Consider the following 100,206-nt stretch of genomic DNA (forward strand, 5'->3'; position numbering starts at 1 on the left):
CCCTGCAGGGCAACTTCTCTAACTTACCACTTCTTCGGTTCTTGTCAAGTCGAACCAGGAGCTGATCTGCGTGGACCGGAGTCCGCTCAATCCTCACCGCTTCGATGACCCGAGAGCTGGGAAGTTCCAACCTAGTCTTGAAGTGAGACGATCTCAAGTGTGAGTTTGACTCACGTGGAGATGCTCGGCTTTTGGCTGGGTATCAGTCCCACTTGAGGCCGGGAAGCTCTTCCGCTTCCCGCACCTTTGGGGTGACGAGTGATTACTTTACGCAGACCGCCAGGGGCTGGCAAATCCTCGCTGCATCCCGGGCGTGTCGCCCGGATCCACGCGCTTCAGTCCCGATCAGCGTCACCGATGCCGAGCACGGCCGCTGAGCCGGAACCGGCCGCGACGACCGTCGCGACGGCGAGCGGGCTTCCGCCCCAGGCGGTGAACGAGTACTCGTCTCCGGCGGAGTCGACCGACCAACTGCGCTCGCCCGTGGTCGCGTCGATGCCGACGAGCGTGTCGTCGAGCGTCAGCAGGAGGGTCCGGTCGCTGTATCCGACGAGGCTGCCCTCGGCGTCCCGCTCCTCGTATCGGATCTCACCGTCTCGAGCGCCGACGCCGGTGTATCCGCCGTCGCCGTCACCGAGCATGATCGTGTCGCCCACGGTGTAGGCGCCGTCCCAGGTGCTCGTCAGTCCGCTGCGCCACTCGACCTCGCCGGATCGCGGGTCGAGGCGGCGGACCCGCTCCCCCGACTGGTCGGCGACGACCAACAGTCCGCTCGCGTCGAGCACCACCGGCAGTGCCCCGGTCGCCTTCCAGCGCTCGGCGCCGGTGCGGTCGTCCACCCCGCGGATCGTGGTGTCGTTGCCGGAGTAGTCGATCGCGACGAGATCGCCGCCCACCTGCTGGTAGTACCAGGAGAGGTCGCCCTGCCAGTCGATGGTCGATCCGTCGTCGAGCGAGTAGACCGCACCGTCGTAGAAGAGCTTGTCGCCCGCGGTGGTCGCCCGCTCGCCGGCGTCACCACTGACCTCCCAGACCGGGTCGGTCAGGTCCGTCGACCGATAGCGGCCGACCGTCCCGGTGCCGTCGGCCGTGGTCGACGAGATGAGCAGGTCACCCTCGAGACCCGGGACGAACGCCGCCGGCGCGGCGAAGTCGGCGAAGCCGATCCCCTCGACACTCGAGTGCTCTTGCGAGGTGGAGACGACGTGCCCGTCGCGACGGCTCACGGAGACCATGAGGTCCCCCTGACTCAGCACGATCGCGGCCGCATCCGGTGGGGAGACGACCACCGGTGCGTCGAACCGGTCGAACTCCGGCGAGAGCTCGGTGACGCGACGGTCCCAGAGCGTGTGGCCGTTCGCCGTGTTCACCAGGGAGACCACCGTCTCGCCCGGAGCGTCGTCGAGCGTCGTCTGATCCAGTGGCCGGTCGGTCGACCACACGAGCAGCGCGGTGTTGGGGCTCGCGGTGTACCCGTTCAGGTAGAGCTCGTCGCCCGCGGGCACCTCGTCGTCCAGCGGATGCGCGAGTTCCCAGGTTCCGACGGTCGGCTTCGTCGGGAGGTCGCGGAGGAGCGCGAGCCCCTCGACGCGGTGGGGAACGGCCGCGACCACGATGAGCACGACCGCGACGATCGCAGCGACCACGGCGAGTGCGAGTCCGCCGAGGAGGAACCATCGTCGGCGCGAGGGGGTCCGCTTGACCGTGGTGGGCAACGAATCAGGGTGCCAGAGGGCTCGGGGCGCGGTCGCGCTCGGTTCCCCAAGCGCCTCCCCCGCCGCGGTTGCCGAGGCCGGTTCGGCCGCAGCGGGTGTCGCCGCAACCGGAGTCGACGCCGGGGCCGGGGCCGGGTTGGTGGACTCAGCATCTGGAACCGGTGTCGGCACGGCGATCGCCGGGATCGACGTCGCGGTACCGGGGGGCGTGGGCTCAGTGGTGTCGACGTCCGGCGACGGCAGCCGATCGGCTTCACCCGCGGGCGCATCGGTCTCGACGTGGGGTGCATCGGTCTCGACGAGGTCGCCGTCGTCGGCCGTCATGGGCCGGTCGTCCGCGGACTCCGACTCGGGCTCGTCCATCGATTCGTCCGCCGGCTCCCGCTCGGCCGCCGCCTCGGCCTCGGCCGGTGTCTCCACCGTCGACAGCTCGCCCGTGCGCAGCGGCAGCATGGCCCCACAACTCGGGCACACACCGTCGCGACGGTCGACGATCTCGGTCCCGCACGCCTCGCAGAGCTGCACTCGGAGCATCCCCTTCAGGTTCGATGACGACGACGATGCCGTCGCCGGCGGATCAGGCGGGCACTCCGTCGAGGAACAGCCCGGCGAGGGTGCGCTTGCCGCGGCGCAGCACGGCCACCCCGCCCGTGAGGAACCGGTCGTCCAGGGTCGCGTCGACGTCGTCGATCTTGCGGTTGTTCACCGAGACGCCTCCCTGGGCGACCGCGCGTCGAGCCTCACCGAGGCTCGAGCACAGCTCCGTGTCGACGAGTGCCTGGATGACGAGGGTCTCCGCCGTCACCCGCGCGTTCGGCAACTCCGTGACCGCCGACCGCAGCGTGTCCGCGTCGAGAGCGTCCAGATCGCCCTGACCGAAGAGCGCGGCCGACGCGGCGATGGCCGCATCCGTCGCGGCGACCCCGTGGACGAGCGCGGTGACGGCGTAGGCGAGGGTCTTCTGCGCCTCCCGCTTGAACGGTTCCGACTCGGTCGCGGCCGCCAGTCGCTCGATCTCCACCCGATCGAGGAACGTGAACACCTTCAGCCGGGCGATGACGTCCGCATCGTCGGTGTTGACCCAGAACTGGTAGAACGCGTACGGGCTCGTCATGCTCGGGTCGAGCCAGACCGCGTTGCCTTCGCTCTTCCCGAACTTCGTGCCGTCCGAGTTCGTGATCAGCGGGGTCCCGATCGCGTGGACGGTCGCCCGCTCGACCCGGTGGATGAGGTCGGTGCCGCTCGTGAGGTTGCCCCACTGGTCGCTCCCGCCGGTCTGCAGGAGGCAGCCGTATTCGCGGTACAACTCGAGGTAGTCCATCCCCTGGAGGATCTGGTAACTGAATTCGGTGTAGCTGATCCCCGCCTCCGAGTTGAGGCGGGCACTGACCGCGTCCTTCTTCAGCATCGTGCCGACGCGGTAGTGCTTGCCGATCTCCCGCAGGAAGTCGATCGCCGAGAGCGGTGCGGTCCAATCGAGGTTGTTGACCATGCGCGCGGCGTTGTCGCCCTCGAAGCTGAGGAAGCGTTCGATCTGCGCGCGGAGGGACTGCACCCACTCGGCGACGGTGTCCGGCGTGTTCAGTGTGCGCTCGGCGGTCGGTCGTGGGTCGCCGATGAGGCCGGTCGAACCGCCGACGAGCCCGAGCGGGCGGTGTCCGGCCAGCTGCAGCCGACGCATGACGAGCAGCTGGACCAGATTGCCCAGGTGGAGGCTCGCAGCCGTCGGGTCGAACCCGCAGTAGTAGGTGATCGGTGCTCCACCGAGCAGACGCTTCAGCTCCTGCTGATCCGTCGAGACATGGACGAGCCCGCGCCAGACGAGTTCGTCCCAGACGTCCTCGAAGGTCGGATCGTTGCGCTGGTCAGGAAGAGCGAGGTTCGACACGCTTGCAAGGCTATCAGCGCAGGATCGGCGGCTGGATCGGGTGCATCGGCACCGGCGCGATCGCGGCGATCGTGATGTGCAGGAATTCCTCTCATTCGTCGGAGTTGTGGAAATACCTACACGTTGCGACTAGGGTGATTCAGCCGAGCCACCGCCGGGAGGAGAGCCGTGTACGTGCTGACCGTCGATCAGATCGCGAGCCGGACCGGCCCTGATCGCGCCGCCGATGTGATCGACTCGATCAACGACCGGTTCGCGGACCGCCTGCTCCTCCAGGCCGAACGCACGGCGGGGGACGAGTTCCAGCTCGCCACCGATGACGCCGAGATCGCGCTCGCCATCGCCTTCGACCTCCTCCGGGATCGCGGCTGGAGCGTGGGCATCGGACAAGGCGACGTCCGACGTCCGCTCCCCGATTCCACCCGAGCCGCGACCGGTCAGGCCTTCTACGCTGCGAGAGAGGCCGTCACTCGGGCCAAACGGGCGCCCTTCCGGTTCGCGCTCGAGGCGGCCGACCAGCAGGGCGGCGCCGATGTCGAAGCGCTCATCGTGCTCCTCCTCCACCTCCGCGATCGGAGGACCGACGGCGGATGGGAGGTCGCCGACCTGCTCGCGGCCGGCGCGACCCAGTCCGAGGCCGCGGCACGACTCGGCATCACCGAGAGTTCGGTCAGTCGCCGGGTCGCGGCCGCCGGAGTCCGAGCCGAAGCCGCGGCGACCACCGCGCTCATCCGCCTCCTGGCGAAGCTCGACCAGGACGCCTCCGTGCACCACCCCGACGACCGAAAGGACGAGCGATGAACCTCGTCACGCTCACGCCCATCACCTGGCCGACCGTCATCGGCCTCCTCGGAAGCGCGCTCGTCTTCCTCCTGCTGGCCCGGATGCTGAGCGCGCGTCTCGCGGATCGTCTCATGGTCGTGGCGGCGGCCCTCATGGTGGTCGGGGCCATCCTGATCGCGCTCGTCCCCTCGGTCCCGCCGACCGGTCCTGCACTCGTGCTCCTCGGCGTCTTCGTCCTGGCCGTCGCGGTCGCCGGCGGTGGTCCGGTCGCCTCCTTCGTCCTCACCCTCGCGACGAAGGGCAGCGTCGCCCCCGGAATCCACGGCGGCATCCTCGTGGAGCGCCGGAACCCGAGCGCCTCGCAGGTCGTCGGACGTCCGATCGAAGTGCTTCGCGGCGGGACCGCCATCGGGATCCTCGAACGGCTCGCCCTCGTCGCCGCGTTGTTCTCCGGCTATCCGGAGGCGATCGCGGTCATCGTCGCGGTGAAGGGTGTCGGACGCCTCACCGAACTCGACTCGGCCGAGGCGCGCGAGCGGTTCATCATCGGCTCGCTCGCCAGCCTCCTCTGGGCTGCCGGGGTGGCGTCGATCCTGCTGCTCGCGCGAGGCTGAGTCGGCGGATCAGTCCACGGCCCTGGGCGAGCGGCGGTAGGGCGAGACGGTCGTCTCCCCCGGCAGCACGAACCGCCACGGGTAGGCGGCTCCCCCACCGACCCCGCTGACGCCCGTCCGCGGACCGGCCGCAGAGGCGAGCGGGCGCTCGGGCAAGCGCAGATCGAAGGGCGGCTCGGCGAGGTCGTCACCCGACTGGTCGAGCGCGATCCCGAGCGCCACGGTGAGCCGCGCCGGTCCTCTGGCCAGGTCGCGATCCGGCACCCGTTCACCGCGTCGCAGCCGCGCGAGCTCCAGGCCCGCGACGACCTCGCCGGCACGCAAGAGGACGGCCGACGCCGTGCCGACGGGTGAGCACACGACGTTGACGCACACGTGCATGCCGTAGCTGAAGTAGGCGTACAGACGCCCGGGCGGACCGAACATCGGACTCGTGCGCGGGGTCGGACCACGGTGCGCATGGGATCCGGGATCCTCGCCGACCCCGAGATAGGCCTCGACCTCGGTGAGACGGACCGACACGGTGCCCTCGGGCGTCGTGTGGGACAGCACCGCTCCGAGCAGCGCGGGCGCGACCTCGAGGGCCGATCCCGAGGTCAGCGCCCGCAGCGGACCGGCCGTCGTCATCGGACCCCGCCCCGTCTAGAGCGAGAGGGCCTGCGACAGCGCGCCAACCCGCCCGACGAGTGTCACGAGCTGGTCCTGGACCCGCTCCGGCGCAGTTCCACCGGCGCCGAGTCGGCTGCCGATCGAGCCGTCGACGGTCAGGACGCTCCGCACGGCCGGGGTGAGATGTTCCGAGACACCCGCCAGTGCCGCGTCGTCGGGTTCGTCGAGTGCCAGCCCGCGCTCCTCGCAGTACCGCACGAGCTCGCCACTGATCTCGTGCGCGTCGCGGAAGGCGACACCCTGCTTGACGAGCCACTCGGCGACGTCCGTCGCGAGGGAGAACCCCTCAGGTGCGAGCTCGCGCAGCCGTGCCGTGTCGAAGCGGAGCGTCGCCACCATCCCGGTGAACGCCGGGAGCAACACCTCGAGCTGGTTCACGGAGTCGAACACCGGCTCCTTGTCCTCCTGCAGGTCGCGGTTGTACGCGAGCGGCAGCGCCTTCAGCGTCGCCAGCAACCCGGTCAGGTTCCCGATGAGTCGCCCGGACTTGCCGCGGGCGAGTTCGGCGATGTCGGGGTTCTTCTTCTGCGGCATGATGCTCGAGCCGGTCGAGTAGGCGTCGTCGAGGGTCACGAACCCGAACTCGCGGGTGTTCCAGACGATGATCTCCTCGGCGAACCGGGACAGGTTGATCCCGATGAGCGAGGTGATGAACGCGAACTCGGCGACCACGTCGCGGCTGGCGGTGGCGTCGATCGAGTTCTCCGTCGGCCGGTCGAGCCCGAGCTCGTGAGCGACGAGCACCGGGTCGAGCCCGAGGGAGCTCCCGGCGAGCGCTCCGGAACCGTACGGCGATGCGCTCGCCCGGGCGAGCCAGTCGCGGAGCCGTTCCAGGTCGCGGGTGAGCGGCCAGGCGTGCGCGAGCAGCTGGTGGGCGAGCAGCACCGGCTGGGCGTGCTGCAGGTGCGTGCGGCCGGGCATGACCGCGTCCGGGTGTGCTTCGGCCTGGGAGACGATCGCGTCGACCAGGTGGATGACGTCGCGGGCGATCACCCGTCCGTGATCGATGAGGTAGAGGCGCACGAGCGTCGCGATCTGGTCGTTCCGGCTCCGGCCGGCACGCAGCTTCCCACCGAGTTCCTTGCCGGCCCGTTCGACGAGCCCGCGTTCCAGCGCCGAGTGGACGTCCTCATCGCTCTCCGCCGCGACGAACGTCCCGTCGGCCACATCGGCGTCCAGGACGTCGAGGGCGGCGAGCATCCCACCGAGCTCGTCCTCGTCGAGGTACCCCGCCGACGCGAGCGCTTTGGCGTGGGCACGGGAGCCCGCGATGTCGTATGCGGCGAGGACCCAGTCGAACTGCGTGGACTTGCTCAGACGGGCGAGTTCCGGTGACGGGCCGCTCGCGAAGCGTCCGCCCCAGAGGGCCCCGGATTCGCCTGCTCGATTCTGCTGATCTGCCACGATGGGCCTCCTGTACTGCTGGCGTCCGGAGCACTCCGGACTGGTCGGTCGGCCGCAGCCGGGGAAGGGTCAGGCCGCAGAGCCGGCGTGCTGCTGCTCGAGCAGCCACACGAGCAGGGCCTTCTGCGCGTGGAGGCGGTTCTCCGCCTCGTCCCAGATGATGCTCTGTGCCCCGTCGATGACCTCGGCCTCGACCTCGAAGCCGCGGTCGGCGGGCAGGCAGTGCATGAAGACGGCGTCGGACGCTGCGAGCCCCATGAGCCTGCGGTCGACCCGGTAGCCGCCGAAGATGGCCACGCGTTGCGCCTTCTCGTCTTCCTTGCCCATCGACACCCAGGTGTCGGTGATCATCACGTCGGCATCCGCCGCCGCCGTGTCGGGGTCGGTGGTCACGAGCACGGAGCCGCCCGTCGTCGCGGCGATGCGCTCCGCGTCGGCGACGACGTCCGCTGCCGGGGCGAACTCGGCCGGGGCGGCGATACGGACGTGCATCCCCGCCGTCGCGCCGGCCAACAGGTAGGAGTGGGCCATGTTGCTCGCTCCGTCGCCGAAGAACGACATCGTCAGACCGGCGAGCTCGCCCTTGTGTTCGCGGATCGTGAGGAGGTCGGCGAGAAGCTGGCACGGGTGGAAGTCGTCGGACAGCGCGTTGACGACGGGCACGGTCGTCCCGGCCGAGATCTCCTCGAGACCGGACTGGGCGTAGGTCCGCCAGACGATCGCCGCGACCTGACGTTCGAGGACGCGAGCGGTGTCGGCGGCCGTCTCCTTGCCGCCGAGCTGGCTGTTGGCCGTCGAGATGATGAGCGGTGATCCGCCGAGGTCGGCGATCCCCACGGCGAAGGAGACGCGCGTCCGCGTCGAGGACTTGTCGAAGATGACCGCGACGGTCTGCGGGCCTTCGAGCGGCTTGCGAGACCAGCGGTCGCGCTTCAGTTCGGTGGCGAGGTCGAGGATCTCGGCCTGCTCGGCCGGGCTGAGGTCGTCGTCGCGGAGGAAGTGACGGGTCATGGCTGGTGGTCCTGTTCGTGTGGGTCGATGGCCGGTCAGGCCTGGACGGCGTCGAGCGCCGCGCGGAAGAGGGAGGTGAACTCGTCGATCTCGGCGTCACCGATGATGAGCGGCGGCGCGATCCGGATGCTCGTCGCGTTCGGGGCGTTGATGATGAGCCCACGGTCGAACGCAGCAGCAGACAGCTCGGCCGCCACCGGGGCGCTCAAGCCGATGCCGATGAGCAGCCCGTGTCCGCGGACCTCCTCGACGAGCGGGGAACCGATGGCGGTGATGACGGCCCGCAACCGCTCTCCGCGCGCGGCGGCGTTCTGCACGAGACCGGCGCGCTCGATCTCCTCGAGCACCGCGTTCGCCGTCGCGGTGGCGAGCGGGTTGCCGCCGAAGGTGCTGCCGTGCTGGCCGGGTCCGAACAGCTCGGAGGCGGCGCCGAAGGTGACGAGGGCGCCGATCGGCATGCCACCGCCGATCCCCTTGGCGACGGTGATCGCGTCCGGGACGATGCCGTCCCGCTGGAACGCGAACCACTCCCCCGTCCGACCGGCCCCGGTCTGGATCTCGTCGATGATGAGCAGCACGCCGTGCGCCTCGGTGAGTGCCCTGGCACGGGCGAGGTAGCCCTCCGGCAGGTCGATGACGCCGGCTTCGCCCTTGATCGGTTCGAGGATCAGCGCGGCGACCCGGCCGTCGATCGCCGCCTCGAGTGCCTCGATCGTGGTCGGGATGTGCTCGACGCCGCCCGGTAGCGGGTGGAACCCCTCCTGCAGCGCGGGCTTCCCGGTCAGGGCCAGCGCGCCGAAGGTCCGCCCGTGGAAGGAGTTCTCCAGGGTGAGCACCCGGGTCCGCGATCCGTCGCCGTGGTTGAGTCGGGCGAGCTTGAACGCCGCCTCGTTCGCCTCGGCGCCGGAGTTCGCGAAGTACACCCGACCGCCCTCGTCCGCTCCGGCGAGACGCTTGAGTCGGGCCGCGAGCTCGAGCTGCGGCGGACTCGAGAAGTAGTTGGAGACGTGCGCCAGCGTGCCCGCCTGGCGCGTGATCGCGCCGACGAACGCCGGATGCGCATGTCCCAGTGCGTTCACCGCGATGCCCGCGAGGAAGTCGAGGTAGCGGTTGCCCTCGGCGTCCCAGACATGGCATCCCTCACCGCGCGTCAGCATGGCGATCGGCGTGTTGAACGTGCGCATCATGTCGCGGTCGACGCGGCTCTTCCAGTCGCTCATGAGTCCTCCGGGACGACCTCGGTGCCTGAGCCGTTCTGGGTGAACACCTCGAGCAGGATGGAGTGGGGTACGCGGCCGTCGATGATGGCAGCCTTGGCGACCCCGCCGTCGACGGCGTCGAGGCAGGCGGTCATCTTCGGGATCATGCCCGATTCGAGCGAGGGCAGCATGGCTCGGAGCTCACTCGTCGTGATCTGCGAGACGAGCGAGTCGCGGTTGGGCCAGTCACTGTACAGCCCGGCGACATCGGTCAGGATGACGAGCTTGGCGGCACCGAGTGCGACGGCGAGCGCCGCGGCGGCCGCATCGGCGTTCACGTTGAGCGTCTGTCCGGGCTGGTCCAGGTCGGGGGCGATCGAGGAGACCACCGGGATGTTGCCGGCGTCGAGGTAGGCCTGCACCGAGGTCGGGTCGACGCTGACGACGTCGCCGACGAGCCCGATGTCCACGGTCTCGCCGTCCACGACGATCGAGCGACGACGCCCACCGAACAGGCCCGCGTCCTCGCCGGACAGTCCTGCGGCGAGCGGGCCGTGTTCGTTGATCCGCCCCACGAGCTCGGGGTTGACCTGACCCGTGAGGACCATCCGGACGACCTCCATGGCCTCGGGCGTCGTGACCCGGTACCCGCCGCGGAACTCGCTGTGGATGTCGAGCCGGTCGAGCATCGCGGAGATCTGCGGGCCACCACCGTGCACGACGACGGGCTTCAGCCCCGCGTAGCGCAGGTAGACCATGTCCTCGGCGAACGCCTGCGCGAGTTCGTCGCTCACCATCGCGTTGCCACCGAACTTCACGACGATCGTCTGGTCGCGGAAGGTCTTCAACCAGGGAAGGGACTCGATGAGGGTGGCGGCCTTGATCGCCGCCTCCTCGGGAGAGTTGTCTCGGTACTGGGTCATCATCAGCTCGCGTAGGCGCTGTTCTCGTGCACGTAGTCGTGCGTGAGGTCGTTCGTCCAGATGGTGGCACCCGTGTCGCCGGCATGGAGGTCGATGAGCACGTGCACGGCGCGCGGTGAGAGGTCGACGAGGTCGCGCGACTGATCCGGCTCGCCGGCCGTGCACACCTGGACGCCGTTCATGGCCACGTCGATCCCGTACGGGTCGAACTCTGCGCCCGTGGTCCCGACGGCCGCGAGCACCCGGCCCCAGTTCGGGTCGTTGCCGAAGATGGCCGCCTTGAAGAGGTTGCTGCGGGAGACCGCGCGGGCGACCTCGACCGCGTCGTCCTCGGACACCGCGCCGACGACCTCGATCGCGACGTCGTGGGCCGCGCCCTCGGCATCGGCCTGCAACTGCAGGGTGAGGTCGCGACAGACCTCCGTCAGCGCCTCGGTGAAGGCGGACAGCTCCGGGGTGACGCCGCTCGACCCGGAGGCGAGGAGCGACACCGTGTCGTTCGTGGACATGCAGCCGTCGGAGTCGAGGCGGTCGAAGGTGACGCGGGTCGCGCTGCGGAGCGCCTGATCGAGCTGGGCCGGCTCGAGCACGGCGTCGGTCGTGATGACGACGAGCATCGTCGCGAGCCCGGGGGCGAGCATGCCCGCGCCCTTCGCCATGCCACCGACGGTCCATCCGTCCGCGCTCCGCACGGCCTGTTTCGGCTTCGTGTCGGTCGTCATGATGGCGGTCGCCGCGGCGAGCCCGGCCGCTTCGCTCGCACCGTCCTGGCCGGCGACCGCGCGGGTGGCGTCCCACACGCCTGCGGTCAGCTTGTCGAGGTCGAGCTGTTCGCCGATGAGCCCCGTGGAGCAGACGAGGACGTCGCCGGCCGAGACCGCGAGTCGCTCGGCGACGGCCTCCGCGGTCGCGTGCGTCGTCTGGAAACCGCGCGTCCCCGTGTAGCAGTTCGCGCCGCCGGAGTTCAGGACGATCGCCGAGACGATGCCGTCCTGCATCACCTGCTCGCTCCAGAGGATCGGGTTGGCCTTGCACCGGTTGCTCGTGAACACCGTCGCCGCGTGCTGCAGCGGACCGACGTTGTGGACCACCGCGAGGTCGAGGCCCCCGGAGGTCTTGAGGCCGCAGGCGACGCCCGCCGCGAGGAATCCTGCTGCTGCTGTCACACTCACGGTGCCACTCCATTCACACTCAAGCCGGTCGTCTCGGGGAGCCCGAGCGCGATGTTCGCCGATTGGATCGCCGCGCCGGCGGTCCCCTTCACGAGGTTGTCGACGGCGGTCACGACGACGACCCGTCCCACCGTCTCGTCGACGGCCAGTCCGATCAGCGCGGTGTTGGCGCCGAGGACGTCGGCCGTCCGTGGGAACGAGCCCTCCGGCAGCACCTGGACGAACGGTTCGTCGGCGTAGGCCGTCTCCCAGGCTTCGCGGACGGCTGCCGCCGTGGTGCCCGGGACGATGCGTGCCGTCGAGGTGGCCAGGATGCCGCGCGACATCGGGACGATGACCGGGGTGAACGAGATGGAGGCGCGATCGGCACCGGCCGCCCGGAGGCTCTGCGTGATCTCGGGGATGTGCCGGTGGGTACCGCCGACGGCGTAGGGGTTGGCCGTGCCGAGCACCTCGCTCGCGAGCAGGCTGACCTTCAGGCTCTTCCCCGCACCGGACGGCCCGACGGCGAGCACGGAGACGAGGTCGAGCGGCTCGATCACCCCCGCGGCGATGCCGGGCGCGAGGGACAGGGCGACCGTGCTGGCGTTGCATCCGGGAGCGGCGATCCGCTTGGCGCCGACGAGAGCGTCGCGCCCCCGACCGGTGGACGTCTGAAGCTCCGGCACGCCGTAGGCCCAGGCGCCGAAGTAGTCGCCGCCGTAGAACGCGTCCCAGTCGGCTTCGTCGACGAGCCGGTGGTCGGCTCCGCAGTCGACGACGAGGGTCTCCGGTGGAAGGGATGCCGTGACCTCACCCGACTTGCCGTGCGGCAGGGCGAGGAAGACGACGTCGTGTCCCGCGAGCACCTCCGGCGTCGTCGCCTCGAGGACGAGATGCCGGAGGGAGCGGAGGTGTGGCTGGTGATCGACGAGCGGTTGACCGGCGTTCGCGTGCGCGGTCACCGTCCTGACGTCGAAGTCGGGGTGGTCGGCGAGCAGCCGAAGCAGCTCGCCTCCTGCGTAGCCGGATGCTCCGGCCACCGCTACAGAGAAGGACATGGCTCTACCTTATTGAGTGGACGCTCGAGGGGCGGAGGCGGCGACGCCTGGACGACGGCACGATCACCTGGACCGTGCGAGCACCGGGGTCGCCTATCGTCGCTCTGCGGTAGCGCGTGCGGACACGGGACGGCGGAGGGCGCGGAGCGTGATCGCCCGCGAAGAACCCTGTGCCTGGAAACGTGCCATGTCGAGAGCGTACTACGACGACGAGGATGCCGACGAATCCGCGCCCGGCGCAGCCCGCTCCGCGATGAGCGCCGCCTGCACCCGCGACCGTGCGTCGAGCTTCACGAGGATCCGGGACACGTGCGTCCGGGCCGTCGCCTCGGACAGCCCCAGCACGGTCGCGATCCCCGCGTTGCTCAGGCCCTCGCGCAGTCGCTCGAGGACCTCACGCTCCCGCGGTGTCAGCGTGGCCAGACCGGGGTGCTCCGGAGCCGGTGCCGGCGCGACCGGAGTTCTGGCCGCGGCGAGACGTTCGAGGACTCGGCGGGTCACCTCCGGCGCGAGCACCGCCTCGCCCGCATGCACTCGTCGGATCGCATCGACGAGACCGGCAGCGGAGACCGTCTTCACCAGGAAGGCGTTCGCCCCCGCCGCCAGCGCCTCGTCGACGTACCGGTCGAGGGCGAAGGTGGTGAGCATGATGATGCTCGGCGGCGGGGTGACGGCGGCGAGGATGGCCGGTATCGCGTCGATCCCGGAGGCACGCGGCATCTGGACGTCGAGCAGCACGACGTCCGGTCGGTGTCGCACGGCTTGCGCGACGACGGCCTCACCGTCCGCCGCCTCGGCGATGACCTGGATGTCGTCCGGCTCGTCGAGCAGCGCCCCCAGACCCGCTCTGACGGCCGCGTGGTCGTCCGCGATGAGGACGGTGATGGTCATGACGCCCCTCCTGCAAGGGCGACCGAGGCGGTGGAGGGCGACGCTAGGGTCGGCACGGTGAGCGCCGTCCGCCAGTCGGGACCGTCCGGCCCCGCGACGAGGTCGCCTCCGACCAGACGTGCCCGCTCGGCCAGGCCGACGAGGCCGACCCCACCGGACCCGGCGAGCACCGAAGACGTGGCCGCCGTCGGCATCGGGTTGCTGAGCGTGACGGACAGGGCGCCGGGTGGAAGCGAGACCTCGACCCGCACGGCTGCTCCCGGTGCGTGCTTCGCAGTGTTCGTCAGGCCTTCGACGAGCGTGCGGAGGCCGACGATCGACGTCTGCGCCGGGACTTCGGCGAGCGCCGCGTCCTCCGGTGCCCGGACCTCCACCTCCAGCCCGTTGGCACGCGCGACCTCGACTGCGCGGCGGACCGACTCGGCCGTGAGTCGGTCCGGAGCCTGGGTCAGGTCGTCGGCCGACTGGTCACCGCGGAGCACGTCGATCATCGTGCGCATGTCGGCGAGCGCGTCGAGACTGCTGGTCCGGACGAGTGCGAGGCTGCGCCGGAGCGCCACCGGGTCGGTGCCGTCGCGTCGTTCCAGGGCCGCCGCCGACTGCATCGCGATCGCCGAGAGGTGACCGGCGATGACGTCGTGCAGCTCCCGGCTGAGCTCGAGCCGTTCACGGGTCACGGCGTCCTGCCGGAGCGCAGCCGCTGCCTGGGCGATCGTGTCCGCGCGCTCGCGCTGGCGTTCGGCCTCGAGGCGGGGGTACCGGACCATCCTGCCGTACCAGATCGAACTCGCCAGGATGACCGGGACGATGATGAGCGAGCCGAGGACCACTCCGCGACCGAGACGGGTGACGGCCTCGACGTCGTCGGTGAACCAGATCACCGCGAAGACACCGACCGACACGACGGCGAGCGCGGTGCAGGCGAACGCGGCGACGTCGATGACCCGGGACCGCGAGTAGAGCGCCGCCGCGTAGGCGAGGTCGGACACGACGATGAGCATCCCGAGGCCGCTGCCTCCGGTGGTGAGCGCCTCGGCGAGGGCGATCAGGATGCCGACGGCCAGCGTGGTCAACGGGCGTCGGCGGCGGAGCAGGTGCACCGCCAGGATGGCCGTGAGGAAGACGAGGGTCAGGAGGAGCGGCGGTTCCGACACGGTCGTCCCCCAGGGGACATGGATCCCGAGGAGGGCGAACAGGAGTCCCATGGCTGCGCACACCGAGGTGATGACCGGCTCCCGGTGTCGATCCACCCATGCGCGCGGTCCTTCGAGAGCAGCCATGCCTCCATCACATCAGCTCGAGCCGCGCGCCGCGAGCGTCGGAGGGACGAACCCGCGTACGCAGTTCCGCTGACCCCGTCGCCGGAGGATCAGCAGCACGGTCGATGTGGCACGGCATCATCCCGCGACACCATCGGAACATGGACAGCTTCACTGAACTCTTCGGCACGAGCCCGCTCATCTGGGCCATCCTCGGCGCGGAGGCCGCGTTCTGGATCCTCCTCTTCGGCGGGCTCGCGGCCCGCTACCTCCTCCGGTGGCGCCGGCTCAGCGCGATCATGTTGATCGGTGTACCGGTCGTGGACCTCGTCCTCCTCGTCCTGACCGCGATCGACCTCGCGTCCGGCGAGGAGCCGAACGTCACGCACCTCCTCGCGACCCTCTACCTGGGCTTCACGGTGGCGTTCGGGCACACGCTCATCACGAAGGCGGACGTCTGGTTCGCACACCGGTTCGCGGGCGGTCCAGCACCGCGGCCCAAGCCGAAGTCCGGTCCCGCGTACATCCGTGCCGCCTGGTCGGAGTGGCGTCGGGTGGTCCTCGCCGTCGTGATCGCGATCACCGGGCTCCTCGCGATGCAGGCCATGATCGGCTGGAGGGTCCCCGCGTCCTTCGCCCTCGCGAACGAGGACGTCATCTGGGGCATGATCATCAAGCTCGTCGCGATCACGGCCATCTGGTTCGTCGCAGGCCCGGTGTACGCCGCCGTCTTCCGGAGCTCCGCGCCCGCGCCTGACACCACGGACCGGGTTTCACATGCAACCGAGTCATCTCAGGGGCGCCCCTAACGGCGTTCTATCTCATATCTGAGATAGAGTGACGACATGGAAGACACGGCAACGTTTGAACGAACGGACCCTGCGGCACCGCTCCGGCAGGTCGGAGCACTCATCCGCGGCGCCCGACAGGGCCGCAAACTCACCCAGGCCCAGCTGGCGGAACGCGTCGGCACGAGCCAGAGCGCGATCAACCGGATCGAGCAGGGTAGTCAGAACATCAGCATCGACCTCCTGAGCCGGATCAGCACCGCGCTCGAGAGCGAGATCGTCAGTTTCGGCGAACAGAAGAAGAACTCGCACCTCCGTGTCCAGGGAGGCCGACAGCTGCACGGGACGATCGCGGTGCGTTCGAGCAAGAACGCCTCGGTCGCGCTCCTGTGCGCCGCACTCATGAACCGCGGCCGCACCACGCTGCACGGCATCGCCCGGATCGTCGAGGTCGACCGCATCATCGACGTCCTGCGCAGCCTGGGCGTCTCGGTGGTCTGGTCGCCCGACGGCCAGGACGTCGAGATCCACGTCCCGGACGACCTCTCGCTCGAGAGCATCGACGAGGACGCCGGTCGCCGGACCCGCAGTGTGCTGATGTTCCTCGGTCCGCTGCTCGGCCGCTACGACACCTTCGCCCTCCCCTACGCCGGTGGTTGCGACCTCGGGACCCGCACCGTCGAACCGCACCTCATCGCGCTCCGGCCGTTCGGCCTGTCCATCGAGGCGACCGCCGGCTGGTACCAGGCCACCGTCGCCCCCGACGTGCCCGAGGAGCTGAGCGTCGTGCTCACCGAGCGGGGCGACACCGTGACCGAGAACGCCATCATGGCCGCCGCGGTGCGCGACGGCGTGACGATCATCCGCAACGCCAGCCCGAACTACATGGTGCAGGACCTGTGCTTCTACCTGGAGCTCCTCGGCATCACCATCGAGGGCATCGGGAGCACGACGCTCCGGATCACCGGCCGCAGCGTCATCAACGAGGACGTGGACTACTGGCCGAGTGAGGACCCGGTGGAGGCGATGAGTCTGCTCACCGCGGGGATCGTCACCGACTCGGAGATCACCGTCACTCGCGTGCCGATCGAGTTCATGGAGATCGAGCTCGCGACGCTCGGCGAGATGGGACTGCGCTACACCCGCTCCCCCGAGTACGCGGCGGCGAACGGTCGGACCCGACTCGTCGACGTCACCGTGCACCCCTCGAAGCTGCACGCCCCGATCGACAAGATCCACCCCATGCCGTTCCCAGGGCTGAACATCGACAACCTCCCGTTCTTCGCGGTCATCGCGGCCTGCGCCGAGGGCGACACGCTCATCCACGACTGGGTGTACGAGGGCAGGGCGATCCACCTCACCGACCTGACGCGGCTCGGCGCCAACGTCCGTCTGCGCGACCCGCACCGCATCGACGTCTCCGGGCCGACGCACTGGTCCGGCGCCGAGGTGAGCTGCCCTCCCGCGCTGCGACCGGCCGTCGTCATCCTGCTCGCCATGCTCGCCGCGAAGGGTACGAGCGTGCTCCGCAACGTCGACATCATCGCTCGCGGGTATGAGCAGCTGCAGGAGCGGCTCATCACTCTGGGTGCGTCGATCGAGACCTTCCGCGACTGAGTTCGTCCCGCCAGACGGACGCGGCCCCGCAGATCGTCGATCCGCGGGGCCGCTGTCGTCCGGTACGACCGGCTCAGTCCCGGATGCTCGCGCCGAAACGCTCGGCCGCCACTGCCGCGCCGGCGAGCTTCGCGTCGCTCGCCTCCGCCGCGGTGAGCGTGCGGTCCGGAGCCCGGAACCGCAGGGCGAAGGTCAGGCTCTTGCCGCCCTCGGGGACACCCGAGCCGCGGTAGTCGTCGACGAGGCGGATGTGCTCGAGCAGCGAACCGGCGCCGACGCGGACGGCGTCGAGGACCTCACCCGCTGCGACCGTCGCGGGGACGAGCAGCGAGAGGTCCTGCGTCGCCGCAGGCAGGGTGCCGATGCCGACGGCCTCGGGCAGTGCGTCGCCGAGCGCGATGATGCGATCCAGGTCGAGTTCCGCGACCGCCACGACGCGCGGCAGGTTCGCCTCCTCGGCGACGGCCGGGTGCACCTCCCCCGCATACCCCACCAGGACGTCGCCGACGTGCAAGGCCGCGGTCCGTCCGGGGTGCAGTGCCTGGTGGCTGCCCTGCGAGACGATGATGTCGACGCCGGTCGCCACCGCGACGGCCTGGACGGCCTCGAGCGCGTCGGCGATACCGGCCGCGACGGCGGGCTGGCCCGGCTGCTTCGGGACGGCGTTGCCGACCGCGAGGAAGCCGAGATGACGCGGCTGAGCCGGGACACCCGCCTCGAGCTCCTCGAGCTGCGCCTCGCTCGGACGGACCGCCGCCTGCGGGAGTTCGGCCTGGCCGAACGCACCGTGACGGGACGGACGGAACACCGCGCCGACCTCGAAGATCGAGAGGTCGGTCAGACCACGCGAGACGTTCCGGTGGGCCACCGCGAGGAGACCGGGCAGGATCGACGCGCGGAGGAAGGGGGCCTTCGCGTCGAGCGGGTTCGCGAGCTTCACGGCCGGGAACTCACCTGGTTGCGGTGCGCCGAACCGCGCGTTCTCCTCGGCGGAGACGAACGGGTAGGCCAACACCTCGGTGGCGCCGCCGTAGGCGAGCGCATCGGAGACCCCGCGGCGCAGCCGCTGCGAGCGGGAGAGCCCGCGTCCCGGAGGCGCGACGGGGAGCAGCGACGGGATGCGGTCGTAGCCGAGGATCCGCGCCACCTCCTCGGCGAGGTCCTCCTTGCCGGTGATGTCGTGGCGCCAGCTCGGTGGCGTCACGAGCAGGCCGCCGTCGGTCGTCTCGACGGCCGCGCCGATCTCAGCGAGCGCGGATCGCGTCTCGTCGGCTCCGAACGTGACGCCGATGAGGCCGTTGATGTAGTCGTCGGGGAGCAGGATCGGCTCGCGATCCGTCGCCGCGGTGACGGTGGAGCCGAGGTCGTCCGTCCGGCCACCCGCCAGGTCGACGAGCAGCTGCGCGACGCGACCGGCGGCCGCGACGGCGATCCGAGGATCGACACCACGCTCGAACCGCTTGGACGCCTCGCTCGGCAGCTTGTGACGACGCGCGCTCCGCGCGATGGACACCTGGTCGAAGTTCGCGGCCTCGATGAGGACGTTGCGCGTGTCATCGGTGATCTCGGTGTCGAGGCCACCCATCACGCCGGCGAGCCCGATCGGGCCCGAGTCGTCGGTGATCAGCAGATCCTCGTCGTGGAGCTTGCGCTCCTGGCCGTCGAGCGTGACGAAGGTCTCGCCGGACCGCGCGCGCCGGACGACGATGCCGCCCGTGAGCTTGTCGAGGTCGTACCCGTGGATCGGCTGCCCGAGCTCGAGCATGACGTAGTTCGTGATGTCCACGACGAGCGACAGCGAGCGGATGCCCGCGAGCTTCAACCGGGCCACCATCCACGGCGGGGTGGGCTTCGTCGGGTCGACGTCACGCACGACGCGCGTGACGAAGACGCTCGACCCGACGCGACCGCGGATCGGCGCTGCATCCTCGATCGTGACGGGGAAGCCGTCGAGTGGGCCGGTGAACGCCTCGGGGACGCTCCCGGCCGGGTCGCGGAAGGCCGCACCGGTCGCGTGGGAGTACTCGCGTGCGACCCCTCGGATCGAGAACGCGTAGCCGCGATCGGGCGTCACGTTGAGCTCGACTGCAGCGTCGTCCAGACCGAGCAGGCTGATCGCGTCGGTGCCGACAGGCGCCTCGACCCCGATCGTCGAGAGGCGCAGGATCCCGTCGTGGTCCTCACCGAGACCGAGCTCGCGAGCCGAGGCGATCATGCCGTCGGACACGTGGCCGTAGGTCTTGCGAGCGGCGATCGGGAACGGACCGGGCAGGACGGCGCCGGGCAGGGTGACGACCACCTGGTCGCCGACGAAGAAGTTGCCGGCGCCGCAGACGATGCCGCGCACGGCCCCCTCGGCGTCACCCTCGGCGACGCGGACCTGGCACCAGCGGATGGTCTTGCCGTTGGACTGCGGCTCCTCGACGAACTCGAGGACCTCGCCGACCACGATGGGACCCGTCAGCTCGAAGCGGTGGACGTCCTCCTCCTCGAGTCCGACGCGCACGAGCGCAGCGTGGACGTCTTCAGGGGTGGTCCCCGGGGCGAGTTCGACGAACTCCCCGAGCCAGCTCAATGGAACACGCACGACTACACCACCATCCCGAACTGCTGGGAGAAGCGGACGTCGCCCTCCACCATCTCTCGCATGTCCTGCACGCCGTCGCGCAGCATCAGACCGCGCTCGACACCCATCCCGAAGGCGAAGCCCGAGTAGACCTCGGGGTCGATACCGGCCGACCGGAGCACGTTCGGGTTGATCATGCCGCACCCACCCCACTCGATCCAACGCGGTCCGTCCTTGAAGGTCGGGTGCCAGAAGTCGAGCTCGGCGCTCGGCTCGGTGAAGGGGAAGTAGCTGGGACGCAGGCGGACCTTCGCGTCGTCGCCGAAGACGCTCTTCACGAAGTGGTCGAGCGTTCCGCGCAGGTGCGCCATCGTCAGGCCCTTGTCGACGGCGAGACCCTCGAACTGCATGAAGACGGGCGTGTGGGTCGCGTCGAGCTCGTCGGTGCGGTACACGCGCCCGGGGGCGAGCACGTACACGGGGAGCTCGCGCTCGAGCAGCGAGCGCACCTGGACCGGCGAGGTGTGCGTCCGCAGGACGAGGTGCGACTCCAGCGGCTCCACGAAGAAGGTGTCCTGCATCGCACGGGCCGGGTGGTCGGCGTCGAAGTTCAGGGCGTCGAAGTTGAACCACTCGCTCTCGACCTCGGGGCCCTCGGCGATCTCCCACCCCATGCCGACGAAGATGTCGGACACGCGGTCCTGGAGGAGCGTGAGCGGGTGCCGGGCACCGGGCACGCGACGCAGCGGAACGGCGGTGACGTCGATCGCCTCGGCGGCGAGGCGTGCCTCCGTCTCGGCGGCGACGATCTCGCCCTCGCGCTCGCTCAACGCCTTCGAGACGCGCCCGCGAGCCTGACCGACCAGCTTGCCGAGCGCGGCCTTCTGGTCGTTCGGCACGCTGCGGAGCGATCCGTTGAGGGCGGCGAGCGGTGACGCTTCGCCGGCGTGGGCTGATCGGACCGCTTTCAGGGCGGCCGAGTCGGTGGCTGCGGCGATCGCTTCGAGAGCGGCGTCGACCGCGGCGTTCACCGCTGGTTCGGAGATTGGGGATGCGTCGGACACGAGAGCCAAGTCTACCCAGGCGGTCGGCCCGCATGGGCGACCGTCCTCGTCCCGACGGCGACCGGTCGACCAGTCGCCGTCGGGACGACGTCAGATGCTCGCGCCGGACGACTGGTTCCCCGCCTGGATGCCGAGGATCTTCGTCGTCGTGTCCTCGGTCACGGCCTGTTCCTTCGGCGTCCGCGGCGACCGTCGGGTGCGCACCTCGACGATCTTCGCCACGCCCGACAGGATCAGGCAGAGCACGATGTAGATCGAACCCATCACGATGATCGAGGGGATGATCGGGCTGCCGTAGAGCGCCTGCGACCCGAACTGCTTCGCGAGGTAGAGGAGCTCCTGGTAGGTGATCAGGAAGCCGAGCGCGGTGTCCTTGAGCGCGACGACGAGCTGGGCGATGATCACCGGCAGCATCGCACGGATCGCCTGCGGGAACAGGATGAGGCGCAGGACCGCGGACTTGCGCAGGCCGATGGCGTAGGCGGCCTCGCCCTGTCCCTTCGGCAGCGACTCGATGCCCGCTCGGAAGATCTCGGAGAACACCGCGCCGTTGTACAGCGTCAGCGCGATGGCGACGGCGACGAACGGCGTCACGAAGGTGAAGCCGAGGGGCGGCAGCCCGTAGTACATGAGCATCATCAGGATGAGGACCGGGACCGCCCGGAAGAACTCGATGAAGATCGTGAAGGGGACGTTGATGACCTTGTGGTCGGACAGTCGGCCGATCGCCAGCACCAGCCCGAGGACGACGCTGCAGACGGCGGCGACCGCGAACGCGGACAGGGTCGCGCCCGTCGCCTGGAGGATCTGCTCCCAGACGCGCGGGAAGGTGAAGAGCTTCCACTTCGAGGCGGTGAACTGTCCGGTCTCGATGAAGCGGAAGACGACGAAGGCGAGGATGCCGGCGACGACGAGCACCGTCGCCGCACCGATCCAGCGATAGCGGACGATGGCCTTCGGGCCGGGGGTGTCGAACAGGACGGAGCTCATCGCGCGATCCTCCACTTCTTCTCGAAGGCCCGTTGGGCGAGGGACAGGAGCGACACGAGGGCCACGAAGATGAGGGCCACCCACAGCAGTCCGATGAGGAGCGGCTCGCCGCGCTCGGACAGGTTCGCGCGGATCGCGCCCGCTTCGGCGACGGAGAAGCCGGCGGCGACCGTCGTGTTCTTGAGCAGGGCGATCAGCACGCTGAACAGCGGTGGCAGGACGGCACGGAACGCCTGCGGCAGGATGACGAGCGTCATGGTCTGTCCGAACGGCAGCCCGATCGCGCGTGCGGCCTCGGCCTGCCCGATCGGCACCGTGTTGACGCCGGACCGCAGGACCTCCGCGACGTAGGTCGCGGTGTAGAGGCTCAGCCCGATGATCGCGAGCGTCGTGTAGCTCACTTCGGGGAGCCCGAGCTTCGGGTAGCCGAACGCGAAGAAGAAGAGGATGAGGGTCAGCGGGGTGTTGCGCACCGTGTTGACGTACACGGTGCCGAAGAGGCGCATCGCCGGGACCGGCGAGACCCGCATGGCACCGACGATGGTGCCGAGGACGAGCGCGAAGAACCCCGACACCACGAAGAGCAGCAGGGTGTTGCGGAAGCCCGTGACGAAGAGGTCGAGGTTGTCGAGCAGGACGTTCATGTCGCGCACGCCTTTCGGGAGGGGGACGCCCGTGGCGGGCGCCTGGGCGGAGTCGACGGGACAGCTCCCCCGGACGGCCGCTGGTCGGCGGCCGCCCGGGGCGCTGCTTAGTAGTCGTCGACCGCCGGCTGGGTCACCTTGGTGCCGGAGGCGCCGAGGGTGGCGTCATAGATCTTGGTCCAGGTGTCGCCGCCATCGGTGAACATCGTGTTGATGAAGTGGCGGAGGGCGTCGTCACCCTTCGGCAGACCGATGCCGTACAGCTCGGTGCTGAACGGCTCGCCCACGACCTTGAGCTCGTCGGGGAACTGTGCTGCATACCCGATCAGGATCGCCTGGTCGGTCGTGACCGCGTCGACCTTGCCGTCGTTCAGGGCCTCGACACACTGCGAGTAGGTGTCGAACTCCTCCGTCTTGGTGTCGGGGAAGTTGTCCTTGATGTTCTGGATGGGCGTGGAGCCCGTCGCCGAACACACGGTCTTGCCGGCGAGGTCGTCCTCGCCCTTGATGTCGTCGTTGTCCGCGGCGACGAGCAGGCCCTGGCCGGTCTCGAAGTACGGTCCGGCGAAGTCGATCTGCTCCTTGCGCTTGTCGGTGATCGAGTAGGTGCCGACGTAGTAGTCGATGTCTCCGTTCACGATGGCCGACTCGCGGTTGGCGCTCGGGATCGCCTTGAACTCGATCTTGTCGGCGTCGAAGCCGAGCGACGCGGCGATCCAGGTGGCCATCTCGACGTCGAAGCCGGAACGCTCGCCGGTGGCGGCGTCGAGGTAACCGAGACCGGGCTGGTCCTCTTTGACACCGATACGTACCTTGTCGGCCTTCACCATCGCGTCGTACGTGGGGCTGCCCTCGAGCTGGACGTCGGTGGCGACCTCGAAGAGTGCGCCGCCGTCGGACGCGCCGTCGGTCGATCCGGTGCCGGCGTCGCCGCCGCTGCACCCGCTGAGCGCGAGCGCTGCTGCAGCGACTCCCGCGGTGATGAACATGAGCCTCTTGCGCATGTTTTCCTTCCTTCCTTGGTGCCCGGGACGGGCCGATCGGTTGGTCAGTTCCGGGTCGCCGCGCGGGTCGCGCGATCCGGAGTCGGATGGGTCAGTGGGTGAGGAGCTTCGACAGGAAGTCCTTCGCCCGCTCGGACTGCGGGTTCGTGAAGAACGACTCGGGGTCGGTGTCCTCGAGGATCTCGCCATCGGCCATGAAGACGACACGATCGGCGGCCTTCCTGGCGAAGCCCATCTCGTGGGTGACGACGATCATGGTCATGCCCTCACCGGCGAGCTGCACCATGACGTCGAGGACCTCGTTGATCATCTCGGGGTCGAGGGCCGAGGTCGGTTCGTCGAACAGCATGACCTTCGGCTTCATCGCGAGGGCGCGGGCGATCGCCACGCGCTGCTGCTGCCCGCCGGACAACTGTGCCGGCAGCTTGTCGGCCTGCACGCCGATGCCGACGCGCTCGAGCAGCACCTTCGCCGCATCGTCGGCGTCGCGCTTCTTCTGCTTGCGCACCTTGATCGGGCCGAGGGTGACGTTCTCGCGGATCGTCTTGTGCGCGAACAGGTTGAACGACTGGAACACCATGCCGACGTCGGCGCGCAGCTCGGCGAGCTGCTTGCCCTCCTCCGGCAGCTTCTTGCCGTCGATCCGGATCTCCCCTGAGCTGATCGTCTCGAGCCGGTTGATCGTCCGGCAGAGGGTCGACTTGCCGGACCCGGACGGTCCGATCACGACGACGACCTCGCCCTTGTTGACGGTGAGGTTGATGTCCTTCAGGGCGTGGAACTCGCCGTAGTGCTTCTCGACGTTCTCCATGACGACGAGGGGCTCGCCGCGCCCTGCCTGGATCGGGTTGCTCGTGGTCTCGTATGCGCCGGCGGCACCATGCGAGGCTGCTGCATCGGGTTCCGTCGGGCCGGAGTTCGGGGACACTGTTGGCTCCATGTAACCCAAACTAGGTGACCCTGTGTTTCGTGCGCATGACGGAAGCGCTACGGTTACCGTTTCGTAACCTCGACGGCCGTCGCCTCAGACGCTCAGGCGTGCTGCGCGAACGCGCTCTCGAAGACGCACACCGACGCCGCGGTGGCCAGGTTCATGCTCTCGGCACGGCCGTAGATCGGTACCGTAACCGCACGGTCGACGAGCTCCAGGTGCTCGTCGGTGAGTCCCCTGGCCTCGTTGCCGAACACCCATGCCGTCGGCCGCGCGAGCACGCCTTCCGACCGGGCCACGAGGAGGTCCTCGCCCTTGATGTCGGCCGCGAGCGTCTGCAGTCCCGCCGCACGGGCCCGTTCCAGCACGGCGGGCAGCTCGACACCGACCGCGACGGGCAGGTGGAAGAGCGAGCCGGTCGTGGAGCGCACGACCTTCGGGTTGTAGAGGTCCACGGTCCGTCCGCTCAGGACGACGGCGTCCGCTCCGGCGGCGTCGGCGGCTCGGATGATCGTCCCGAGGTTGCCCGGATCCCGGACCTCCTCCAGGATGACGACCAGCTGCGGCTCCCCGGCGAAGATGTCCTTGATGGAGGTCGGGAACTGCTGCGCGACCGCGATGAACCCCTGCGGGGTGACGGTGTCGGCCATCGACTCGAGCACCTGCTCGGTGACGAACTCGACCTCGAGTCCCGCATCGGTGGCCGCGGCCCCGATGTCGGTGTAGCGCTCGAGGGCCGTCGGCGTCGCGTACAGCTCGAGGATCAGGTCGGGCCGGAACTGCAGGGCCTCCGACACCGCCTGTGGTCCTTCGAGGAGGAACAGGCCGGTCTCCTGTCTCGCCGGACGCTTGGCGAGTTTGGCGACGGAACGGACGCGCGGTGACCGCGGATTGTCAAGCACGCACCCATCCTATGGGTCGCACTCCGGACAGACGAAACGGCCCGATCCCTGGTGGGATCGGGCCGTTCGAACACGTCGTCCGGTCGGACGCAGGGCTTCCGACTAGGCGGAGACCTTGGGCGCCGAGGTGTCGGCGGGCAGCGCGGCCTTGGCCGACGCGACGAGGGCCGCGAAGGTGGCGGGCTCGTGCACCGCGAGGTCCGCGAGGATACGGCGGTCGACCTCGATCCCGGCGAGGCCGAGACCCTGGATGAAGCGGTTGTACGTCATGCCGTTGGCACGCGAAGCCGCGTTGATGCGCTGGATCCAGAGGCGACGGAAGTCACCCTTGCGCGCACGACGGTCGCGGTACGAGTAGACGAGGGAGTGAGTGACCTGCTCCTTGGCCTTGCGGTACAGACGCGAACGCTGACCGCGGTAACCGGCGGCGCGCTCGAGGATGACGCGACGCTTCTTGTGAGCGTTGACCGCCCTTTTGACTCTTGCCATGTTCCTAGTTCCTTACGGGTAAACGGTCTAGCGACCGAGCAGCTTCTTCATGACCTTGGCGTCGGCGGGCGCCAGCACCTGGTCCTGGTTCAGGCGACGGGTGCGACGGCTGGACTTGCTCTCCAGGTTGTGTCGCATACCGGCCTGCTGCTTCATCAGCTTGCCGCTGCCGGTGACCTTGAATCGCTTCTTGGCCCCGGAGTGGGTCTTCTGCTTCGGCATGGGATTCCTCGTTTCTTATCGGTTCTCGTCGGTGGATGACTCCACCGGAGCAGCCTCGTCGGCTTCGTCGGCTTCAGCCGGACGTGCCTTGGATGCCGCACGTTGTGCGTTGGCTTCGGCTTTCGCCTCGGACTTGTTCTTGAGTGGACCGACGACCATCACCATGTTGCGACCGTCGACCATGGGGGTGGACTCGACGGTGCCCCACTCGGACACGTCCTCGGCGAACTTCTGGAGCAGGCGGACGCCCTGCTCTGGGCGGGACTGCTCGCGGCCGCGGAACTGGATCATGGCTTTCACCTTGTCACCGGCCTTGAGGAAGCCCTCGGCGCGCTTGCGCTTGGTCTCGTAGTCGTGCTGGTCGATCTTGAGGCGGAACCGGACCTCTTTGAGGATCGTGTTCGCCTGGTTGCGCCGGGCCTCTTTGGCCTTCTGCGCAGCCTCGTACTTGAACTTGCCGTAGTCCATGATCTTCGCGACGGGCGGCTTGGAGTTGGGTGCGACCTCGACGAGGTCGAGATCCGCTTCCTGCGCGAGGCGAAGGGCGACCTCGATTTTGACGACGCCGACCTGTTCTCCGCCGGGACCGACGAGTCGGACCTCCGGGACGCGGATACGGTCATTGGTACGGGGATCGCTGATGCGGAGCTCCTCTGACTGGGTGGGATGCCACGCGACCAGGTCCGATACCTGCGACGCGACGAAATCGGTTCACCACACACCCGTACCCTCCGTCGGTGTTCAGAACACCTGTCGGAAGGCACCACGCCCTGCCACCCGAAGCGGTGAAGCGACAGGCGGAGCGTGACAACCCGGTAACCTTGTGAAGCGGTCGAGCGCGGGTGGGAGAATCTCCTCTTTCGTACCGAGACATGTCTCGGAGCACCGCACGAGTCTAACAGAGGATCCACGTGAACAACACCACCAGCCCGTACGACCACGACGACGAGTCGGGAGGGGCCGATCAGGCCACCCGGGACATCGCCGACGTCCCCGCCGTCGAGGTCATCACCACCGCCGCCGTGCACCTCATGAGCGCTGCAGCGGTCAAGTGCGGCCTTGCGGACGCCCCCGACGCCCAGACGGACCTCGACGAGGCCCGCAAGCTCATCAACGCCCTCGCCGGGCTCATCACCGCGGGAGCCCCGGAGATCAGCGACATGCACGCCCGCTCGCTGCGCGACGGCCTGCGATCCCTGCAGCTCGCCTTCCGTGAGGCGTCCACCATCCAGGATCCCATCGGCAAGGGTCCCGGCGAGAAGTGGACCGGCCCGGTCACCTGATAGCAGCGCGGCGCTCCCCCTGGCCGATCAGTCGGCGGGGCGGAGCGACACCGCGAGCGAGTCGACGCTCGTCGCGATGACCTCGTCCGCAGCCCAGCGCTGAGCGAGCCGCGCCAGCACCGCGTCGAGCTCCTGCTGGGTCAGCCCCTGCAGCAGGCCGAGCTCGACCACGAGCTCGGACCCGGCGAGCTTCGCCTCCGGGTCTCCGGCTCGCAGGCGCACACTCACGACGGCGAGCTCCTGCTCGATCGACCGCTCGAACGCGTCGCGCACCAGCGCGTCCGCGAAGCTGGGCGTCCACGGCTGCGACTGCGCGATCGCCCACAGCGCGGGGCGGCGTACGGCGAACTCGGTGCTCGACGTCGGATCGAGGACCACGACGTCCGTCTGCTCGCTCGCGGCCGCCAGGGCGACCCGAACGCCGTCGGCAGGGATCGGCCTCGCCGTCCGGTTCCACGCGGACATCGCCTGCACCGAGCTGAAGACCGGGAGCACGGTGCGGCCGTCCGGACCCGTCACGGTCACGATGGAGAGCTCCTGCGACTTGTCGACCAGCTGACCCTGCTCGTTCTCGCCGGCCTCACCGAGGTGGGCCACGAGCGGGATGAGCAGGCGGGAGTCCCGGAACGCGTCGACGACCTCGACCTCGCCGACCTCGCCGGCCCGGAAGCGTCGCAGGGACTCGATCAGCCGCTCGGGCGCACTGCCGTCGTCACCGGAACTCGCGTTCGGCTGGAAGCTCCGACCCGCCCAGGGCTGGCCGGCCGAGTCGGCACCACCTGCCGCCGGGTGGGCATGCCCGCCTGAGGGACCGTGCCGGTCGGGCGCGGAGGATCCGTCAGCGGCCCGAGACATCCAGCGCCTCGGCCAGGGTGAACGCGCCGTTGTAGAGCGCCTTCCCGATGATGGCGCCCTCGAGCCCCAGGGGGACCAACTCGCGCAGCGCGACCAGGTCGTCGAGGCTCGAGATGCCGCCGGAGGCCACCACCGGCCGCTCCGTGCGCTCGAGCACCTGTCGGAGCAGGTCGATGTTCGGCCCCTGCATCGTGCCGTCCTTCGTGACGTCCGTCACGACGTAGCGTGCACAGCCCGCCTCCTCGAGGCGGTCGAGGACCGTCCACAGGTCGCCGGCGTCCTGCGTCCAGCCACGAGCGGCGAGCGTCGTGCCACGGACGTCGAGGCCGACCGCGATCGCCTCGCCGTACTGGGCGATGACGCTCGCGGCCCACTCGGGGTTCTCGAGCGCCGCGGTCCCGAGGTTGACGCGCGCGACGCCCGTCTCGAGCGCCTGCTCGAGGGAGGCGTCGTCGCGGATGCCGCCCGACAGCTCGATGTTGACGCCGCGCGCCTTCGAGATGACCTTGCGGATGATCGACCGGTTGTCGCCACGACCGAACGCGGCGTCGAGGTCGACGAGGTGGATCCACTCCGCTCCCTGACGGGCCCAGTCCAGGGCTGCGTCGACGGGCTCACCGTAGTTCGTCTCCGAACCGGCCTCGCCGCGCGTCAACCGGACGGCCTTGCCGTCCACGATGTCGATCGCGGGGAGCAGCGTCAGTCCGGCCGTCGTGTTGAACTCGTTCATGATCCACCGTCTCTTCGGGAGCTGCGAGCCCCTCGGTTCCCGGCGCACAGCATGCCTCGCGGCACAAGCACCTGATCCTAGTCGGCTACAGGGTGCCGAGCCAGTTGGACAGCAGGCGGATACCGGCGTCGCCGGACTTCTCCGGGTGGAACTGCGTCGCCGACAGCGGACCGTTCTCGACGGCTGCGAGGAACGGCACGCCGTGGGTCGCCCAGGTGAGGCGCGGCTCGGGGAACGGCGGCATGACCTCGAGGGTCCACTGCTGTGCGGCATAGGAGTGGACGAAGTAGAAGCGCTCGTCGGCGAGGCCGTCGAAGAGCACGGACCCCGCGTCCGGCGACACCGTGTTCCAGCCCATGTGCGGCAGGACGGGCGCTTCGAGTTCCGTGACCGCACCGGGCCACTCCCCGAGGCCGTCGGCCTCGGACCCGCGCTCCACGCCACGCTCGAACATGACCTGCATGCCCACGCAGATGCCGAGGACCGGACGCCCTCCCGCGAGACGGCGGTCGATGACCTCGTCGCCGTGGGAGGAACGGAGTGCGCCGATCACCGCGTCGAAGGCACCGACCCCTGGCACGACGAGACCGTCGGCGGCCTGGGCCGCCTGACGGTCGCCCGTCAGCACGACGTCTGCGCCGGCGAGCTCGAGGGCCTTGACGGCGGAGTGCACGTTGCCGGAGCCGTAGTCGAGGACGACCACCGACGGGCGTGCACTCACAACGCGCCCTTCGTCGACGGGATGCCCTGGACCAGCGGGTCGAACGCCTTCGCCTGCCGGAAGGCCCGCGCGAACGCCTTGAACTCCGCTTCGGCGATGTGGTGCGGATCGCGTCCGCCGAGGACGTTCACGTGCACGGTGAGGCCCGCGTTGAAGGTGATCGCCTCGAAGACGTGACGCACCATCGAACCCGTGAAGTGCCCACCGATCAGGTGGAACTCGAATCCGGCCGGTTCCCCGCCGTGCACGAGGTACGGACGACCGGAGATGTCGACGACGGCCTGCACGAGGGCCTCGTCGAGCGGGACCAGTGCGTCGCCGTACCGGGAGATGCCGGTCTTGTCGCCGAGAGCCTGACGGATCGCCTGGCCCAGGACGATCCCGACGTCCTCGACCGTGTGGTGGACGTCGATGTCGACATCGCCCGTCGCCCGGACGGTCAGGTCGGTCAGCGAGTGCTTGGCGAAGGCCGTGAGCAGGTGGTCGTAGAACGGGACGGAGGTCTCGATGCTGCTCGTGCCGGTGCCGTCGAGGTCCAGTTCCAGCTCGATGCTGGATTCGCTCGTCGCGCGCTGGATCCGGGCCGTGCGCTGCTGGGTGGTCATGGGATCCAGTGTATCGAGCGCACCGAAGCTGTACGCCGTGTGTCGACGGGCGTGGATCGTCGCGTCATCCGGCTGCACCGGGCTCTGCCGACGCCTATCGTTGAGAGGTCATGACTTCCACACCCAGCATCGCCCCGGCCGTCCCACTCGACCAGGCGGAGATCGCCGCTCTCCGTGAACGGTTCCCGATCCTCGCCCGGGAGATGAACGGACACCCGCTCGTCTATCTGGACTCCGGAGCCACTTCGCAACGCCCGATCGAGGTCATCGACGCGGAGCAGGACTACGCGACGCACCGGAACGCCGCCGTCCACCGTGGCGCCCACCTCCTGGCCGCCGAGGCGACGGAGCTCTTCGAGGATGCTCGCGCCACGGTCGCCGCGTTCATCGGTGCCGACGAGCGGGAACTCGTCTGGACCTCCGGCGCGACCGCGGCCCTCAACCTCATCGCCGGGGCCATCGGGAACGCGAGCGCCGGTCTCGGCGGTGCTGCCGCCGAGCGGTTCCGACTCGGTCCAGGCGACGAGATCGTCGTCACGGAACTCGAACACCACGCGAACCTCATCCCCTGGCAGCAACTCGCCGCGCGCACCGGTGCGACCCTTCGTCACCTCCCGGTCGACGACCACGGCGTGCTGCGCTTGGACGCCGTGGACGACATCATCGGCGAACGCACGCGAATCATCGCCTTCGCGCACGTGTCCAACGTCACCGGGGCGATCGCGCCGGTCTCCGAGCTCGTCGCCCTCGCCGAGCGCGTCGGCGCGCTGACCGTGCTCGACGCCTGCCAGTCCGTGCCGCACCTGCCCGTCGACGTCGCGTCCCTCGGCGTCGACTTCCTCGTGTTCTCCGGTCACAAGATGCTCGGTCCCAACGGGATCGGTGCGCTCTGGGGTCGCCGTCAGCTGCTCGACGCCCTTCCGCCCTTCCTCACCGGCGGGTCGATGATCACGACCGTCACGCTCGAGGGCGCGGAGTTCCTTCCCGCGCCGCAGCGGTTCGAGGCGGGGACCCAGCCGGTGTCGCAGGCGATCGCCCTCGCGAGCGCCGTGCGGTTCCTGCAAGCGGTCGGCATGGACCGTGTCCACGCCACCGAGGCGGCCTACGGACAGCGTCTCGCGGCCGGACTCGCCGCCACCCCCGGCGCCACGCTCGTCGGCCCGCCGCCCGGGACACCTCGCGCCGGGCTGGCGAGCTTCGACCTCGCCGGTGTGCACGCTCACGACGTCGGTCAGTTCTTCGACGATCGCGGCATCGCGGTCCGCGTCGGTCACCACTGCGCACAACCACTCCACCGCCGATTGGGGCTCACCGCGTCCACCCGCGCCAGCAGCTACCTCTACACGACGGAGGCCGAGATCGACGCCTTCCTCGAGGCGGCCACCCTCGTCGGTCCGTTCTTCGGGGTGTCCCGGTGAGCGGCTTGGAGAGCCTCTACCAGGAGCTCATCCTCGACCACGCCCGCCAGCGCCACGGCTTCGGCTTGCGGGAGGCGCCCGCCGCCGAGTCGCATCAGCTCAACCCCACCTGCGGCGACGAGGTCACCCTGCAGCTCCATCCCGGGCCCGACGGTCGTCTCGCACCGATCGCCTGGGAGGGGCACGGCTGCTCGATCTCGCAGGCGTCGAGCTCCTGCCTGAGCGACCTCGCGGCAGGCCTCACCCCGGCCGAGCTCGAGGCTCTGATCGACGAGTTCCGCACGGTGATCCGATCGCGGGGCACGCTCGAGTTCGACGAGGAACGGTTCGGAGACGCCGCGGCGTTCAGTGGCGTCTCGCGCTACATCGCGCGTGTCAAGTGCGCCATGCTCCCATGGGTCGCGGCCGAGGAGGCCATCTCCCGCCTGCCGTGAGCGGCGCGCCACCTCCGCCCGCCGATGGCCTGGTCAGGCGGGGCTGATCGCCGCCAGGGCTTCGAGGAACGCGGTCGTCTCCGCTTCGGTGCCCGCGGTGACCCGGAGGTGGTTCGGGATGCCGACGTCGCGGATGAGGATCCCCCGCGCGAAGAGCGCCTCGAACGCCGCGTGCGGATCGGCGACGCCGCCGAACAGGACGAAGTTGGATCCGCTCCGCTTCGGGTCGTAGCCGAGACGCGCGAGCTCGACGACGAGACGATCGCGCTGGGTCCGGATGTCGTCGACCATCGCCAGCATCTCGTCGGCGTGCCGCAGTGCGGCGGTCGCGGCCGCCTGCGTCAGGGCGCTCAGGTGATACGGGAGCCGGACGAGTCTCAGCGCGTCGACGACCGCGGGGTCGGCGGCGAGGTACCCGAGGCGGACCCCGGCGAAGGCGAAGGCCTTGCTCATCGTCCTGGAGACGATCAGGCGCGGACGCCCCTCCAGCAGGGTGAGCGCGCTCGCCTCGTCGTCGGGTGCGAACTCCGCGTACGCTTCGTCGACGATCACCATGCCCCGCGACGCCTCGTACACCGCGGTGACGGTCTCGAGCGACAACGGTGTCCCGGTGGGGTTGTTCGGCGAGCAGAGGAACACGAGGTCGGGATCCGCCTCGGCCACCTGACGCGCGGCGGTCTCGGGCGAGAGCTCGAACTCGGCGTCACGCGTCGCGGGGATCCACCTGGTGCCGACGCCGGCGGCCAGGAGCGGATACATCGAGTACGTCGGCGTGAACCCGAGGAGCGATCGCCCGGGACCGCCGAAGGCCTGCAGGATGTGCTGCAGCACTTCGTTCGAGCCGTTCCCCGCCCAGATCTGCTCCGGGGTCACCCCGTGGCCCAGGTATCCCGCCAGCGCCTCCCGGAGTTCCGTGAACTCGCGATCGGGGTACCGGTTCACCGTGAGGACCGCCGACGCGAGCGAGGCGACGATGTCGTGCGCGACCGCTTCGGGGATGGGGTGCGTGTTCTCGTTGACGTTGAGCGCCACCGGCACCAGGGCCTGGGGAGCGCCGTACGGGCGCTGTCCTCGGAGGTCGTCGCGGATGGGGAGGTCGTCGAGAGCGGTCACCCCACAATGCTAGCCACTCCGACCGGCGCGCTCACTCCGCCTGGCGCTCCCGACGAAGGACCTCGTGGCGGGGGCTCGCCGGGTTCAACAGCGAGTGGCGTCGCCCGTAGGCGAAGTAGACGATGAGACCGATCACGAGCCAGACCCCGAACCGTAGCCAGGTCTCCCAGTGCAGCTGCAGGATCAGGAAGCCGGACGCCAGGACGCCGAACGCCGGGACGAACGGCATCAACGGCAACCGGAAGGAGCGGGGCTCATCCGGCTTCGTGTACCGGAACACGATCACCGACACGCAGACCACGATGAAGGCGGCCAGGATGCCGATGTTCGTGAGGTCGGCGACCTGCTTGATCGGGAACACACCGGCGAAGACGGCTGCCGCGCCGCCGGCGATCCAGGTCACCCGCTGCGGCACGCCTCGTCGGTCCGTGCGCGAGAACCACCGCGGCAGGAGACCGTCGCGACTCATCGAGAACCACACGCGGGTGACGCCCAACAGGAACGTCAGCATCACGGTGAGGATCGACAGGACGGCGAAGACGGAGATGATCGTCGCGACCACGGGCAGACCGACGCTCTGGAACGCCGATGCGAACCCGGCCGTGGGGTCGATGTCGGTGTAGTTCTGCATACCGGTCAGGACGAGGGTGGCCGCGACGTACAGGAGCATCGCGATGATGAGGGAGAGGATGATCGCCTTCGGCATGTGCTTCTTGCCGTCCTTCGCCTCCTCGGCGGCCGTGCTCATCGCGTCGTATCCGAAGACCGCGAAGAAGACCGTCGCGGCACCGGCGAACACCGGCCCGAAACCGCTCGGGAGGAACGGATCGTAGTTCTGTCCGTCGATGTAGAAGACACCGAGGCCGATGATGAACAGGATGAGCAGGACCTTGATCCCGACCGCGACGAGCTCGAATCGACCGAAGGCCTTCGTCCCGCGGCTCAGGATGAAGGTCACGAGGAGACAGACGAAGATGGCGGGGAGATTGACGAGGCCGCCCTTCCCCTCGTCGGCGGTCGAGGTCATCCAGTCCGGCATGTGGATCCCGATGCCGGACAGGAAGGCGTCGAAGTAGCCGGAGATCCCGATCGCGACCACCGCGACGATCGCGATGTACTCGAGCAACAGGTCCCAGCCGATGAACCAGCCGATGATCTCGCCGAGCGCCACATACCCGTAGGTGTAGGCCGACCCCGCTCTCGGGATCATGCCGGCGAACTCCGCGTACGACAACGCCGCGGCCGCGGAGGCGAGACCGGCGATCAGGAAGGAGAAGAGGACCGCCGGCCCGACAGCGGGCGAGGTCTCGCTCCCGTGAGCGACGAGTCCGGCGAGGGAGAAGATCCCCACCCCGATGATGCCACCGACCCCGATGGCCGTGAGTTGCCAGAGCCCGAGACTCTTGAACAGCTTCGAGCGGGAGGTCTCATCCTCGATCTCCGCGATCGGCTTCTTCCGGAGCAGCGAGCGGCTCCGATCGTCTGTACTCATGCTTGCCTCCGACGATGCTGCGGGCGTCGTTGCACCGCGCCATCGACGATAGCTGAGAACCAGCGCGGAGGGACCCGCCGATTGCGGCCTACTCGGCCGCGTACCGCTGCGGGATCGCCAGGCGCTGCCCCGGCTCGACACCGGCGGTGCTGAGCTGGTTGAGGTTCATGATCTCGGCGATGACGTCGCGCGGGTCGGCGTCGGGCGCGATGGACTCGGCCAGCTGCCAGAGCGACTCGCCCGGGTCGACCGTGATGTACGTGAACGTGGCTCCCGCCGCCGCCGTGTTGGCCGCGGCACCGCCTGCGGAGAGTCCGACGACCGCGACGCCGATGACCAGCGGGATGGCGGCGAGCGTGGTGAAGACGACGCGACCGCGCTTCGTCAGGCGGAGTCGGCGTGTGGACGGTGCGTCCGACGTCGGTGCCTGCGCCGTCCGCGCGGGAAGCGCCCGGTGGGACCCGATCAGTGCTGCGCTCATGTCAACCCTCCAAGAGTGTGCTCATCGTGTGATGAGGACTCGTATCCGACACTCGGCCAGGAGTGCCGGATACGAACCTGTGTTCCGAATATATCTTCGATTGTTCGAATACTCAACCCTGTCTTCGTACCTGAGACGCGCGGGATCGGCGACACGCTCGAACAGATGTTTGTCTGGACGAGCCGGTGCGGATACAGTTTCGAGTGTTGGAAGCAGTACACCACCACCCACCGACATCGGTCACCGACAGCCGATCAGGGCAGGAGCGAAGATGGCAGCGAACACGGCGGGCGACGGAGCCCGGGAGCGCCAGATCGGCGGCACCCGGCGACGGAAGAGCCTGAGCGACAAGCAGCTGGCGATCCTCGACGTCATCCAGCGCTCGGTCTCGCAGCGCGGCTATCCGCCGAGCATGCGCGAGATCGGCGACGCCGTCGGGCTCGCCTCCCTGTCGAGTGTCACGCACCAACTCGGACAGCTCGAACTCAGCGGATACCTCCGGCGCGATCCCAACCGTCCCCGCGCCATCGAGGTGCTCATCGACCTGCCGAGCGCCGTCGAGGGCAGCGATCCCGACTCCGCTCCCCCGGTCGGTGACGCCGCCATGGTCCCGCTCGTCGGTCGCATCGCCGCCGGCATCCCGATCACGGCCGAGCAGCAGGTCGAGGAGATCTTCCCCCTGCCCCGCCAGCTGGTCGGCAAGGGCAGTCTGTTCATGCTGAAGGTCGTCGGCGACTCGATGGTCGACGCCGCGATCTGTGACGGTGACTGGGTCGTCATCCGCGAGCAGAAGACCGCTGAGAACGGCGAGATCGTCGCGGCCATGCTCGACGAGGAGGCGACCGTGAAGGTGTTCCGCCAGCGCGACGGCCACACCTGGCTGCTCCCTCGGAACTCGGCCTTCGAGCCGATCCTCGGCGACCACGCCGAGGTCCTCGGCAAGGTCGTCGCCGTGCTCCGGACGGTCTGACCGACCGGACCACTCCTCCACACCGATGTGGGCCGGACCGATCCGTGGATCGTCCCGGCCCACATCCGTGCCGGACCGACGACGTCAGCCGGTCGCACCGACTCGTGCGCGGACGACGCGCGTGGCCTCGACGATGTTGGTGAGGGAGGCGACCGTCTCCTCGTAGCCTCGCGTCTTGAGCCCGCAGTCCGGGTTCACCCAGACCTGGCGCTGCGGGATCCCCTCCAGCGCGATCTCGAGCAACGCGGTCACCTCCGCGACGCTCGGCACCCGAGGCGAGTGGATGTCGTAGACGCCCGGGCCGATGCCGTGGTCGAAACCACTCGCCCGGATGTCGGACACGACCTCCATCCGCGACCGAGCCGCCTCGATGCTCGTCACGTCGGCGTCCAGTCGTCGGATCGCGTCGATCACCACCCCGAACTCCGAGTAACAGAGGTGGGTGTGGATCTGGGTCTCGGCGCGCACGCCCGCGGTCGCCAGCCGGAAGGAGCCCACCGACCAGTCGAGGTAACCTCCCTGGTCGGCCCGCCGGAGCGGGAGTAGCTCGCGGAGTGCGGGTTCGTCGACCTGGATGATGCGGATGCCGGCCCGCTCCAGGTCGGCGATCTCGTCACGCAGGGCGAGGGCGACCTGGTTCGCCGTCTCGGCGAGCGGTTGGTCGTCACGCACGAACGACCACGCGAGGATCGTCACCGGGCCCGTGAGCATGCCCTTCACCGGCTTGGTGGTCAACGACTGCGTGTAGGCCGACCACTCGACCGTGATCGGCGCCGGTCGCGAGACGTCCCCCCACAGGATCGACGGACGGGTGCACCGTGAACCGTAGGACTGCACCCAGCCGTGCTCCGTCACGGCGAAGCCGTCGAGGTGTTCGGCGAAGTACTGGACCATGTCGTTGCGCTCGGGCTCGCCGTGGACGACGACGTCGATCCCCAGATCCTCCTGCAGCGCCACGACGCGCCCGATCTCCGCGCGCATCGTCGCGACGTAGGCCTCCTCGTCGAGTGTCCCTGCGACCCGCTGTGCGCGGGCGCGACGGATGTCCCCGGTCTGCGGGAAGGAGCCGATCGTCGTCGTCGGGAGGAACGGCAGGCCGAGCGCCTGCTCCTGCGCCGTTGCGCGCTCCTGGTAGTCGTCCCGTGTGAAGTCCGCTGGCGCGAGCGCCGCCGTCCGTGCGCGGATGGTGGCATCGACGACCCCGGGCGCGGCCAGCCGATCGTCGAGCGCGGCCGACGCTGCGGTGAGCTCGGTCGCGATCGCTGCGCGCCCTTGGGTGAGACCGCGTGCGAGGACCGCGATCTGATCCACCTTCTGGTCGGCGAAGGCGAGCCAGCTCCGGAGACGAGGGGCGAGCTTCGTCTCCACCGACACGTCGTGCGGGACGTGCAGGAGGGAGGTCGAGGTGGACACCGCGAGCTGCGGGAAGCGCTCCGCCGCGCGCTCCAGGAGATCGGCCGCGGCTGCCAGGTCGCCGCGCCACACGTTGTGGCCGTCGATCACTCCCGCGACGACGGTCTTCGTGGCGAGTCCGGGTGACGAGTCCGGCAGGCCTCCTCGGACGAGGTCGACACCGACGGCCTCGACCCCCGAGTCGGCGAGCACCGGGAGGGCGTCGCCCAAGGCACCGTAGGGAGCCGCGACGAAGATCGCCGGGCGGTCCGACACGGCGGACAGGACGCTCGTCGATCGTTCGAGCGCCGCGAGGACCGTCGACCTCGGCACGTCGAACGTCTCCGACACCAGTGCGGGTTCGTCGAGCTGCACCCAGGGCGCGCCGGCAGCGGCGAGGCGCTGGAGGAGTTCCGCGTAGACGGGCAGCAATGCCTCCAGTCGATCGATCGGGGCGAATCCCGCTGAGGCCCCCTCGGCCGCCTTGGACAGCAGCAGGAACGTCACGGGGCCCACGATGACCGGCCGCGTCACGTACCCCTCGGCGAGGCCCTCGCGGAACTGCTCGACCACGCGGTCGTCGGAGAGCGCGAACGGCGTCGACTCGCCGATCTCCGGGACGAGGTAGTGGTAGTTCGAGTCGAACCACTTCGTCATCTCGAGCGGCGCGAGGTCGCCGGCGCCACGAGCGATCGTGAACGCCCCGGCGAGGTCGACCCGACCGTCGGCCCCGACGAGCGACGAGAAGCGCTCCGGGACGGCACCGACGGCGAGCGCGGCGTCCAGGACCTGGTCGTAGAACGAGAAGCTCTCGGGGATCGCGGCGTTCGTCGGGTCGAGGCCGAGCCCCGCGAGGCGGGCACGCGTGGCGGCGCGCAGCTCGGCAGCCGTCCGCTCGAGCGCCTCGGCGTCGATCCGGCCGGCCCAGAAGGACTCGACGGCGCGCTTCAACTCCCGGTTCGGCCCGATGCGCGGGTAGCCGAGGATGGTGCCGGCGGGGAATGCGGAGGTGGGGTTCATCGTGCGTCCTTGCTGGTGAGTGGATCGGGGATGGGATGACGGACCGGTCGGTCGCCCGGCACGGGGATGCCGGCACGGTGCAACACGTCGAGCACCGTCCGATGCTGGTTGAAGGCGTAGAGGTGTACGCCCGGCGCGCCGCCCGCGACGACGTCGCGGATGAGCCTCGCGGAATAGTCGATGCCGATGTCGATCCGTCCCGCTTCGTCCGGCTCGACCTCGAGCGCGATCGCCAGGTCGCTCGGGAGCGCCTCGCCGCTGAGCTCGAGCACCCGACGCAACCGCGCCGGACTCGTGATGGGCATCACGCCCGGCAGGATGGGCATGGTGACGCCGTGACGTCTCGCGCGTTCGACGAAGGCGAGGTAATCGTCGGCGTGGAAGAAGAGCTGGGTGATGGCGAGCGTCGCCCCAGCCGCCTGCTTGGCCAACAGGGTGTCGAGGTCCTGCGTCGTCGACCGCGACCGCGGGTGTCCGTTGGGGAACGCGGCGACCGCGATCCGCGGCCGATGGCGTCGCCCGAGCTGCACCGCGCCCGGGAGGCCGACCAGCGACCCCTCGGCGTAGGGCTCGTGCTCGGCACTGACCCGGCCGATGAGCTGCACGAGTTCCGCGGCACTCCCCAGATCACCGAGGAAGGCGTCGCCCTCGACGGCTCCGGCAGGCGGGTCGCCGCGGAGCGCGAGGAAACTGTGCACCCCGGCGTCGAGGAAGTCCTTGATGAGTCGGCTGGCCTGGGCGTGCGTCGACCCGACGCAGGTGAGGTGGGCCATCGGGTCCACCGAGGTCGACGTCCGGATGCTCCGCAGCACGTCCAGGCTCGCCGTTCGCGAGGAACCGCCGGCGCCGAAGGTGACCGAGATGAACTCCGGGCCGGCGGCGGCCAGGTGCTCGACCGTCCGTGCGAGCGCGACGCCGCCGTCGAGTGTCTTGGGCGGGTACAGCTCGAAGGAGAAGGGGGTATGCCCGGGACAGGCGGGCTCCGTCATGGTCATGGGGTCTCGTCTCGGTGGCAGCGGATCGAGAGCCGGCGACCACGCAGCACGCAGCGGTTCCGCTGGTGTGTCGTGGGCGGGTGCCGGGCTCGGCTGTCGCTCCGATTCCGCCGGTGAGGGCGGTTACGATGCGCACGACGATAGCAACGCCTGACGATCCGCGCGACGGACATCCGTCCGACAGCGTCATCCTGCGACACATTCCCCCGGCGGCGCTCCGGTCCTACGCTGATGCCATGACCGTGGGCACCAGGCACCGGGGCGGCGAGCGTCGAGCACTCGGCTCGCGCGTCATCGGGTCCTGCGTGGCGGTGGTGCTCGCCGTGTCCGGGTGCACGACCGCCGGTTCGCCCCTGCCGCGGGCGACGCGCACAGCCGCAGCGGAGGACCTCGTGATCGAGTTCCGCCAGAACCGCGACCAGTATGCGAGCGACGCCGCGATCGTCCGGGTCGGCAACGGCGGAGACGACGACATCACGATCGTCGGACTCGAGCTGGCGGGGTCGGCGTTCACCGCGCCGACCGTCCGGGACCGATCCTCGACGATCCGCGCTGGACAGACCACGGATCTCGCCGTCGAGCTGCCACCGGTCGACTGCGACGCACGCGACGAGGACGTGCGGGTCGATCTCCAGCTCAGACTCGACGACGGCGCCGTCCTCACCGCATCCGGCCTGTCCGATCCGACGAACGCGCTGCAGCGCATCCGTGCCTCGACGTGCACGGTGTCGGCGGTGCAGCGCATCGCCGAGGTGGCCGCCACTCCCGGGATCCGCCTCGAAGGTGCCGGAGCCACGACGGTCGCCGTCCTGACGATCACGGCCGTGCCGACCGGCGCTCCGGGTCACTTAGAGCTCGTCGCGCTGCGCTCGACGGTCCTGCTGCGACCGGCGCCGAGGGACGACGGCGGTGACCCACCCCAGGACTGGCCACTCAGCCTGACCGTCGACGCCGCTAGCGGTCCGCAGTCCATCGAACTCCGGGTCGTGCCGACCCGGTGCGACCCGCACGCCCTGGCGGAGGACAAGGTGGGAACTCTCTTCCCACTCGTCGTGCGGATCGACGACGGCCCGGAGGCCGTCATGACCCTCCCGCTCGACGCCGATACGGCGGAGGCGCTCAAGGATGCCGTCCGCGCGCGCTGCGCGTGAGGAGTCGGGTCAGCCGGCCACGGCTGGTGCCGGGACGACCTCGGCGAACGGCGCGAGGGCGGCGGCGAGCTCGGCACCGACCAGGGCGTGCACGATCGTGCCACGCTCGTCGTAGTCCGTCGACAGCACCTTGCCGCGTTCGTGCAGCAGCGTGACCAGGTCTCCGCGGTCGAAGGGCACGATGACGTGGACCTCGTTGCTCGGCGACGGGATCAGTGTCTCGATGCGCTCCATGAGCTCGTCGATCCCGAGACCGGTGCGGGCCGACACGAAGACGGCGTCCGGGACGAGACCGCGGAGCACGAGCAGCTGCCCGTCGTCCACGAGGTCGGCCTTGTTGAACACGACCAGCTCGGGGATGTGCCGAGCTCCGACCTCACCGATGACGTCGCGCACGGTGGCGATCTGGCCGGCAGGGTCGGGGTGCGCGGCGTCGACGACGTGCACGATGACGTCGCTGTCGGCGACCTCCTCGAGCGTCGAGCGGAAGGCTTCGACCAGCTGGTGCGGCAGGTTGCGCACGAAGCCGACCGTGTCGGCCAGGGTGTACTCGCGTCCGTCGGAGGTCACGTTGCGTCGGACCGTCGCGTCGAGCGTCGCGAAGAGCGAGTTCTCGACCAGGACGCCGGCCTTCGTGATGCGGTTCAGCAGGCTGGACTTGCCGGCGTTCGTGTAACCGGCGATCGCGACCGACGGCACCGTGTTGCGGCGGCGGTTCGCCCGCTTGGCCTCGCGCGCCGGCTTCATCGCCGTGATCGACTTGCGCAGTTTCGCCATCCGGGTGTGGATGCGGCGCCGGTCCAGTTCGATCTTCGTCTCACCGGGGCCCCTCGACCCCATACCGGCACCGGCACCACCGACCTGACCACCGGCCTGACGGCTCATCGACTCACCCCAGCCGCGGAGGCGGGGCAGGAGGTACTCGAGTTGGGCGAGCTCGACCTGCGCCTTGCCCTCTCGGCTCTTCGCGTGCTGACTGAAGATGTCGAGGATGACCGCCGTGCGGTCGATGACCTTCACGCCGACCGCGTCCTCGAGTGCGCGACGCTGGCTGGGTGCGAGTTCCGTGTCGGCGATGACCGTGTCGGCGCCGAGCGCCTGGACGATGGACTTCAGTTCCTGGGCCTTGCCGCGACCGAGATACGTGCTCGGGTCGGGGTGCGGTTTGCGCTGCAGGAGCCCGTCGAGGACGACGGCGCCGGCGGTCTCCGCGAGCGCTGCGAGTTCGCGCAGGGAGTTCTCCGCGTCGTGCAGCGCACCCTGCGGGTAGACGCCGATGATGACGACGTTCTCCAGCCGGAGTTGCCGGTACTCGACCTCGGTGACGTCCTCGAGCTCGGTCGAGAGCCCGGCGACGCGACGGAGGGCCTGCCGGTCCTCACGGTCGTACTGTTCGCCGTCGTCGGAACTGCCTCCTGAGGCATCGCCGGTCTGCAGGGCCGCTGCACCGCTGCCGAACAGGGTGTACCCGTTCGATCGGGACGCGGCGCTCGTGAGCACGCGTGCGACGACGTCGTCGGGATCGGTGACCGAGGCGTCGTCCACCACCGCCTCGACATCGACATCGGTGTCGTCTGCGTGGTCCTGGGGTGCGTCCATCGGTGGTCTAGGCATCGCGTTAACCCTACTTCCTCCTGGTCCGGTACCGTTCCTGTATGTCGAACGAGCACTACTTCACCGCCGAACCCGCGAGCGAGTTGCAGCTCAAACCGATCACCGCACGCCTCGGCGGCGTCGACCGTTCGCTCGTCTCAGCGGGCGGCGTCTTCAGTCCGGGTCACCTCGATCAGGGCACCCAGGTGCTGCTCGCGAACACCCCTCCTCCCCCGCCGACGGGCGACCTCCTCGACATCGGCTGCGGCTGGGGCCCGATCGCCCTGTCGCTCGGGCTCGCGTCGCCGGACGCGACCGTCTGGGCGGTCGACGTCAACGAACGCGCGCTCGACCTGACCCGGATCAACGCGGAGCGCCTCGGACTCGTCAACATCCGTGCCGTCCTCCCAGACGACGTCCCCGACGCGGTCCGCTTCGCGACCATCTGGTCGAACCCGCCGATCCGCGTCGGCAAGGACGAACTGCACCGCATGCTGATGCACTGGTTGCCGCGGCTCGAGGACGAGGGTGACGCCTGGCTCGTCGTACAGAAGAACCTCGGCTCGGACTCGCTGCAGAAGTGGTTGCAGGAGCAGCTGCCGACGTCGTTCCACGTCGGACGTGCGGCCATGGCCAAGGGCTTCCGCGTCCTGCACGCCCGGCGCCGGGAGATCCGTCCGGCCTGACCGGCTCAGGCCAGGGTGATCGTCCCGGAGTAGACGAGCGTCGCCGGACCGGCCAGCACCACGTGCTCGCCGTCTGCGCCGGGAACCATGCGCACCCCGAGCACCCCGCCGGGCACCTCGACGCGCCAGTCGTTCGGAGCCGCCGCGCCCGCCCAGTGGCGGAACGCGAGCGCCGCGGCAGCCGTCCCGGTGCCACAGCTCAGGGTCTCGCCGCTCCCGCGCTCGTGGACGCGCATGCGGATCCGGGCCACACCGTCGGCGATGAGCGGCTCACCCGGGACGACCAACTCGACGTTGGCACCGTGCGGCGGTACGGGGTCGAGCTGTGGGACGTAGTCCAGTTCCGCTCCGTCGAGTTCGGCGGCGTCGGCGACCGCGACGACGATGTGCGGGTTGCCGACGTCGATCCCGATCCCCGGGCGGGCCACGGGCAGCCCCTTCACCCGGACGAGCGTCTCCCGCTCGTCGAGGCTCCATCGGCCGAGGTCGACGACGTAGCCGAGCGGGTCGTAACCGACCATCCGGACGCCGGCGCGGGTTCCGATGGCGAGCTGTTCGCCGGGGGCCAGCTCCACGAGCCCGCTCTCGAGCAGGTAGTGGAGGAACACCCGGATGCCGTTGCCGCACATCTCCGCGACCGAACCGTCGGCGTTGTGGTAGTCCATGAACCACTCCGCGGCAGGGTCTTCAGCGAGCACGGCAGCCCCGGCTTCGAGGTGCGCGGACCGGACGGCGCGGATGACGCCGTCGGCCCCGATCCCGAAATGCCGGTCGCAGAGCGCCGCGATCTGGCTCGGATCGAGGGCCTCCTGGCCGTCAGGATCGGAGAAGAGCACGAAGTCGTTGCCCGTGCCGTGGCCCTTCGTGAAGGAGAGTGTCGACGCCATCCGACCAGTCTACGGGCGCACCCGGCGGGCCAGCTCACTCGCCTCGGCGCTGCCGCCCTCCACCCAGGTGATCGCCGGATAGCGCTTGAACCAGCTGACCTGACGGCGCGCGTACCGCCTCGTCAGACGCTGGGTCTCGGCGATCGCCTCCGCTTCGGTGAGCTCCGACCGCAGTTGCGCCACCGCTTGGGCGTACCCGATCGCACGGCCGGCGGTGACACCCTGCTCGAGGCCGTGCTCGAGCAGCTCGGCAGTCTCCGCGACGAGTCCTGCGTCCCACATCATCTCGACGCGCCGGTCGAGGCGCTCGACGAGGACCTCTCGCGGCGTCGAGACCCCGATGACCTCGACCGGCCGCCAGGGGACGGGGCGTTCCGGAAGCGCCGCACCGTGGCCGCGCTCGGCCAACTCGTGGACTTCGAGTGCGCGCACGACTCGGCGGGCGTTCGCCGCATCGATGCGCTCGGCGGTCACGGGATCGGCCATGCGGAGCCGCTCGATGAGCGACGGGAGCCCTTCCTCCTCGAGTTCCCGTTCCAGGCGCTCGCGCAGGGCGCGGTCTCTCGGCGGGAAGCGGAAGTCATGGATGACGCTCGAGACGTACAGCCCGGAACCGCCGACGAGGATCGGCGTCACCCCACGCGCGGTGAGCTCGTCGATCACCGCACGAGCCGTCGGCTGGTACCAGGCGACGGACGCCTCCTCCGTGACGTCCAGGACGTCGAAGAGGTGGTGCGGGATCCCGCGCCGCTCCTCCATGGGCAGCTTCGCGGTCCCGATGTCCATGCCACGATAGAACTGCATGGCGTCGGCGTTGACGATCTCGGCTGGACGGCCCGACTCGCGGAGAGCGGTCGCCAGCTCGAGCGACAGTGCGGACTTCCCCGTCCCGGTCGCTCCGACGACCGCGAGGAAGCCGGTCACCGGCGTTCGCCGTCGCTCGGGTCGTAGATGGGAGAGGTGGTCACGCCGACGGTCGGTGCCCCGATGCGCAGGCCAGGCAAGCCGAGCGAGACGCGGCCTGGCTCCGCCGCGGCGGCCGTCGTCGGCACACCGCAGGAATCGGCCTGAGCTCGATCCCAGGCGTCTCCGGCACGCGTCCGACGGACCCGCAGGGGTTCACCGCAGGGTGCGTCGGCGATGAGGTGGAACGACGCGGCCTCGGTGATCGTCACGGTCACGACGTCACCAGGTCGCGGCACCTCGGAGCGGGCCGGCACCTCGAAGTGGACAAGACGCGAGTCCTCGGCCCGCCCGCTCAGTCGATGCGTGGCGTCGTTCTTGCGCCCCTCCCCGACCGCGACGAGCAACTCGACCTGCCGGCCCACCTGACGCTGGTTCTCCTCGAGACTGATGCGGTCCTGCAACGCGATGAGGCGCTCGTACCGCTCCTGCACGACGGCCTTCGGGATCTGATCGGGCATCGTGGCCGCCGGCGTACCCGCTCGGATCGAGTACTGGAAGGTGAAGGCGCTGGCGAACCGTGCGGCCTCGACCACGCGGAGGGTCTCCTGGAAGTCCTCCTCCGTCTCGCCGGGGAACCCGACGATGATGTCGGTCGAGATGGCCGCGTGCGGAATCCGCGCACGGACCCGGTCGAGGATCCCGAGGAAGCGCTCGGACCGGTACGAGCGACGCATCGCCTTGAGGATGCGGTCGGAACCCGATTGCAGCGGCATGTGCAGTTGCGGCATCACATTCGGTGTCTCGGCCATCGCGTCGATGACGTCGTCGGTGAAGGCAGCAGGGTGCGGGCTGGTGAACCGGACGCGCTCCAAGCCCTCGATCGTGCCCGCCGCCCGCAGGAGCTTGCCGAACGCCTGACGATCCCCGAACTCGACGCCGTAGGAGTTCACGTTCTGCCCGAGCAGCGTCACCTCGATGGCGCCGTCCTCGACGAGCGCGCGCAGCTCACCGAGGATCTCGCCCGGGCGACGGTCCTTCTCCTTGCCACGGAGCGACGGCACGATGCAGAAGGTGCACGTGTTGTTGCACCCGACGGAGATCGAGACCCAACCGCTGTAGCTGGAATCGCGTTTGGTCGGGAGGGTGGAGGGGAAGGTGTCGAGCGACTCCAGGATCTCCAACTGGGCCTCGTCGTTGTGCCGAGCCCGCTCCAGCAACGACGGCAGTGAGCCCATGTTGTGCGTCCCGAAGACGACGTCCACCCACGGGGCCTTCTGGAGGATGACCTCTTTGTCCTTCTGCGCCAGACAACCGCCGACGGCGATCTGCATCCCGCTGCGCTGCTTCTTGATCGATGCCAGGTGGCCGAGGTTGCCGTACAGCTTGTTGTCGGCGTTCTCGCGGACCGCGCAGGTGTTGATGACCACGATGTCGGCCTGCTCGCCGTCCGCCTTGACGTAACCGGCTGCCTCGAGCGACCCGCTGAGCCGCTCTGAGTCGTGCACGTTCATCTGGCACCCGTAGGTGCGGACCTCATAGCTCCGCTGCCGACCTGACTCGTCGATCGCGGCGGGTGAGGCGCTGATGACCGTGGGCGTCTCGACGATGCTGCTCATACCGGCAGTCTACGCGCGGCCTGAGAGGCTTCCGGTCAGCGGAAACTCACGCCGGAACGCTTCGACCCCGACAGGGCACGTGAGCACGCCTCACGGATGATCGCCGAGCCGTATCCGCGTCTCGCGAGATAGGCCGACAGACGTCGCTCGGCCGTCGCCTGATCGAGGGAGCGCAGTTGACCGGCACGCTTCTCGGCGACCACTAGCGCTCGTCGAAGCTCGTCGTCGTCGTCGATGGCCTCGAGCGCCTCGGAGACGATCGTGGCGTCGATGCGTCGCGAGGAGAGTTCGCGGCCGATCACCGCACGGGACTGCCCTTTGCGGGTGTGCAGGCTCTCGACGAGTTGGCGTGCGAGTTCGGCGTCGTCGAGATAGCCGCGTCGACGGAGTTCGGCGAGGACGTGCTCGACCTCGTCGGGTGCTGCATCGTGGCCGCGGAGGAGTTCCGCGATCTCCCACTCGGAACACCCGCGGCGGGCGAGTCGTCGCACCGCGAGCAGGTCGAGTTCGGCCAGCCGAACCTCCGGATCGACCGGAGCCTCGACCTCATCGGCTTCGGCGCGGTCGTCGGCGTCTTCCGGCGCCTCGACGACCGAGGTCCAGGCGAGCGTCCGCCGGGCGGGCGCGGGTGGTGTCGTCGGGCTGGTCGCCGCCGGGGCATCGCTCGACATGTCGCCCGGCGGGGTGGTCTCCCTCTCGACGCGCTCGGTGGACGTCCGTCGCAACGGAGCGACGGGACGCGCGACGGGCGCGGCCACGAGCGGAGCCTCGTCGGTCTGCCCGACGAACCAGCCGTCGGGTTCTGCCGTTGCATCGGGCGCCTGACGCCGACCGCCGAACAGCGAGGTCACGGGGGCCAAGCGCTCCGACGACTCGTCGGCCGGACCGGCGGGAGGGAAGGAGACGACCATGGTGACCTCGCTGTTCGGGGCGCGCGCTACGCGCTGCGCTTCGCGGCGGACTTCGATGCGCCGGCGGCTGCGAGCTGCGGGGCTCCACCGGTCGCCGCCTCGAGCGCGGCGGCCTCGGCAGCAGCGACCTCGGCTGCGGCGGCATCCGCAGCCTTCTTGGTGGCGGCACCCTCGGCGCCGACACCGAGCTTGCCGAGGATCCGGCGCTCGATCTCAGCGGCGATGTCCGGGTTCTTCAGCAGGAAGTTCCGGGCGTTCTCCTTGCCCTGACCGAGCTGATCGCCCTCATAGGTGTACCAGGCGCCGGCCTTCTTGACGATGGCGTGCTCGACACCGAAGTCGATCAACGAGCCCTCGCGCGAGATGCCCACGCCGTACAGGATGTCGAACTCGGCCTGCCGGAAGGGCGGAGCCATCTTGTTCTTGACGACCTTCACGCGCGTACGGTTACCCACGGCCTCCGTGCCGTCCTTCAGCGTCTCGATGCGACGGATGTCGAGGCGGACCGAGGCGTAGAACTTCAAGGCCTTACCACCGGCGGTCGTCTCGGGGCTGCCGAACATCACACCGATCTTCTCGCGCAGCTGGTTGATGAAGATCATCGTCGTGTTCGTCTGGTTCAGGCCACCGGTCAGCTTGCGCAGTGCCTGCGACATGAGGCGGGCCTGCAGACCGACGTGCGAGTCGCCCATGTCGCCCTCGATCTCGGCGCGGGGTACGAGCGCGGCGACGGAGTCGATCACGATGAGGTCGATGGAACCCGAGCGCACGAGCATGTCGGCGATCTCGAGCGCCTGCTCACCCGTGTCGGGCTGGGAGACGAGCAGCGAGTCGATGTCGACGCCGAGCTTCTTGGCGTACTCGGGGTCGAGCGCGTGCTCGGCGTCGATGAAGGCGGCGATGCCGCCGGCACGCTGGGCGTTCGCGATGGCGTGCAGCGTGAGCGTCGTCTTACCCGAGGACTCAGGCCCGTAGATCTCGACGATGCGGCCTCGCGGGAGCCCTCCGATGCCGAGCGCGACGTCGAGGGCGATCGAGCCGGTGGAGACGACCTCGACCGGTGCACGCTCGTCGCTGCCGAGGCGCATCACCGAGCCCTTGCCGAACTGACGGTCGATCTGGGCGAGTGCGGTTTCGAGGGACTTCTCGCGTTCAGCTGGACTTGGCATGGTGTGCTTCTCTCTGCTCGGTGTCGGGTGCCTATAGGCTGTCGCCGCGTGTTCCGGGACCCGCTTCTGCTGAAGATCGGGGCCCGAGGGCGACAAGGCGTCGGTCGTTCCTGGTGTCTCCGACGGTACGCGCCACCACCGACATGCGCCGGTGGACGACCCGATCCGTGCAGAACGCACTCACGAATGATCCTGTGGAGGACACTAGCACCACTAGAACGGATGTTCGATACCGATCGGGCGGCGTGTCGAAGACCGCTTCGCCCGTGAGGCGGGACGCGTCACGCGCCCGGCTGCAGCCGTCCGACACCGTGGCGTCGCTCGTCCGGCACGTCGGTCGCGGTACACAGCGCGATCCAGACGTCGCGGGGCGGGACACCCGCGCGCAACGCCTCCTCGGCGGTCTTCGAGCCGAACTCGGTGAGTCCGAGGTCACCGGTGAGCACCGCTCCATACGCCACACCGAACTCGTCGGCCACGGCCGTCCTGAACTCACTCAGCTTCATTCCTGCTCCTGTCCCTTCCTCCGTCGTCCGTCCGGACGCGGAAACGCCCCGGGAGAGGGATCCCGGGGCGTTCTGCTGCCGTGCTCGCTCGATCAGCGGGAGACGAGTTCGTCCAGCTCGTTGACCAGTTCGTCCGGAACGGTGTCCGGGATGTTCGGGGAGAGACCCTCGATGACCGCGAGGCGGTCGCCGACCTCTCGCATGATGACGGAGATGGGGGTGTCGAGGGCGTCGGCCACCGAGGCGAGGATCTCGCTCGATGCCTCCTTCTGGCCTCGTTCGACCTCGCTCAGGTATCCGAGTGCGACGCTCGCCTTACTCGCCACCTGGCGCAGCGTGCGACCCTTCTGCAACCGGAAGTCCCTCAGCACGTCGCCGATCTCTTGACGGACTAGAACCACGTGACCCTCCCTCTGTGCTCTACGACCTCGTGTCGTACAGCGCTCTGCTTCTGCAACGCGGATTCACGTCGTCCCAGCTGATCGCCGTCTCGTTCGTGGATGGCCAACATTACAACCACCGTATGCCGAACAGTAACCAGGATCACTGGGCTTTTCTTGTGAATACGTCATCTGTAACGCGATGGAAACGGACGGTATTCCGCCGATCGGAGTCGGCGTTCACTGGAGTGCGCCGAGTTCGCGAACGAGCGCCTCCAACGCGAGCTCGACGGTCCGGTGTCGGATCTCCTGACGGCCTCCGTCGAGGGTGAGCGGCACCACCCGTCCGCCCGCTCGCGTCACGATGCCCACGAAGACCGTCCCGACGGCCTGGCCGTCCTGCGGGTCCGGTCCGGCGACGCCGGTCGTCGCGATACCGACGTCGGCTGGAAGCCCGTCGATCGCCAGGGCACGGCGCGCGCCGTCGGCCATCTGCAGGGCCACCTCCGAGTGCACGGCACCGTGGAGCGCGAGGAGGCCGGCGTCGACTCCGAGCAACGAGTGCTTCAGGCGGGTGTCGTAAGCGACCACACCGCCTCGGACCGTCGCGGACGCGCCGGGGACGCTGATGAGGGCCGCGGCCAGCAGCCCGCCGGTCAGGGACTCCGCGACACCGATCGTCAACCGGGCGTCGATGAGGGCGTGGACCGCCGAGGCGGCACCGGCGTCGGCCGACTCGACGGCATCGGACGTCATCGCTCGACCTGCCGGTCGGCGCGCGACCCGCGAACGGCGGTGACGACGTAGTCGATGCCGCTCGCGATGGTCAGGAGCACGGCGATGGTCATGAACACCGCGTTCACCCAGAGCACCCAGTCACCGAGGAGCACCCAGAACGGCGCGAGGGCGAGCGAGATCGCGACGGCCTGCGCCAGGGTCTTGAGCTTCCCCATCCACGCGGCGGCGACGACATGGTCGGAGATCACGATGAAGCGGTGGACGGTGATGCCGATCTCGCGCACGAGCACGACGATCGTGACCCACCACGGCAGTTCGCCGAGGATCGACAACGCGACGAGCGCTCCACCCGTCAGCACCTTGTCGGCGATCGGATCGAGGATCTTGCCGAGGTCCGTCACGAGGTTGCGACTGCGGGCGATGTGTCCGTCGATGCCGTCGCTCGCGATCGCGACGACGAAGAGCAGTGCCGCCCACCACCGCAGTGCGCCGTCGGAACCGTCGTCCGCCAGCAGCATCCACATGAACACGGGCGCGAGCACGATCCTCGCCACGGTGATCGCGTTCGGGAGGTTCCAGTTCGAGATGCGCGGCTCAGCAGCCGACGCGTTCGATGCCGTCATGTCTACTCCCGACCGGTGAGACTCCAGGCGTCTTCGTCAGAACCGCCCTCGACCTCAGGATAGTCCTGGAACTGGGCCTCGACCGGGTCCGCGCCGTAGGGGTCGGGCTCGACGCCGCCGACAGCGCCGACGACCGGAGCGGCCGCAGCTGCTGTCGATGCCGCCGCCGCGGGGGCCGGAGCGGCCGAGCCGTCGTCCTCGCCGCGCAGGCGGGCCAGGACCCCCGGCAGCTGCTCGGCGGTGACGAGGACGTCTCGGGCCTTCGAACCCTCGGAGGGGCCGACGATCTCGCGGGACTCCATGAGGTCCATGAGCCGGCCGGCCTTCGCGAAACCGACCCGGAGCTTCCGCTGCAGCATCGAGGTCGATCCGAACTGCGTCGACACCACGAGCTCCGCTGCTGCGAGCAGCAGTTCGAGGTCGTCGCCGATGTCCGCGTCGATCTCCTTGCGCTCCGCGACGGCCTGGACGTCCTTCCGGTACTCCGGCCGCGCCTGGTTGGTGACATGCTCGACGACCCGCTGGATCTCGTTCTCGCCGACCCAGGCACCCTGCACGCGGATGGACTTGTTCGCGCCCATCGGCAGGAACAGGGCGTCACCCTGGCCGATGAGCTTGTCGGCGCCCGGCTGGTCGAGGATGACCCGCGAGTCGGTGACGCTCGTGACGGCGAAGGCGAGGCGGGAGGGGACGTTCGCCTTGATGAGGCCGGTGACGACGTCGACCGACGGACGCTGCGTCGCGAGGACGAGGTGGATACCGGACGCACGGGCCAGCTGCGTGATGCGGACGATCGAGTCCTCGACGTCGCGGGGCGCGACCATCATCAGGTCGGCGAGCTCGTCGACGACGACCAGCAGGTACGGGTAGGGCTTCAGCACGCGTTCGCTTCCCGCGGGGAGGACGATCTCGCCTGCCACGACGGCCTTGTTGAAGTCGTCGATGTGCCGGTAGCCGAAGCTCGCGAGGTCGTCGTACCGCATGTCCATCTCCTTCACGACCCACTGCAGCGCTTCCGCCGCCTTCTTCGGGTTCGTGATGATGGGCGTGATGAGGTGAGGGACGCCCGCGTACGGCGCGAGCTCGACGCGCTTGGGGTCGATGAGGACCATGCGCACCTCACTCGGCTTGGCGCGCATGAGCAACGAGGTGATCATCGAGTTGACGAAGACCGACTTGCCGGAGCCGGTCGACCCGGCGACCAGGAGGTGCGGCATCTTCGCGAGGTTCGCGACGACGTAGCCGCCGCCGACGTCCTTGCCGACGCCGATCGTCATCGGGTGGTTGCTGTTCGTGGCCGCCGTCGACCGCAGGATGTCGCCGAGGGTGACGATCTCGCGGTCGGTGTTCGGGATCTCGATACCGATGGCGCTCTTCCCCGGGATGGGCGAGAGGATGCGGACCTCGTTGGACGCCACGGCGTAGGAGAGGTTCTTGCTGAGCGCCGTCACGCGCTCGACCTTGACGCCCGGGCCGAGCTCGATCTCGTACTGCGTCACGGTCGGGCCGCGGGAGAAGCCGGTGACCTTCGCGTCGACGCCGAACTGGTCGAGGACGCTCGTGATCGCGGCGACCGCTTCGTCGTTGGCCGCGCTGTGGGTCTTCGCGGGCTCCCCCGCAGCCAGCGTCCCTGCGGACGGGAGACGGTAGGGCGTGTCGTCCTGGCCCTGCTGCGCCATCGGGCGCGCCGAGAAGTCGATCTGGTCGGGTGCACCGAGGAGCGCCGGGTCGAGGTCTTCGATGACCTCCGTCGCGCCGGGGATGCTGTCGTCGTGCAGACCCGTCTGCGGCTTGATCTCGCCCGTGTTGAACCGCTTGACGGCGCTCTCCGCCGCTTCGAGGTCGCCGAGGAGCTCGGAGCCGAAGGCGTCGTGCACCGGCGCGGCCTTCGGCGACGCGGCAGGCGCGGCCACCGGTTCGAGCGGCGAGTCGAATCCGCCGGACGGCTTCTCGAGACCGAGGAGCTCGGTCATGTTGTCGCCCATGAGCGGGTCCTCGAACGTCGGGTCGTCCTCGCGGCGGCTCGTGTTGCGACGCCACCACGGCAGGGCCGCCGGCTCGTCGGGTTCCTCGTCGAGGTCGTCGAGTCGCTTCGTCCGCGCACGCTTCGGCTCTGCCGGCTCTCCCTCAGGTGCCTCCGGCTGCTCGCCGAACATCCAGGTGGAGAACTGCCGCACGCGGGCACCGACGCGGTTCGGGGGCGTCTTCGTCACGATGAAGAGACTGAGGAGGATCAGGAGCGAGATGAGGACGGTCGCGCCGATCGGGGTGATGATCGCGGCGAGCGGAGCGCCGAGGATCCACCCGAGGAGACCGCCGGCCTGCGCCAACGCGGGCAGGCCCTGACTCGGGTTCGGCTGGCCACCGTGGATGTGGCAGAGCGCCGAGATGCTGATCAGGAGCAGACCGAGGCCGATGCTGATGCGGCCGTTGTCGTCGACCGAGGCCGGGTGCCGGAACAGCCAGACCGCGAAGACGATCATGATGACCGGGAGCACGAAGGCGAGTCGGCCGAAGAGGCCTCCGAACGACCAGGCGTCGAAGGTCTGGGCGACCGGGTCGGCCGCGCCGAACCACTCGACGACGGCACCGACGACGGCGAGCAGGAAGAGCAGGAAGGGGAAGCCGTCGCGACGGTCCTCCTTGGCGATGCGCTCGGGACCGAGGGCGCGGACCGCTCCACCGACGCCGTGCGCGAGACCGAGCCACATCGAGGTCAGCACACTGCGCTGCTCCTCGGCGGCCGGATAGGCGACGGTCTTCTGCTGCTTCGTCGTCGACGCGCCCGCCTTGGGACCGGCTTTGGTGTTCGTCTTCGTGCTCGTGGTGCGCGACGAAGCGCCGCTCGGCGAGGAAGCGCTGCGCGAACGGCTGGTCGAGTTGGAACGTGCGGCCATGCGTTCACGGTACTCGTCGCCACCGACGCAGCCCGGCAAGCTGGCGGGGTGTCCACGATCCGCGATCCGCCGGGCGGTCAGCGCAGATTCAGGACCATCGTGTCGCGGCTCCCCCGACGGTCCACGGTCGCGAACCCCTCGGTGCGGTACAGCGAGACGGCGTGGTTCGCCCGCTCCACGCTCAGGCTGATGCGCTGGTACCCGGCCGCTCTGGCGAGCTGCACGGTCGCGCGGAGCAACTGCCGTCCGACGCCCTGTGCGCGGTGGATCGGACTCACCCCCAGGATGAGTTCGGGGACGCCGCCCGCCACGTACCCGAACCCGGGTGCATCGGACGGGAAGAGTCGATACCAGCACGCCCCGACCGGCGCGCCGTCCTGCCCGACGGCGACGACCCCGGCGTCGCCGGGGCGACGCCACCCGTGCACGTACCGGGTGTGCTGCGCATCGGCGAGGACCGCGGACCGGGGACGGGGCGCGACGGCGTTCCAGTTCGCCGCCTCGACCATCATGTCGGTGAGGACGCGCACATCAGCCACCGCGGCTTCGCGGATCGAGTAGACCGCCATGGACGGATGGTACGCCAACGGTGTTTCGAGCAGATGACGCACGAGGGGTCGCCGGCGCTCAGTACCGGATGGCGTCGATCACCTTCACGCGGACGGCGACGAGCGCCGGGAGGAGCCCGGCGATCGCGCCGACGGCCGTCGCGCTGACCAGCCCGAGGACCGCCGCCTCGATGGGGAACGGCGGGAAGTCCGTCACGAGCCCTTGACCGATGAACTGCTCGACGATCGGACTCTTCACGACGGCGACGGCGAGCATGACACCGATCACCCCGGCGACGAAGGTGGCGACGACACTCTCCATCATCACGGCGAAGAACACGCGCGGCGCGGTCGCCCCGAAACTGCGTCGGATCCCGATCTCGCGGATGCGCTGGCGGACGGTGACGAGCGAGAGGTTGATCAGCCCGAGGGCTCCGAGCAGGAGGATGAGTCCGGCGACGGCACCGACCACGAGCTTCAACGACAGGAGCGGGTCCTCTCCTGTCTGGCCGAAGTCGTTGCGGAACACCTCGACGCCGTACGCGTCGCCGAGTTCGGCACGCAGGTCGGACTGGATCCGCTGGATGAAGGCCTCGGCGTCCGCGTTCGGGACCCAGAACTCGAACTGCGGCAGCTGACCGGGCTGGCCCATGCCCTCCTCGGCGCCGGCCGCCGGACCGATGAGCGCCGTCCCCGCGGGCAGGATCGACAGCTGCGGTTCGGTGTCCCACTCGTTGCTGGCGTACACCCCGACGACCACGGCCGTGACCGGATGTTCACCGTGGACGGTGACCGTCGGGTGCGTCTCGATGGGCGGCGACCCGAGGCGCTGCCAGAACGCCGGGTTCACGACGATCGCGGGTGCGAGGCGGTCGCCGTCGTCCTCCTGGAACCAGGTGCCCTCGTCGAGTCTGATGCGGTGCATCTCGCCGTAGGGGACGTCGACGACGGTCGCGGGTACCGGCACGGTCCCGTCGGCGAACTGCACGTTCAACTGGGTGCTACCGGATTGCGAGACGTACCCGATGCCGTACCGCTCGGCGAGGTCGTGCACCGCCGTGATGTACAGCTCAGGGTCGGGCTGCTCCGCTCCCGTGCCGTAGACCGACGCCATGAGCGTGGCGGGTCGGCCGCCGTAGCGTTCCTGCGACTCGGTCTGGGCCTGCGCCGCGAGCGACGACATGCCGACCATGCTCGTGAGGGCGCACACCGCGACACCGACGCCGATGAGCGAGAGGATGACCCGGCCACGATGGATCCGCAACTCCTGGGCGGCCTCGACGACCGCTCCGACGATCGAGGTCAGGATCCTAGACATCCGTGGCCTCCAGTTCGTGATCGGGGGTGAGCACGCCGTGATCGAGACGGTGGTGGGTCGTCGCGAGTCGGGCGATGGCCCGGTCGTGGGTGATCGTCACGAGGGCGGCCCCCGTGGAGGACGCCACCTCATCGAGCAGGGACATGACGGAGGTGCCGGTCTCGACGTCGAGTGCGCCGGTCGGCTCGTCCGCGAGGATGAGCCGTGGCCCACGGACCAGTGACCGTGCGATGGCGACGCGCTGCTGTTCGCCGCCGGACAGTTTCGTGGGCATCGCGTCGAGGCGGTCGCCGAGTCCGACGCGTTCGAGCATCGCGGCGGCGATCTCCCGACGGCGCCAGAACGAGCGTCCGCCGGCATACAGGAGCGGCGTCGTCACGTTCTCGAGCGCGGTCCGGCCGGGCAGGAGGTTGAACTGTTGGAAGACGAATCCGATCTGGGCGCCGCGCAGTCGGTCGCGCGCACCGGAGCCGAGGCGTTCCGCCGGTCGACCGTCGAAGACGAGCGACCCGGAGGTCGGCTTGTCGAGCAGGCCGAGGAGGTTCAGGAGCGTCGACTTGCCCGAACCCGATCGGCCGACGATGGAGACGCGATCGCCCTCGTGCACCTCGAGGTCGACGCCGTCGAGGATCGTCAGCGGCGGCGCGTCGGGGATCTGGACGACCCTGGTGACGCCGCGGAGCTCGAGGAGCGTCACCCGACCGACCCGTCGCAAGCCATGCTGCCGTCCGGAAGCGGCGTGCACCCCTCGGGCGCGGGCGCGACGGCTCCGGGGACGAACTGGAGCACCGAGTCGCCTTCGGCGACGCCGTCGACGATCTGCACCTGCTGCCCGTCGTTCAGTCCCAGCGTGACCGGCCGTTCCTCCTGGGCGCCGTCGGCGCCGACGACCCAGACGGTCCCGGTTCCGGCCGAACCCTTGACGGCGGTCGTCGGCAGCACGAGGACGTTCTCGGCGACACCGCCCGCGAGTTCGATCGTCGCGGCGAGTCCGGCGAACACCCGGACATCACCGGGCACCGCGCAGGTGACGGAGGTTCCGCTGCCACCGGGTGTCTGCCCGGATCCACCGCCCGTCGTCGGCTCCTCCTCGTCGCCGCCGCTCGACGGCGTCGTGACGCGAACGGCCGGACAGACGAACGGGGCCGGGCCGCCGTTGATGGTGACCGTCGCCTCGCCGGGGATGGTGAGCAGACGGTACTGCTTGTCGGCGCTCAACGCCCCGGTGATGGAGAACGTGGCCGGCGACACCTGCGCAACCGCGTCGCCGATCTGGACCGACTGCCCGTGGATGAGCTTGACGTTGCCGAGAGTGCCCGCGACCGGCGCGGTCACCTGCACGTACCGCTCCTTGCCCTCCTCGTCGATGGTCTTGACGTCGAGGATGGGATCACCCTCCGCGAGGACGGCCCCCTTGGCGGCGAACACCTCGTCGACGGTGCCGGCGACGGTCGACTTCGCCGTGCTGGCCGGGTCGGCGACGACCTGGCCCTCCACCGAGACGGTGTTGACCACGGTGCCGAGCGCCGCCTGGACCTGTGGTTCCACGAGGCTCCCGGTCGGCTGCGTCGGCCCCTCCTCCTGCGGTGCGTCCGGGAAGAACGCGACCTTCACGAGGGCCACCGCGATCGCGGTGAAGACGAGCAGTTTCAGAATGGGGAACACCCAGGTGCGGACAACGCCCACGCCGACCTCCGGAATCCACCGCAGTCGGAGTGACGAGCGGCCATAGGAGCTTCCAAGGTAGCAACGCGGAAGGCGGCCGGACATCACCCTCGCGGATGATGTCCGACCGCCTCCTGGCGGGTGGGACCGAACGGACCCGTCCGGTGATCAGGCCTCGATGACGAGCGGGACGATCATCGGGCGGCGACGGAAGGACGTGTTGACCCAGCGGCCCACGGTCCGACGGATCACCTGCGACAGCGCGTGCGTGTCGCGGACGCCGTTCTCCGCCGCCTCGGCGAGTGCCTTGGCGACCTTCGGCTTGATGTCGGCGAAGACCTTGTCGTCCTCGGCGAAGCCCTTCGCGTGCACCTCGGGGCCGGAGATGATGTGCCCGGTCTTCGAGTCGACGACGACGATGACCGAGATGAAGCCCTCCTCCGCCAGGATGCGACGGTCCTTGAGGTCGGCGTCGGTGATCTCGCCGACGGTCGAGCCGTCGACGTAGACGAGCCCGACGTCGAGCTGCCCGACGACCTTCGCGACGCCGTCCTTCAAGTCGATGACGATGCCGTCCTCGCCGATGAAGGTGTTCTGCGCCGGGACTCCGCTGTCGATCGCGAGCTTCTGGTTCGCGACGAGGTGACGGTACTCGCCGTGGACCGGGAGCACGTTCTTCGGCTGAAGGATGTTGTAGCAGTACAGCAGCTCACCGGCGGCCGCGTGACCGGAGACGTGGACCTTCGCGTTGCCCTTGTGGACGACGGTGGCGCCGAGCTTCGTCAGGCCGTCGATGACCCGGTAGACCGCGTTCTCGTTGCCCGGGATGAGGCTCGAGGCGAGGATGACGGTGTCGCCCGGGCCCGGTTCGATCGCGTGGTCGAGGTTCGCCATCCGGCTGAGGACGGCCATCGGCTCGCCCTGTGACCCGGTCGACATGTAGACGATCTTGTCCTCGGGGAGGTCCTTCGCCTTCTTGTAGTCGATGAGCAGGCCCTCGGGGACGTTCAGATACCCGAGGTCGGCTGCGATACCCATGTTGCGCACCATGGACCGACCGAGGAACGCGACCCGCCGGCCATGGGCGTGAGCCGCGTCGAGGACCTGCTGGACGCGGTGCACGTGACTCGAGAAGCTCGCGACGATGACGCGGCGCTCGGACTTCGCGATGACCTGGTCGAGGACCGGCCCGATGGACCGCTCGAGCGGCGTGAATCCCGGAACGTCGGCGTTCGTCGAGTCGACGAGGAAGAGGTCGACGCCTTCTTCACCGAGGCGGGCGAAGGCGCGGAGGTCCGTCAGGCGGCCGTCGAGCGGCAACTGGTCCATCTTGAAGTCACCGGTCACGAGGACCGTGCCGGCGTCGGTGTCGATGAACACCGCGAGCGCGTCCGGGATCGAGTGGTTGACCGCGACGAACTCGAGGTCGAACGGCCCCAGCGCCTCGATCTGGCCCTCCTTCACCGGCAGGGTGTAGGGGACGATGCGGTGTTCCTTGAGCTTCGCCTCGATGAGCGCGAGCGTCAGGCCGGAACCGATCAGCGGGATGTCCTTGCGGAGCTTCAGGAGGTAGGGCACGGCGCCGATGTGGTCCTCGTGACCGTGCGTGAGCACGACCCCGACGATGTCGTCGAGCCGGTCCTTAATGGAGGTGAAGTCGGGAAGGATCAGGTCGACGCCCGGCTGGTGTTCTTCGGGGAAGAGCACGCCGCAGTCGACGATCAGGATCTTGCCGTCGATCTCGAAGCAGGTCATGTTCCTGCCGATCTCGCCGAGTCCTCCGATGGGGATGACGCGGAGCGTCCCCGGTTCGAGGACTGGCGGATCGATGATGGTATTGGGCATGTAGCCCCCCTCTGGTTTGTCTAGCGAGTCGTACCGGCGACCTTGGGCAGCGCGCCACCGGCGGCGGCGTTGCGGTCTGGCCGGAAGTTGCGGAAGTCGACGCCTGGGATGTCCTTCACCAGGTCGATCTCATCCTCGATCTGCGCGGCCTCCCACTCCTCCGGACCGACCAGCGGAAGACGTACCCGCGGGCTCTGGATCCGGCCGAGGCCGTGCAAGATGTATTTGGCGGCGACGGTGCCGGGGACGTGGGTCATGACCGCGCGCACGAGCGGCTCGAGCTGCCGGTGCGCGGCGGTCGCTGCGACGAGGTCGCCGGAGTTCACCGCGTCGACCATGTGTCGGTAGGGCGTCGGCGCGATGTTGGCCGTGACGCCGATGAGGCCGGTGCCGCCGATGGCGAGCGTCGGCAGTGCGTTGGCGTCGTCGCCGGCGAAGTACATGAGGTCCGTCTGGTTCATGACCCGGCTCACCTCACTGAGGTCGCCCTTGGCGTCCTTCACCGCGAGGATGTTCGGGTGCTTGGCCGCACGCAGGATCGTCTCATAGGTGATGGGGATGCCGGTCCGCCCCGGGATGTCGTAGAGGATGACGGGCAGATCCGTGGAGTCGGCGATCATGCGGAAGTGGGTGAGCACGCCGGCCTGGGTGGGCTTGTTGTAGTACGGGGTGACGATCATGTTGCCGTCGGCGCCCGCCTGCTCGCTCTTCTTCGCGAGCTCGATCGCGTGGGCCGTCTCGTTGGAGCCACCACCGGTGATGATCTTCGCGCGCCCGCCCGCGACGGCCTTGCCGACCTCGACGAGCTTCACCTTCTCCGGGTCCGTCAGCGTCGACGTCTCACCCGTGGTGCCGGTGACGACGATGCCGTCGGCCCCCGCGGTCACGACGTCGTCGATGTGTCGCTCGACGGCCTTCCAGTCGACCTCGCCGTCGGCGGTGAACGGCGTCACCAGGGCGACGAGGACTTGACCGAAGGGGTTCTCTGCACGCGACACGCTCTCAGGCTATCGGGTTTCCCTCGTGCGGGTCACCATCCGCACAGGCGTCACCTCGCGTCACAGAGGCTCAGGGACCGGTACCCGGACCCTATGCTGACGGACACCATGCACCCGACGGCCGCCCTCTCACTGATCCTCGTCCTCGTCCTGTCCACGACGGCGGTGGGTCTGATCGTGCGTGCACGGAGCGGGCGTGCGACGCACCGCACCGACGGCGACCGCCTCTCGCCGGCGGCACTCGGGACGACCACTCCGCTCGGCCGATCGGCCACCCTGGTGCAGTTCAGCACCGAGTTCTGTGCCCTGTGCCCCGGCACCAGACGACTGCTGCACGAGCTGGCCGACGGGGAGGCGGGCGTGGGCGTCCTCGACGTCGACCTGACCCACCGTCCCGACCTCGCGGACCGCTTCGCCGTCCTGCAGACGCCCACCGTCCTCCTCCTCGACCGCGCCGGGATCGTGCGCGGTCGGTTCTCCGGGGCCGCACGCCGTGCGGTGCTCGCCGGCGAGCTGCGATCCGTCCTCGGGAGACCGGCATGACCTCGAACCCTCCAGCAGCACAGCCGACCGGCATCGACCCGCGCAGCCCGCGGTTCGGCGCGACCATGACCGCCGTGCTCCTCCTCGTCGCCGTCTTCCTCGCGCTGACGGCGCCGCTCGCCGACACGCCGCCCGCGCGGGCCGGCCAACCGGCCTTCGTCCTCCTCGTCGTCATCGCAGCCCTGTTCGCGTGGGGCGCGTTCGCCGGGATCCGACGCCACCCGTACGGCGTCGTCTTCCGACGCCTCATCCGCCCGAGGCTCGGCCCGCCCACCGAACTCGAGGCACCTGAACCACCGACCTTCGCCCAGGGCGTCGGCCTGGTGGTGGTCGCGATCGGACTCGTGCTGCACCTCATCGGGGTGCCGGGATCCCTCGCCGTCTCCGCCGGTGCCGCCTTCGTCGCCGCCTTCCTCAACGCGGCGTTCGGGTTCTGCCTCGGCTGCCGCCTGTATGTGCTCCTCCTCCGTGCCCGTGTCATCGGGCGACAGGCGTGACGGCGGCCCGAAGCACCTGACGACACCGTTTGTCGACGGGGTGACCGTCCAGGTCGATCCGGTTAGGCTGACCCCACGAACACCAGTGCCGATGCGCTCCTGCACGGCCCGACGATGGAGGTTGCACCATGGCGGTAACAAGCGAAGCCACGACGGTCTGGAACGGCACGCTCTTCGAGGGATCGGGGCACACGAGCCTCGACACCTCCGAAGCGGCCGAGTTCGCGGTCGACTGGAAGGCACGCTCCGAGGGATCCAACACGACGACGACCCCGGAGGAACTGCTCGGGGCTGCGCACGCCTCCTGCTACTCGATGGCGTTCGCCAACGAACTCACGAGCGCCGGATTCCCGCCGGAGCGCATCCAGGCGACCGCAGCGGTCTCCTTCACCCCCGGCACCGGCATCACCGGCAGCCACCTGCTCGTCAGCGCGGTCGTGCCCGGCATCTCCGAGGCCGACTTCGAGCGCATCGCCACGGCGGCGAAGGACGGCTGTCCGGTCTCGCAGGCGCTCGCCGGCATCCCGATCACCCTCGAAGCCAGCCTCGCGTAACCACCACCGTCCAGCAGCACGACCAGGAAGGCGACGCGCATGCGCATCGTGATCGGCGGGGCCTCCGGGCTCATCGGAACGGCGCTCGGGCGCTCCCTCGAGACCGACGGCCATGAGGTCGTCCGGCTCGTACGACGTCCGGCGCGCGGTGCCGGAGAAGCGGAGTGGGATCCGCTGGCAGGAACGCTGGACCCGCGAGTCCTGAGCGGCGCCGACGCGGTCGTCAACCTCTCCGGGGCCTCCCTCGGCAAGCTGCCGTGGACGGCGGCCTACCGATCCACGATCCTCTGGTCACGACTCAGCGCCACCCGTACCCTCGTCGACGCCATGAACCGGGCGGAGCAGCCACCGGCCGCCTTCCTCAGTGGTTCGGCGGTCGGGTACTACGGCGACCGTCCCGGAGAGACCCTCACGGAGGACTCCTCCAGAGGGGCCGGATTTCTCGCCGACGTCGTCGTCGCCTGGGAGGACTCGGCGCTCGCGGCGCCCGACGCCGTCCGCACCGTGCTGCTCCGCAACGGCATCGTCGTCGACCTGGCAGGCGTGCTCAAGCCGCTGGCACCGCTCACCAGGTTCGGGGTCGCCGGTCCGCTCGGTTCGGGCCGCCAGTTCTGGCCGTGGATCGGGCTGCAGGACGAGGTCCGGGCGATCACCCACCTGCTGACCTCGACGCTCTCCGGACCGGTGAACCTGTGCGGTCCGCAGGCCGCCCGCGCCGACGACCTCATGTTCGAGCTCGCCAGACGGATGAACCGGCCCTATCTGCTGCGCGTCCCGACGTTCGCCTTGAAGGCGCTCCTCGGCGACGCCGCCGACGGACTGCTGCTGAGCGATCAGCGCGTCGAACCTCGTCGGCTCTTGGACGACGGCTTCACGTTCAGCACGCCGACCGTCGAGCAGGCGTTGGCCGAAGCACTCGCCCGCGACTGAACGACGGGACGCCGCCGCTCCGGTCAGCTCCGCGAGAGCCGGATCGCCTGTCGGATGGCCTGCCGTGCGCGGCGGCGGTCTCCGGCACCGTCGTAGACGAGTCCGAGGCGGTACCAGGATCGCCAGTCGTCGGGAGCGGCCTCGGCCGCGTCGCGGTACTTCGGGAACAACTCGTCTGCGGCATCACGCATCGGCCGGCCGCTCTCGCGGGTCTCGACCTGCTCGGGCGGAAGGCCGCCCTCGGCCTCGAGGCGGACTCCGAGTCGCTCGGCGCCCAGCCCGAAGGCGATCTCACGCCAGAGCGCCCAGACGCCGAGGATCGGCAGGACGATGAGCGCCGCACCCATGGCGATGCCGACAGGCTCACCCGTGCCGAGGAGGACGACGGCACGGTACCCGACGAGGACGATGTAGAGGACGAGCAGGGCCGCGATGACCGCGACCATGACGCGGGTCTTCACAGGGCGCTGGCCGCCGCGGCCTGGCCGGAGACGTGCTCGGGCGCCCCCTGGGCGGGCCGCCGACCCGCCGGCCCTGGGCGATCGAGTCCGAGGTCGAGCAGGCTGTCGAGACCGACGGTGACCCCCCGGGCGTCGCGGGCGGCGACGAGGGCGAGCCGGATGCCCCGCTCGTAGGATGCTGGCGAGATCGTGTCGTGCGTGATCGTGACGAGTTCGTCGACGCCACCAAACACGACCTCCTGGCGGGCGACGACGCCCTGGAGCCGCAGGCTGTGGATCGGGATGCTCGAGACCTGCTGTCCCCTCGCCCGCTGGTCGGTGTGCGGAGCGGCGACGGGCCCACGGTCGCCACGAGCGGCCATCATCAACTCGGCGGTGCGCACGGCGGTCCCGGAGGGCGAGTCCACCTTCGTGTCGCGGTGGGACTCGATGATCTCGATCGAGTCGAAGAAGCGGGCCGCGACGGTCGCGAGACTCGTCGACAGGACGGACCCCAGCGAGAAGTTGGGGATGATGACGACGCCCTGCTCGGGCAGCTCGGCGAGCCGGCGGTCGAGTCGCTGGATACGCTCGGCCGACCAGCCGCTCGTCCCGACGAGCACGTTGATCCCCTGAGCGACGGCGTGGTCGACGATCCGCTGGCTGACACCCGGGACCGTGACGTCGACGACGAGGTCCGCCTCGTCCATCTCGCGCAGCTCGCTCGAGGAACCGAGCGATGCGACCAGCTCGAAGTCGTCGAGTGAACCGATGATGCTCGTGAACAGTCGGCCCATCTTGCCGCTCGCGCCGGCCAGCGCCACTCGTGTCGTCATGCCCTCAGCTTACGTGCTGCCCGTCCGGGAGGAGGCGGGCCGCCGACTAGACGATGTGCGGCTCGGGAAGTCCCGTGCGCAGCTCCATGGGGAGGTGCGCGAGGTCGTTGTGGGTGATGAGGCTCCACGGACGCCCGGCGCGCTGGTGCAGCACCGTCAGTCCGCCGTTGGCCTGGTTGATGCTCACCCAGCGCCATGCGGGTGCCTGGAGCGCCTCGCGGACGAGCCACCCGATGACGAAGTTGTGCGTGATGAGCAGCTCGTGATGGTCGCCGCGCTTCGGCGAGAGGAACTCGGCCGCGGCGTCGGCCATCTGCGCTTCGCCCGCCTCGATCTCCGCCTCGGTGATCGAACCGAAGAAGGGGTCGAACGCCGACGGCGTCTCCGGTGTGCGACCGCTCGGGACACAGTCGAAGAGCAGCGACGACGGCTCCGGTGTGACGGCCGGCATCCGCTCGGCGATGATCTGGGCGGTCTCCGCGGCACGCTGCAACGGCGAGTGCCACGCCGCGGTCATCGGGACACCGCCGAGGCGCTCCGCGAGCAGCTGCGCCTGGCGCCGACCGCGTGCCGACAGCGGTCCGTCGGGCAAGCCGTGCTCAGCGTGTTGCTGCTCGCCGTGTCTGACGAGATACAGGTAATGGGACATTCAACGCACCCCCGCGATGATCGGAGCGAAGGTGTCCTCGTCGACGGCTCCGACCGCCGACACCGTGATGGGCTGCGCGGCGAGGTGCTGCGCGAGCTGCTGGACGTCGTCCTGACCGACCGACTGCAGGCGACGGATGCTCTCGTCGAGGTCGATGAACTCGCCGAGGGTCAGCTCCGCTCGACCGAGGCGGCTCATACGCGAGTCCGAATCCTCCAGCGCCAGCGCCGAGGCGCCGCTCAGCTGCCCGAGCGCGCGCGACAACTCCTCGTCCGTCACGCCGTGCTCGGCGAGCCGGTGGAGCTCGGCGAGCATGAGTTCGGCGACGGTCGCCGCCTTCGCCGTGGAGCAGGCTGCAGCGAGGCCGAAGACGCCGGCGTCCGAGTAGCTGCCGGCGAACGAGTACACCGAGTAGGCGAGCCCGCGTCGTTCGCGGATCTCCTGGAACAGGCGGCTGGACATGCCGCCGCCGAGGATGGAGTTGAGCATGCTCATGGCGAATCGTCGCTCATCGCCTGCGATGAGGCCCGCTCCGCCGATCTGCAGGTGGACCTGCTCGGTGGGACGGTGCACGACCGAGAGGGGCGAGCCTCCGACGATGGCAGCAGGAGCGAGCGTCCGACGCGCGACCGGTGCGGCCACCGCGTCCGCCGGCCAGCCCGCTTGCACGAGCGCCTCGGACACCTGGGCGACGAGCGCGTCGTGGTCGACCGCGCCGGCCGCCGTCACGATGACGTCGTTCGCGCGGTAGTTGGCCCGGTAGTGCGCCACGACGGCGTCCCGGCCGACCTCGATGATCGACTGCGGGTGACCGCCGATAGGACGCCCGAGCGGGTGCTCGCCGAGCACGCGCTCGAAGAACCGTTCGTTGGCGACGTCCCCCGGATCGTCGTCCATCATCGCGAGCTCTTCGAGGATGACGCCGCGTTCGTTCTCGAACTCCTCCGGGTCGAGCAGCGAGGAGGTGAGCATGTCGGTGATGACGTCCACCGCCATCGGCAGGTCGCGATCGCGCACCTTGGCGTAGTAGCAGGTGTGCTCCTTGGCCGTGAGCGCGTTGTGCTCGCCGCCGACGGCGTCGAAGGCGACCGCGATGTCGAGGGCGGAACGCGACGGCGTGCCCTTGAACAGGAGGTGCTCCAGGAAGTGCGTCGAGCCGAAGGTCGCCGGTCGATCAGCGGTCGCCGGTTGTTCGTCGCGGGAACCGACGGCCACCCAGTAGCCGATCGTGGCGCTGCGGCTGCCCGGCATGTGTTCACTCAGGATGCGCAGCCCGTTGGGCAGGACCGTCCGGCGGACGAGCGCGTCCCCGGATGCGGTGAACGCGAGCTCGGGACGAGTGAGCGGAAGGTCGACGGCGGCGTTCATCACCCCAACCATACGTCAGGTTCCCGGGCGTCGCGCGCGAGCGTCGGTGCACGGGCGCCCGCCGGTCGACTCAGCGCAAGCGACCCGAGACGCGGTCGAGCTCGAGGATCTGCCCACGACTCAGCCGCACGTCGGCCGCCGCGATGAGCGAGTCGACGTGAGCCGGCTGGGACGCGCTCGCGATGGGCGCGACGACGCCGGGACGTGACATGGCCCAGGCGAGCGCGGCCGAGGCGACCGTGCAACGGTTCTCCTCCGCGATCTCGTCGAGGACGTGCAGGACCCGCAGACCACGGCGGTGGAGATGGGTCGCGGCGCGACTGCCGCGGGTGCTCGGGTCGAGGTCGGAGCGGGTTCGGTAGCGGCCCGTCAGGAACCCGTTCGCGAGGGCGAAGTAGGGCAGGACACCGAGGTGCTGGGCCGTCGCGACGAGCGCGAGGGTGCTCTCGTACGGCTCCCGGTGCATGAGGCTGTAGTGCGTCTCGAGCGCGACGAACTGGGTGAAGCCGCTCGCCGAGAGGATCCGCGCCTCCATCAGCCGCTCGGGGGTCGTGTTCGAGGTGCCGAGGTAGCGGACCTTGCCGGTCTCGATCAACCAGTCGACCGTCCCGAGGCTGTCCGCCAACGGGATGCTCGGGTCGTCGTCGTGGAAGGACAGCAGGTCGATGTGGTCGGTCTGCAACCGTTCGAGCGCCGCCTCGACCGCACGGATGATGCTCACCGAGCCGAGACCCGGGTAGTCGGGGTGCCGGCCGATCTTCGTCGCGACGACCATGTCGTCCCGGTTGCGGCGCTTCCGCATCCAGTTGCCGATGAGGATCTCGCTGCGTCCGCCAGCGTAGCTGTCGGCGGTGTCGACCATGTTGCCGCCGGAGTCGTGGAATCGATCGAGGATGTCCGACGTCGTGTCGGGGTCGACGGTCCAACCGAACACGCTGCCGCCGAGCACGACCGGGAAGACCGACAACTCGGAGTCGCCGATCGTGCGCCTCGGTGCCTCCGACGGCTCGGGGTCCTGGACGGGCGTCGGGAAGGACGGGTGCGGGACGAGCTGCTCGGGACGCCGACTCGCGTCGTCGTCGACGCCGTCCGCTGCTCCACCGACGAGAGAACTGCCACGGGTGCTCGACGAGCGCCAGAGGTGTGGCATCCCCTGCCCCTCTCTCGGTCCGCCGACCGGTGACGCGCTGCACCGTCGGGATCCGTGCGTGGAGCGACGGGCCGGTGCTTGCTCACCAGGCTAGAGGAGACCGGCGACTTCGGCTGGACGACATCACGACCGGGTGGCAACTGATTCGTAACGATTGCTGGAGTCGGTCGATCACCTCGGATCGACGGTCACCTCGGCACGGGCGAGCACGAGTCGCGCGTGCCGCAGGAGCGGCTCATCGACCATGCGTCCCTCGTGCCGGAACACGCCGGCCGCTCCCGCTGCGGCGTCGAGCAGGGCCTGCGCCGCTGCCACCGAGCGGGGGTCCGGGCGGTAGGCGGCGCGAACGGTCGGGACCTGTCCCGGGTGGATGCAGGCGGAGGCGATGCAGCCGACGGCGGCCGCGTCCGCCGCCTCGTCCGCGAGCCCGTCGAGATCGTCGATGTCGAGGTGGACCGCGTCGATCGCGGCCACCCCGGCGGCTCCCGCGGCGAGCAGCACCGAGGAGCGAGCCTGTCGGACGACGTCCCGGTATCGCCCGTCGGCCAGTCTGCTACTCGTGCCGCCCAGGGAGGCGATGAGGTCTTCGGAGCCCCACATGAGCGCGAGGACCGCAGGATGGGCGGCCAACGCGGGTGCCTGCACGACACCGGCAGCGGTCTCGCACAGCGCGATGATCCGGACGTCCGGGATCGCGTCCACGAGCCGGTCGAGCGCCGCGGTCGTCTCCGTCTTCGCCAGCATCACCGTGCGATAGGCGGTGTCCGCGAGTGCCGCGACATCGTCGTCGAAGTCGACGGTGCCAGCCGGGTCGACCCGGACGACCGTGCGTGAGGGATCGAGCGGATGGTCGATGATCGCCCGGCGGGCGGCCGGCTTGTCGGCCGGGGCCACGGCGTCCTCGAGGTCGAGGATGACGGCGTCCGCGCGCGCGGCCGCTTTCGCGAAGCGGTCGGGGCGGTCCGCCGGGACGAAGAGGATCGCCGGCCCCAGGTCGAACGCCGCGGCGCCGGTCACGATGCACCCGAGCACTGGACGAGCGTGCTCCTGGTCGCGGTCGCGACGACGACGCCGTCCTGGTTCCGACCCGTGTGTAGCAGGGTGACGACACCCTCGCCCGGCCTCGACGACGACAGCCGTTTGGCCGTCACGAGCGTCTCGGCGTACAGCGTGTCGCCGTGGTGCATCGGATTCGGGAAGGCGACGTCGGCGAAGCCCAGGTTCGCGACGATCGTCTGCTCGGTGAGCTGCGCGACCGACAGCCCCACGAGCGTCGAGAGGGTCAGCATCGAGTTCACGAGCCGTTCCCCGAAGGGCCCGGTCGCAGACCACGCGGCATCCACGTGCAGTGATTGCCCGTTCATCGTGAGGGTCGAGAACAGGACGTTGTCGGCTTCTGTGAGGGTGCGCCCGGGGCGATGGCGGTAGGTCGCACCCACCACGAACTCCTCGAAGTACAGACCTCGCTGCTCGATCACGGGGCCGGACGACGTCTCGGACGAGTCGGTCATCATGACCTCACGACGCGAAGCCGAGTTCGCGGGCGATGATCATGAGCTGCACCTCGGTGGTGCCCTCACCGATCTCGAGGATCTTCGAGTCCCGGTAGTGCCGCGCCACCGGGTTCTCGTTGAGGAACCCGTAGCCGCCGAAGATCTGGGTCGCGTCGCGGGCGTTGTCCATCGCGGCCTCCCCGGCGACCATCTTCGCGATGGAGGCCTCCATCTTGTAGGGCGCTCCCCGGAGCATGCGCGACGCGGCGTCGTAGTACGCCTGCCTGGCGGTGTGGACCCGCGCCTGCATCTTCGCGATCCGGAAGGCGATCCACTGGTTGTCGCCGATCGCCCGACCGAACACGACCCGCTCCTTGGCGTAGCGGATCGCCTCCTCGAGGCAGCCCTGGGCTGCTCCGACGGCGAGCGCGGCCACGGCGATCCGTCCACCGTCGAGCGCGGTGAGGAAGTTGGCGTATCCGCGCCCGCGTTCGCCGAGCAGGTTGCCCTCCGGTACACGGACCTCCTCGAACCGCAGCGGGTGGGTGTCGGAGGTGTGCCAGCCGACCTTGTCGTAGGGCGGTAGCGCGGCGAAGCCCGGCGTCGGGACCGGCACGAGGATCGACGACAGCTCCCTCGTCACCCGGCCGTCGGATCGGACCCGCTCCCCCGTGACGGCCGTGACCGTCACGAGACGGGTGATCTCGCTCCCGGAGTTGGTGATGAACTGCTTCGTGCCGTTGATCACCCACTCACCGTCGACGAGCTCGGCGGTGGTCTCCGTCGCGCCTGCATCACTGCCGGCACGCGCCTCGGTGAGACCGAAGGCGGCGAGCGCCTGCCCGCTCGCGAGCTGCGGGATCCATTCCTCGCGCTGGGCGTCGGTGCCGTACAGGTAGATCGGCATGGCTCCGAGGCCGACGCCGGCCTCGAGGGTGACGCCGATGCTCTGGTCGACGCGTCCGAGCTGCTCGACGGCGAGGCAGAGCGCGAAGTAGTCCATCCCCCCGCCGCCGAGTTCCTTCGGGAACGGCAGCCCGAAGAGTCCCAGCTCCCCCATCTGCGCGATGATGTCGTACGGCAGACGCCGTTCCGTGTCGTACTGGTAGGCGGCGGGCGCGACGACCTCGTCGGCGAACGCCTTGACCGTGTCGACGATCCGCTGGTGCTCGGGGCTGAGCTCGGTGTTCATGCTGATGCTCCGTTCGTGGGTGCTGCATCGGTTGGGGCTGCGTTCAGGTGGGCTGCGACGTGGTCTGCGGCGATCGTCGCGACCGACTGACGGGTTGCGACCGTGCCACCCGTGGAGACGTGGAGGGTGACCGTGCCGTCGGTCGTGGCGGTGAGGAGGTGCTCCATCTTCATCGCTTCGACGGTGACGAGCGGCTGACCGGCGGTGACGGCGTCGCCGCTCGTGACGTGCACCGCCGTGACGGTGCCGGGCATCGGCGTCCGCACCTCCGGATCGACCGCACCGGCCGCAGTCGGATCCCCGCCGGCTGGGAGCGCCTCACGAGGGACCACCTCGACCACACTGATGGCACCGTCGAGTGCGATCCATCGTTCGTCCCCCACGCGGACGGTCTCCAGGAGGGTGCTGACACCGCCGTGCTCGAACCGCAGGGTGCCGTCCGACCGGCTGAGGACCGCGGCCCGCGTCGGTGCCGCGTCATCGACGGAGACGCTCGCGTCGTCGCTCGAGCCGCGCACCTCGATGCGGACGATGCGTCCGTCCTCCAGTCGCAGGTGCTGTCGCGTCGGTGCTGCCGCGCCGAGGCGCCACCCACCCGGATCCGACCACGGCGTCCCGAGTCCGGCGGTCCGCGCTTCGGCCTCGAATCGCCGGTCCTCCGTTTCGGCGAGCGCCGCGGCGGTCAAAATCCGCTCGGACATCGAGTCGGACGGACGGTCGTCGAGCAGTTCGGCGATGAGACCGGTGTGCAGCCGTCCCGCGACGACGTCCTCGTCGGCGAGGAGCCGCCGGAGGAAGCCGAGGTTCGTGCGGACACCGAAGACCACCGTCGCCGCGAGCGCGGCGTCGAGTCGCCGGAGCGCGGTCCCGCGATCCTCGGTCCAGCACACGATCTTCGCGAGCATCGGGTCGTACCACGGGCCGACGAACTGCCCGGCGACGATGCCGCCGTCGACGCGGACCCCTGGCCCCTGCGGCAGACACACCCGTTCGAGCACCCCGGTCTGAGGCAGGAAGCCGCTCGACGGGTCCTCCGCGTACAGCCGCGCCTCCACCGCGTGACCACGCAGGACGACCTCCTCCTGCGTCATCGTCAGCGGTTCACCGGCGGCGACGCGCACCTGCCACTCCACGAGGTCGAGCCCCGTGACGAGCTCGGTGACCGGATGCTCCACCTGCAACCGCGTGTTCATCTCGAGGAAGGCGAACTCGTCGGGTCGGTCGTCGGCGACGAGGAACTCGACGGTCCCCACCCCTCGGTAGCCGACGCTCCGGGCGACCGTGCAGGCCGCCTCGCCGAGTCGCGCCCGCTGCCGGTCGTCGATGAGCGGCGACGGGGACTCCTCCACCACCTTCTGGTGCCGACGCTGGAGCGAGCACTCGCGCTCCCCGAGGTGCACGACCGCACCGTGGGCGTCCGCGAGCACCTGCACCTCGATGTGCCGGGGTCTCGTGACGAACCGCTCGAGGAGGAGCGTGGCGTCGCCGAAGGCCGCCTCGGCCACCCGGTGCGCGGAGGCGATGGCCGATGGGAGCTCCTCGGCGCGTTCCACCACCTGCATCCCCTTGCCGCCGCCTCCGCCCGCCGGCTTGACGATGAGCGGGAAGCCCATGGCGACGCCGGCACGGACGAGCGCGTCGTCGTCGAGCGAGGCGTCGGCGACGCCCTCGATGATCGGGACGCCTCGAGCCGCGACGTGCTCCTTCGCCCGGATCTTGTCGCCCATGAGGACCAGGGCGCGCTCGTCCGGTCCGATGAAGACGATCCCGGCAGCGGCGAGCGCCCTCGCGAGCGCGGGTTGTTCGGACAGGAAGCCGTAGCCCGGGTGCACCGCCTCGACCTCGGTCGTGACGGCGGCCCGGACGACGGCGTCGACATCGAGATAGCTGTCCGAAGCCGGCGCGGGTCCCAGGCGGACGGCGCGGTCCGCGAGCCGGACATGCGGGGCGTCGCGGTCGGCGTCGCTGAAGACCGCGATGCTCTCGATGTCCATCGCTGTGAGCGTGCGGATGATGCGACAGGCGATCTCGCCGCGGTTCGCGACGAGGACGGAGCGGAAGGGACGCGCGGACGCCTGGCCCGGCCGGTTCGGTGTCTGGATCGTCATGCCGTCACATCCTGAAGAGGCCGAAGCCGGGTTCCGGCAGTGGCGCGCGGGAGCACACCTCGAGCGCGAGTCCGAGGACCGTGCGGGTCCGGGCGGGATCGATGATGCCGTCGTCCCAGAGCCGCGCGGTCGAGTAGTACGGATTGCCCTGCTCCTCGAAGTCGGCGAGGATCGGCGCCCGGAAGTCATCCTCAGCCTGGGCGGTCCACGTCTCACCTCGGGCCTCGAGCTGGTCGCGTTTGACGGTCGCGAGGACACTCGCCGCCTGCTGTCCCCCCATGACGGAGATGCGCGCGCCCGGCCACATCCAGAGGAAGCGGGGGTCGTAGGCCCGGCCGCACATGGAGTAGTTGCCGGCGCCGAACGAACCGCCGATCACGACCGTCAGCTTCGGCACCCGGGTGGTCGCGACCGCGGTGACCATCTTCGCGCCGTGCTTGGCGATGCCTCCGGCCTCGGCGTCACTGCCGACCATGAAGCCCGAGATGTTCTGGAGGAACAGCAACGGGATGCCGCGCTGGTCGGCGAGCTCGATGAAGTGGGCGCCCTTCAGGGCCGACTCGCTGAAGAGGACGCCGTTGTTCGCGATGATGCCGACGGGGTGCCCGTGCAGCCTCGCGAACCCGGTCACGAGGGTGTCGCCGTACTCCCGCTTGAACTCCGAGAAGTCGCTGCCGTCGACGAGCCGCGCGATCACCTCACGGACGTCGTAGGCCGTCTGCAGCTCCGCCGGGACGACGCCGTACAGCTCCGCCTCCGGGACGACCGGCGGCACGCTCGGATGCACCTCCCACGCGCGCGAGTGGGGCGCCGGCAGCGTCGCGACCGCATCCCGGAGGATGTCGAGCGCGTGCGCGTCGTCGTCGGCGAGATGGTCGGTGACCCCCGACACCCGGGCGTGGAGGTCGCCGCCGCCGAGCTGCTCCGGCGTCACGACCTCGCCGATCGCGGCCTTCACGAGGGGTGGACCGCCCAGGAAGATCGTGCCCTGACCGCGCACGATGACGTTCTCGTCGCTCATGGCGGGGACGTACGCGCCGCCGGCGGTGCAGGACCCGAGCACGGCGGCGAGTTGCGGGATGCCGGCCGCCGACATCCTGGCCTGGTTGAAGAAGATCCGGCCGAAGTGGTCCCGATCGGGGAAGACCTCGTCCTGCGTCGGGAGGTTCGCTCCCCCGGAGTCGACGAGGTACAGGCAGGGCAAGCGGTTCGCAGCCGCGATCTCCTGGGCCCGGAGGTGTTTCTTCACCGTCATCGGGAAGTACGAGCCACCCTTCGCGGTCGCGTCGTTCGACACGACGAGCACGTGTCGTCCGTGGACGAGGCCGATCCCGGCGATGACCCCGGCGCCGGGAGTCGCATCGTCGTACATGCCGTGCGCGGCCAGGGGCGCGATCTCCAGGAAGGGGCTCCCCTCGTCGAGCAGGCGGTCGACCCGATCGCGTGGCAGTAGCTTGCCCCGGGCGACGTGCCGCACCCGCGACGCTTCCGGTCCGCCCAGGGCCGCGGTCGCCATCGTCTGCTCGAGCACCGTCACGAGCGCCCGCTGCGCAGCCTCCTGCTCGCGGAATCGGGCTGAGGTGGGATCGGCACCGCTCGTGAGGGTGGGCACTCGGGCTCCTGTCGTCGTCGACCGTGAGTGCATTCAGTTACTGACCACTCACTCAAAGAGAGGTTACAGTTCACTAACTGAAAAAGTCCACCCCGAGGAGATCCGATGACCGGTCGTGACACATCGTCCCCGAGCCCACCGCACCTCGGGCGCTCGGAGGCGAAGGCCGCCCGTCGCTCGGCCCTCCTGCGGTCAGCGGCCGGCCTGTTCGCCGAGCGCGGCTTCACCGGGGTGTCGATGGAGGACCTCGGAACCGCCGTCGGTATGAGCGGACCCGCCGTCTACCGCCACTTCCCGAGCAAGCAGGCCGTCCTCGCAGCACTCCTCATCGGTGTCAGTCAGGATCTGCTGGACGGCGGGACCCGGGAGGTCGAGCAGGCTCCGGACAGCGATCGGGCACTGCGTTCGCTGGTCAGCTTCCACGCGGCGTTCGCCCTCGACGACCCCGACGTGATCCGCATCCAGGACCACGACCTCGACAGCCTGGCACCGGACGACCGCCGCGCGGTCCGCACCCTCCAGCGGCGGTACGTCGAGCGGTGGGTGGACGTCCTCACGACGCTGCATCCCACGATCCCCACGGCGGAACTGCGGGTCCGCGCGCTCGCGGGTTTCGGACTGATCAACTCCACGTCCCACAGCACCTCCCGCGGCAGGAACGAGGTCGGGACACCCGACCGGGAGGCGGTGCGCTCGATGCTCGAGCGGATGGCGCTGGCCGCCCTGCTCGCCGCGTGAGGATGCGGGACGGGTTCAGTCGACGAGCACGGACAGGACGTTCCCCGCTGGATCGGTGAACCAGGCGATGTCCGGGCCGTTCCCGCGCATGATCCCCTTCGCGTCCGTCGGCAGGACGTCGTCGGGGTAGAGCTTCGTCACCACACCGCGCGCCTGCAGCTCGTCGACCGCCGTGTCGATGTCGTCGACCACGAGGTTCAGCACCGTGAACGAGGCCGGTGTGTGGTCCGGCTTGCCGTAGACGAGCACCGACCCGCCGGCGGGCAGCGCCACGTCCAGGAACCCCATGGCGTTGTCGGTGACCGTGAGACCGAGGACGTCCCGGTAGAACGTCCTCGCCGCGTCGATGTCGTCGACCGAGAACCCGCTGAAGACATCCGTGTACGTGACCATGAGCCGCTCCCTCGCTGATTCCCGATGCGTACACGATGCACGATGCCACGTCGCGGTCGTCGCGTCCAGGCCCGAACGGCCGCCGGGGCGGGCGAGCGCGAGGGCCTGGACTCGACGATCACACCATCGTCAGGACCATCGCCGGATCGGACAGCATCGTCCCGAGGTCGACGAGGAACCGGGACCCCTGCTCTCCGTCGATGAGCCGATGGTCGAACGAGAGCGACAGCGTCACGACGTGTCGCAGCGCGACCTGCCCCTCGAACTCCCACGGCTGGCGACGGACGGCGCCGAGCGCGATGATCGCCGCCTCACCGGGGTTGAGGATGGGCGTCCCCGCGTCGACACCGAAGACGCCGACGTTGGAGATCGTGATCGTCCCCCCTCGCAGTTCCGCCGGAGCGGTGCGTCCCTCGCGGGCCGTGCGGACGAGGTCCGCCAAGGCGTCCGCGAGTTCGAACAGGCTGAGCTCCTCGGCCCGTGCGATGTTCGGGACGAGGAGGCCCCGCGGCGTCGCTGCGGCGATCCCGAGTCCGACGTGCCCGTACTCGACGATCTCCCCGGCAGCCTCGTCCCAGCTCGCGTTGACCGCGGGGGTGCGTCTCACGGCGATGCACACCGCCTTGGCGAGGACGGTCAGGATGTTGACCCGGTGGTCCCCGGTCCGAGGCGAGCGGGCGAGCGCGTCCAGCAGCGACATCGTCGGCGTCACGTCGACCGTCAGGAACGCCGTCACGTGGGGAGCCGTGAACGCACTGTTCACCATCGCCTCGGCGGTGCGGCGCCTGACCCCCGTGATCGGCCGACGCACCGACCCGTCGGCCGCCGTGGCCGGCGTCGCTGGGGTCCCGGCCGGCGCCGCTCCCGCTCCGCGAGCACGCTCCGGCAGCTGCCCACTCGGGCCGGTCGCAGCGCGCTCGACCTCCTCACGCGCGATCCGACCACCGACACCGGTGCCGACGAGCGTTCCGAGGTCGACGCCCAGATCGCGGGCGAGTCGCCGGACCGGTGGTGTCGCGCGAGGCCGGGAACGCTCCGGCACCGGGGCGGTGTGCACCGGTACGGTGTGCGCCGGGGCAGGTGTGTCATCGTCGACGGACCGCGCACGGCGCCGTGGCCGTTCACCGCTCGCCGTGCGAGGGCCGTAGCCGACGAGGACCGGCTCGCGGTCCGCCGCCCCACTCGGGAGGTCGACCTCCGCCCTGTCAGCCTCGGGGACCGACGGGGGCGGAGCGGTCTGACCATCGGGCGCGAAGTCGACGAGCGCTTCGCCGACGAGGACCGTCGTCCCCGGTTCGACGTGGAGCCTCGTGACCACGCCGGCGGTCGGCGCGGGCAGTTCGACGAGCGCCTTCGCGGTCTCGACCTCGGCGATCACCTGGTTGAGCTCGACGTGGTCGCCGACGGCGACGCGCCAGGACACGAGTTCGCTCTCGGTCAGACCTTCACCGAGATCGGGCAGGGAGAACCGCTTCATCGCCGTCCCTCCCCACCGGTCACAGGCCGGGCCTCGGCCCTGCCCGCGGCCGAGGCGGAGGACCGACGCCCCAGTGCGCGATCCACCCCGTCCAGGATCCGGTCGAGGTCCGGCAGGAAATGGTCCTCGAGCGCCGACGCGGGATAGGGCGTGTCGAACCCCGTCACCCGCACCGGGGCCTCTTCGAGGAGGTCGAAGCAGCGTTCGGTAATCGAGGCCGCCAACTCTGCGCCGATGCCGCCGGAACGCTGCGCCTCGTGCGTGATGACGAGTCGCCCGGTCTTCTCGACCGAGGCGGCGACCGCGTCGACGTCGAGAGGTGCGAGGGATCGGAGATCGATCACCTCCAGGTCGACCCCCTCGTCGGCCGCAGCCTCCGCAGCCTCGAGCGCCGTCTGGACGAGCGGACCGTAGGCGACCAACGTCGCGTCCGTGCCGGCGCGAACGGTCCGCGCACGGGTGAACGCGAGCGGATCGGCGGGCAGGTCGTCGAGGACCTCGCCCTTCGTCCAGTACCGCCGCTTCGGTTCGAAGAACAGCACCGGGTCGTCGCACGCGATCGCCTGACGGATCATCGTGTGCGCGTCCTGGGGGTCGGAGCACGTCACCACGCGCAGTCCCGCCGTGTGCGCGAAGTACGCCTCCGGGGACTCGGAATGGTGCTCGACGGCGCCGATGCCTCCGCCGTACGGCACGCGGATGGTGACCGGCATGCGGACGGCCCCCTTCGTCCGGTAGTGCAGCTTCGCCAACTGCGCGACGATCTGGTCGAAGCCCGGATAGATGAACCCGTCGAACTGGATCTCGCACACCGGGCGGAAGCCTCGGAACGCCAGACCGATCGCCGCTCCGATGATCGCGGACTCCGCCAGCGGCATGTCGACGACGCGATCGGCACCGAACTCCGCCTGGAGACCGTCGGTCACCCTGAACACCCCGCCGAGTCTGCCGATGTCCTCGCCGAGCAACAGGACCCGGTCGTCGTCGGCGAGGGCGTGGTGCAGTCCGGTGTTGATCGCTTTGCTGAGGGTGAGCGTGGTCATCGGGCACCACCGTCGAACATCGCGAGGTACGAGCGGTACTCCTCGCGTTGCCGTTCGAGCCCGGGGTGGGCGGTGGCGTAGACCTCGTCGAAGAGCGAGAGCGGGTCAGGGGCAGGCAAGGCGAGGCACCCCGCACGGACCCGGGCGGCCGCGGCGTCGGCGACGGACGCGACGTGGGCTCGGGCCGTCTCGTCGAGGGCCCCCTCGGACTCCAGCAGACGCTCGAGCCGGGCGATCGGATCCTTCGCACGCCACGACGCGACCTCGCTTTCGTCCCGGTACCGCGTCGGATCGTCCGAGGTGGTGTGCGGCCCCATGCGGTAGGTGACGGCCTCGATGAAGGTCGGCCCACCACCGGACCGTGCGCGGTCGACGGCGATCCGCATCGCCGCCGTCACGGCGAGCACGTCGTTGCCGTCGACCCGCATGCTCGGCACCCCGAAGCCCGGCGCCCGGTCCGCGATGGGGCGCTGGGCCTGCAGCCCGACGGGCTCGGAGATCGCGTACTGGTTGTTCTGGCAGAAGAACACCACGGGTGCCTGGAAGCTCGCGGCCAGCACCAGCGCCTCGTTCACGTCGCCCTGGCTCGTCGCCCCATCGCCGAAGTAGGCCACGGCCACAGCGTCGGAACCGTCGCGCTGACAGCCCATCGCATAGCCCGTCGCATGGAGCGTCTGGGCACCGATGATGACCGCCGGCGTCGCCATGCCGACCGCGAACGGGTCCCAGCCCGACAGCGCGGTCCCCCGCCACATCGCCATCAGTTGGTCGAGTTCGACGCCACGGCAGTACGCCACGGCCTGTTCGCGGTAGCTCGTGAAGACGAAGTCCCCGCGCCGCAGGACCCGCGCCGACCCCACCTGGGCGGCCTCCTGCCCGAGCGACGGCGGCCACAGACCGATCTCGCCCTGCCGTTGCAAGGCGGTCGCCTCCGTGTCGATGCGTCGCGTGACGACCATGTCCTCGTAGAGCGCGAGCAGCTCGGCGTGACCGAGGTCGGCGACGAAGAGGTCGTACAGGGCGTCCTCCTGACGGACGCCGTCCGGATCGAGGAGCTGGACGCACCCGTGGTCGACCGGGACCGGTTCGCGTGCATCACCGCCCCGCTCGTCGGAATCCTGCGGGAAATGGGTGTGAGTCTCCATCGACACGATGCACGCCGCCTTGAGTTCGGTGACCTCACGGCGGTGCCTCGTGAGCGATGCCGTGCCCTCGCGTCGTCGCGAGGTGGTCCGAGGCTACGCCGGATCACCCTGGCGCTCAACCGTCGACACTCCGCGCAACGGCGAACGCCCGCCCCGCGGAAGCGGGACGGGCGTTCGGGTGCAGCCTGCGGCTTAGCCCTCGGCCGGGGCCTGCTCTGGAGTCCCCTCCCGAGCAAACGACCGTTCGACCGAGATCTAGCCTTCGGCCGGGGCCTCAGGGCCCTCGCTGGCAGCGTCGCTGCCGTGCGTGTCAGCCTCATCGGCGACGACCGGAGCGAGCGAGAGCTTGCCGCGGTCGTCGATCTTCGTGATCTCGACGAGGATCTTCTGGCCGACGCCGAGCACGTCTTCGACGTTCTCCACACGCTTGCCACCGGCGAGCTTGCGGACCTCGGAGATGTGCAGCAGGCCGTCCTTGCCCGGGAGCAGCGAGACGAACGCGCCGAACGCGGCGATCTTGACGACGGTTCCGAGGAACTGCTCGCCGACCTCCGGGTTGGTGGGGTTCGCGATCGCGTTGACCTGGGCACGAGCGGCCTCGGCCGACGGGCCGTCGACGGCGCCGATGTAGACGGTGCCGTCCTCCTCGATGGAGATGTCGGCGCCGGTCTCGTCCTGGATCGAGTTGATCGTCTTGCCCTTCGGGCCGATCAGCTCGCCGATCTTGTCGACGGGGATCTGGACGCTGATGACGCGAGGCGCGGTCGGCGCCATCTCGTCGGGAGCGTCGATCGCTGCGTTCAGCACGGAGAGGATCGTCGTGCGGGCGTCCTTGGCCTGCTGGAGCGCACCGGTCAGGACCGAGGTCGGGATGCCGTCGAGCTTCGTGTCGAGCTGGATTGCCGTGACGAACTCGGAGGTACCGGCGACCTTGAAGTCCATGTCGCCCAGGGCGTCTTCGGCGCCGAGGATGTCGGTGAGCGCCGCGTAGCGGGTCTCACCGTCGACGACGTCGGAGATGAGGCCCATGGCGATACCGGCGACGGGTGCGCGGAGCGGCACACCGGCGTTCAGCAGCGACAGGGTCGAGGCGCAGACGGAACCCATCGAGGTCGAACCGTTGGACCCGAGGGCCTCGGAGACCTGACGGATCGCGTAGGGGAACTCCTCGCGGCTCGGCAGCACCGGCACGAGGGCGCGCTCGGCGAGGAAGCCGTGCCCGATCTCGCGACGCTTCGGCGAACCGACCCGGCCGGTCTCACCGGTCGAGTAGGGCGGGAAGTTGTAGTGGTGCAGGTAGCGCTTCTTCGTGACGGGCGACAGCGAGTCGATCTGCTGCTCCATCTTGAGCATGTTCAGCGTGGTGACACCCAGGATCTGGGTCTCGCCGCGCTGGAAGATCGCGGAACCGTGGACGCGCGGGATGACCTGCACCTCGGCGTCGAGCGGACGGATGTCGGTCAGGCCACGGCCGTCGATGCGGATGCCCTCGCGGAGGACGCGGCCGCGCATGACGACCTTCGAGACGGACTTGTACGCCGCCGAGAACTGCGTGAGCACCTCGGCGTCGAGCGAACCGGCCTCGACGCGCTCAGTGATCTCCGCCTTGACGCGGTCCTTGAGGGCGTCGTCGGCGTTCTGGCGCTCGATCTTGTCGGCGATCTGGTAGACGTTCACCAGTTCGTCGTGCGCGAGACCGGCGACGGTGTCGTAGCTCTCCTGCGTGTACGGGAGGAACACGGGGTAGGCCGCGATCTCCTTGGCCGCCTGAGCGGCGAGTTCGCTCTGCGCCTTGACGAGCTGCTTGAGGAACGGCTTGGAGGCCTCGAGACCGGCCGCGACGACCGCCTCGTCGGGCTTCGTGGCGCCGCCCTTGATGAGGTTCCAGCTGTTCTCGGTGGCCTCGGCCTCGACCATCATGATCGCGACGTCTTCGTTGCCGTTGGCGTCGGTCACGATGCGACCGGCGACGATGATGTCGAAGACGGCCTCCTCGAGCTGATCGACCTTCGGGAAGGCGACCCACTGGTCGGCCTCGCCGGCCTGGCCGGGGATCAGCGCGAGACGGACGGCGCCGATCGGACCGGAGAACGGCAGACCCGAGATCTGGGTGGACATCGACGCCGCGTTGATCGCGAGGGCGTCGTAGAACTCACCCGGAGCGATCGAGAGGACGGTGATGACGATCTGGACCTCGTTGCGGAGGCCGGTGACGAACGACGGGCGCAGCGGCCGGTCGATGAGGCGGCAGACGAGGATCGCCTCGGTCGAGGGGCGGCCCTCGCGACGGAAGAACGAACCGGGGATCTTGCCGGCGGCGTAGGAGCGCTCCTCGACGTCCACCGTGAGGGGGAAGAAGTCGAAGTTGTCCTTCGGGTGCTTTCCGGCCGAGGTGGCCGAGAGGAGCATGGTCTCCTCGTCGAGGTACGCGGCGATCGCGCCCTGGGCCTGCTGCGCGAGGCGGCCGGCTTCGAACCGGACCGTGCGCTTGCCGAACTTGCCGTTGTCGAGAACGGCCTCGGCGAACTTGATTTCTGGACCTTCCACAGGTCTCTCCTTCGTACGTGTGCGCTCCCGTCGAGTGACGGGCCGCGCGTCCCGAATGGACGCGCCGTCGAGCGCGGTCGTGCATGATGCAGCGCGCAACACAGCCGCAGTACTTGCTCAAGCCGCCCGGTCTTCCGGGACTTGGCTGGCCACCAGTAGAACACCACCCGCGGATCGCGAGGGATACACCACCGAGGACCAGCTTCCTGTCGGCTGGCTGTGCGCGGAGCGGACCATCACGGTCCGCCGTCGGCCAGCCTAGCAGAGGGGGGTTCGGCGATCCCCGGAACGACACGGATCCTCAGGTGATGGGCGGGGTGCCGGGAGCGGCCGGAGACGCCGCGCGGCGGCGATCGCGTCCCCAGGACACGAGCAGGAGGAGCATCGCGACGGCCGCTCCGAGGAGGGTGTCGAGCACACGCTCCCCCACGATCGCGAGCACCGGCTGCTTCGACGAGGACGTGCTGATGATGAGCACGAGCGGTGTGATGAAGACGAGCGCCAACGCGTAGTGCCGGATGACGACGAGCTCGATCGTGAACTGCAGGGCGGCCAGCACGAGGGCGAGGACGTAGCCGTGCGGCTGGAGCGAGGCCACGGCGAGGAAGATCCCGGCGCCGACGACCGTCCCGAGCACGCGGTGCACGCCGCGTGTCGCGCTCAGGGTGCGCGAGTGCCCGACGCTGAGGATCGCGACGGCGGACCCGGCGATCCAGTACCCGTGACCGAGGCCGAGGACCGCTCCGAGGACCGCGCTGATCGCGAGCGCGACGGTGAGGCGTGTCGCGATCCGGCGGTCGGTCGCGCTCAGCCGGTACTCGGGGAACAGCACGCGCATCGGCGTCGGCTTCCCCGCGCCGCGGCGGACCGCCGGTACGAGCAACGGCGCGACGACCACCAGGAAGGCGAAGGCGGAACCGGCCGCCACGAGCAGGATGACCAGTCCGCCGTCGAGCCCGGCGCCGCCGATCGGGACGGGCGCGGTCAGGTGGCCGGCGATGCCGAACACGAGGATGAAGAACAGCGCGCCCGGAGGGCCGAGGACGATGCCCTGCACCAGCCAGATCACCACCGACCCGACGACGATGAGACCGGCCGCGGTCAGCGGCCGAGAACCCGACATCGTGACACCCAGCGCCGCGGCCGTGACGAGCCCTGCTCCGATGAGCGGCAGCACCCGCAGACGGTCCCGGCGGCTGAGCGGCGCGCAGTAGAGCGCGGTGAACGCCCCGAGGCCGGTGAGCAGGCCGAGCGGCGTGAGTCCGAAGAACGTCGCGACCGCGACCGGCACGGCCATCGCTATCGCGGCAGTGAGGGCGGCCGGCCAGCGCTTGGGCGATGGCGCGAAGCTGATCAGCGAGGTCTTCAGACCGCGTTCAGCCATCCGGTCCTCCGCTCTCGTGCAACCATCCAACGCTACGCCATCCTGAGCCGGGTGCCCGGGCCCCGTCGTCGCGCGGGCCGCCCCGGGCTACGCTGGTGCGGACCCCAGGAGGTGACGTTGACGCATCCCGCGCCGGCAGCCGCTCGCCCGAAGCAGCGCGTCCCGTTCTGGGACAACGCCCGTTTCGCGTGCATCACGCTCGTGGTCATGGGCCACGCGATCCAGCGTCTGACCTCCGAGTCCGACCCCGCGCTCGTCGTGTACCTGTTCCTCTACGCCTTCCACATGCCGGCGTTCGCGATCATCAGCGGGTACTTCTCGAAGTCGGCCCCTCCCGGACGACGACAGATGCGTCGGGTGATCACGGACATCCTCGTGCCCTACCTGATCATGGAGGGGATCTGGTCCCTCGTGCAGTTCCTCGTCGAGGGCAAACGCGCGTTCAACCCGACCCAACCGTCGTGGACCCTCTGGTTCCTCCTCGCGCTCGGCATCTTCCGCCTCGTCCTGCCCTATCTCGCCCTCCTGCGCTGGCCATTGCTCTGGAGCGTGGTGATCTCGATCGGCGTCGGCTACCTCGACAACGTCGACAGCACGTTCTCGCTCTCGCGCGCGCTCGGGATCCTGCCGTTCTTCGTGCTCGGGTGGCAGATCAACCGGTGGCGGCTCGTGGACCGCTGGCGTCTCGTCCGTACGAGGGCCTGGTGGATCCGGATCGCCGCCGCCGTCGTCCTCATCGCGTGGGCGGTCGTCCTCGTCCTCGGGATCGACCTGTGGCGCCGCATCGACCTGCGCTACTGGTTCTTCTACGACCGGGGGTACACCGCGCTCGGGAACGAGGACGGGACGGGCGGCCTGGTGCGACTCGCGGCCATCCTGCTGGCCGTCGTCCTCACCGCGGCGTTCTTCGTGCTCGTCCCCCGCGGCCAGTCCTGGATCACCCGGTACGGACAGTCGACGATGTACGTCTACCTGCTGCACTCCTTCGTGCTCTATCCCCTGCGAGAATCGGGCGTCCTCACCGACACGGGCAACCCGGACCTCGTGCTCGTCGGCCTGCTGGTGCTGTCGGTCCTGATCGTCATCGTGCTCTCCAGCGGACCCGTGCGCCGCATCACGAGACCGCTCATCGAACCCCGCGCGGCGTTCATCTTCAGTCGCAAGCGGGCCTTCGACCCGGAGCCCCCTCGGAGCGACCCGACCGGATCGCGCCGCGACGTCACGAGGTGACGAGGACGACCTTCCCGCGGACGTGACCGTCGATGAGGTGGCGGTAGGCGTCGACGACCCGCTCGATGGGCCACACGCTGTCGATCGGGAGGACGATCTCACCCCGCGCGATCGACTCGCCGAGCGCTGCCAGCTCGTCGAGCGTCGCGTCCTGTCCGCCGACGCCGCGGAAGCCGTGCTCGGCGGCGAACGGTCGGTCCGCGATCGTGTTGACCCGCTCCGGCGCGACGCCGAGATCGCGCGCCAGCTCGAGGGTCGGCCGGCCGTGCGTGTCGATGACGGCGGTGATCCCGCCGGGGGCCGCCTCGAGGACACGCTCGCGCAGGCCGTCGCCGTACTGGACGGGGATGATGCCGAGACCGCGGAGGAACTCCTGGTTGGCCGCACCGGCGGTGCCGAGCACGACCGCGCCCGTCCGCCTGGCGAGCTGCGCCGCGAGCACGCCGACCCCGCCGGCCGCAGCACTCACGAGCACCGTGTCCGACTGCTGGACGCCGACGGCGGCCACCGATGCGATCGCCGCGCGTCCCGCGATGTCGAGGGCGCCGGCCTGCTCGATGGTGAGCCCGTCCGGCACGTGGTGGAGGATGCCGGCCGGAGCGATGAGGAAGTCCGCCTGCGCGTGGAACCGGTGTCCGCCGTACACGTGGTCGCCCGTCGCGAATCCCTGGACACCGCTCCCCACGCCGTCCACCACCCCGGCGAAGTCGTTGCCGTTCCCGCTCGGCACGTCCCGTCCGAAGGAGGCGAGCGCTTCGGGTGATGACGCGAGCTTGTGGTCGACGGGGTTGAGCCCTGCGACGAGGACACGGACTCGGACCTCGTCGTGGCCGGGCACCGGGATGTCGCCCTCGACGAGGTGGAACACCTCGGGGCCACCGAACCGGTCGAACCGCACGAACCTCGCCATGATGCCTCCTCCGCCGGCTTCCGCCGACCTCCATGCTCACACGCTTCCCGGGCGAGGACCACCCTGGCCGCAGCGGACGTCACGCGCCGTTCACCCGGCCGAGCGAGAATCACGGGCATGGCATGGGTCGATGAGCTGCAGACGGCGATCACGGCGTGGTTGCTCGAGATCGCCGCGTCGGGCTGGGTGTTCCCTGCGCTGTACCTGCTGACGGTCGCCGACGCCTTCCTGGTCGTCCTGCCGAGCGAGACCGCGGTGACGGCGCTCGGAGCGATCTCGGCGTCGAGCGGCTCGCCGGACCTCGCCCTCCTCATCGGCGTGGCCTGGGCGGGCGCCGTGACCGGCGACGTGTCCTGCTACCTCCTCGGTCGGCGGATCGGGACCACACGGTTCGCCTGGATGCGGCGCCCGCGGGTCGCGGCCGCGATCGGACGTGCGGGCGTCGCGCTCGAGCGCCGCGCCGCTGCAGCCATCCTCACCGCGCGCTACATCCCGTTCGCGCGCATCGCGGTCAACCTCGTCGCCGGTGCGAGTGGCCTCCGCCCACGTCGGTACCTCCCGATCACCGTCCTCGCAGGGCTCGCCTGGGCACTGTGGAACGTGGGCGTCGGAGCCGTCGTCGGCCGGTTCCTCCCGGATCAGCCGGTACTCGCGACCGCCGTGTCGATCGTCGTCGCGGTCGGCCTGGGCGTGGCCGTCGACCGGATCAGCGCCGCCCTGTCCGCACGACGGCGACGGACACGGGCCTCACTCGACGAGCTCGCCCCGCGCTTTCTTGCCGACGATGGAGTGACGGCGGCTGTAGGCGAAGTAGATGATGAAGCCGAGCGCCAGCCAGACGAGGAACCGCACCCAGGTGAGCGTCGTCAGGTTGAGCATGAGCCAGACGCAGAGCACCGCTGAGAGGATCGGGAGGAACGGCGACCACGGGACGCGGAACGCGCGCGGCAGCTTCGGGTACTTCTTCCGCAGCACGATCACGGCGATGCTGACGAGCACGAACGCGGAGAGCGTGCCGATGTTGATCATCTCCTCGAGGATGCCCACGTCGGTCAGGCCGGCGATCAGCGCGACGAGCGCGCCGACGATGAGCTGCACCCGCACAGGTGTCTTGCGCTTCTCGGAGGTGACACTGAGTGAGCGCGGGAGCAGGCCGTCGCGGCTCATGGCGAAGACCACGCGGGCCAGGCCGAGCAGGAGCACCATGATGACGGTCGTCAGGCCGGCGAGGATGCCGATCGAGATCACCTGCGCGGCCCAGTCCGCGCCGACCGCGATGAACGCCGTCGCGAGCGAGGGGTCCTCAGCCTCGGCGAGGGTCGTGTACGGCACCATGCCGGTGAGGACGAGGCTCACGCCGACGTAGAGGACGGTCACGATGGCGAGGCCACCGAAGATGCCGCGCGGCAGGTTGCGCTGCGGGTTCTTGACCTCCTCCGCGCTCGTTGCGACGACGTCGAACCCGATGAAGGCGAAGAAGACGAGTGAGGCACCGGCGAGCAGACCGAAGACGCCGTACTGCGCGGGCGCGGCCCCCGTCATGAAGGAGAACAGCGACTGCGACCAGGCGTCGGACGCCCCACCCTTCGTCGGGACCTCGTCGGGGATGAACGGCGTGTAGTTCGCCGCCTTGACGAAGAAGGCGCCGACGACGATGACGAAGATGACGATCGCGACCTTGATGATCGTGAAGACACTCGCGACACGCGAGGACAGCTTCGTCCCGAGGACGAGCAGGGTGGTGAAGATCGCGACGATGACGAACGCGCCCCAGCTGACCTTGAGCCCGAAGACGTCGAGCTCGCTCGGCACGTCCCAGCCCCAGAGCAGGAAGACGTTGCTGAGGTAGATGCCCCAGTACTTGGCGATGACGGCGGCCGCCGTGAGCATCTCCAGGATGAGGTCCCATCCGATGATCCACGCGAGGAGCTCACCGAGGGTGGCGTAGGTGAAGGTGTAGGCGGAGCCGGCGACGGGCACCGTGGAGGCGAACTCCGCGTAGCACATGATGGCGAGGGCACAGGTGACGGCCGCGAGGATGAAGGCGAGCGACACGGACGGGCCCGCGTAGTTGCCCGCAGCTTTGGCTCCCACGGAGAAGATGCCGGCGCCGACCGCGACCGCGACACCCATGATCATGAGGTCCCAGGTGCCGAGCGTGCGCTTCAGGCTGCGCCCTTCGACGCTGGAATCCGCGAGGGAGTCCTCGATGCTCTTCGTCCGCCAGATGCTCATGGTGCTCCTTGCCGTGGTGCGGTACTTCGTGGCCTCGCGCGAAGCCGACTCTCGACCTTGCCAGATGCGGGCCCCCTGGTCGAGTCACGGACGAGTTTTTCTGCAGCTGTGGGGTTCCCGGTAGAACACGAACGGGCCGTCATCCGAATGGATGACGGCCCGTCACGAAGAAGCTCGCGGTGTCAGCGCCCTTCGACAGGCTCAGGGACCGTGGGTCCGGTGAGTCGCCGGAGGGTTCAGAGCTGCTTGCCTAGCGGCGGAGTCCGAGGCGCTCGATCAGCGAGCGGTAGCGCTCGATGTCGACGGCCTGGAGGTAGCCGAGGAGGCGGCGACGCTGTCCGACCAGGAGCAGCAGACCACGACGCGAGTGGTGGTCGTGCTTGTGCTCCTTGAGGTGCTCGGTGAGGTCCTTGATGCGGCGGGTCATGACCGCCACCTGGACCTCGGGGGATCCGGTGTCACCTGGGTGGGTTGCGTACTCTTCGATGATCGCCTTCTTACGGTCTCCTTCAAGCGCCATAGTGGTGATCCCCTCTCTGTTCGTTGCGCGGTGCCCGTCGCCTGATGCGTGGGCTCTCTTGATCCGCGGCCGTTCGACGGCAACCTTGTGATTCTAGCAGGTTCAGAGCGAGGGAGGTTCGCGGTGCGTCGAGCGCCGCTTCGCGTTCGCCCGCTCCTCCGCCTCGGTGGCTGCGACCCGGCGCCGACGACGCAGCACGAGGATGAGGGCGAGCGCGATGAGGTCCAGAACCAGGAAGGCGAGGAGTAGCCAAACCCAGAGCGGAGGTCCGGCACCGGCGCTCGGCGCAGGCTCGGCCGCGGCCTCCGCCGCCTCGGCCGTCGTCGTGGAATCGTAGACGAGCCGGACCGGGTCGCCGAGCGTGGCCCCGCCGTCGGCGTTCGTCGACACGAGGGCGAGGGTGATGTCGTACTCCCCCGCGTCCGCTCCGCGAAGCCACTGGGTCATGTTGATCCTGGTGGACCATCCGCCGTCGCTGCCGATCTCGATCGGCTGCCCGTCGAAGCGGAATTCGGTCGCCCCCGTCCCGCCGGTGGACTGCAGGTCGCACGAGGCGTCGTCTGCCGTCGAGCTGCTGAAGCAGGCCTTCGCCGAGTCGTAGAGGTCGATCGAGCGCCAGTAGGACAGCACGACGTCGGCACCCGCGTCGGCGGTGCCGGTGACGTCGAATCCGCTCACCTGCTCGCCGTCCAGGGTGTAGTCGACGCGGTAGACGGTGTCGCCGTCGGTCGGGCTCTCGATCGTGCCGGTGCCGGCGGCCGACGCGGGAGCGGATGCGGCGAGCGGCAGGACGACGGATCCGGCGCCGAGCGACACCGCCACCACGGCGAGCGCCGCGGCACGAGCGGCACGCTGCAGCAGCGGACCGAGTCGACGCACTCCGGGGATCACCTGGCCACCACTCCCTCCGGCGACGCCGGACGGCGACGCACGCCACCAGTATCCCAAAGTCCGGGGCGCCGAGCCTGGGAACGACGGAGGCGGGGACCGCACCCGGCGGTCCCCGCCCACATCGGGGCGGTCGGGCGGAGTCGTCCGATCAGGCCCCGAGACCACCGAGCAGCTCGGAGAACGGGCGGTCGAGCTCGAACGGGTCCTCCAGGCGCCCGGAACGGTCCGAGGCCGCCACAAGGGCACTCAACTCACCGGCCGCACGGTCGATCCGCGCCGGTAGTGCGCCGACCTGCGCGTCGCCCGTCCCCCAGTCCTCGGAGGCCGCGAACACGGCGGTCGGCACGGTCACCGCCCGCAGGTAGGCGAACAGGGGACGCACGGCGTATTCGAGGGCGAGCGAGTGTCTGGCCGACCCACCCGTCGCACCGAGGACGATGGGCACCCCGGTCAGAGCGGTCGGCTCCACCACATCGAAGAACGACTTGAACAAGCCGGAGTAGCTGGAGGAGAAGATCGGCGTCACGGCGATGACGCCGTCTGCGCCGGTCATGGCTTCGATCGCCTCGGACAACCGTGGACTGGGGAACCCGGTCAGCAGCTTGTTCGTGATGTCCCGAGCCAGGTCGCGCAGCTCGATCGACGTCGTCTCGACGTCATAGCCGTCCTGCTCGAGGTGCGCCACGGTGGCGTCGCGGAGGCGGTCGGCGAGGAGGCGCGTCGACGACGGCTGGCTGAGACCCGCCGACACGACGGCGAGCGTGCGCTTCGCGGTCATCGGGTCGCCCCGACCGCCGCCGCGCCGAACGCCGAACCGGATGCGACCCGGCTCGTCTCGACCGCACCGGAGCGCGAAGCGAGTTCCGCCTCAGCGGCTGCGACCATCGACGCGTGCGTCGGCGCCTCCGGGACGTCGGCCGGACGGTCCTTCGCGAACTCCTTGCGCAGCACCGGCACGACCTCGCCGCCGAGGATCTCGAGCTGGTCGAGCACCGTCGCGAGCGGGAGCCCGGCGTGATCCATGAGGAACAGCTGACGCTGGTAGTCGCCGAAGTGTTCGCGCATCCCGGCGTACCGGTCGATGACCTGCTGCGGGCTGCCGACGGTGAGCGGCGTCTGCTCGGTGAAGTCCTCGAGCGTCGGCCCGTGACCGTAGACCGGGGCGTTGTCGAAGTACGGCCGGAACTGGGCGACGGCGTCCTGCGAGTTCTTCGCCATGAACGCCTGACCGCCGAGTCCGACGATCGCCTGCGCGGCCGTGCCGTGTCCGTAGTGCTCGAACCGCTGACGGTACAGCTGGATGAGGCGCATGTAGTGCTCCTTCGGCCAGAAGATGTTGTTCGCGAAGAAGCCGTCGCCGTAGTAGGCCGCCTGCTCGGCGATCTCGGGGCTCCGGATGGAGCCGTGCCACACGAAGGGCGGCACGCCGTCGAGCGGTCGCGGTGTGGACTGGAAGCCCTGCAGCGGGGTGCGGAACTGGCCCTGCCAGTCGACGTAGTCCTCTCGCCACAGGCGGTGGAGCAACGCGTAGTTCTCGATGGCGAGGTTGATGCCCTCGCGGATGTCCTTGCCGAACCAGGGGTAGACGGGCCCCGTGTTGCCACGGCCCATGATGAGGTCAACCCGGCCGCCGGCCAGGTGCTGCAGCATGGCGTAGTCCTCGGCGATCTTCACCGGGTCGTTCGTGGTGATGAGCGTCGTGCTCGTCGAGAGGATGAGGTCCGTGGTCTTCGCAGCGATGTAGCCGAGCATGGTCGTGGGACTCGACGGGACGAAGGGCGGGTTGTGGTGCTCGCCGGTCGCGAAGACGTCGAGACCGACCTCCTCCGCCTTCACGGCGATCGCGACCATCGCCTCGATGCGCTCGTGCTCGGTGGGCGTGATCCCGGTGGTCGGGTCGGTGGTGACATCCCCCACCGTGAAGATTCCGAATTGCATCATGCGCTCCCACTCGTTCTTTCATGCATTTGCATGGATATCAAGGACAACGGCGTTCACACCCGCGCTATTCCCGGCCCGTTCGGCATCCTGTCCACAGCGCGCCGCGCGAGCCGGACGCCGTGTCGGCGGGCTATGGCAGGATCACCGCATGAACGGCTCACCGAACCCTTCGTCCAGCACGCCGACACCCGCCTCTCGACACGTGTGCGGCATCGTCCCGCCCTGGTTGCTCGAGCGCATCGCCGGACTCGACGCTCCGCAGCTCGCTCGCGCCGCCAGTGCCGCGCGGTACTCGCTGCTCGCCACGCGACCATACCGCTTCCCCGAGCCCGGGTCGGAGCGGGCCGCCGATCCCGTACGCGGCGCGACGGCCGGCAAGCGTCCGGTCGGCACCCCGGAGCGCAGCATCCACGACGCCGAGGGGACCGAGACCCTCCCGGGCACGCTCGTCCGCTCGGAAGGCGCGCCCGCCACCGCCGACACTGCGGTCTCCGCCGCCTACGACGGCCTCGGCGACACCCACGCCCTCTTCGCCGAAGCCTTCGCACGCGACTCCATCGACGGCCGCGGGCTGCCCCTGCTCGCCACGGTGCACTACGGCGACGACTACGACAACGCGTTCTGGAACGGCGAGCAGATGGTCTTCGGCGATGGCGACGGGGAGGTCTTCCGCAGCTTCACAAGCTCCCTCAGCGTCATCGGCCACGAGCTGGCCCACGGGGTGACGCAGTACACGGCGAACCTCGTCTACGAGGGGCAGCCCGGAGCGCTCAACGAACACGTGTCCGATGTCTTCGGCGCCCTCGTCGAACAACACGCGCGCGGCGAGGACGCGGCATCGGCGTCCTGGCTCATCGGCGAAGGCCTCTTCACGGACGAGGTCGAGGGCAACGCTCTGCGTTCCATGCTCGCCCCGGGCACGGCCTACGACGACGACGTCCTCGGCAAGGACCCGCAGCCGGCGCACTTCGACGACTACATCGAGACGACCGACGACAACGGAGGCGTCCACCTCAACTCCGGCATCCCCAACCGGGCGTTCGCGACGCTCGCCGTCGCCCTCGGCGGCAATGCCTGGGAGCGCGCGGGGCTCATCTGGTACGACGCCCTCGTCGGCGGTCTGTCGGAGCGCGCCGACTTCGCGACCTTCGCCGCGGCGACGATCGCGGCGGCCTCCGCCAGGTTCGGTGTGGACTCGGAGGAGCACATCGCGGTCGGGCAGGCGTGGGCACTCGTCGGTATCGAGCCGTCCGCCTGAGCGTCGTGGCAGCGCCCGGGCTCGCGGAGTAGCATCGCGGCATGAAGGTCACGGTGACGAGGAGCGGCGGTGTCGCCGGTCTCACCCGACGGTGGGAGGTCGTCGTCGACGAGCAGCCCGACGTCGACCGATGGATTGTCCTGCTCGACCGCCTCCCGTGGGACGACACCCCACAAGGACCACCGGTCCCGGATCGGTACGTCTACCGCATCCGATGCGCCCCCAAGGAGGCCACCCTCGGCGAGCAGCAGCTCACCGGTCCCTGGCAGGAACTCGTCGAACGGGTGCGCGCCGTCCAGCCACCACGGGACTGACGATTCCTCGCCGGTCGCATGATCCCGACGGCGTCAGTGCTGCGGGAAGCGCTCCGCCAGCAGTTCGATCGTCCGCTCACGCGCGGGCGCCGAGTTCGACGGCGTGCCCTCCCGTGCCGACCCGACGGGCGACACCATGACCTCGTCGACACCGAAGCGGTCGGCGAGACCCTGCAGCTCCGCCGCAGCCTGGTCGGCGTCGCCGATGATCCAGGCAGCGCGCATCTGCTCGACGAAGCCGAGCTCGAGATCGCTCTGCTCGGTGGCGGCAGCCTCTTCGACGGTCGCGATGGGTCCGAGCGGCTTGCCGGAGCGCAGTCTCGCCATCTGCTGCAGGTTGGGGAGCGCCAACGCTTCCGCCTCGGCGGCCGTGTCGGCGACCACGGCGTTCGCGGTCAGGAAGGTGCGCGGCGCGTCGAGATGTGCGGACGGCTGGAAACTGGACCGGTAGAGCTCGAGGGCCCGCGCCGTCCCCTGGCCGGAGAAGTGGTGCGCGAAGACGTAGGGCAGTCCGAGTGCCGCGGCGAGCGCCGCCGAGTAGTCGCTCGATCCGAGCAACCACACGTCCGGCACGCTGCCGGCCTTCGGCGTTCCCCGCAGGGCGTACTCCTCGCCGGAGGTCATCCGCACGCTCGCGCCGTCGACCCCGAGGAGGGCGACGATGTCCTGCACGTTGTTCGGGAACCGGTCGACGTCGCTCGTGTTGCCGGACTGGCGGAGCACGGCGGAGATGACCGGGTCGCTGCCCGGTGCCCGGCCGAGGCCGAGATCGATGCGGCCGGGCGCGGAGGCCTCGAGGAGCGCGAACTGCTCGGCGACGACGAGCGGAGCGTGGTTCGGGAGCATCACGCCGCCGGAGCCGACCCGGATCCGCTGCGTGGCGGCGGCCAGGATGCCGATGACGACCGCGGGGTTCGTCGATGCGACGGACGGCATGTTGTGGTGCTCGGCCACCCAATACCGGTGGTACCCCAGCTCGTCGGCGCGCTTCGCCAGGGCGATCGTCGCTGCAAGGGCAGCCGCGGTGTCCTGGTCGGTGCGGACGGGGATGAGATCCAGTATCGAGAGTCGCATGGTCACCTTTCGTCGCGCTGCCGAACGGCGACAGACGCATCAGGGTGCAGCGCTCGGACGGCGCGACATATTCCGCCTCGGCCACCGCAGTGGATTCCCAGGGCGATCCAAGCCGGATGCCACACCTGACGCGTACGCTGGATGCCCGCGACCCTGAAGGAGCACAGCATGGGATTCCTCGATCGACTGCTCGGACGCCCTGAGTCCGATGGACCTGTCCAGGCGACGGGTGGTGGGAGCCCCGCCCCGACCAGTGCGCGGACGGAGGACGAGATCGCCGTCGAACGGTACCGCTACCTCCTGCGGACCGCGCCGCCGGAGACCATCGAACAGGTCCACGAAGAGGCCTTCACGAAGCTCACCCCCGAGCAGCGAGGCATCCTGTACCGACAGCTGTCGGAGGGCGCTCCGACCGGTGAGGCACCGGCCGACGACTCCCCCAAGGCCCTCGCGCGTTCGGCCACCCGGGCCGAAGTGCGGCAGCCCGGGACCCTCGAGCGGAACCTCGGTCCGCAGGGCGGCGGGATGGGCTTCGGGGGGATGCTGGCCAGCTCGATGCTCGGCACCATCGCCGGGGTCGTGGTCGGTTCGGCCATCGCGCAGGCGTTCATTCCGGACACCGTCGGAACCGATGCAGCAGCCGATGCCGGCGCCGATCAGGGTGGTGCCGAGGCCGGGGCAGGAGACGGCGGGACGACCGACGCCTCCGCAGCCGACACGTCCGCCGACGGCGGTGGCTGGGGTGACGGTGGATTCGGGGACTTCGGAGGCGGCGGCGACTTCGGTGGCGGCGGCGACTTCGGGTTCTGAGCCCTGCCGACGCCCGGTCGCGGCACCATGCGTCCGTCAGCGCCGCTGACCACCCGCGGTTCGCGCCGGAGCGGCCGTCCGGAGCTCCACGGCCCGCTGGGCGAGCAACTCGATGACCGCTTCGATCCGTGCATCCCGGTGCGCGTCGTCGGCTCGCTCCACCCACGTCGCGAGTTCCCGCTGTGCGCTGTTCGGCAGGCCGCGGAAGAACGACAATCGACCGGCGTCGTCGATCGCCTCCTCGAGGTCCGGCCGCAGCCGCACCACCGTGCCGGTCGCCGAGAGCGGCGCGGCTCCCACATCAGCGTGTCTGCCCATGCGGCAACGGTAGTGGGTCGGGCGGCAGCCGTCGAGCAGCTCGGTCCTGACCGATCTCGGCCGGCCCCTGAGCCTTCAGGCGATCAGGCGAGTTCCCACGAGGCGACGCCACCGCCGACGACGACGAACACCGGGTGCGGCTGCGGTCGCCAGACCTTCGCCCACCGGGACGCGACGTCCGGGCTGCGTCCGAGCAGGTGCCGCCGCAGGTTGCCCCATTCGTAGTCGAGCTGACCGTCGGTCACGACGAGGGGGTCCCGGAGGACGCCGGAGGCGACGACCCGCGCGCGGTCGAAGACGATGTCGCGCTCCTGCGCCTCGTCGGCGACACCGTTGAGATAGGCCGCGATCGCGTCCAACGGTTCGTCGGCCTCGAGGAAGCGCTGGAGCTGCGGGTGTGCACGGAGGCTCGATCCTGGCTCCTGCAGGACCCGCTGGGCGATCAGCCCTTCACGCCAGGACGACGTCAGCGCCTGGGCGTCGAAGTACCGGGGATGGATCGACCAGAGACGCATGTCTCCATCCTGCCCGAGGGCGCTGACAACCGACTCCGGGCAGCCCCTGCCCCTCGCCGGAGCGCATGACCCTCGCCGTGGAGCCCTGCCGCGACGCGCGTAGGCTGAGGTGCATGTCTGAGCGCGCCACATCCCGTCGCCCGATGCCCCGGTGAGCGCTGCACCCGGATCCGGCCGTCGCGGGCTCCTCGTCGATCTGAGTCCGCTCCGGGAGAGTCCCGCCTTCGCCCGCCTGTGGATCGGCGGGGCGATCACCGGGATCGGCGGCCAGATGACCATCGTCGCCGTCGGCCTCCAGGTCTACGACCTCACCGCGTCGACGTTCGCCGTCTCGCTCGTGGGCGTCATCGCCCTCATCCCGATGATCTGCTTCGGGCTCTACGGCGGCATGCTCGCAGACGCGTTCGACCGACGCACGGTCGCCCTGACGGCCGCCGTAGTCACGTGGGTGTCCACGGCGATCATCGCGGTGCTCGCCTGGAGCGGCTCTGAGGTGGTCTGGCCGCTGTACCTCCTCACGACGATCAACGCCGTGTCGACGACCATCGTCGGGACGACGCGGCAGGCGATCCTCCCCCGGCTGCTGCCGGCCCGCCTCCTACCGTCCGCCGCGGCGTTGTCCGGCATCGCCGCGGGGGTCATGGTGACGGTCGGACCAGCACTCGCAGGCGTCCTCGTGGCCGGCGTCGGATTCCGCTGGACCTACACGATCGACGTCGTGCTGTTCGTCGCCGCCTTCCTCGGAATCGCGTCGCTGCCGAAGATCCTGCCCGAAGGCGGCGTCAGTCGACTTCCGGGCCTCGCGAGCCTGGTCGACGGCTGGACCTTCCTCCGGACGGCCCCCAACGTCCGGATGACGTTCATCGTCGACATCGTCGCGATGACGTTCGGCAACCCGCGGGTGCTCTACCCTGCCGTCGGCACCCTGTTGCTCGGCGGCGGGGCGATCACCGTCGGGGTCCTGACCGCGGCCGGCGCGGTCGGCACCCTGCTGTCGAGCCTCGTCTCCGGACGACTCGGCCGGATCGACCGTCAGGGCCGCGCCATCGAGCGGGCCATCATCGTCTACGGGCTCGCCATCGCCTCCTTCGGCGCGGTCCTCGCGTGGGTCACGTGCTCCGGAACGGCGACGCACGATGCCGCCGACGCGAGCCTGCCCGCCATCGTGATCGCGGCGATCGCACTCGCCGTCGCCGGAGCAGCCGACAACATCAGCTCGATCTTCCGGATGACGATCCTCCAGGCGGCCGTGCCCGATGCCGTCCGAGGCCGGTTGCAGGGCGTCTTCACCGTCGTCGTGACCGGCGGACCCCGCGTCGGCGACCTCTACATCGGTCTCGCGGCTTCGGCCTTCGCGCTCTGGGTACCGGCGCTCGCCGGCGGACTCCTGGTCGTCGTGCTCGTCTGGACCCTCGTCCGCGTCCAGGGGGCCTTCCGCCGCTACGACGCGCGGACGCCGACCCCGTAGCGCCTAGGCGGGGGCCGTGGCGATCGAGAAGACGTCGCGACCGCTGAGCGAGGCTCGGCCGGGCAGTCCCTCGAGCTCGAGCACCAGTCCGAGCCCTGCCACCTCGTACCCGGCGCGCTCGATGAGGTTGATCGCCGCACCGCAGCTGCCGCCCGTCGCGAGCACGTCGTCGAGGATGAGCACGCGCGTCCCGGCCGGCAGCTGCTCGGTGCGCAGCTCCAGGGCGGCGGCGCCGTACTCCAGGCCGTAGTCCTCGCGGAGCACCTCACCGGGCAGCTTGCCCGCCTTACGGATGGGGACGAGTCGCGTGTGGGTCGCGTACGCGACCGCCGCGGCCAGCAGGAACCCACGGGCTTCGACACCGGCGACGGCGTCGAAGCGCCCCTCGAAGCGCGACGCCAGCTCGTCGATGATCGCGCGGAAGGCGTCGGCGTCGGCGAAGACCGGCGTGAGGTCGCGGAACAGGATGCCGGGCGTCGGGAAATCTGGAATGGTCGCCGTCAAGCGGTCGACGTACTGGGTTGCGGTGGTCATGCGGTCCTCGTTCGGTCTGGGAGACATGCGACACCCCTCGCCTCCGCGACGCGTCGGTCGAGGGAGACGAGGGGTGACCTGCGGATGATTACTTGACGCCCAGGAGGTCGATCACGAAGACGAGCGTCTGGCCCGAGAGCTGGTGGCCACTGCCGGCCGGGCCGTAGGCGAGCTCCGGTGGGACCGTGAGCTTGCGACGGCCGCCGACCTTCATGCCGGGGATGCCGTGCTGCCAGCCCTGGATGAGGTTGCGCAGCGGGAAGTTGATGGACTGCCCGCGGCTCCAGGAGGAGTCGAACTCCTCGCCGGAGTCGTAGCCGACGCCGAGGTAGTGGACGTCGACGGTCGAGGAGGCCTGGGCCTCGTCGCCCTCGCCGAGGAAGATGTCCTCGATGACGAGTTCGGTGGGGGCCGGGCCCGTGGGGGCGTCGACCTCGGGCTTGGTGCGTGCTGAATCGGTCATGAGTCCATCCAAGCAGTTCCGCCCGATCGGTTCACGCGGATTTCGCTGAGCGCGTGACGCTCTCGCCCCGACGTCGGGTGGGGTGGTCGTGGCGCTGCACCCGGTACTTTGGGGTTGCGGGCCGTGGCACCCGGGTGCATGCTGGATGGACAGACCAACTCATCGCCCGGGCGACTCGCAGGCAGTGCCGCAGCACCGGGCGATGAGTCTGTCCGGGGCGGTCGCCCGAGGAGCCGTCTCGCATCCCGTTCCGTCGTGTCCGGGCCCCCGCAGCTCGGACCGGTATGTCCACAACGCCCGCGCCCGATGCGCCTGCGATACCGTAGACGGGTGAAGTTCGCCCATTTCGTCGCCACAGACCACCAGCCGAGTACCCCCGCAGAGCCGCGGGTCCGACTCGCCGTCATCAGCGACACCGGGGCGGTGTTCCTCGACGAGATCCTCGAGGACGCCCCGCGCGACCTCCAGGAGCTCATCGAACGCGGCCCGGCCGAGCTGGACCGCGTGCGGAGCTTCGTCGAGACCTCGCTCGCCCACGGTGTCAGCGGAGAACCCCTCGACGGGCTCGTGCACGCGTCCGCGGTCCTCCGTCCGCCGACGATCCTCGCGGTCGGGCTCAACTACTCGGCGCACTCGCAGGAGCTCAACCTCAAGACCGACAACGCCCCCACCATCTTCGGCTTATGGGCCAACTCGCTCACCGGTCACGAGGGCACCACGAGCTGGCCCGCGGCGATCAGCGAGCAGGTGGACTACGAGGCGGAGCTCGGTGTCGTCATCGGCCGGGCCGCTCGCGACGTCGATGCGGCCGATGCGCTCGGCTACGTGTTCGGGTACACCGTCGTCAACGACATCACGGCCCGCAACATCCAGTACTCCGAGGCGCAGTGGTCGCGCTGCAAGTCCTTCGACGGGTTCACCCCGACCGGCCCGGTGGTCGTGACCGCGGACGAGATCCCCGACCCGCAGGACCTCCACATCTCGACCGTCCTCGACGGCGTGACGCTCCAGGACTCCTCGACCAGCCACATGGTCCGCAGCGTCGCGACGCTCATCGAACACTTGACGGGCTCCGCGACCCTCCTGCCCGGAACACTCATCTCGACGGGCAGCCCGGGCGGCGCGGGATACTCGCGCGACCCGCAGGTCTTCCTGACCGACGGCGCGACGGTGACCGTGTCCGTCGAAGGCGTCGGTTCGCTCACGACGCACTGCACGGTTACCGCCGGGTAGCCCGTCCCTCACAGCACACGACGAAGCCGTCCGGACCCTGGTCCGGACGGCTTCGCTGTCTGCCACCGCGTCGGTCAGCGACTCGGGTCGGAGTCCGCGCCCGGGATCGGCAGATCGATGATCGGGATGGCCGAGGTGACGGCCTCGATCCCCGAGAGCCGCGCGGGCGAGAGCTGCTTCGTCACCTCGTCGCGCGTCATGAGGTTGGCCTCGACCACGAGGTCCGCGACGTTGCGGCCCGTGAGCAGCGCGGTCTTCGCGAGCGCCGCAGCCGACTGGTACCCGATGAACGGGGTCAGGGCGGTGATGACACCGACGGACGCGCCGACCATCACCTCGAGTCGTTCCTCGTTCGCCGTGATGCCGTCGATGCAGTTCACCCGCAGCGTCTTGCACGCCTGCGCCATCCAGACGATGCTCTGCAGCAGCGAGTGGGCGATGACCGGTTCGAAGGCGTTGAGCTGCAACTGCCCGGCCTCGGCCGCCATCGTGACCGTCATGTCGGCGCCGACGACGCTGAACGCCACCTGGTTCACGACCTCCGGGATGACCGGGTTGACCTTGCCCGGCATGATGCTCGATCCGGCCTGCCGTGGCGGCAGGTTGATCTCGCCGAGGCCGGCCTGCGGACCGCTCGACAGCAGACGGAGGTCGTTGCAGATCTTGGAGAGCTTGATGGCGCTCCGCTTCAGGGTGCCGCTGAACGACATGAACCCGCCGGCGTCGCTCGTCGACTCGATGAGGTCGGGTGCCGTGGTGAGCGCGAGGCCCGTGATCTGGTTGAGGTGACGGACGACGGCCTCCGCGTAGCGCGGGTCGGCGGTGATCCCCGTCCCGATCGCGGTGGCACCGAGGTTCACCTCGGCGAGCAGCCAGAGGGTCTCGTGGAGGCGGTCGTAGTCCTCGGTGAGCGTCGTCGCGAAGCCGTGGAACTCCTGCCCGAGGGTCATCGGCACGGCGTCCTGCAGCTGCGTGCGTCCGACCTTGAGGACGTGGGAGAACTCCACGGACTTGGCACTGCACGAGTCGCGCAGCAGGCCGAGCTCCGTCAGGAGGAACTGCAGCGAGAACGCGAGCGCGATCTTGATCGAGGTCGGGTAGACGTCGTTGGTGGACTGCGACCGGTTGGTGTCGTCGAGCGGGTGCAGGAACTGGTATTCGCCCTTGGCGTGGCCGGCGAGCTCGAGCGCGATGTTCGTGATCACCTCGTTCGCGTTCATGTTCGTCGACGTGCCCGCACCGCCCTGGATCACGCCGACGAGGAACTCCTCGTGGAAGTCACCGTCGATGATGATCTGGCACGCGCGGTCGATGAGGTTCGCCTTCGCCGGGTCGAGGACTCCGATCTCGGCGTTCGCGCGGGCGGCGGCCTGCTTGACGCTCGCGATGGCGACGACGAGGTCGGGGTAGACGGAGATCGGACGCTTCGTGATGGGGAAGTTCTCGAGCGCGCGTGCCGTGTGGATGCCCCAGTACGCGTCGGCCGGGATCTCCATCGAACCGAGGGAATCCGACTCCGTCCGGGTCTCGTCGCTGTTCGTCCTGTCCGCCATGTCGTCGTCTGCTCCAAGGGTGGTGGGGATGCTGCTGCTGGTGGTGCTGATCGTCACTCGTGGCTCCGTTGCCTGGTGGGTGGATGTCCCCTCCAGCGTAGCCGGGCGCGATCCCCGATGCCGCTGCGGTGTCTCGGACACGAGACGGTTCCGTGCCTGCGGTTCAGCTCCCGTGGGTCACCGCTTGCGCGAGAACGCCTCGAGCCGCTCGGCCGGGCTCAGGGCGGCCATGCGGTCGACGAACGCCGCGCTGAAGGTGCCCGCGGTGGTGTAGTCACCGAGCGGCACCGTGGAGTGGGTGATGCGGTCGTCGTACACGTGGACGAGGTTGAACGACTGACCGCCGAACATCCCGTTCACCTCCACGGACGGCAGCGAGAGGTTCATCGAGTAGCAGCTCGCGCTCGCGACCTGGACGGGGATGCCCGCGAAGGTGCTCGAGGTGGAGTAGTGCAGATGGCCGCCCAGGATGGCCCGGACGTCGCTCCCTCGCAGCACGGCTTCGAGCCGGTGTTGGTCGCGGAGTTCGAGGATGTCGAAGAACGGGATGCTCGAGGGCACCGGCGGGTGGTGCATGGCCAGGATGCTGCCGAGGGGCGCCGGGGCGGCCAGGACCGTCTGCAGCCACTCCAGCTGGCTGTCCTCCAGCTCGCCGTGATGCCAGCCCGGGACGGTCGAGTCGAGACCGATGACGCGCAGTCCGCCGAAGTCCCAGACGGCGTCGAGCGGCTGCTCCCCCGCCGGGAGGTCGAGCAGCTCCGTCCGCATGACCGAGCGCTCGTCGTGATTGCCCATGAGCCAGACGATCGTGGTACCGAGGCGCTCGGCGACGGGCTCGACGCGCTCGCGCAGGCGACGGTACGCGTCGGCCTCGCCGAGGTCGGCCAGGTCGCCCGTGAACACCATCGCGTCGGGCCGGAGCTCCATGCGCTCGATCTGGCGGAGGGCCTGCTCCAGGTTGGCCTGCACGTCGACCGCGTCGTAGAGGCGTCGGCCGTCGGCCAGGAGGTGCGGATCGCTGAGGTGGACGATGACCCGGCCGGGTGCCGGGTACTGACCGAATCGGACGTCGGAAGTCATGGCACGAGTCTAGGACGCACCCCCGACGG

The 100,206-nt window shown here is 69.7% G+C and carries 97 protein-coding genes and 1 pseudogene; 22 read left to right on the forward strand and 76 right to left on the reverse strand.

Features of this window, described 5'->3' with window-relative positions; genetic code table 11:
• Nucleotides 1-335 precede the first annotated feature (335 nt).
• Both BIU99_RS16675 and tyrS read right to left on the reverse strand, forming a co-directional pair.
• Nucleotides 336-2,249: a PQQ-binding-like beta-propeller repeat protein gene (locus BIU99_RS16675; RefSeq protein ID WP_071262283.1), complete on the reverse strand. Its 1,914-nt coding sequence runs from the start codon at nt 2,247-2,249 to the stop codon at nt 336-338.
• Nucleotides 2,250-2,292: 43 nt separating this feature from the next.
• The gene (gene tyrS, locus BIU99_RS16680) at nt 2,293-3,603 is read right to left on the reverse strand and encodes a tyrosine--tRNA ligase (RefSeq protein ID WP_071262284.1); all 1,311 of its coding nucleotides are present in this window, start codon (nt 3,601-3,603) and stop codon (nt 2,293-2,295) included.
• A gap of 168 nt (nt 3,604-3,771) precedes the next feature.
• Between tyrS and BIU99_RS16685 the strand changes: the two genes are divergently transcribed.
• Both BIU99_RS16685 and BIU99_RS16690 read left to right on the forward strand, forming a co-directional pair.
• Nucleotides 3,772-4,404, forward strand: coding sequence for a hypothetical protein (locus BIU99_RS16685; protein ID WP_071262285.1), 633 nt, complete (start codon nt 3,772-3,774; stop codon nt 4,402-4,404).
• Complete coding sequence (locus BIU99_RS16690) at nt 4,401-5,000, forward strand: hypothetical protein (protein WP_071262286.1); 600 nt, start codon at nt 4,401-4,403, stop codon at nt 4,998-5,000. Before BIU99_RS16685 ends, BIU99_RS16690 begins: the two co-directional genes overlap by 4 nt.
• Nucleotides 5,001-5,009: 9 nt before the next feature.
• On the opposite strand, the gene BIU99_RS16695 is transcribed toward BIU99_RS16690, so the two are convergent.
• From BIU99_RS16695 to BIU99_RS16735, 9 genes are all read right to left on the reverse strand, one after another.
• Complete coding sequence (locus BIU99_RS16695) at nt 5,010-5,627, reverse strand: DNA-3-methyladenine glycosylase (RefSeq protein ID WP_071262287.1); 618 nt, start codon at nt 5,625-5,627, stop codon at nt 5,010-5,012.
• A 15-nt stretch (nt 5,628-5,642) separates the two neighbouring features.
• Entirely contained in the window at nt 5,643-7,073 is a 1,431-nt protein-coding gene (argH, locus tag BIU99_RS16700; RefSeq protein WP_071262288.1) for an argininosuccinate lyase, read from the reverse strand.
• Nucleotides 7,074-7,142: 69 nt separating this feature from the next.
• Nucleotides 7,143-8,084, reverse strand: a complete 942-nt coding sequence (gene argF / locus BIU99_RS16705) for an ornithine carbamoyltransferase (protein ID WP_064294412.1) — start codon at nt 8,082-8,084, stop codon at nt 7,143-7,145.
• 35 nt (nt 8,085-8,119) lie between these two features.
• Nucleotides 8,120-9,304: an acetylornithine transaminase gene (locus BIU99_RS16710; protein WP_071262289.1), complete on the reverse strand. Its 1,185-nt coding sequence runs from the start codon at nt 9,302-9,304 to the stop codon at nt 8,120-8,122.
• The gene (argB, locus tag BIU99_RS16715; RefSeq protein ID WP_064294509.1) at nt 9,301-10,206 is read right to left on the reverse strand and encodes an acetylglutamate kinase; all 906 of its coding nucleotides are present in this window, start codon (nt 10,204-10,206) and stop codon (nt 9,301-9,303) included. Before argB ends, BIU99_RS16710 begins: the two co-directional genes overlap by 4 nt.
• A gap of 2 nt (nt 10,207-10,208) precedes the next feature.
• Nucleotides 10,209-11,378 carry a bifunctional glutamate N-acetyltransferase/amino-acid acetyltransferase ArgJ gene (gene argJ, locus BIU99_RS16720; RefSeq protein ID WP_064294414.1) on the reverse strand — a complete coding sequence of 390 codons (1,170 nt, stop codon included), beginning with the start codon at nt 11,376-11,378 and terminating at the stop codon, nt 10,209-10,211.
• Nucleotides 11,375-12,418 (reverse strand): N-acetyl-gamma-glutamyl-phosphate reductase, encoded by a 1,044-nt coding sequence (gene argC, locus BIU99_RS16725; RefSeq protein ID WP_071262290.1) that lies wholly within the window; start codon nt 12,416-12,418, stop codon nt 11,375-11,377. The genes argJ and argC overlap by 4 nt, the downstream gene beginning before the upstream one ends.
• A 201-nt stretch (nt 12,419-12,619) precedes the next feature.
• The gene (locus BIU99_RS16730) at nt 12,620-13,309 is read right to left on the reverse strand and encodes a response regulator transcription factor (RefSeq protein ID WP_071262291.1); all 690 of its coding nucleotides are present in this window, start codon (nt 13,307-13,309) and stop codon (nt 12,620-12,622) included.
• Complete coding sequence (locus BIU99_RS16735; RefSeq protein ID WP_139205491.1) at nt 13,306-14,589, reverse strand: sensor histidine kinase; 1,284 nt, start codon at nt 14,587-14,589, stop codon at nt 13,306-13,308. Before BIU99_RS16735 ends, BIU99_RS16730 begins: the two co-directional genes overlap by 4 nt.
• Before the next feature lie 140 nt (nt 14,590-14,729).
• On the opposite strand from BIU99_RS16735, the gene BIU99_RS16740 reads away from it, so the two are divergent.
• Nucleotides 14,730-15,377 carry a hypothetical protein gene (locus BIU99_RS16740; RefSeq protein WP_071262377.1) on the forward strand — a complete coding sequence of 216 codons (648 nt, stop codon included), beginning with the start codon at nt 14,730-14,732 and terminating at the stop codon, nt 15,375-15,377.
• A 36-nt stretch (nt 15,378-15,413) separates the two neighbouring features.
• Complete coding sequence (locus tag BIU99_RS16745; protein WP_064294418.1) at nt 15,414-16,973, forward strand: UDP-N-acetylglucosamine 1-carboxyvinyltransferase; 1,560 nt, start codon at nt 15,414-15,416, stop codon at nt 16,971-16,973.
• 73 nt (nt 16,974-17,046) lie between these two features.
• Here the strand turns inward: BIU99_RS16745 and pheT are convergent, their stop codons facing one another.
• The 10 genes from pheT to infC form a co-directional block, all read right to left on the reverse strand.
• Complete coding sequence (gene pheT / locus BIU99_RS16750) at nt 17,047-19,560, reverse strand: phenylalanine--tRNA ligase subunit beta (protein WP_071262292.1); 2,514 nt, start codon at nt 19,558-19,560, stop codon at nt 17,047-17,049.
• A 2-nt stretch (nt 19,561-19,562) separates the two neighbouring features.
• Nucleotides 19,563-20,603 carry a phenylalanine--tRNA ligase subunit alpha gene (pheS, locus tag BIU99_RS16755; protein ID WP_064294511.1) on the reverse strand — a complete coding sequence of 347 codons (1,041 nt, stop codon included), beginning with the start codon at nt 20,601-20,603 and terminating at the stop codon, nt 19,563-19,565.
• A 90-nt stretch (nt 20,604-20,693) separates the two neighbouring features.
• The gene (locus BIU99_RS16760) at nt 20,694-21,593 is read right to left on the reverse strand and encodes an amino acid ABC transporter permease (protein WP_071262378.1); all 900 of its coding nucleotides are present in this window, start codon (nt 21,591-21,593) and stop codon (nt 20,694-20,696) included.
• Nucleotides 21,590-22,237, reverse strand: a complete 648-nt coding sequence (locus BIU99_RS16765; protein ID WP_056013357.1) for an amino acid ABC transporter permease — start codon at nt 22,235-22,237, stop codon at nt 21,590-21,592. The genes BIU99_RS16760 and BIU99_RS16765 overlap by 4 nt, the downstream gene beginning before the upstream one ends.
• Before the next feature lie 107 nt (nt 22,238-22,344).
• Nucleotides 22,345-23,241 (reverse strand): glutamate ABC transporter substrate-binding protein, encoded by an 897-nt coding sequence (locus BIU99_RS16770; RefSeq protein ID WP_064294420.1) that lies wholly within the window; start codon nt 23,239-23,241, stop codon nt 22,345-22,347.
• A 91-nt stretch (nt 23,242-23,332) separates the two neighbouring features.
• Nucleotides 23,333-24,052: an amino acid ABC transporter ATP-binding protein gene (locus tag BIU99_RS16775; RefSeq protein WP_064294513.1), complete on the reverse strand. Its 720-nt coding sequence runs from the start codon at nt 24,050-24,052 to the stop codon at nt 23,333-23,335.
• A gap of 221 nt (nt 24,053-24,273) precedes the next feature.
• Nucleotides 24,274-25,074 (reverse strand): RNA methyltransferase, encoded by an 801-nt coding sequence (locus tag BIU99_RS16780; RefSeq protein ID WP_071262293.1) that lies wholly within the window; start codon nt 25,072-25,074, stop codon nt 24,274-24,276.
• A gap of 102 nt (nt 25,075-25,176) precedes the next feature.
• Complete coding sequence (rplT, locus tag BIU99_RS16785; RefSeq protein WP_064294422.1) at nt 25,177-25,563, reverse strand: 50S ribosomal protein L20; 387 nt, start codon at nt 25,561-25,563, stop codon at nt 25,177-25,179.
• A gap of 27 nt (nt 25,564-25,590) precedes the next feature.
• Entirely contained in the window at nt 25,591-25,785 is a 195-nt protein-coding gene (gene rpmI, locus BIU99_RS16790) for a 50S ribosomal protein L35 (RefSeq protein ID WP_056012069.1), read from the reverse strand.
• A gap of 15 nt (nt 25,786-25,800) precedes the next feature.
• Nucleotides 25,801-26,466, reverse strand: coding sequence for a translation initiation factor IF-3 (gene infC, locus BIU99_RS16795; RefSeq protein WP_194719021.1), 666 nt, complete (start codon nt 26,464-26,466; stop codon nt 25,801-25,803).
• A 230-nt stretch (nt 26,467-26,696) separates the two neighbouring features.
• Here infC and BIU99_RS16800 point away from each other — a divergent pair, with 230 nt between their 5' ends.
• On the forward strand, nt 26,697-27,068 hold the full coding sequence (locus BIU99_RS16800) for a DUF1844 domain-containing protein (protein ID WP_056012072.1): 372 nt from the start codon (nt 26,697-26,699) through the stop codon (nt 27,066-27,068).
• A 27-nt stretch (nt 27,069-27,095) separates the two neighbouring features.
• On the opposite strand, the gene BIU99_RS16805 is transcribed toward BIU99_RS16800, so the two are convergent.
• The 4 genes from BIU99_RS16805 to hisB form a co-directional block, all read right to left on the reverse strand.
• A complete protein-coding gene (locus BIU99_RS16805) occupies nt 27,096-27,923 on the reverse strand; it encodes an SseB family protein (RefSeq protein ID WP_071262294.1) in 828 nt (275 codons plus the stop codon).
• Complete coding sequence (gene priA, locus BIU99_RS16810; RefSeq protein WP_064294425.1) at nt 27,907-28,653, reverse strand: bifunctional 1-(5-phosphoribosyl)-5-((5-phosphoribosylamino)methylideneamino)imidazole-4-carboxamide isomerase/phosphoribosylanthranilate isomerase PriA; 747 nt, start codon at nt 28,651-28,653, stop codon at nt 27,907-27,909. Before priA ends, BIU99_RS16805 begins: the two co-directional genes overlap by 17 nt.
• An 85-nt stretch (nt 28,654-28,738) precedes the next feature.
• Nucleotides 28,739-29,374, reverse strand: a complete 636-nt coding sequence (hisH, locus tag BIU99_RS16815; protein ID WP_071262295.1) for an imidazole glycerol phosphate synthase subunit HisH — start codon at nt 29,372-29,374, stop codon at nt 28,739-28,741.
• Nucleotides 29,371-29,979 carry an imidazoleglycerol-phosphate dehydratase HisB gene (gene hisB / locus BIU99_RS16820; RefSeq protein WP_071262379.1) on the reverse strand — a complete coding sequence of 203 codons (609 nt, stop codon included), beginning with the start codon at nt 29,977-29,979 and terminating at the stop codon, nt 29,371-29,373. Before hisB ends, hisH begins: the two co-directional genes overlap by 4 nt.
• 110 nt (nt 29,980-30,089) lie before the next feature.
• Between hisB and BIU99_RS16825 the strand changes: the two genes are divergently transcribed.
• Complete coding sequence (locus BIU99_RS16825) at nt 30,090-31,397, forward strand: SufS family cysteine desulfurase (protein ID WP_071262296.1); 1,308 nt, start codon at nt 30,090-30,092, stop codon at nt 31,395-31,397.
• A complete protein-coding gene (sufU, locus tag BIU99_RS16830) occupies nt 31,394-31,831 on the forward strand; it encodes a Fe-S cluster assembly sulfur transfer protein SufU (protein ID WP_064294429.1) in 438 nt (145 codons plus the stop codon). Before BIU99_RS16825 ends, sufU begins: the two co-directional genes overlap by 4 nt.
• Nucleotides 31,832-31,864: 33 nt before the next feature.
• Here sufU and BIU99_RS16835 read toward each other — a convergent pair whose 3' ends face one another.
• From BIU99_RS16835 to BIU99_RS16845, 3 genes are all read right to left on the reverse strand, one after another.
• The gene (locus BIU99_RS16835) at nt 31,865-32,944 is read right to left on the reverse strand and encodes a histidinol-phosphate transaminase (RefSeq protein ID WP_071262297.1); all 1,080 of its coding nucleotides are present in this window, start codon (nt 32,942-32,944) and stop codon (nt 31,865-31,867) included.
• Between the two features lie 31 nt (nt 32,945-32,975).
• On the reverse strand, nt 32,976-34,436 hold the full coding sequence (locus BIU99_RS16840) for an amino acid permease (protein WP_071262298.1): 1,461 nt from the start codon (nt 34,434-34,436) through the stop codon (nt 32,976-32,978).
• A gap of 88 nt (nt 34,437-34,524) precedes the next feature.
• Entirely contained in the window at nt 34,525-34,917 is a 393-nt protein-coding gene (locus BIU99_RS16845) for a LysM peptidoglycan-binding domain-containing protein (protein WP_083397438.1), read from the reverse strand.
• A gap of 271 nt (nt 34,918-35,188) precedes the next feature.
• Between BIU99_RS16845 and lexA the strand changes: the two genes are divergently transcribed.
• The gene (gene lexA / locus BIU99_RS16850) at nt 35,189-35,887 is read left to right on the forward strand and encodes a transcriptional repressor LexA (RefSeq protein ID WP_071262299.1); all 699 of its coding nucleotides are present in this window, start codon (nt 35,189-35,191) and stop codon (nt 35,885-35,887) included.
• A gap of 84 nt (nt 35,888-35,971) precedes the next feature.
• Here the strand turns inward: lexA and metE are convergent, their stop codons facing one another.
• Nucleotides 35,972-38,299, reverse strand: coding sequence for a 5-methyltetrahydropteroyltriglutamate--homocysteine S-methyltransferase (metE, locus tag BIU99_RS16855; protein ID WP_071262300.1), 2,328 nt, complete (start codon nt 38,297-38,299; stop codon nt 35,972-35,974).
• Entirely contained in the window at nt 38,296-39,294 is a 999-nt protein-coding gene (locus BIU99_RS16860; RefSeq protein ID WP_083397439.1) for a methylenetetrahydrofolate reductase, read from the reverse strand. Before BIU99_RS16860 ends, metE begins: the two co-directional genes overlap by 4 nt.
• A gap of 236 nt (nt 39,295-39,530) precedes the next feature.
• On the opposite strand from BIU99_RS16860, the gene BIU99_RS16865 reads away from it, so the two are divergent.
• The gene (locus BIU99_RS16865; RefSeq protein WP_071262301.1) at nt 39,531-40,445 is read left to right on the forward strand and encodes a hypothetical protein; all 915 of its coding nucleotides are present in this window, start codon (nt 39,531-39,533) and stop codon (nt 40,443-40,445) included.
• A 9-nt stretch (nt 40,446-40,454) separates the two neighbouring features.
• Here the strand turns inward: BIU99_RS16865 and hflX are convergent, their stop codons facing one another.
• Entirely contained in the window at nt 40,455-42,059 is a 1,605-nt protein-coding gene (hflX, locus tag BIU99_RS16870) for a GTPase HflX (RefSeq protein ID WP_254773643.1), read from the reverse strand.
• A gap of 41 nt (nt 42,060-42,100) precedes the next feature.
• Here hflX and BIU99_RS16875 point away from each other — a divergent pair, with 41 nt between their 5' ends.
• The gene (locus tag BIU99_RS16875; protein ID WP_071262302.1) at nt 42,101-42,724 is read left to right on the forward strand and encodes a class I SAM-dependent methyltransferase; all 624 of its coding nucleotides are present in this window, start codon (nt 42,101-42,103) and stop codon (nt 42,722-42,724) included.
• A gap of 5 nt (nt 42,725-42,729) precedes the next feature.
• On the opposite strand, the gene dapF is transcribed toward BIU99_RS16875, so the two are convergent.
• From dapF to dapA, 16 genes are all read right to left on the reverse strand, one after another.
• A complete protein-coding gene (gene dapF, locus BIU99_RS16880) occupies nt 42,730-43,611 on the reverse strand; it encodes a diaminopimelate epimerase (protein ID WP_071262303.1) in 882 nt (293 codons plus the stop codon).
• 9 nt (nt 43,612-43,620) lie between these two features.
• On the reverse strand, nt 43,621-44,535 hold the full coding sequence (gene miaA / locus BIU99_RS16885) for a tRNA (adenosine(37)-N6)-dimethylallyltransferase MiaA (RefSeq protein WP_071262304.1): 915 nt from the start codon (nt 44,533-44,535) through the stop codon (nt 43,621-43,623).
• The gene (gene miaB / locus BIU99_RS16890) at nt 44,532-46,133 is read right to left on the reverse strand and encodes a tRNA (N6-isopentenyl adenosine(37)-C2)-methylthiotransferase MiaB (protein WP_071262305.1); all 1,602 of its coding nucleotides are present in this window, start codon (nt 46,131-46,133) and stop codon (nt 44,532-44,534) included. Before miaB ends, miaA begins: the two co-directional genes overlap by 4 nt.
• A gap of 35 nt (nt 46,134-46,168) precedes the next feature.
• The gene (locus BIU99_RS16895) at nt 46,169-47,044 is read right to left on the reverse strand and encodes a regulatory protein RecX (RefSeq protein ID WP_071262306.1); all 876 of its coding nucleotides are present in this window, start codon (nt 47,042-47,044) and stop codon (nt 46,169-46,171) included.
• Between the two features lie 26 nt (nt 47,045-47,070).
• A complete protein-coding gene (gene recA, locus BIU99_RS16900; protein ID WP_079002686.1) occupies nt 47,071-48,213 on the reverse strand; it encodes a recombinase RecA in 1,143 nt (380 codons plus the stop codon).
• 281 nt (nt 48,214-48,494) lie between these two features.
• On the reverse strand, nt 48,495-48,719 hold the full coding sequence (locus BIU99_RS16905) for a DUF3046 domain-containing protein (RefSeq protein ID WP_064294442.1): 225 nt from the start codon (nt 48,717-48,719) through the stop codon (nt 48,495-48,497).
• Nucleotides 48,720-48,811: 92 nt separating this feature from the next.
• Nucleotides 48,812-49,120: a helix-turn-helix domain-containing protein gene (locus BIU99_RS16910; protein WP_056012120.1), complete on the reverse strand. Its 309-nt coding sequence runs from the start codon at nt 49,118-49,120 to the stop codon at nt 48,812-48,814.
• Between the two features lie 219 nt (nt 49,121-49,339).
• The gene (locus BIU99_RS16915) at nt 49,340-49,855 is read right to left on the reverse strand and encodes a CinA family protein (protein WP_071262307.1); all 516 of its coding nucleotides are present in this window, start codon (nt 49,853-49,855) and stop codon (nt 49,340-49,342) included.
• Nucleotides 49,852-50,460, reverse strand: coding sequence for a CDP-diacylglycerol--glycerol-3-phosphate 3-phosphatidyltransferase (gene pgsA / locus BIU99_RS16920; protein WP_071262308.1), 609 nt, complete (start codon nt 50,458-50,460; stop codon nt 49,852-49,854). Before pgsA ends, BIU99_RS16915 begins: the two co-directional genes overlap by 4 nt.
• Before the next feature lie 2 nt (nt 50,461-50,462).
• A complete protein-coding gene (locus BIU99_RS16925) occupies nt 50,463-53,357 on the reverse strand; it encodes a DNA translocase FtsK (RefSeq protein ID WP_071262309.1) in 2,895 nt (964 codons plus the stop codon).
• 77 nt (nt 53,358-53,434) lie between these two features.
• The gene (locus BIU99_RS16930; RefSeq protein ID WP_064294446.1) at nt 53,435-53,926 is read right to left on the reverse strand and encodes a GNAT family N-acetyltransferase; all 492 of its coding nucleotides are present in this window, start codon (nt 53,924-53,926) and stop codon (nt 53,435-53,437) included.
• A gap of 58 nt (nt 53,927-53,984) precedes the next feature.
• Nucleotides 53,985-55,223, reverse strand: a complete 1,239-nt coding sequence (locus BIU99_RS16935) for an ABC transporter permease (protein WP_139205492.1) — start codon at nt 55,221-55,223, stop codon at nt 53,985-53,987.
• Nucleotides 55,216-55,920, reverse strand: coding sequence for an ABC transporter ATP-binding protein (locus tag BIU99_RS16940; protein ID WP_064294447.1), 705 nt, complete (start codon nt 55,918-55,920; stop codon nt 55,216-55,218). The genes BIU99_RS16935 and BIU99_RS16940 overlap by 8 nt, the downstream gene beginning before the upstream one ends.
• Entirely contained in the window at nt 55,917-56,909 is a 993-nt protein-coding gene (locus tag BIU99_RS16945) for a hypothetical protein (protein ID WP_071262310.1), read from the reverse strand. The genes BIU99_RS16940 and BIU99_RS16945 overlap by 4 nt, the downstream gene beginning before the upstream one ends.
• 147 nt (nt 56,910-57,056) lie before the next feature.
• On the reverse strand, nt 57,057-58,733 hold the full coding sequence (locus tag BIU99_RS16950; RefSeq protein WP_064294449.1) for a ribonuclease J: 1,677 nt from the start codon (nt 58,731-58,733) through the stop codon (nt 57,057-57,059).
• A 20-nt stretch (nt 58,734-58,753) separates the two neighbouring features.
• Nucleotides 58,754-59,731, reverse strand: coding sequence for a 4-hydroxy-tetrahydrodipicolinate synthase (gene dapA / locus BIU99_RS16955; RefSeq protein WP_064294450.1), 978 nt, complete (start codon nt 59,729-59,731; stop codon nt 58,754-58,756).
• Between the two features lie 93 nt (nt 59,732-59,824).
• Here dapA and BIU99_RS16960 point away from each other — a divergent pair, with 93 nt between their 5' ends.
• The 4 genes from BIU99_RS16960 to BIU99_RS16975 all read left to right on the forward strand — a co-directional run bounded on the left by BIU99_RS16960 (nt 59,825) and on the right by BIU99_RS16975 (nt 62,255).
• Nucleotides 59,825-60,274 carry a thioredoxin family protein gene (locus BIU99_RS16960; RefSeq protein ID WP_231884286.1) on the forward strand — a complete coding sequence of 150 codons (450 nt, stop codon included), beginning with the start codon at nt 59,825-59,827 and terminating at the stop codon, nt 60,272-60,274.
• The gene (locus BIU99_RS16965) at nt 60,271-60,771 is read left to right on the forward strand and encodes a DUF4395 domain-containing protein (protein WP_071262311.1); all 501 of its coding nucleotides are present in this window, start codon (nt 60,271-60,273) and stop codon (nt 60,769-60,771) included. Before BIU99_RS16960 ends, BIU99_RS16965 begins: the two co-directional genes overlap by 4 nt.
• A gap of 128 nt (nt 60,772-60,899) precedes the next feature.
• A complete protein-coding gene (locus BIU99_RS16970; RefSeq protein WP_064294452.1) occupies nt 60,900-61,325 on the forward strand; it encodes an OsmC family peroxiredoxin in 426 nt (141 codons plus the stop codon).
• Nucleotides 61,326-61,364: 39 nt separating this feature from the next.
• Complete coding sequence (locus tag BIU99_RS16975; RefSeq protein WP_071262312.1) at nt 61,365-62,255, forward strand: TIGR01777 family oxidoreductase; 891 nt, start codon at nt 61,365-61,367, stop codon at nt 62,253-62,255.
• Between the two features lie 23 nt (nt 62,256-62,278).
• Here BIU99_RS16975 and BIU99_RS16980 read toward each other — a convergent pair whose 3' ends face one another.
• From BIU99_RS16980 to BIU99_RS17025, 10 genes are all read right to left on the reverse strand, one after another.
• Complete coding sequence (locus BIU99_RS16980; protein ID WP_217485360.1) at nt 62,279-62,701, reverse strand: hypothetical protein; 423 nt, start codon at nt 62,699-62,701, stop codon at nt 62,279-62,281.
• Between the two features lie 11 nt (nt 62,702-62,712).
• A complete protein-coding gene (dapB, locus tag BIU99_RS16985) occupies nt 62,713-63,531 on the reverse strand; it encodes a 4-hydroxy-tetrahydrodipicolinate reductase (protein ID WP_071262314.1) in 819 nt (272 codons plus the stop codon).
• Between the two features lie 46 nt (nt 63,532-63,577).
• Nucleotides 63,578-64,180, reverse strand: a complete 603-nt coding sequence (locus BIU99_RS16990) for a histidine phosphatase family protein (RefSeq protein ID WP_071262315.1) — start codon at nt 64,178-64,180, stop codon at nt 63,578-63,580.
• A complete protein-coding gene (locus tag BIU99_RS16995) occupies nt 64,181-65,548 on the reverse strand; it encodes a pitrilysin family protein (protein WP_071262316.1) in 1,368 nt (455 codons plus the stop codon). It lies immediately after the preceding gene.
• 70 nt (nt 65,549-65,618) lie between these two features.
• Complete coding sequence (locus tag BIU99_RS17000) at nt 65,619-66,698, reverse strand: aldo/keto reductase (RefSeq protein WP_079002693.1); 1,080 nt, start codon at nt 66,696-66,698, stop codon at nt 65,619-65,621.
• A gap of 171 nt (nt 66,699-66,869) precedes the next feature.
• The gene (locus BIU99_RS17005) at nt 66,870-67,715 is read right to left on the reverse strand and encodes a CoA ester lyase (protein ID WP_071262383.1); all 846 of its coding nucleotides are present in this window, start codon (nt 67,713-67,715) and stop codon (nt 66,870-66,872) included.
• Nucleotides 67,712-68,209 (reverse strand): MaoC family dehydratase, encoded by a 498-nt coding sequence (locus BIU99_RS17010; RefSeq protein ID WP_071262384.1) that lies wholly within the window; start codon nt 68,207-68,209, stop codon nt 67,712-67,714. Before BIU99_RS17010 ends, BIU99_RS17005 begins: the two co-directional genes overlap by 4 nt.
• Nucleotides 68,210-68,216: 7 nt before the next feature.
• Nucleotides 68,217-69,383 (reverse strand): acyl-CoA dehydrogenase family protein, encoded by a 1,167-nt coding sequence (locus BIU99_RS17015; RefSeq protein WP_071262317.1) that lies wholly within the window; start codon nt 69,381-69,383, stop codon nt 68,217-68,219.
• The gene (locus BIU99_RS17020; protein WP_071262318.1) at nt 69,380-71,491 is read right to left on the reverse strand and encodes a biotin carboxylase N-terminal domain-containing protein; all 2,112 of its coding nucleotides are present in this window, start codon (nt 71,489-71,491) and stop codon (nt 69,380-69,382) included. The genes BIU99_RS17015 and BIU99_RS17020 overlap by 4 nt, the downstream gene beginning before the upstream one ends.
• A 4-nt stretch (nt 71,492-71,495) precedes the next feature.
• Complete coding sequence (locus BIU99_RS17025; RefSeq protein WP_071262319.1) at nt 71,496-73,103, reverse strand: carboxyl transferase domain-containing protein; 1,608 nt, start codon at nt 73,101-73,103, stop codon at nt 71,496-71,498.
• Nucleotides 73,104-73,208: 105 nt separating this feature from the next.
• Here BIU99_RS17025 and BIU99_RS17030 point away from each other — a divergent pair, with 105 nt between their 5' ends.
• Entirely contained in the window at nt 73,209-73,841 is a 633-nt protein-coding gene (locus BIU99_RS17030; protein WP_071262320.1) for a TetR/AcrR family transcriptional regulator, read from the forward strand.
• 15 nt (nt 73,842-73,856) lie between these two features.
• On the opposite strand, the gene BIU99_RS17035 is transcribed toward BIU99_RS17030, so the two are convergent.
• The 6 genes from BIU99_RS17035 to BIU99_RS17060 all read right to left on the reverse strand — a co-directional run bounded on the left by BIU99_RS17035 (nt 73,857) and on the right by BIU99_RS17060 (nt 81,830).
• Nucleotides 73,857-74,234, reverse strand: a complete 378-nt coding sequence (locus tag BIU99_RS17035) for a VOC family protein (RefSeq protein ID WP_064294462.1) — start codon at nt 74,232-74,234, stop codon at nt 73,857-73,859.
• A 118-nt stretch (nt 74,235-74,352) separates the two neighbouring features.
• Nucleotides 74,353-75,711 carry a dihydrolipoamide acetyltransferase family protein gene (locus BIU99_RS17040; RefSeq protein ID WP_071262321.1) on the reverse strand — a complete coding sequence of 453 codons (1,359 nt, stop codon included), beginning with the start codon at nt 75,709-75,711 and terminating at the stop codon, nt 74,353-74,355.
• Nucleotides 75,708-76,754, reverse strand: coding sequence for an alpha-ketoacid dehydrogenase subunit beta (locus BIU99_RS17045; RefSeq protein ID WP_071262322.1), 1,047 nt, complete (start codon nt 76,752-76,754; stop codon nt 75,708-75,710). The genes BIU99_RS17040 and BIU99_RS17045 overlap by 4 nt, the downstream gene beginning before the upstream one ends.
• Nucleotides 76,751-77,899 carry a pyruvate dehydrogenase (acetyl-transferring) E1 component subunit alpha gene (gene pdhA / locus BIU99_RS17050; RefSeq protein ID WP_071262323.1) on the reverse strand — a complete coding sequence of 383 codons (1,149 nt, stop codon included), beginning with the start codon at nt 77,897-77,899 and terminating at the stop codon, nt 76,751-76,753. The genes BIU99_RS17045 and pdhA overlap by 4 nt, the downstream gene beginning before the upstream one ends.
• Before the next feature lie 255 nt (nt 77,900-78,154).
• Nucleotides 78,155-80,446: a polyribonucleotide nucleotidyltransferase gene (locus BIU99_RS17055; RefSeq protein WP_071262324.1), complete on the reverse strand. Its 2,292-nt coding sequence runs from the start codon at nt 80,444-80,446 to the stop codon at nt 78,155-78,157.
• Between the two features lie 301 nt (nt 80,447-80,747).
• Nucleotides 80,748-81,830 carry an FUSC family protein gene (locus BIU99_RS17060; RefSeq protein ID WP_071262325.1) on the reverse strand — a complete coding sequence of 361 codons (1,083 nt, stop codon included), beginning with the start codon at nt 81,828-81,830 and terminating at the stop codon, nt 80,748-80,750.
• Between the two features lie 117 nt (nt 81,831-81,947).
• On the opposite strand from BIU99_RS17060, the gene BIU99_RS17065 reads away from it, so the two are divergent.
• Nucleotides 81,948-83,060 (forward strand): acyltransferase family protein, encoded by a 1,113-nt coding sequence (locus BIU99_RS17065; RefSeq protein ID WP_071262385.1) that lies wholly within the window; start codon nt 81,948-81,950, stop codon nt 83,058-83,060.
• Here the strand turns inward: BIU99_RS17065 and BIU99_RS17070 are convergent.
• Nucleotides 83,050-83,970 carry an NADP-dependent oxidoreductase gene (locus BIU99_RS17070; protein WP_071262326.1) on the reverse strand — a complete coding sequence of 307 codons (921 nt, stop codon included), beginning with the start codon at nt 83,968-83,970 and terminating at the stop codon, nt 83,050-83,052. The two genes, BIU99_RS17065 and BIU99_RS17070, sit on opposite strands and share 11 nt — an antisense overlap.
• Before the next feature lie 117 nt (nt 83,971-84,087).
• Between BIU99_RS17070 and BIU99_RS19520 the strand changes: the two are divergent.
• Nucleotides 84,088-84,573: pseudogene (locus BIU99_RS19520) on the forward strand (DedA family protein); the annotation flags it as partial.
• 144 nt (nt 84,574-84,717) lie between these two features.
• Here the strand turns inward: BIU99_RS19520 and BIU99_RS17075 are convergent.
• The 5 genes from BIU99_RS17075 to BIU99_RS17095 form a co-directional block, all read right to left on the reverse strand.
• Nucleotides 84,718-86,205 (reverse strand): amino acid permease, encoded by a 1,488-nt coding sequence (locus BIU99_RS17075; RefSeq protein WP_071262327.1) that lies wholly within the window; start codon nt 86,203-86,205, stop codon nt 84,718-84,720.
• A gap of 250 nt (nt 86,206-86,455) precedes the next feature.
• Entirely contained in the window at nt 86,456-86,725 is a 270-nt protein-coding gene (gene rpsO / locus BIU99_RS17080) for a 30S ribosomal protein S15 (protein ID WP_056012204.1), read from the reverse strand.
• A gap of 102 nt (nt 86,726-86,827) precedes the next feature.
• A complete protein-coding gene (locus BIU99_RS17085) occupies nt 86,828-87,616 on the reverse strand; it encodes a hypothetical protein (protein WP_139205493.1) in 789 nt (262 codons plus the stop codon).
• A gap of 148 nt (nt 87,617-87,764) precedes the next feature.
• Nucleotides 87,765-88,394 carry an FMN reductase gene (locus BIU99_RS17090; RefSeq protein WP_071262329.1) on the reverse strand — a complete coding sequence of 210 codons (630 nt, stop codon included), beginning with the start codon at nt 88,392-88,394 and terminating at the stop codon, nt 87,765-87,767.
• Entirely contained in the window at nt 88,391-89,554 is a 1,164-nt protein-coding gene (locus BIU99_RS17095) for an LLM class flavin-dependent oxidoreductase (RefSeq protein WP_064294472.1), read from the reverse strand. Before BIU99_RS17095 ends, BIU99_RS17090 begins: the two co-directional genes overlap by 4 nt.
• Nucleotides 89,555-89,705: 151 nt before the next feature.
• Between BIU99_RS17095 and BIU99_RS17100 the strand changes: the two genes are divergently transcribed.
• Together BIU99_RS17100 and BIU99_RS17105 are read left to right on the forward strand one after the other, a co-directional pair.
• Nucleotides 89,706-90,815, forward strand: coding sequence for a M4 family metallopeptidase (locus tag BIU99_RS17100; RefSeq protein ID WP_071262330.1), 1,110 nt, complete (start codon nt 89,706-89,708; stop codon nt 90,813-90,815).
• Nucleotides 90,816-90,856: 41 nt separating this feature from the next.
• The gene (locus BIU99_RS17105) at nt 90,857-91,129 is read left to right on the forward strand and encodes a protealysin inhibitor emfourin (RefSeq protein ID WP_064294474.1); all 273 of its coding nucleotides are present in this window, start codon (nt 90,857-90,859) and stop codon (nt 91,127-91,129) included.
• A gap of 33 nt (nt 91,130-91,162) precedes the next feature.
• On the opposite strand, the gene BIU99_RS17110 is transcribed toward BIU99_RS17105, so the two are convergent.
• On the reverse strand, nt 91,163-92,203 hold the full coding sequence (locus BIU99_RS17110; protein ID WP_064294475.1) for an LLM class flavin-dependent oxidoreductase: 1,041 nt from the start codon (nt 92,201-92,203) through the stop codon (nt 91,163-91,165).
• Nucleotides 92,204-92,371: 168 nt separating this feature from the next.
• Here BIU99_RS17110 and BIU99_RS17115 point away from each other — a divergent pair, with 168 nt between their 5' ends.
• A complete protein-coding gene (locus tag BIU99_RS17115; protein ID WP_064294476.1) occupies nt 92,372-93,013 on the forward strand; it encodes a hypothetical protein in 642 nt (213 codons plus the stop codon).
• A 36-nt stretch (nt 93,014-93,049) separates the two neighbouring features.
• Here the strand turns inward: BIU99_RS17115 and BIU99_RS17120 are convergent, their stop codons facing one another.
• Both BIU99_RS17120 and BIU99_RS17125 read right to left on the reverse strand, forming a co-directional pair.
• Nucleotides 93,050-93,331, reverse strand: a complete 282-nt coding sequence (locus BIU99_RS17120) for a YdeI/OmpD-associated family protein (RefSeq protein WP_082915908.1) — start codon at nt 93,329-93,331, stop codon at nt 93,050-93,052.
• Nucleotides 93,332-93,414: 83 nt separating this feature from the next.
• Nucleotides 93,415-93,846, reverse strand: coding sequence for a pyrimidine dimer DNA glycosylase/endonuclease V (locus tag BIU99_RS17125; protein WP_071262331.1), 432 nt, complete (start codon nt 93,844-93,846; stop codon nt 93,415-93,417).
• Nucleotides 93,847-93,997: 151 nt separating this feature from the next.
• Between BIU99_RS17125 and BIU99_RS17130 the strand changes: the two genes are divergently transcribed.
• On the forward strand, nt 93,998-95,314 hold the full coding sequence (locus BIU99_RS17130) for an MFS transporter (protein ID WP_175484428.1): 1,317 nt from the start codon (nt 93,998-94,000) through the stop codon (nt 95,312-95,314).
• Nucleotides 95,315-95,317: 3 nt separating this feature from the next.
• On the opposite strand, the gene BIU99_RS17135 is transcribed toward BIU99_RS17130, so the two are convergent.
• Nucleotides 95,318-95,848: an adenine phosphoribosyltransferase gene (locus BIU99_RS17135; protein ID WP_064294479.1), complete on the reverse strand. Its 531-nt coding sequence runs from the start codon at nt 95,846-95,848 to the stop codon at nt 95,318-95,320.
• A gap of 88 nt (nt 95,849-95,936) precedes the next feature.
• Complete coding sequence (locus BIU99_RS17140; RefSeq protein WP_064294480.1) at nt 95,937-96,311, reverse strand: FKBP-type peptidyl-prolyl cis-trans isomerase; 375 nt, start codon at nt 96,309-96,311, stop codon at nt 95,937-95,939.
• Nucleotides 96,312-96,641: 330 nt separating this feature from the next.
• Between BIU99_RS17140 and BIU99_RS17145 the strand changes: the two genes are divergently transcribed.
• Nucleotides 96,642-97,544: a fumarylacetoacetate hydrolase family protein gene (locus tag BIU99_RS17145; RefSeq protein WP_064294481.1), complete on the forward strand. Its 903-nt coding sequence runs from the start codon at nt 96,642-96,644 to the stop codon at nt 97,542-97,544.
• Between the two features lie 74 nt (nt 97,545-97,618).
• On the opposite strand, the gene BIU99_RS17150 is transcribed toward BIU99_RS17145, so the two are convergent.
• Nucleotides 97,619-99,097: an aspartate ammonia-lyase gene (locus BIU99_RS17150; RefSeq protein WP_064294523.1), complete on the reverse strand. Its 1,479-nt coding sequence runs from the start codon at nt 99,095-99,097 to the stop codon at nt 97,619-97,621.
• Nucleotides 99,098-99,274: 177 nt separating this feature from the next.
• Nucleotides 99,275-100,177 (reverse strand): phosphodiesterase, encoded by a 903-nt coding sequence (locus BIU99_RS17155; RefSeq protein ID WP_064294482.1) that lies wholly within the window; start codon nt 100,175-100,177, stop codon nt 99,275-99,277.
• Nucleotides 100,178-100,206 lie beyond the last annotated feature (29 nt).

It is taken from the genome of Plantibacter sp. MMLR14_011 (assembly GCF_001865025.1).
Taxonomy (GTDB): Bacteria; Actinomycetota; Actinomycetes; order Actinomycetales; family Microbacteriaceae; genus Plantibacter; species Plantibacter flavus_A.

What these genes read in the sequence shown, in the direction of transcription:
- BIU99_RS16675 (WP_071262283.1), bottom strand. Translation starts at nt 2,249, where the DNA reads ATGCTCCGAGTGCAGCTCTGCGAGGCGTGCGGGACCGAGATCGTCGAC.
- BIU99_RS16690 (WP_071262286.1), top strand. Translation starts at nt 4,401, where the DNA reads ATGAACCTCGTCACGCTCACGCCCATCACCTGGCCGACCGTCATCGGC.
- BIU99_RS16695 (WP_071262287.1), bottom strand. Translation starts at nt 5,627, where the DNA reads ATGACGACGGCCGGTCCGCTGCGGGCGCTGACCTCGGGATCGGCCCTC.
- argF (WP_064294412.1), bottom strand. Translation starts at nt 8,084, where the DNA reads ATGACCCGTCACTTCCTCCGCGACGACGACCTCAGCCCGGCCGAGCAG.
- BIU99_RS16710 (WP_071262289.1), bottom strand. Translation starts at nt 9,304, where the DNA reads ATGAGCGACTGGAAGAGCCGCGTCGACCGCGACATGATGCGCACGTTC.
- argB (WP_064294509.1), bottom strand. Translation starts at nt 10,206, where the DNA reads ATGACCCAGTACCGAGACAACTCTCCCGAGGAGGCGGCGATCAAGGCC.
- argC (WP_071262290.1), bottom strand. Translation starts at nt 12,418, where the DNA reads ATGTCCTTCTCTGTAGCGGTGGCCGGAGCATCCGGCTACGCAGGAGGC.
- BIU99_RS16730 (WP_071262291.1), bottom strand. Translation starts at nt 13,309, where the DNA reads ATGACCATCACCGTCCTCATCGCGGACGACCACGCGGCCGTCAGAGCG.
- BIU99_RS16735 (WP_139205491.1), bottom strand. Translation starts at nt 14,589, where the DNA reads ATGGCTGCTCTCGAAGGACCGCGCGCATGGGTGGATCGACACCGGGAG.
- BIU99_RS16740 (WP_071262377.1), top strand. Translation starts at nt 14,730, where the DNA reads ATGGACAGCTTCACTGAACTCTTCGGCACGAGCCCGCTCATCTGGGCC.
- BIU99_RS16745 (WP_064294418.1), top strand. Translation starts at nt 15,414, where the DNA reads ATGGAAGACACGGCAACGTTTGAACGAACGGACCCTGCGGCACCGCTC.
- BIU99_RS16760 (WP_071262378.1), bottom strand. Translation starts at nt 21,593, where the DNA reads ATGAGCTCCGTCCTGTTCGACACCCCCGGCCCGAAGGCCATCGTCCGC.
- BIU99_RS16765 (WP_056013357.1), bottom strand. Translation starts at nt 22,237, where the DNA reads ATGAACGTCCTGCTCGACAACCTCGACCTCTTCGTCACGGGCTTCCGC.
- BIU99_RS16770 (WP_064294420.1), bottom strand. Translation starts at nt 23,241, where the DNA reads ATGCGCAAGAGGCTCATGTTCATCACCGCGGGAGTCGCTGCAGCAGCG.
- BIU99_RS16775 (WP_064294513.1), bottom strand. Translation starts at nt 24,052, where the DNA reads ATGGAGAACGTCGAGAAGCACTACGGCGAGTTCCACGCCCTGAAGGAC.
- rplT (WP_064294422.1), bottom strand. Translation starts at nt 25,563, where the DNA reads ATGGCAAGAGTCAAAAGGGCGGTCAACGCTCACAAGAAGCGTCGCGTC.
- rpmI (WP_056012069.1), bottom strand. Translation starts at nt 25,785, where the DNA reads ATGCCGAAGCAGAAGACCCACTCCGGGGCCAAGAAGCGATTCAAGGTC.
- BIU99_RS16805 (WP_071262294.1), bottom strand. Translation starts at nt 27,923, where the DNA reads ATGTCTCGGGCCGCTGACGGATCCTCCGCGCCCGACCGGCACGGTCCC.
- priA (WP_064294425.1), bottom strand. Translation starts at nt 28,653, where the DNA reads ATGAACGAGTTCAACACGACGGCCGGACTGACGCTGCTCCCCGCGATC.
- hisB (WP_071262379.1), bottom strand. Translation starts at nt 29,979, where the DNA reads ATGACCACCCAGCAGCGCACGGCCCGGATCCAGCGCGCGACGAGCGAA.
- BIU99_RS16825 (WP_071262296.1), top strand. Translation starts at nt 30,090, where the DNA reads ATGACTTCCACACCCAGCATCGCCCCGGCCGTCCCACTCGACCAGGCG.
- BIU99_RS16840 (WP_071262298.1), bottom strand. Translation starts at nt 34,436, where the DNA reads ATGAGTACAGACGATCGGAGCCGCTCGCTGCTCCGGAAGAAGCCGATC.
- BIU99_RS16845 (WP_083397438.1), bottom strand. Translation starts at nt 34,917, where the DNA reads ATGAGCGCAGCACTGATCGGGTCCCACCGGGCGCTTCCCGCGCGGACG.
- lexA (WP_071262299.1), top strand. Translation starts at nt 35,189, where the DNA reads ATGGCAGCGAACACGGCGGGCGACGGAGCCCGGGAGCGCCAGATCGGC.
- metE (WP_071262300.1), bottom strand. Translation starts at nt 38,299, where the DNA reads ATGAACCCCACCTCCGCATTCCCCGCCGGCACCATCCTCGGCTACCCG.
- BIU99_RS16860 (WP_083397439.1), bottom strand. Translation starts at nt 39,294, where the DNA reads ATGACCATGACGGAGCCCGCCTGTCCCGGGCATACCCCCTTCTCCTTC.
- BIU99_RS16865 (WP_071262301.1), top strand. Translation starts at nt 39,531, where the DNA reads ATGACCGTGGGCACCAGGCACCGGGGCGGCGAGCGTCGAGCACTCGGC.
- hflX (WP_254773643.1), bottom strand. Translation starts at nt 42,059, where the DNA reads ATGCCTAGACCACCGATGGACGCACCCCAGGACCACGCAGACGACACC.
- BIU99_RS16875 (WP_071262302.1), top strand. Translation starts at nt 42,101, where the DNA reads ATGTCGAACGAGCACTACTTCACCGCCGAACCCGCGAGCGAGTTGCAG.
- dapF (WP_071262303.1), bottom strand. Translation starts at nt 43,611, where the DNA reads ATGGCGTCGACACTCTCCTTCACGAAGGGCCACGGCACGGGCAACGAC.
- miaB (WP_071262305.1), bottom strand. Translation starts at nt 46,133, where the DNA reads ATGAGCAGCATCGTCGAGACGCCCACGGTCATCAGCGCCTCACCCGCC.
- BIU99_RS16895 (WP_071262306.1), bottom strand. Translation starts at nt 47,044, where the DNA reads ATGGTCGTCTCCTTCCCTCCCGCCGGTCCGGCCGACGAGTCGTCGGAG.
- recA (WP_079002686.1), bottom strand. Translation starts at nt 48,213, where the DNA reads ATGCCAAGTCCAGCTGAACGCGAGAAGTCCCTCGAAACCGCACTCGCC.
- BIU99_RS16905 (WP_064294442.1), bottom strand. Translation starts at nt 48,719, where the DNA reads ATGAAGCTGAGTGAGTTCAGGACGGCCGTGGCCGACGAGTTCGGTGTG.
- BIU99_RS16915 (WP_071262307.1), bottom strand. Translation starts at nt 49,855, where the DNA reads ATGACGTCCGATGCCGTCGAGTCGGCCGACGCCGGTGCCGCCTCGGCG.
- pgsA (WP_071262308.1), bottom strand. Translation starts at nt 50,460, where the DNA reads ATGACGGCATCGAACGCGTCGGCTGCTGAGCCGCGCATCTCGAACTGG.
- BIU99_RS16925 (WP_071262309.1), bottom strand. Translation starts at nt 53,357, where the DNA reads ATGGCCGCACGTTCCAACTCGACCAGCCGTTCGCGCAGCGCTTCCTCG.
- BIU99_RS16930 (WP_064294446.1), bottom strand. Translation starts at nt 53,926, where the DNA reads ATGGCGGTCTACTCGATCCGCGAAGCCGCGGTGGCTGATGTGCGCGTC.
- BIU99_RS16935 (WP_139205492.1), bottom strand. Translation starts at nt 55,223, where the DNA reads ATGTCTAGGATCCTGACCTCGATCGTCGGAGCGGTCGTCGAGGCCGCC.
- BIU99_RS16950 (WP_064294449.1), bottom strand. Translation starts at nt 58,733, where the DNA reads ATGCCCAATACCATCATCGATCCGCCAGTCCTCGAACCGGGGACGCTC.
- BIU99_RS16960 (WP_231884286.1), top strand. Translation starts at nt 59,825, where the DNA reads ATGCTGACGGACACCATGCACCCGACGGCCGCCCTCTCACTGATCCTC.
- BIU99_RS16965 (WP_071262311.1), top strand. Translation starts at nt 60,271, where the DNA reads ATGACCTCGAACCCTCCAGCAGCACAGCCGACCGGCATCGACCCGCGC.
- BIU99_RS16970 (WP_064294452.1), top strand. Translation starts at nt 60,900, where the DNA reads ATGGCGGTAACAAGCGAAGCCACGACGGTCTGGAACGGCACGCTCTTC.
- BIU99_RS16975 (WP_071262312.1), top strand. Translation starts at nt 61,365, where the DNA reads ATGCGCATCGTGATCGGCGGGGCCTCCGGGCTCATCGGAACGGCGCTC.
- BIU99_RS16980 (WP_217485360.1), bottom strand. Translation starts at nt 62,701, where the DNA reads ATGGTCGCGGTCATCGCGGCCCTGCTCGTCCTCTACATCGTCCTCGTC.
- dapB (WP_071262314.1), bottom strand. Translation starts at nt 63,531, where the DNA reads ATGACGACACGAGTGGCGCTGGCCGGCGCGAGCGGCAAGATGGGCCGA.
- BIU99_RS16990 (WP_071262315.1), bottom strand. Translation starts at nt 64,180, where the DNA reads ATGTCCCATTACCTGTATCTCGTCAGACACGGCGAGCAGCAACACGCT.
- BIU99_RS16995 (WP_071262316.1), bottom strand. Translation starts at nt 65,548, where the DNA reads ATGAACGCCGCCGTCGACCTTCCGCTCACTCGTCCCGAGCTCGCGTTC.
- BIU99_RS17000 (WP_079002693.1), bottom strand. Translation starts at nt 66,698, where the DNA reads ATGCCACACCTCTGGCGCTCGTCGAGCACCCGTGGCAGTTCTCTCGTC.
- BIU99_RS17010 (WP_071262384.1), bottom strand. Translation starts at nt 68,209, where the DNA reads ATGACCGACTCGTCCGAGACGTCGTCCGGCCCCGTGATCGAGCAGCGA.
- BIU99_RS17015 (WP_071262317.1), bottom strand. Translation starts at nt 69,383, where the DNA reads ATGAACACCGAGCTCAGCCCCGAGCACCAGCGGATCGTCGACACGGTC.
- BIU99_RS17020 (WP_071262318.1), bottom strand. Translation starts at nt 71,491, where the DNA reads ATGACGATCCAGACACCGAACCGGCCGGGCCAGGCGTCCGCGCGTCCC.
- BIU99_RS17030 (WP_071262320.1), top strand. Translation starts at nt 73,209, where the DNA reads ATGACCGGTCGTGACACATCGTCCCCGAGCCCACCGCACCTCGGGCGC.
- BIU99_RS17035 (WP_064294462.1), bottom strand. Translation starts at nt 74,234, where the DNA reads ATGGTCACGTACACGGATGTCTTCAGCGGGTTCTCGGTCGACGACATC.
- BIU99_RS17040 (WP_071262321.1), bottom strand. Translation starts at nt 75,711, where the DNA reads ATGAAGCGGTTCTCCCTGCCCGATCTCGGTGAAGGTCTGACCGAGAGC.
- BIU99_RS17045 (WP_071262322.1), bottom strand. Translation starts at nt 76,754, where the DNA reads ATGACCACGCTCACCCTCAGCAAAGCGATCAACACCGGACTGCACCAC.
- pdhA (WP_071262323.1), bottom strand. Translation starts at nt 77,899, where the DNA reads ATGGAGACTCACACCCATTTCCCGCAGGATTCCGACGAGCGGGGCGGT.
- BIU99_RS17060 (WP_071262325.1), bottom strand. Translation starts at nt 81,830, where the DNA reads ATGGCTGAACGCGGTCTGAAGACCTCGCTGATCAGCTTCGCGCCATCG.
- BIU99_RS17070 (WP_071262326.1), bottom strand. Translation starts at nt 83,970, where the DNA reads ATGGCGAGGTTCGTGCGGTTCGACCGGTTCGGTGGCCCCGAGGTGTTC.
- BIU99_RS17075 (WP_071262327.1), bottom strand. Translation starts at nt 86,205, where the DNA reads ATGAGCATCTGGCGGACGAAGAGCATCGAGGACTCCCTCGCGGATTCC.
- rpsO (WP_056012204.1), bottom strand. Translation starts at nt 86,725, where the DNA reads ATGGCGCTTGAAGGAGACCGTAAGAAGGCGATCATCGAAGAGTACGCA.
- BIU99_RS17090 (WP_071262329.1), bottom strand. Translation starts at nt 88,394, where the DNA reads ATGACCGCGAAGCGCACGCTCGCCGTCGTGTCGGCGGGTCTCAGCCAG.
- BIU99_RS17095 (WP_064294472.1), bottom strand. Translation starts at nt 89,554, where the DNA reads ATGCAATTCGGAATCTTCACGGTGGGGGATGTCACCACCGACCCGACC.
- BIU99_RS17100 (WP_071262330.1), top strand. Translation starts at nt 89,706, where the DNA reads ATGAACGGCTCACCGAACCCTTCGTCCAGCACGCCGACACCCGCCTCT.
- BIU99_RS17105 (WP_064294474.1), top strand. Translation starts at nt 90,857, where the DNA reads ATGAAGGTCACGGTGACGAGGAGCGGCGGTGTCGCCGGTCTCACCCGA.
- BIU99_RS17110 (WP_064294475.1), bottom strand. Translation starts at nt 92,203, where the DNA reads ATGCGACTCTCGATACTGGATCTCATCCCCGTCCGCACCGACCAGGAC.
- BIU99_RS17115 (WP_064294476.1), top strand. Translation starts at nt 92,372, where the DNA reads ATGGGATTCCTCGATCGACTGCTCGGACGCCCTGAGTCCGATGGACCT.
- BIU99_RS17120 (WP_082915908.1), bottom strand. Translation starts at nt 93,331, where the DNA reads ATGGGCAGACACGCTGATGTGGGAGCCGCGCCGCTCTCGGCGACCGGC.
- BIU99_RS17125 (WP_071262331.1), bottom strand. Translation starts at nt 93,846, where the DNA reads ATGCGTCTCTGGTCGATCCATCCCCGGTACTTCGACGCCCAGGCGCTG.
- BIU99_RS17135 (WP_064294479.1), bottom strand. Translation starts at nt 95,848, where the DNA reads ATGACCACCGCAACCCAGTACGTCGACCGCTTGACGGCGACCATTCCA.
- BIU99_RS17140 (WP_064294480.1), bottom strand. Translation starts at nt 96,311, where the DNA reads ATGACCGATTCAGCACGCACCAAGCCCGAGGTCGACGCCCCCACGGGC.
- BIU99_RS17150 (WP_064294523.1), bottom strand. Translation starts at nt 99,097, where the DNA reads ATGGCGGACAGGACGAACAGCGACGAGACCCGGACGGAGTCGGATTCC.
- BIU99_RS17155 (WP_064294482.1), bottom strand. Translation starts at nt 100,177, where the DNA reads ATGACTTCCGACGTCCGATTCGGTCAGTACCCGGCACCCGGCCGGGTC.